This is a genomic window from Cupriavidus sp. 207A1 (assembly GCF_057798955.1).
This window is the reverse complement of record NZ_JBYOJO010000003.1, coordinates 1-107,423: the sequence shown is the minus strand read 5'-3', so window position 1 is coordinate 107,423 and position 107,423 is coordinate 1. Positions and strand designations below refer to the sequence as shown.

Here is a 107,423-nt window from a genome sequence, read left to right as displayed (position 1 = left end):
GTGCCGGGCAGTCACGCGCGGCCGGCGCCGCGCAGCCGCCGAGCAGCAGGCAAATCAGGATCGCTCTCACTTTCGGGCCCCCCTCACCTTCCGGTTTGCCGCCTCGATGTCGCGGTTCACCTGGTTGCGCTCTGCTTCTGTAAGCGGCCGAGGCGGCGCCGGCGCGGCGCGCGCGGCCCGCTTCACCGACTTTGCGGCCTCCGCAGAGGCCTCTGCAGCTTCCGCCGCGGCGCCGGCCGCCTGCGAGACCTTCGGCGTCAGGGCCTCCAGCGTCTGGCTGTATGCCGACTGCAGCCGCGCTATCTCTGCCTGGTGGTCGTCGCGCTGCAGCGCCATCAGATCGCGAAACTGCCACTGGCACAGCGCATACCCCGCGCCGGCGCCGCCCCCGACCATCAGGGCCATCAGCGTCACCGCCTCCAGCATGTGGGCGATCCTGGTGAACGTCGCCCGGTGGTTTGCCACCCAATCACGAAGCCTTGCCATCGAATCGCTCCCGCATCATCTGAATCTGCATCTCCAGCGCAGAGATCTTGGCCTCGAGCGTGCCGATGGCGCGGTATGCCTCGTTGCGCTCCTTGTAGGCGAGATCCGCTCGCTGCTCGGCCAGGTCGGCGCGCGCGTTGGCCTTGTCCAACTGCTCGGACAAGCGCGCGATGATGTCGATCTCCGCCTGCGTCTGGGCGCCCTCGACCTTGTCCGTGCGCCATGCCTTACGGATGAACCAAACTGCTCCGCTCACCGCGGCGAGAATGAAGCCCAGTGCGCCGCCAGTGCCCCCCGGCACATTCAATTCGTTCAGGTCCATCGTTTCCCCGTTGGGCTTATGCGTCGATGTCGGTGCCGCCGTGCAGTAGGTACTGGCCGCGTAGCACCTCATAGGCATGCTCGCGCTGGCCGTACCCTGCCCCGGGCAGGCTGGCCCATTCCTTCCGACACTTCGTGACGGCATTGGCCAGCCGGCCGGCCTCGATGTCTGGAAGTGCGCCCCGGCGGGTGATGAGGTAGACAGCGACCTTGTCCTGCGCGGACGGGCTGAAGTCCGAAACCCCGCAGGCGCGGCTGGCCCAGTCCCAGGTATCCGTTTTGATACGCCCCGGAATCGCTGCCATGATTTGGTACCGGCCTGCCGCGTCGCTCCAGCCCCACCGCGTCATGACGGGGATGCGCGGATGCTTGGCGTAACTATGGAACAGCGCGCGGCCCACATTGACGTTGTAGCCATCGTCGCTGCCTAGCACGGTCGACGTGCCTTCGCTGTAAGCCAGCATGTCTAAAAATGCGGCCATGTTTCTGCCACCAGCCAGCTCGGCGGGATCGGTAAATGGCATTTGCGCTCCAGAAATAAGAACGCCCGCTCAAGGCGGGCACAGACTGCTTGATTGATAGCCCCTTTGGGGCTACGATGGAGGATCGTAGGGTAGCGCACCGACGCAGCCCGCCAACCCGAAAGGAAGATCTATGAAGCCAAACCATTTGGCGCGCATACGGCGCGCGCTTGCCCATGCCGATTCACTATGTCCCGCCCTCGCCGCAGAATCTCCGCGACCTCAAAGATCGACTGGGGTACACCGGGCAGCAGATGGCCGATCTGTTTGGCTTAGCTGGCAACAACCAGTGGCGGAAGTACACGGGCGGGGACGAACCGCGCCCGATGAGCCTGCCGATGCTATTCCTGGCTGGAGCACTGCTACACCCGAACTTTCGGGCGAAGGAAATCTTCGACTGGTGCCGGGAAATTGGCGCCACGGTCGAGCTCTCCGAAGATGGACACTCGGCCTCACCGTAGTCGCATTGATAGGCGGATGTGCCGCCCCCGATCCGGACAGTTGGAAAGCAGAACGGAGTCGCTACGCAGCCCGCGTCGCGCTTCATCAATGCATCGATGACAAGAATGCCGGAAAGGTCTCCGACTGCAGCGGCCCGATCCGAGACTACCAAATCCATGACGCCTCCTACGAGCATCAGCGCCTCTGGGAAACGCGGGACATGGGCAACACCAACCGCTAATAGCCCGCCACGTCGACGATTGTCACGTACCCCACCTCCATTGGCGGGACATAGATGCCAGGATCTCCAGGGTATGGAGCCTGGTCCTGCTGCGGCGCTGGGGCGACCCGAACGCCATTGGCGAGCGCCTGCACGCCATCGGTCAGCGCGGATGTCCCGTTACTTTGATCGAAGATCGTGAAGGAATAGCTTGCGAACCTGCTGGCGGCAGGCACACAGGCATAGGTTCCAACTGGCAGGCCCGTGTAGTCCCATGGCGCGGCACGAGCGCTCGGCTGCCCGCCAGGCACAGCCACGAAGGCCTTCGGGCGAAAGTATCGGTGGTTTACGTTGAATACCTCGCGCCCTACACCGTCGCGGACGCGGACGGTGTACCCACTCGGAGCGACAGGGGGCCTATCGAACAGGTACCAGTCCACAGCCGCGGACATCCCGTACAGCGAATCGAAACACAACTCGTAGTACCAGTTGCCACCACCTTGGTTCTGAACGCGGCGATAGCCCACCGGCACCGCCGACCTCAGTGCCAGGATCGGCGTATCCCGGCCCGCCAGGGCCAGCGCGCCGAACCGGATCCACTCTGAACCCGTTGTACTGCCGTTCTGGTCCATTACGAGCGTTCCCTTGGCGATGAACGCCAGGTTATGGAACGTGTCATCGACCTGGGTGACACCAGCGTCGGATCGAACGCGAAAGCCGTAAGTCATCAGAATGCCCAGACATAGATGGAGGCAGGATCTGTCAAAGCGCCCGCAGTCCAGGTGATCGTGTTGCCGCTAAGCTGGACCACCGGGCCCTGCGAATAGCCGACAAAGTAGCTGACGACGGTAAAACACAGCTGTCCGCCACCAGGATCAAACGCTTGCGCGCCGCTTGCGGCTCCAGTCTGGATGACGCCCAGCAGTCGAGCGAGCCGATTGGCGCCATCGAAAATGACATTGCCCGCTGCATCGCGGGCGCGGCAAGTCCACACCATGATCAGATATTCCCCGCCTCGAACCGCGCGACGCCGTTCGGGTCAATGAACTTCAGATACTGGTTCGTCAGCAACATCCTTCCGCCACCGGCGACGCCGTTGATCTCGAAGTTCCCTGCCTTGTCGATACGCCATCCCGACACACCCGCCACGTAGTTGTTGGACTGGATGAAGTCCCCAATCATGGCGTTGGTGATCCACCCCGCACCGATAAGCGCCTGGGCAATGAACGTCTGACCACCCTGCACGACAAACGGACTGGTGACAGTGCCGTTGTCCATGTTGAGGAAGGCGAAGCGGTCCGCCAGGAACAGGATCTGCGACTGCACGGGCCCGGCTTCGTTGTCGATTCCGATGGCCATGCCGGCACCGTAGTACTTGCCGTCCTGCGTGATGCCCACCTTGATGTTCCACGACGCCGAGATCTTGCCGTCGAGCGCCACCATGGCCGAAGCCGTGGTCTGCACCAGCGCAGTGTTGTCGTCGATGGTCGCCTGCAGCGTGGTCTGCTGCTGCGCCAGCGCAAGGTCTGCCTCCTGCTGGATCGACTGCACAGACACGATGCCGGCAAACACGTACGTGCCGCCGGCATAGTCCCCCGAGGCGCCGGCAAACGGTGGATCGATGCGCCCGATCACGGACACCAGGTCCTGCGCCAGCTGGCTCTCGCCGATCTGGCCAGCCAGATAGTCCAGGATCTCGGTCGCGTCCGAACTGCTCTGCCCGTTCACGCCCCCGCCGGCCGGATACCACGCGCCGATGTTGCCGCTCTTGTCGACCAGGCGAGCCCAGAAGAAGAAGCTCGCGCCGGCGGCGAGGCCCATCATCGCGTGGGTATTCTGGGGGAACGCAAAATCGGCCAGCTTGATCGCCGTGGTGCGGTCATTCGTCTGGCTGTACCAGATCTCCGTGCGCTCGACGTCCAGCGGGCCGCCCGGAAATCCCCAGTCCAGCCGGATGCCGAACACCAGGCCGGTGGCGATCAGACTGGTGACCGTCGGCGGCGGCGTGGTCTTGCCCTGCAGCACCGTCTCGGCCGAGTAAACCGGGATCGAAGCGACGTCCAGCGCATTGACCGCGCGCACGCGGGCGACGTAGGTACCGGCATAGATGCCCTTCACCTCGACGCTCAGCGAGCCGGTACGGCCGGCGCGCACCCATTCGCCGTTGTCGCGGCGCCAGTCCACCTCGTAGGCGATCGCCTTGTCTGCCGCGCCCCAGCTGATCACGGCCGTAGTGCTGGCGATGCCTTGGTCGATTACCGAGTACGTGCTGAAACCGACGTTGACCGGCGGCGGCTGCACCGACGGCGGGATGACCGTCACGGGCCTAGGCTCGATGCGGGCACCCGTATCGATGGCCGCGTACTTCCCTGGTTCGTGGCGCAGCGCAGTGATCTCGCAAGTCAGCCCCCCGGCCTCCGCCGCCGTGACGATGCGGAACAGCTGCGCCTTGAGCGTCGCGCACTCCACCGTCCAGACGGATTCCGGCTGGATTGGCTCCGACCAGGGCGCGGAAACTGTCACGCTATCGCCAGCGATCGCCGAAATCGTGCGGGTCTGCGCCACACCCGACGGCAGGATGACCGTCAGGGCGTCGCCGTTGGCCGCCTGGTCGACCTTGTCCAGCGTCACTGTCTGGCCATTGGCCGCGCGAACCCGGCCGCCAATGCGACGACCGGCCCGGGCCGGGTCCGCCACCCGGATGACGCTGCCCGGCGCCACCAGCGCCGCGTCCAGCCCCACCCGGAAGGTGACCGTCTCGGTTTCCAGCCGGCTGGTCAGCAGGATCCACTGCCCTGCGCGGTTCGCCTGGCCTTGGCTGGTGCAGCCAAAGGCCGACACTTCGGTCTGCTGGATGCCGTACCGCGCGATGCCATCCTGGTCCTCGACATACTCGACCTTGGCGCGGAACAAGTCCGCCGGGTCGTTCCAGGACACCAGCGCCACCGTCTTGCGCGCCTTCATTGCGCTGCCGGCGTAGGTGAACGTGCCGTCCACTACGTTGGCCGCGGTGAAGGTGTAGACCGGATCCGCCGGCATGTCGGCCACCGCGATGACGTTGCTGGCTGCCCAGTAGGCCATGCCGCGGAAGATCGACGCCAGGTCCTGCAGCACCTTATAGGCGTCCGCCCGGCTCTGCAGGTACACGTTGCAGGTAAAGCGCGGCTCCTGACCGCCCTTGCCGTCCGGCACCAACTGGTCGCAGTACTGGCCGATCTGGTACAGCGACCACTTGTCGACCATGGCGGCGTTGACGCGATGGCCGAGACCGTAGCGGGCGTGCAGCACAAGGTCGTAGAAGATCCAGGCCGGGTTGTCCGTCCATGCAATCTTGAAGGTGCCGTCCCAGACACCCGTATAGGTACGGATCGCGGGATCGTAGTTGGACGGGACGCGGATCAGCCGGCCCCGTAAGTCATAGGATCGAGTCGGGATGCTGCTGAACTGCCTCGCATCGGCTTGCAGCCCGACAAGCGCGCTGTTCGGATAGCGCAGCTTTGCATCGATGATCTCGGTGAACGACTCGACGACGGTCGTGTCAGCGATGGTGCTGCTGCCGGCGTTCGGGGTGAGGCGGCGCACCCGCACGCTCCAGCCGCTAGCGGCAGCGGGCAAGTCCACCCGGTGACTTCGCTCATACTTGTTGGTCGCCTTCCCGTCGAAGGCCGAAGCCAGCACCTGCTGGTAGGAGCCGCCGTCGGTGGCCAAGTCAATGGCGTACTCGATTCGATAACCCGTGATGTCGCCGTTGCTGGTGTTCGCCTGCGAAAGCGTGGGCACCGACAGCCGGATCCGCACCGCCGACAACTGGGTGTTGGCCACGGCGCGCACCCACGGCACAGCCGACGTAAGGGTCACGCCGACGGCGGTTTCACTCTCCACCGCCGGGAAGCCGGGAATGTAGTCCTGATCCTGCGTTCCCACACGCGTATCTACCGAGACCCCCTGGAAGTTGGCCGACCCGTCCTGGTTGACCAGCGGGGTGCCGCCCAGATAGATGCTCTGCAGGCCGTTGACCAAGCCGCCGATTTCGCCCTCGGACACCAGGTCCAGGACGCGCACGTAGGCAATCGAGTGCAGGCTGTCCGGGCTCTCGGTCGGCGCGCGGCCACCACCGCCACCCTTTCCACCCCCGCCATAGCCGATGATGTTGCGCATGCTCAAGCACCAAAGAAAAGGCCCCGCATCGCGCGGGGCCTGGTGTTGTAGATCGGGGCCACCCCTATGCCTGATCCTCTGCGTAGATGCCGGCCGAGATCACCGCGCTACCGACGACCATGCGGCCGTACAGCAGCGGGACAGGGTTGCCCTGGGCCGTAGTATTCACTGGCCCATTGAAGCTGTAGCTGGCACCGTTATCGGGGCCGTCCCTGGCGGATAGGCCGCGCTGCTGCGGCGCCAGCATCTGCACGACACCCCCCAGCGCCAGCGAGGCGCCAAGCATGCCGATCGAGGCCGCGCTGAACGCCCCTTTGGCCGCCAGGAAGGCGGGATTCCACAGGGACAAGCCGATCAGCGCCACACCGAGGATCGTCTGGAACAGGCCACCGCGCTTGGAGCCGGTCAGCACCGGCGCGATCCGGATGTCATTGCGCCCCGGCGGATGGCCGAGTTGCTCCGGCCCGAGATTGTCGCGCCCCACGAACACGGCATATGCGACGCCGCGATCCTTGCTGGTCGACAGCTCCTGCTCGAAGCTAGGCAGGAGCACCGACAGCGCCCGCACAGCCTCCGCCGCACTGGCCACCGCCAGTCGGTGGATTCGACCGAAACGTGCGCCCAGCTTGCCGTAGAGGCGAATGGTCCGTATTTTTTCGCTCATCCCTGATACCTCAGTACGCAACGTGTGATTTCCTGCCAGTAGCCGCCATACACGTCTCGCGACGAGAGCCGGCCGTGCAGGTGGTGCAGCATGTGGCCGCCACCCAGGTACACGGCCGCGTGATTCGGGACAGGTGAGCGCAGCTGCATCAGGATCACGTCACCGGGCTGCTCCGGCTGGTCCTGGCACACCGCAGCGAATCCCGCCTTGGCGTAGTGCCGCATGTACAGGTCCTCGCCCTGGTGCCACCAGTCGTCACGCCGCGGGAAGTCCGGCAGCGCGATCGCTCGCTCGATCCGGTACCAGTCCCGTACCAGGGTGTAGCAGTCCAGCACGCCGTGGGCGAACTGCCTCCCCACCAGCGGCGCCTGGTACCCGCTTGGCTCGATGGTGCGGAGATCGTCGGCGGGCCACGACAGGATGTGCCATGGCAGGCCGGAGGCCTCGCAGCTCACCAGGTCGGCCTCGCTGGCCATGGCAGGGGTGTCGGGGTGGCTATGCACTACCGCCACCACCTCACCGAGATCCTCCGCCGCGGCGAAGTCTTCTGCCGGCAGCACGAAGTGTTCGGTGCCGCTTGCTGCGTTCCGGCACGGCACGTACCGCTCACGGCCGCGCACGACCACGACCAGGCCACAGGCCTCGCGCGGATACTCCGCCGCGGCGTGTGCGCGTATCGCCTCGATAGTGCGCTGTTTCATATCACCCTCGAATCAGGTCAGCCGCCGGGAAGCTCCCGAACGGCAGCGGATTGTTGTCGCCGAAACGGCTCTTGCAGGACGATAGGCGACCGCCGCAGCGATCGAGCGCGGGATCGGCCACCGGGTTGTCGTTCATGTCGAAGTAGCCCGTGCCGGTATAGCCGCAGTTTGGCCCGCGGTAACCGCCGATCGTCAGCCACATGCAGACGTTGGCGACGATCTGGCGGCGCGGCAGCTGCTCGCCGCTGAAATCGAGCGCGCTGGCCAGCTCGAACGTCACCGTCTCGCTCGTCTCGGACGTCTTCTGCTCGATGTACCAAAGCTCGGTGGGCAGCTGCTCATCGGGGTCGGCCTCCGGGTTGCCCCCAGGGAAGTTGACCGCGTCCAGATACTTACCGAGCGTGCGGCGCCGGTACACCTTTGCGCCGACCATATCGGCCAGAAACAGGCACAGCGCCGTAATGGAGCCATCGACGTTGCCAACGGAGAAGGTCGGCGCTGGCTGTTGGCCATCGCCTGTCCGGGCGAACCCCTCGGCCTGCACTGGCCAGCCACGGTACTCAAGACCCTGCCACCAGATGGAACCGAGCTGCGTGTACCCATGGAAGCGAAGGACGTCGCCGCTCTGGGCGGTGGCATCCAGCTCGAACAGCTCGACGAGCGCGCCAGGCTCCAGCTTTTGTACATCGGCGTTGATGCTCATGGCCCCGCGCCCTCCAGCGACTCGACTCTCGCCTGCAAATCAGCCAGCGACTGCCTGGCATCCTTCATGGCGTTGACGAGAAGAGCGATAACGCCCATGGGGTCCACAGACAGGAACTGGTCACTCTCGCTGACAGCTTCCGGCAACACCTCCTGAAGCGCTTGCGCAATGACACCCGCGTAGCGCCGGTTTCCGTCGTCGAGGAGATCGATCCGCTCCCAAGTGCAGCCGGTCAGGTGATCCAGCTTCGCGCCCGAATCAAGGATCGGTTCCACGTTTCGCTTGAGACGCGCATCGGAGGTCGGATTGAACGAAGTCGCGTAGGCCCGTCCCAGCCCATCAAACACTGCTGCGCGGCTCAAAGTGCCGATCGCGAAAGAGATATCAGGCGTTGTAGTTGCCGTCCCGCCGGCGTAAGCGTGAATCGCCGCAATATGCCGATCGCCCCACTTCGTCCAACGAAGCCCCATGTAGGCGGCGCCGTTGTCATACGCATCGACCTGAAGAGCCGGCTGTGCCGACACGGTCCAGTTTGCGAAGCCGTTCCCAAGCTCCCCGGTGGCGTGAAACGGTCCGCCATCCGAGGTGGTTGCAGAGCACGTCAGCGCCTTGGTCACATTCAGCACACCCGAAACCGTGGTTGCCGCGCTGAGCGTTACAGCGCCATTCGCTGCGACGGTGAGCACGTTGCTGTAAGTACCCGGCGCCGCAGTCAGCCTGCCAATCGAGAGAATTGCGCCTTCCGTCACGATCCGCCACCGTCCCGCTGGGCTGGCCTGGTCTGACTCAGTCAACAGTAGGGCCGGCGCTACGCCGCTGACTTCCACCGAGTTGGCGATCTTGGCGTCGGTCGACTTCGCGCATTGCTCGATCGTCGAGACCAGGTTAGCGCCGTCGAAATAAACCAGATCCACGGCACCCTGGGGCACCACGATTCCGCCCACCTGAGCGGCTGTCTTCAGCGTCAGCGTGAACGCGCCGGTGGTGAGGTTCTTGACAAGCCACGCGCCCCCGTCCGCGGGAAATACAACCGTCTTGTTGCCGGTCAGCGCGCCGGAGAAGGCCATTGAGACGGCTTGAACCTCGGCGGCCGTCAAGGTGACACTGCCGGAGCCGGCCACGCTTTTCCCAAGCCGATTGACAAGTCGCGCATACAGCTCGTCGAAGTTGGCATTGGCCTTCACGAAGGCCGCGCGAACGGTATCCCCGTCCGAGCCGGCAGGCGCCGTGCCCAGATTGATTGCTTGCTTTGCCATGGCTTAAGGCGCGAACGCCTGTTCGAAGGTTACGGTGATGCTGTAGACGCCGACCGCTTCCACGGCCGGCGTGTACTTCGGAGCGCGGTACAGGCCCTGCACGCCGAGCGGGGGCGTCCAATAGAACGACTTGTACCCCGCGTGCCGGTCGAGGAAGTCGCGGATCTGCGCGATGCGCGTTGCGGTACCGATGAACTTCGTAGGCCATGACTGCACCTTGTTGTTGATACCGTCCGCGACAGCTTGCTTGTAGCCGTCACCGAACTGCGCAGTACGCACGCGCAGGGTGACATCGCCCTGCACGGTAGGGCCGGCCGCTTTCCAGGTGAATGTTTCGGTCGCCATTTATGCCTGCCCCACACGCATCCTCCAGAGCAATCCGCCCTGCCTCATCTCACGATTCAGGCGGTCCGATACCGCGGCATTGACTAGGTCGCCGACCATCTTGCCCATGTCAGCGTCTCCGCCTGTCACCTGCGTTTGCGCGGATCCATCGCCCATGTTCACTTGCGTGCTCACGTAGATGTCGCCGCCCCCCACACTCGGCAGAATGCGTCCCGACTGCGCCGGCACGAAGACCTCCGGGCGCTTTTCGCCGACCACATACGCTTTGCCAGCTTCCACGTCGCCGCCCCCAGCTCGGAAACCTCCGAAGGGGAAGTTTGGCGTGGAGAAGCTCTGCCCCGCCACAGTCGATCCAAATGAGTTGGTCGCACCAGTGGTCGATGCATAGCCACCCACAGATGGTCCAGTACTAAACGCATTCCATGCACTGCCAGACGACGCCGCTGCACCAGCACCAGCCGCAAACAAGCTTCCCACCAGTTGAATGCCCATTTGCGCCAGCCCGGAGATTGCCGCGCGCGCCTGGATGCGTGCCAGGTCTGCAATGACCGACTTGGCGAAATCGCCGAAGCTGAGTTTCCCGGTCATCGCGAACTGGACAACCGAATCCTCCATCCCGCCGAACATGCCGCCAAACAGCCTCCCAGTCTGATCAGCCACGTTGGCGGCATAGTCGCGGTAGTCGGACATGGCCGCCATGGCGCCGAACTTCCAGTCGCTCTGTCGCTCGCGCAGTTCGACGTAGTACTGAGTCACCTGGTCAAGTGCGGCCTGCTGACCGTCCCGGATGCGGTTGATCTGGTCGGTGAACAGCTCCGTGCCAACCAGGCCCTTGTCGGACATGGTCTTGATCCAGTCCGTCCGGATACGATCGAACTCTCGGTAGACCGACTGCGTAGACGCGAGCTGCTCTCGCGCCTGGCTGCCCAACCCAAAGACGGCCAGTTGCCGGTTGTATTGCTCAGCCCGCGAAGCGGCGTTCTCGCGGATCCGCACATCGATGCCGGCAGCTTGGGTCTTGGCTTCCTGAAGCAAGCGGTTCTGTTTCTCCTGCTCCTTCGTAGCCGCCTTCTTTGCCTCCACCTCGGCATTGGCGGCAACGTTCAGCTCGAGCTGAGCCCGGATTTCATCCTGGCGAGCCAGCAGGCTCTTCTGATCGGCAGTGAGGACCTTCTTGGCCTTGATGTCGGCAATCTGCTGCTCGAACTCGGCGCGGCGCTTCTCTGCGTCTGTCAGCTTGTCAGTGTCAAGCAGCTGAGCTTTGAGGACTGCCTGTTGCTGCCTCAGCTGATCCAGAAAGCGCGTTCCAGCGTCTTCTGAGTACGCCTTGCCATGGGCTGCCTTGGGATCCTTGTACTTTTCGTTGATCAAGCCAACGCGGCGGTTGTATTCATCTTCCGCCAGGCCCAAGGTTTGGACATCGCGCTTGAGCTGGTCGATTTCCTCCTTGCGCTGCTGGGCGCGTGTACGAGTGGCTTTTTCCTGCTCGTCGAGGCGGCGCTGGGCGGCGATCTTGGCGTCACTAGTACGCTGAGATTCGGCGTCCTTCTGCGCCTTGACGGCCGCCGCCTCGAGCGGCGCAGCTTGGGCCTCCAGGGCGGACAGCTGCTTGCGCAGTTGAGTCAGCGCCTGCCCGGAACGCCCACCAAATGCCGCCCCGGCGCGACTGTTTGCGAAGGCACCCCCACTCTCGATGCTATCGATCTGGCTTCGGACGGCAGTCATCCGGCCTTTCAGATCATCCAGCGAGGCAGCTCGGCCGATGCCCAGCATGCTGTCCCACGCCGCTTTCGCAGCGCCGGCAACCCCGTTCCATGCGCGCTCGAGGAAACCGAGGTTGGCCTGAACGTCGCGCGCGCGGGCTTGTAACGCGCTTGCGTAGGTCTGCTGCGCAAGCGCTGCGGCTTCTTCCTTCCGCCCCTGATCCTCGAGCGCCTTGATCTGCTCATAGACCGCGAAGGTGAGGAAGTGGTACTGCTCGTTGAGTTTCAGCGACGCCTTGACCGGCTCGTCGCCCAGCTGCACGTACTTGGCCACTGTGTCGTCAATGGCCGTGCCAGTCGCCTTCTGCCACTCCAGCGCCGCGCGGGCAAGGCTCTCGAACTGTTCGCCCGCGATCCTTCCGGTGGAAGCGAGTTGCGCCAACGCTTCCGCGGCAGCACCCTGGGTGCCCACGGATTCGCTGATTCGCTCCGCCATGCCGGCAATTTGTGCAGCCGTGGTCCCCGCATAGTTTCCCGTGGAAATCAGCGCCTTGTTGTAGGCGACCGACTCCTGACTCCCCCTCTCAAAGGCGAATGCCAGCGCAGCCGCGGCGGCGGCGCTAAGCGTGAACGGATTCACCAGGCCGGCAATGTAGCCGCCGAGCGCACGCGCAGCCGGACCGATGCCGCCGAACATATCCTTCAACTGGCCGCCCTGCTGCGTCAGAACCAGCAAGGGACTCTGTCCGCCGGCCAGGGATGTCACGATGTCGGTGAACTGGGCGGGCACGCCCCGCAAGGCCGCGGCGGTCTGCTTGGCGGAAATGCCGAGGCTATCAACGGAATTCTCGGCCACCTTCAGTCGAGCAATGAACGGGGCAGCGGAATCGGATACACCTAGCTGCTGCGCACGCAAAGCCGCATACTCGGCAGCGGTCTTGCCTGCACGGTCGGCTTGCCGCTCCAGGGACTGGAGGAACCGGCGCGACGCCGCGTCCATCCTTTCGGACGCGTCGCGCGCGGCGTCGCCCATGCCCCGCACGTTACGCGAGGTGTTCTGGCTTGACTTTGCCGCGGTCTGCTCGAGGTCCTGGACAGATTTCTTTGCCTCTGCGAAGCCCGCCTTGAGCCCCGAAACGTCGGCATCCGCCTGCAGGGTGGCCTTTCCGACTACCTCGCTCATGTCATTCCTCGCTCATTTCATCCAGGGCCGCGTGCTCCATCACCCGGATTGCCTCGAAAAGCTCCGGCTGCTCAGACGGCGGCACGCGCTGCATGCGCATCACGAACCGCAGAGCGGCGTAGTCCAGGCCGACCGGGCCGCCTACGCCAACGCGCCATTGGGTGCCCATTTGGACGAATACATCCAGCGCCGCCTCGTTGTCCGGCCACACCTCAGCGTCGGGGGGCGTAACGTCCGACACCTTCAAGCCGAAAGCGGCCAGTTCATCGGCCGGCGGAGCCCGCCAGTACATCCGGCGGGCCGCCGCGATCAGTTTCCCCGGCGTGCCAGCGTCAACTGCTCCATGTAGGTGTCGAGAATCGCTGTCGAGGCGTTGTGATAGTTCTGCAGCAGCTGCTCCAGCGCCTCGCCGGTGAACGGCTGGTCGACGTCCTCCCAGCCGGCCACGATCTCCTCCAGCACTTTGCGCTCGCGCGCTGCAGCGTCGCCGCCGGCATCTTCGACTGCCATCTCCTGTGAGACACGCTCAAAGAACGCCTTGGCATCGGCGCGCGTCTTGTGGCGGAAAACCAGCTTCAGCTTCGCAGCCTGCTGGCCCGGGACGGCGATGGAAGCGGTCGCCGTGAAGGTGGGGTTCGGGTTGATCTTGAACATCAGGCAGCTGCCGAGTAACGGGTGGGCTCGCCGGTCAGCGAGAGAGTGACGGTGATGGCCATGGCCTCGTTCTTCGTGGTCGTCGGCATCTTCGACATCGACACGTAGGCCCGGAAGTAGATCGTGTCGCCGTTGGGCAGACGGAACCGGATGGCGCGGGGCTCCCGGTCCTCGTCGGCGGCTGCCAGCACCGCATACTGCGGCAGCGACGGGTCGTCGGCGATGGTCAGCACGATCGACCGGGCGCTGCGCGTGGTCGGGATCTGCTTGTCGTCGCCCGTGTCCTCGAGGAACGAGTAGGTGTAGAACTGCTGCTCGCCGCCCTGGCTGGTCGACGTCAGCGTCTGCTTGATTTCCTGCCAGGTGGATACCTTGCGCACCGAACCCGCGCCGGTCCCAGCCGGATAGACACCCGTGTTGGTGGTGTTGTAGCCCTCGAGCGAGAAGCTGTCTGCCGCCGATGCATCGACGCGCCCCATGCGACCGTCCAGGCGCGTCCAGCCGGACGTGATCTCGACGATGTCTCCATCGACGAGGGTATGGTCAGCCGCAGAGGCGACCGGCGGATTGGCGTTGGACAGAGCCGTGACCGTGGTGGCCACGGCATAGGCCGCCGCAATAGCAAAGATCGAACCGTTCGGAAGACGTACCGACATAGTTGGCTCCGTAATGAAAAATGCCCGCCGAAGCGGGCTGGGTAAGCGCCCGAACGGGCGTCAACTCGAAAACCAGATGGAGAAGTCCTGCTGCGCGCCGTACCAATTCAGCACGTTGTCGTAGGTGGCCAAGGCCCCGCTCAGCGTAGTCCCCAGCAGCGCCGCGTCTGTGCGGACAATGTCCTCGACCTGGCGGATGAGGCCGCTTGCCTGCCCCCGTCGCGCGGCCCAGACTTCGAACTGGAAGCGACCGTTTCGCTTGTCCGGCAAGCCCTCCAGGAAATCCAGTGGTGCCCCGCCGACCTGCTGGTAGACGATGAATGGCAGCACCACGCCCTCGGGCGCCGTGTCCGGGTAGACCCGATCACCAACCAACCCGCCCAAGGCGCGGGCAATCTCCACTTCCACTGTCATGAATAGTCTCCGCTCCCACTTCCGGCTTCGCGCAGCACCTCGCCAATCTTCTCCGCCGCGCGCTTGCGCATGGCTTCAACAGCTGCTTCGGCGCGATCGCCAGCACGGCGCATGAACCCCACCGCCGGGACTCGCACCGGCGTTGCCAGGCGTTCCTTCGTGGCCGCCCACCCGGTTGGCGTCTTGACGATCTTGTTGACCCGCCAGTGGCCATACTCCACCAGGTGGCCGTGCGGCGCCTTCCTGGCGTTCCAGCTGACCTGATAGACAGCGTGCTGATCCGTCGACATGCGATCGGCATACACGTGATAGATGGCGTCGCGCAACTGACCGGGTTTCGTCTTTACACCATTCTTGCGCGTAATGGGAGCGCCTTGGTACACCGGCACCAGGTGCCTGGCCTCCTCGTAGAAGACCACGGCGCCGGCCCGGGCAATGGGACGCACAATCTCAGCGACCAAGCGCTCCTCCAACGCATCGAGCGCGGCACCAAGGTCGCCATCGAAGCTCAGCGAGAACGACATGAGCTACTCCACTCGCGCCGGGATCTGTTGGCAGACGAGGTCGGCATGTCGCCGCTTCTGCCGGTCAGGCAGGACGGCCTGAATCTCATAAATGTCCCCGTCGCAAAGCAGGCGCATGCTGGTGTCGATCGCCAATTCCGCCAAGACGGGGTATGGGATTCGAACACTAACCTGTACGACGGACACTGCGGTATCGCCCCGCAAGGCTTCCATCCCGCTGCGGTGGCGAACATCCGCCCACACCGCATTTCCGACCGCCTGCCAGGCGGAAATGGGCTGACCGGTCTCATCGCGGATAGGGACGTTGCGCTGTATTTCCACCAGCGCCGATCGCTGACCGGCCCTCATACTCCCAACCCCACGCGGTACGGCTGCAGGAAATCGCGGGCGCCGTGCGGCAGGTCAGCCACCGCGGCGCCGAACACGGCATCCTCCCGGTTGTTGTAGAGGTGGCCGACGGTCAGCAGCACCGCGGCCTGGACTTCCGTGTTCGCCACCATCGGGCTATCGCCGGCTGTGCCGGCCGCGACGGCCGCATCCAGCTCAGCCTGGTCCTTGTAGACCTGGCGGTTCAGGAACGATGCCGCCGCGCCCTCGGCAGCGGCCTGGTAAATCCCGATCAGCTGATCCTCGGCCGACCACGTGACCCGCAGGTGCGATTTCACCAGATCGAGAGCGAGGAGCGGCATGTCAGGCACCCTTCTTCTTGGCCTTCGCCTCGGCTGCGGCATTGGCGTTCACTACCTCGCGCACCTTCGCTTCGTCAGCGTCGGTGAACAAGCCCTTGAAGTGCGCACGCATTGCGCCGACAAGGTGGTCTGCATCAGTTTCGTCGCCGGGAATGCTGGCGAGCGCCTTGTCCAGCGCGGCACGTGCCACCGCCGAGAGGTGGTCGTCCTTCACCAGCACAGCAGCGCCCGTGTCAATGAAATGCTGTGCACGGCTGCTGTCCAACTGGACGACCGTGCCGGCGCGCGGATCCGGCGCCTTGAACCTGATCTTCATGATGGATCTCCAGGGAGTGACAGAAGCCCGCCGAAGCGGGCCCCGGCTGAACGGCCGGCGCCGATCAGGCCACGTTGCCGAAGTCGCCGTAGATGAAGGCTTCGGGGCGGTACACGGCCAGCGCCAGCCGCTCTTCGGCCAGGATGGTCACCATGTTATTGACGAAGTCGTCTTCGTTCTCGGTTGCAACCTCGACGCGGGCCAGCCAGCGGTCAAACACCTGCGCGCCCAGCTTGAAGGCGCCGGTGAGGAACTTGTCGACCGGGATGGCCTGCGTCTCCACCACCGGCAGGTTCCACAGCGTGGCGCCGATACTGCCTTGCGGGTTGCCGATGATGTAGCGTCCCGTGGTGTCCTTCAGCAGCTCGATGCGCGCCCAGTCGATCGGGTTCATCACGTGGCCCGTCGCCGGGTACTCGGCCAGGAACGCCTGCAACATCGCCAGGCGGATGTTGTCGATGTTCGTCTCGGTGCCCGCCGGGTCGAACGGCGCCACGAAGGCAGAAGCTTGCGGGATGATGCCCAGCAGGTTCTGGCCCGTGCCATCTCCGTTCAGCAGCTGCTGCTCTTCCTTGAAGGCCAGGCCGTAGCGCAGGCGGCCGTCGATGATGCTGGCCAGCTGCGACGCGTCGCTCAGGATCTGGCGCGACGCCTTCACGAAGTGCGCGATGACCTTCGCCGACGTGTTGACCAGGTCGAACTTGATCGAAGATTCCGGCTTCCTCGTGCCTTCCGCCACCATGCCGGCGTTGTTCGTGAAGCCCGTTTCCTTCACATATTCCAGCGTGCTGCCGTCCATCGTCCCCGGAGTGATCAGATCGCGAACCGTCATGCGGCGTTGGGGCAGCGACAGCACGCCCGGCAACCGCGTGGTCTGCACCAGGTCACCAGCCGAGCCATCGGCATCGGTCGTCAAACTCGTGATTGCCGCGTTGAAGGTCATATCCACACGGCCACGCGGGGTCGCTTGCTCGGCAAACGCCTTGAACTTCTCGTTGTCGACGAATTGCGAACCGAACGACTGATGCTGCACGTCGCCGCCGGCGCCATTGGCTTCGAGTTTTGCCAGTGCCTGCTGGGTGGCCGTCAGGCTGTTCTGCAGTTCACCGTGCTTGTTCAGCAGGTCGTCGACCTTGGCGACGGCTTCCTCGCTCTGCCTCGCGTTCTTGGCGAACGCTTCGGCCTGGCTCTTGATCTGATCGCTGACCTTGGTCAGGCTGGCGTTGATGGACTCGATGTCCTTTTCGATTTGCGACATGGCTTTCCTTTCAGAACTTGATCGCGGTAAGGGATGCGGCCAGGGCGGCCGTTTTGCTTAGGGAGTCGGGTGCAGGCTCGACTCGTCCGGCGGGATCGCCCTCGCCGCTGCCAGCCGGATCGCCCGAGCTGGACTTGAAGTCGCTGATGAGGCGCATGGCCTCGGACTTCGGCATGCCGCTGGAGCGCAACGCGGCCTCGATGCGCCGGATCGCCGAGGCGCTTGCCTTGCCCTCGCCCTTCTTCACCTGGTCGGACGGCAGGAACTCGTCGGCGAAGCCGTCATCGATGGCCGCCTGGCCGCCGATCCACGTTTCGGCATCCATCAGCTTGGCCATGGCTTTCATGTCTTGGCCGGTGCGCGCCGAATAGATGCTCGCCATCGCTTCGTCGAAGGGCTGCAACGTGGCGGCCACCTCGATCAGATCGTTCCGGTTGCCGATCGCCATCACCCAGGCGTTGTGGATCATCAGGAAACCGGCCCGGGCGATCTGGACCGTGTCACCAGCCATGGCAATAATCGACGCCGCCGAGGCAGCCAGGCTCAATACCTTCACCGTGACCTCCCCGTCGTGCTCGCGCAGCAGGTTGTAGATCGCCAGGCCTTCGAACATGTCACCGCCAGGCGAGTTCACGTTCACCGTGACAGGGCCAGCTCCCATGCCGCGCAGAGCGCCGGCGATGCGCTTGGCAGTCACGCCATCGCCGCTCCAGTAGTCGTAGCCGATGACGTCGTAGATGCTGATCGTCCGATCAGCGTCCGTTTCGGAGGCGGCGCGCACGTTCGCGTGCCAGCGGTCTAGCGCCCGGGGCTGCAGCTGGCTCGAGATGCCGGCGCACGGGCGCCCCTCCGGCGCACCCGGAAGCGTCTTCTTGCTCATGGGATCAGTCCCTCTGTTGGTCGTCTAGGCCGAGAAAGGCCCGGATGGATGCTCGCGCCTGATTAGCGTCGGTCTGGGTGCCTAGGGCATCGAGCGTGGTCATGGCTGACTGCACCGTCAGCACGGCGGCGTTACCTCCCATCGGCTCCCGGTCTTCCAACTCACGGACCTCGTCTCGAGTGAGGATCCCGTTATTCACCATGGCGGCGTAGAAGGCTGACCGACCCGCGCTGTCTGCGCGCAGCAGTCCCTCGACAGAAAACTTCGGGTAGTAGCGGGCCCGCTCGCCTGGCTTCAGCAGATCCTTGCTGATCGCCTGTTCAATGCGGCGCAGCCATGGTCCAAGCGTGAACGTGAGAAAGCCGATCATCTGCTGCTCGATGCCGGTGCCCCAACTGGTCGACTTCTCCGTATGGCCGACCATCCAGGGCGGCACGCGGAACCAGCGGCAGATGGCCTCGACCGAGAACGCGCGCGACTCGAGCAGCTGCGCGTCCGACGGCTTTATGCCAAGCGTGCCGGCTTCCGTGCCGCCTTCCAACAGCGGCGCCTCGCCGCGTTCGATCGTGCCCGCCAGGTTCTTCTTGAACTCGGCGCGCTGGCTTGGCTTCAGGAAGCCAGCCATCTTGTAATAGATGGTCTGCAGCAGACCATTCTTGAAGGTCTGCGCGGCCGCTTTGTCGGCGGCGATCGCTGATCCGAACACCTTGGCGCCGTACTCGATCACCGACACCCCGTTCAGGCCATCCAGCGTGAAGCCAGGCACTGTCCAGATTCGCGATTCCGGGATGTCGCGCATTTCGCCGTTCGGCCGTGGGTAGCTGAAGCGCTTTTTGCCCGCGGCATCGCGGTAGCAACGCAGCTTGCATGGATCCAGAAACGCCAGTCCAACCAGTTGCGAGCCTACGTAAAGCTTCTCCGCGCGCCCCGCGCCGCGCAGAAGCATGGCCGCCACCATCGCCTCCCAGAATACCGATGCCGTCGAGTCGGAATTCGGCTGATCATGGATCACGAAGTGCAGCGGATGCTGCGGCGCGACGCGCTTGCCACTCGGCGCCCGTTCGTGCATCGACAGTGGCAGCGTCGCGATCGTCTCGGAGATCAGCCGAACGCAACTCCAGGCAGCATCCAGCTGCATAACGGCCTTTGGCGTGACTTCCACGCCAGCTTCGTTCGGCGCCCAGCCTCTGTACAGACCGCTATCCGTCAGTGAGAACGATCGAACCCATCCGTCAATGGCTGCGCGCACGCGGCCCGCGATGCTTTTCTGTGTTTGGATTTTCATGCGTGGCCCGCCACTACGGGATTGCTCAGCCAGTCATCCACAGAGCCCATCCCTTCAGGGTTTAGCGACAGTAGCGCGACAGCGTTGAATAGCGCCATCAACGGGTCGATCTTGGCCGTGCCGCTGGCCTGTTTCGTGATCAGAATTGCGTTGCCCCGAGGCTCTACCTTGGCATTGCCAACGCACCAGCTCATCAGCGCGGTACCGCCATGCCATAGCGCGCCCTCTGCCAGCTTGCGCTCGGTCGTCTTTATCGTGCCACCCAGCTTCCAGCCTTGCGAGATACCGATCACGAGCTCCTCTGGGATGCCCGCGGCGACCAGGGCGTCCAGCACAGCGCCGATGCCGCTGGGGTCCACACCGATCTTGTCCAGCAGACCAGCCTCGTGAATTTGCAGCACGTCTTGCGCTAGCTGCTCAACGTCCTCGCCGATCCGGCTCACGATCACAAGCTCGCCGGCCTTCTGGAGGTCCAGCAGTTTCGGCGCCTCGGATTTCCGGCGCTCCAGGACGGTCGGGTGCGCCCAGGCCTTGCTCCAGGTCAGCCACTCACCGGTTTCCCGCTCCCGGCCCGCCGCGCTCAGGCCCAACAGATCGTCAAGGCCGCCGCCGTCGACGCCGACGTCGATCACCTCGCAGCGCCGGATCAGCTCGGCAAGCGTCAACCCTGGGCGGGACTGCTGCTCCCAGAACAGCGCCCCTGCCCAGTTATCCGAGCGCAGCGCCAGGCCGATTTCCACGTTGCCATGCTTCGCCATGAAGCCGCGGAAAGACTCCTCGCCAGCCTCCTTCGCCTTCCGGTACTCCCGCTCCAGAAAGGCCTGATCCACGGAATATCCGAGGTTCGGGTTGACCATGGCGAGGTTCTCGACCTCGAGATGATCACGACGGGCCACCATTTCGGGTGGATGTTCGAAGATGATCGGGACAAAGCTCTTGTCCGCGATCTTGCCGTCGCGCACGTCTCGCGCATACTGCAGCTTCTGCTTGAACACCCCCGCCGGCGGGTCATCGCTCTGAGTAGTCAGGTAGATGACGAAGCCTTCCGGCCGGGAGGCGAGCCCACCTATTGCCTCGCGCAGCATGTTTTCGGCATTGGGCTGCTTCCCGAACAGCCACAACTCATCGACCAGCGTGCCTACGCTCTTCTTTCCGCCGACCGTATTGGAGTCGGCAGCGACCACCTTGAGCGTCGCGTTGCTCTCCCGGTGGGTGATCGTTTTGATATGGGTCTGCACGTGCATCAGCGCGTGCAAATCCTCGTCAACCCGCTCGGCACAAAAGTCCCGCGACGGGCCGAAGCTGTTGTTGGCGATTTCGATGGTCGGCGCGAGGATGGCGAACTCTGCCGACTGCCGCCAGTTCAGAATCAATGCCGTCATCATGATGCCGGCGGCGATGGTGGACTTCGAGTTCTTCTTCGGCAGGCAGACGAACCATTCCGTGATCAGCCGGCGGCCAGACTCAGGGTCGTATGCACCAAAGATTGAAGCGACAAGCTCGAAGACCCATTCCGCGCAGGCCTCGCCAAAGGTCGGGCTGCCTGGCGCGTCGACAATCCGCAACTCCTTGAAGATCGCCAGCGCCTGATCAGCCTGGTCGGGAAAGATGGGCGCTGGAATGATCGACCGCCCGGACTGCAGGCGTTCAGCCCAGTCGGGGCAGGCGGTCGTCCATTCCATAGTGTCACTTCACGGCTCGTAGCGGCGGCGCCGCGGCGGCGAATCGACCAGACGCCGCCTTCTTGGCTGCATCTGCCCTATCCTCTTTCTTCCCGGTATCGCCCAGCTTCCGATGGAAATAGGGCATCAGTTCTTTCGCGGCGAAGACCCGCAGCTTCGGCTCGGTCTCCACGTCATTCATCACTGCCTTGAGAAACGCCTTCGGGTCGGCATACCGAGTGGCCTGTTCCCAATCGAACGCCGCAACAGCTGCTTCTTCGTCCAGGGTCTCGGGCTCTCGGGCAACCGGCGCTCTGGTCGGCGTTGCCTTGGCCGGCGGTGCTGGCTTTTTGCCAGACTTCGCCTTTGCCTTTCGCTCCAGGTGGGCCAGGACGTCGGGATCCTTCGCCAGGCGGGATCCGGCAGCTGCGGCCGAGCTCGCGCTGTAGCCGGCGGCGACCGCCGCATCCTTGTTCGACAGCCCGCGGGCTTTGGCCTCGGCAAACTTCTGCTTCTTGCCGGTCAGTGCCATGTTAAAGCCCGCTCAGAGCGGCCCAAATGTTAAACACATATCGCGCCAAAAGTCCTTTCTGCTCAACGACTTGCGGGAAACTCTTCATGCGCTCGCCGTGTTAAAGCTTTAACAAATTCCACAGCGGCGGAAATTTTCCCTGCGTGAGGGAACGGGCGGTCTAGAGGCGGCGACCCGGCCAGACTTCTCCACCGCCCCTCCCCTTGGCGCCGTGGTCGCCCAATCGCAACGTTGCGGGCCAGCGCGGCAGGGGTCGCACTCATTTCGGCCGGCCCTCACCGGCCAACCGCACCAATCAGGTGCACCAGAGCCCTCGCCCTGCTTCGGGTTCTTGTTTTTATGTCGTTAAAGTACGGAGTGGAACCGGACACGAACCGTGCCAGCTACGGCTTCACCACTCGCACGCTGGCCTTCACTCCGCACCGGGATACAAAGCCCCCGACCGACTCAAGGTCAGGACGGTAGCCGGCACGACAGGCTACGCGCAGCAGCGCCATGTACGGACGGACCCACCAGGCCAGCCGCACCGACAGAGCGGTCGTGATCATCGTCAAGGCGCGTTCTCCTGCCGCTGCTTGTCGCGGCTGTGGTGAGTAGTGCAGAGCGTCTGCCAGTTCGTTCGGTCCCAGAAGAGAGCTTGATCGCCGCGGTGAGCGATGCGGTGGTCCACCACGTTTCCATACGGGACCGCCAACCCACGGGCTGCGCACTCCAGGATAACGGCCGCTACATCCTTGGCGATGATGCGCAGCTCGCGCATGCAGATTTCACAGAAGGGATGCTCGCGCAGATGCACTGCGCGCTCCTTCTGCCACCTGTACCCGTAACCACGCTGAGCACTGGTCTGCGCGCTGGTGCGCCACGACCCGGGCTGCATCACAGCCGTTCTTGCGCCGGCCTGTTGCAGCCTGGCACCGAGCATTGGGATTCGCCGCGCAGCCATCACGCACCTTGCAGGGCGCAAACCAAGACAAACAGAGGCACGCCACACACGAGAGAGCCCAGCAAGAATGCAGTACGCCGACTAATGCCTGGTCGCGGCTCGTCGACCCATGGTGAAGCTCGCCCACCGCACGCAGTCAGTCGGTACTCGCTCAGCAAAGGAATGGGATCAAACCCCTCAGCGTTATTCGCGTCGGGGAAGTACTCGCACCGCACCGTCACCGCTTCGTCGACCGCGGCTCGCAGTTCAAACCAGCGGACATGCTTAGGCAGGCCTAGCGCCTTTGTCAGCTGCGCGACAAAAGGGTCGTAGCAAGCCATCACTTTGGATGCCATGGAATCGACCCTTTGAATAGAAAAGCCTGGACTGAGCCAGGCAAACCCCGGCGAGCGCCGGCGGAGGAGACAACTGGGTTGCGGCGCCGCGCATTGAACGCGGCGCCTGCGGGATTACTTGTGCGGCGACGGTGCGGCGTTCGCGTTTTTCCTGCTCACTCGACCAGCTGCTTGCGCCCACACACCCCAAATCAGCATGTAATAGACCGGCAGAAACATGGTTGGCCCCTAAAGCAAGTCTCAACACCTGCATTTAAGGAGACACAGCGCTAACCGCCTGTCAGCCATCGTCGAACGCGAGTGTCAGACAAATTCCATTCGAAAGGCATCAATGCAAAAAGCCCCGCTCGGCGATAACCGGCGGGGCTTAGGGCGGAACTCTGCAATTTGGGAAAATTCTAGGGCCACTGTCCCACGGCGTCAAGCAGTTACTTCTTCCGAGGAAATCAGTCCCTTGCTCATGAAGTACCCATCCAGTCGTCGGACCGCAGCATCCTCCAATCCCCTCAATCGCTCTTTCACCCCGGCATAGGCCCGAGCGTAGGTACTCTTGCCCCCGCCGAAGTTGGATTCCATGTCGCGGAAGCTGAATGCCAGTCGTTCATGGTTAGCAAAGACCTTGGCAACCAGCATGTCCAGCGCCGGCCCAGCGATCGAGCTGATGCTGGGCGACAGCCAGTCGGAAAGGTAGCGGATGCCCTCCACGCGGCCAGGCCCGTAGAAGTAACGGCGCTGCCGCTCGCCGCCTACTCCGATCTCCTCGTACTCGGCCGGCGTGAAGCGCGCGCGCACTACCGCCCGCTCCGGCGCCGGCAGCTTCGAATCCACTGCCGACATCACCATGGCGCACTGACCGCGCACCTCGTCGCTGGTCAGGCCACCGAAGTCCACCGTGCTGTCCGACGGCGAGCCGCGCAGCTGCTCCAGCCACGCCTCCTGCATGCCGGTCAGCTTCGGCGTGGCCTCCATCGCGCGGATCAGCGCTGTCCGGAATGGCGTCTTCTGCCGCGGCGGCAGGGCCATCACCATGTGAGCCACGTACAGCGCCTGGCGCGTGTCGGCGAATACTGCGTTCATGCCCTATTTCCCCCGTATTGATGTTGATCCCTGGCTCCCTGCTGCCAGCGCATGAACGGCAGCCGCACGCCGGCGTGGAATTTGGCCTCCGCCGCCGGCACCTGGTCCAGCTGCGCGCGCGACTCGATGCCGCTCACCTTCAGCACGTAGGCACGCGCCGCCGCGGCGGACTCGCAGGGCTGGCCGCTCCGCTGCGCCACGAAGCGCCAGAATTCCGGGTTACCGCACCACATGCCTGCCAGCCGCGCCAGCGCGCCACCTTTCGCCTGCGCCGTCATGCCGGGGCTCCCATGCCGAACAGCGCCCGCACTACCGAATGCTGCTTCCGCACACTGCCGTTTCGGCGGGCACGGTTCACGGTGTTGCGGTCGATTAGCGCCTTGTAGGCAAGCGGATCCTCCTCCTTCAGCCTGGCGCGGCGCGCACGGCAGCGCTCGGTATTGGTCAGGGCCCGCGGCTTTGGCTTGCTCTTGCCAGGGAACGGCAGCCAGAGAGGGATCGGCGAGCCGGCGCGCTTCTTCCAACCTGCCACATGAGCCGCGCCGGCCGCTTCCTTGAGGCGCATCAACGCGTCGATCGTGTGACGGCTGGCGCCGGTGACCTGGACCATCTCATGCACCGTCCGACTGCGACGGTCCTGACAAACCCGGATCAGGAACAGCCAAGTCGGCGAGGCTTCTCCCTGGAACGGCTTCGAGCCCAATCCCAAGTCCTTGCCTTTCCGGTAGACCGATTCGATTGAGCGGCCCAGCTCGGCGCCGATCACCCGGAACGACTTGCCGGTCGTCCAGAGGGAGCGCAGTCGGGCCACGTCCTCTTCCGTCCATTTCATCGCAGCATTCCCCACAAGATCGGGCCGACGATCACCCCCATCACCATCACCGAGAACAGATCGCACATGTCAGCGGCGCTCACGAGGCTTCCTCCCCGGCATGCTTGCGGCGATCCACCACAATCTCGCAGTGCGCTTCCTTACGGGGTCCGGTGCTGGAATCTCGCGATGTCACATACGCGCGTTTGACGTAGACCCCGGGCTGGTCGAGATCCACGCCGGCCGCGGTCGCCACAGCCTGTGCAATCAACCGTTCCAACTGCTTCTCATCCAAGACCGCGAAATACCGCTCTTCATCGACAACGGACCGGCTCACTTCGATCGTACTCACTTGACCTCCTTGATCTGGATTCCCTTCACCGCCATCAAGTGCCGCTTGATCCGGTACTCTGGGGTGATGGCACCCTTCACGTCCTCTACCGTCAGCCCGGCCGCGCCAGCCTCCCGGTACACGAAATCCGCCACGTAGCGCAGCGGCGGGCGCTTCCGCCCTTGCACCACCACCGCCGGCGCCAGCTCGAACACCACCTGGCGCTCCAGCTCGCTGATCCTCCCGGCTCGCTGCAGGATTCGCAGGTGGTGGTACCGCTCCATCTCGCGCTGGCTGTCGAAGGACTCGCCGCCTACCGCCACGCGGGTGTTGCGGTACTTGCTCGGCTTCGACTCCTGGCTTCCCACGCCGCCCGGGCGTCCTGCCGAAGCCTTTCCGCCGCCGCGGCGCCTCGCTTCTTTTCCACCGCCATCAGGTAGACCTTGATCGCCGGCGGCGCCAGGCTTATTACCCACCTGACCTCGCATTCGTGCCGCCACGCCTCGTCGGTTCGCATTGCCCCACTTCCCCCACGTGCTCACAGCGACTCCATTACGGCTTCGACCCAGACGCGCGCCGCTTCAGCATTGATGGCGTTTCCGTAGGCGCGCAGTCGTCCCACGCGGGCGGGAGACCCATGAGCCAGCGGGAATGTGCCGGGCTCAACTGGCCGCCACTTTCCATCCCGGCACAGGAGCCAATCAGCAGCTCGCCAGATGCCGTTAGTCGCGCCGGCTCGTTCAATTCGTGAAATGCAAGCTTCGTCGCCGCCGACAGATCCATCGTGACTTTCGACCCGTCCGGCATGCGGCCAGTCATCGAGACGCCCGGTCGAAAACCTTTGCCCCCCGCGCCGTCGGCTGCCGCTGGTGTCGGCCAGCCCGCCAGCCACGCAACGCGGCCCAGCAGTGCGTTGATCGGGACGTTGGCGCACTCGACGCCGTCCTTCCAGTCGCGTGTCGTGGGCGTTGGCCACCCAGTAGAGTCGGTCGCGGATATGCGGAGCACCGACGCCCGCAGACGGGAACGGGACCGCCCCGAAGGCGTACCCCACGGCTTCCACGTCAGCGCATACAAGGTCGATCCAAGGGTCTGCGTCCTTTGACGCAACCTGCTCTCCAAGGACGATTGCAGGTCGGCGCTCGCTGATGAGATGGAAGAAGTGGGGCCAAAGGTGCCGCTCGTCAGCAAACGCAAGTCCTGCGCCTGCCTGGCTGAAAGGTTGGCACGGACAGGAACCAGTCCAAACAGGTCGATCGTCGCTCCAACCGGCACGCCGGAGCGCGAACGACCAGACTCCCACGCCGGCGAAGAAGTGGCATTGCTGGTATCCACGAAGGTCGTCTGGTCGAACATCTCGAATGTCTCTTGTGTCGACGTCGCCAGGTGCGATGTGCCCGGCGGCGATCAGGTTGCGCAGCCACTGCGCCGCGTACGGTTCGATCTCGTTGTAGTAGGCAGTCACACCTGCCCCTCGATCGGCGGATGGCCGTAGAAGTACTTGTGGACCTCGGCGTAGATCGAGCTTTTGGTACGCAGCAGGTCGGCCAGCAGCACCTGGCGCCATGGGCCCTCGCCCGCGGCCTTGAACACGCCGATCTTGTAGCGCTGGAATTCCTCGCCGGCCTTGCGCGCGCGCCATACCTCCGCGCCCTTCGCCTCGATGCCCGGTGCCGACTCCCACCAGGTCGCGCCTCCACCGCCCGCCGGCGCTTCAGCCGTGCCCACCGGCTGCTGTGGCGCCGGCTCGTCCAGCCAGCGCTTGCCGTTCAGCCACGTAGCCGGGTGCGGGATGAACTTGCCGCCCTCTTCCCGCCACTCCGGCCAGGCCGACTGCTTCGCGATTGCCGCCAGCAGCTGCTCGAGCAGCGCCTCATCGGCATCGAGCTTTGCAAACGCCTTCTCGGCGTCCGCCTTCGCCACCTTCCGGGGGTAGGCCTGCCACAGCCTCTCGAACAGGACCGACTGCTTTGCTGCCTTTCCGCTCTTCGCGGGCGCGCCCTGACGGTTCCCTGATGGTTCCTTTGATGGTTTATTACGGTTAGACGGCACCTGGTGCGGGGGTTGGTGCATCTCCTGCGGGGGTACCCCGGCATCTGCTGCGGGGGTGTGGTGCATTTCCTGCGCCGGTGAATCTCCTGCGCCGGTGCACGGCGTGCAGGGGTGAATCTCCTGCGGGGGTGAATATGCTGCGGGGGTAACGGTGTAGCTCGTGTGCCGGCCGTTTGACCGATTCGCCGTCACCACGCCGGCGGCCTCCAGCCACTTGATGGCGTTCTGCACCGCGCGCTCCGAGGCGCAAACCCGCTTGGAAATCGTCGGAATGGAGGGCCAGCAAACCCCTTGGTCGTTGGCGTTGTCCGCCAGGGAGATAAGCACCGCCTTCTGGGCGATCGACATCCCCTCCAGCGGCCAGCATTGGGACATGATGATGGTGCTCATGCGACCACCTTCACCAGGCCGGCCTCGAACAACAGGCCAACGGTCTTGCGGTGCGCCGCCTCCCACATTTCCTCGCGCTCTGCGCGGGTTAGCTTGGCGCCCTGGTCCAGCTCGGCGTGGCAGCGATGGCACAGGGCCGCAATGCGGTAGTCGTGCGCCTTGATGCCACGGCCTTTGCCGTCCCGCAGCTGATTCGAGTGCGCTGCCACCACGGTTCCGTCTTGCCGCCCACAGTGCTGGCAAGGGAAGGCGCGTACGGCTTCGAGGAGATTCTTGCTTCGGAAGGTCATGCAACCACCTCAATAGAGCCCTTGACGAATGAAATGCCATGGCTTCTCCCGCTGCTAGAATCACTGCGGATGCCCATCCACAACAATCCAGAACACTGCAGGAGAAACCATGGGATTTCATTCGCCATACACCCCGGACGATCGCAGGACGCAGGTGCCTCCACGGCGCAGCCCAACGCAGCCGGGACCTCAACCAAAGAGCTGAAGCCATGACCCACGAACGCACGCCGTACGAAGCCCTTATCGACTGCCGCTACGGGAGGATGTTTTGCTCGCTGAATGCAAGGCTGTATCAGCGGCTGGACTTCGTACTGGGCTTTGCCAGCCTTTTTGGTATGAGCAGTGCGTTCGCAGGAATGGTTTCCAATCGGTCTACGCTTGCTATTTCTTTTGGCGCGGTCTTTGTCGTCGGGTCGATACTTGAGCGAATGATCGCGCCAGCCTTGAAGGCATACGAATTCCGTCAGCATGCAAAACGGTATGCCGACCTCGACGCCCGATCGGCCAACATGACGTTGGCCAAAATTGATGGTGAGTTGCGACGGCTCCAAGCCGACGGACCAGAGGGATTCGAGTCCCTCGCCCTCCCCGCCTTGAATCGGAACTATCTTTCCAACGGGCACGAGGACATGGTTGTTCCACTCCCGTGGCGCAGCCGAATCGCCGCGTTCCTTGCGTAGCGCCACCTTTTGGATCTCCAGCATCAAAACAGGCTCCCCTGCGGATGAGGCCGGCGCACCGGGCGGATGGTCCGGCCGGTGACCTTGCACGCGCGCGCCGGCCCCTGCTCGAGCTTGCCCTTCTGGCGCAGCTCGTTGGCCCGCCCGCTGACGGTGTTGATCGCCAGGCCGGTCGCCTGCGCCAACTCCTGCAACGAGTAGTCGCACGGGTAGACGCCGATGGCGTCCATGATTTCCTGCTGGACGCGGCCCAGCTCACCAGTGGTGCGCATCCGGTCGTAGTTGCGAATGCTGGTGTGAGCGACAGCGGTGTGCATGCCCTCTCCTATGCTTTGTCGGCCGTCTTGGGCCGGTATTGCTCGTCCTTGAAGCCCGCATGCCACTCGAGGTGGGCGTCAGTGCCCGGCGGCCAGTGCGGGTTGTCGTCCACCGCCAAGCCGCGGCGAAAGGCTTCGGCGCCGGCTTCGCGCAGCGCGGCGCGCGGCATCAGTTCGTGAATCACTGGCCGACCTCCGGCACCGCCAGGCGCAGGTTCTTCTCGGTCAGGTGGAACACGCGGTGGCGAATGTCCGTGCCGTCGTCCTCGTAGACGAACTTGTGGGCCTTCTGGGCTGCCACGTAACGCGCGTAGAAGGCGCGGCGGCCGCTCGGCATGCGGTAAGCCCCGCCGGGTGTGAGTCGGTCATTCATTGGGAAGCCCCAGGCTGCGCGGCCCAACTTGTCCCAGCTTGGGCCGCTGTTCGAATGCCAGCACCTCCGGGTGAAGGGCCCCGTATGCACTGCGCAGGATGTGATAGCCGAGCAATTCCGGCGTGGTGACGCCCTGCTCGGCCGCTTTGATGACAAGTTCCCGGGCCTCGTTGGCCGGGAGCAACGCTTTGGTCTCGTTCTTACCGCCCGTCATGCCGTCACCGGTGTCCCAAAGTGTCCCAAGTCGTCACTGACGCCGCCGATCGCCACAGGCAAAGTCCCCACAGCGCCGAACAAATGCTGTTCAGCGATACGCGCCAGGGCTGCGGAATCGCTCTCGATACCGTTGACCTGCTTGTAGAGCTGAAGAGCGTCGTAAGCGCGGTCTCGGAGTCGTGTCTTCACTTCGTTACGAAACTCGGATCGGCGGGACATAGTGGTTTCCGTCTTGGGAAAGCCGCGGCAAGAGCCGCAAAATCACGGGGTCCAAACCCCGCGTACCTACTTCTTCTTGGTGCCCACATGGAACATGGACAGATTCATTCGATGGATCGGCTAGATGGCCTCTCCTTCGCGCCGGCGGTGCCGTCGAAGCACGGCCAGGTCACCCTGCATTTCGGCAACGCCGGTATTCCTTGCGAGCTGTGCATCCCTCTGCCACTCGCTGTTCAGCTGCTCAACTCGCTACAGCTGCTTGCATACGAGCATGTTTGGCGCAAACCCGCCCACTAATAGGCGCTTAGCACTCTCATTGCTCATTCACTCGGCTCGTGCCATCGACCAACTCCGGCCAGATCAGGTGCCAGTCGTCTGGGCACACCATCCTTCGACTTACCTTGGGCCCGTAGAGGCGTTCGAGACGAGACGCGATCAACGCTCGCTTGTCCGCTGGAATGCCGTTTCGGATCCAGTTAGAGATGTTCTGTTGGGACTCGTCGAGCTGGCCGGCGAGCTTCGCCTGGGAGCCAGCGAGGCCCACAGCAATGGCGAGCGGGCTAGTCATTTCGTTGGTGAGGTGAGCCATGGCTAAGAAAGTCGTTCGCTACAAACGCATTTGTAGCACTCTACAAACCATTTTGCAAGGCGAGGCTACAAAATGCCTTGTTATGAACACGTACGCTGAACGACTAGCCTGGGCAATGAAATGCCGCGGGATGGACCCTCACACCGACCAGAGCGAACTGGCTCGGATGGTTGGACATGGGTGCAAGCCTCAGAACATCCAACACCTTCTCGACCCAAACAAAAACGCAAAGTCGAGCAAATACACAGTCCGCATCGCTGAGGTGCTGGACTGCGATGTCAATTGGCTTGCCTATGGGGGGCCGAAAAAGCCGCAGATTCGCAAAGGCACCCTACCAAAGGAGGGGACGGTGAAGTCTTCGGCAGACGCTTACAATGAATCGACACAAGTAGCGCCGCCGTCGCTTCTTGCCTACCCTGCTGATACAACGAAGTTCCGTCGCGTCTATGTCATAGGGAAGGCCCAAGGCGGCCTACCAGATCGCATATGGACGGATGGGGACTATCCAGTGGGAGCAACAGATCAGTATGCCGAAGTCGCGAGCCCGGACCCGCACGCATTCCTAGTGCCCGTGGTGGGGACGTCGATGGTTCCTAGATTCAACCCCGGCGAGTTCGCGCTAGTTGAGCCTGGCACTGAGCCGGAACTGGAAGATGATGTGCTCGTTCGGCTAAAGAGTGGCGAGACGATGATCAAGCGCCTTCTGTCGCGTCGGCAAGGTATTCGCCTGGGCAGCTACAACGATCCTGAAATCCTCACCTATGAGCCAGAAAACATCGCCTGGATGTACTACATAGCTCATCACGTGCCCGCCCGAAAAATCAAAACTCGCCTATGAAAATCAAGTTTATTGCTCCTCTAATAGCTGGCCTTGTGGCCGCAACGTCGGGGGCGAGCGCCTATGCAACTGAAGCGGTAAGACCCGCCACAAAAGCGGAAGTCGCCGCCATGACTCAGCAGCTCAAGGAGCGATTGAAGGATCCAGGGAGCGTTCAGCTACGCAACGTCAAGGCCATAAAAACTCCTGATGCTGGAACTCAAATTTGCGGCGAGGTTAATGCGAAGAACAGCTTCGGAGGATATGTCGGATTTTCGGCCTTCATCGGTTCAGTTTTTTATCTCGACGCCAAGAAGTTCGTTATGCCGATGATTGTCGGCATCGATGATGCCGACGGGACAGTAGTAAGGGACATGTGCAGGGAAAAAGGCATCACGCTATAGACGCACCAGCTTCGCCCACCAGCCCGCTCCTCGAGCGGGCTTTTTTGTGTCTTTGCTCGCCCACCCTCCGCTAATCTACGCATATTTTTGTAGATCGGCCTTGACCATCTACAAATTCATTTGTAGGATGATCTCCATCAACGGTTCGCAACGGAGATGGAGGGATGGACCTTCTCGTACTTATCGCAGTCATGGCCTGGACACTTGTTGTCATCCTGGCCGTGTCCGTCATTCGCGGCGCAAGGGGCTGAGCCATGACGCCCGATCAAGCCGCCATCCGCCAGGCCGTACTGGACAACTCGCGCGCCGAGCTGCTGCGCGAGCTGCAGGCCTCCCACCGAATCATTCGCAACATGCTGGGCCTGCTCTCCATCAGCCAAGTGGCAGTGCTAGCCGAGCGCAATGCCCGCGACCAGGTCGACGGCGACGGCATCACCCGGGCCAATGAGCGTGAAGCGGTCATCCGCCGCGCGGGAGGGGCAGCGTGAAACTCCTCCGCGCCCTCTTCTTCTGGATTGGCATCGCCGTGGGCTTCATTGCCCTGTGTGGCGCCTACACCGTTCTCAACCTGGACGCGCCTACCGCCGCCCCGATCTGGAGGCAATCGTGACCTTCCGCATCTACATCAACCGTCAGTGCGTCTATACCGGCCGCTTCGCCAGCTGGTGGGCCGCCCATGACGCTGCCATCAACCGCGGTCTGCTGTGCGGCGCGCGCAATGTGCAGGTGAAGCCAGCATGAGCGTCCCTGGCTTCCTCGTCCGCACCGCGGAGAACAGCAAGGCCTTAGCCGAGCGTGCCAGCCTGGTGGGCAAGGTGCCAATCCCGCCCGGCTTGCCATCCGCGCAGGAGATCGTCGCCGCGATCGATGGTGTTCTGCAGTGCGACAACTTCTACTCGGCCGCGGCGCAAGACGCGCTGGCCCGCCTGGCGATTGTGCGCGAGCAGTTCGCCGCCTCCATTTCCCAACCCAACGGACAGTGACAATGTTCTCGATCGCTGGCAACCACTTAACCGAAGCACTCAAGACGGCAGCACAGGCTGCCGCTGCGCGGTCGCCTCTCCCGGCGCTGACGCACATCCGCGTACAGGGCGCAGCCGGCTCCTCTGCGCTGACCTTCACCGGCTCCGACGGCTACGTCACGGCTATTGCCACCGTCCCGGCCAGCATCGGCCCCGATGATGTGGACGTTTGCCTTCCCGCTGACAAGCTCCAGGCAATCTCAAGCATGGACGCTGCAGCCGTGGTCTTCTCCCAGAAGGATGCCAAGGTCGTTGCGCGCGCCGGTTCGTGTCGCATCACCGTGCCGACCATCCCCGGCGCCAGCTTCCCTTCGCCGAACGTCGAAGGCGAGCCGATTGCCGAGTTTGATGCGCCGGGCCTGACGACGATGATCCCCACCGTGGCGTTCGCAATCGCCGGGCAGAAGGTTCACGACAAGCCGTTCCTGCGCAATCTCTGGCTGGAATCGGATGGGTCCGCAATCCACGCGGTGGGCTGCGATGGCTTCATGCTAGCTGCGAACTGCCTGCCCATCGAATGCGAGACATTCGGCGTTCCTATTACGTCGGAAGGCGCATCGCTTCTCGCCGCTGTTGGTGCGGACCATTTCCAGATCTACCAGAGCCACCTGGTCGGCAGTCGCGCTGGCGTGCGGGTCATTTGCAATCGCCCGCCGCCCAAGTATTTCGAATGGCGCCGGCTGTTCCCGGTGCCCGATCAGTTCGTTACGTTCTCCCGCGACGACTTGCTGAAGATCTGCCCCCTGCACAAGGTCTTCGACAACAACGGGGTTATTCGATTCGAGCAGGAGGGCGACCTGTGCGCAGTCACCATCTCGGACACGGTCCAGGCCGTGGATGCCGACATCGAGCTAAAGGCCCGCGGCTATGAGTCGCACCTGGAAGGTTCATTCGATGGCACGCAACTGCTGCGCCTGCTCGGCCAGGTGAAGACCGAACAGGTTTCCCTTTCGTGGGCTGGCGAGAAAAGTGGCGCCTGCCTGCTCCAAGACGGTAGCTGGCGCGGCGTGCTGGCTCCCCTTCGCGCTTAATCAGGAGTCGACCATGAATATCGAAGAAATCAAGCACCAAGCGGCGCGAGCCGCTCGCAGAGGCGACATCGCCAAGCTGGATCAACTGGAGATTGCCTACATGAAGGCGGCCGTTCCGCTCACCAAGGAAGATCCGGCATACGACGGTGGCCGGGCCGCAATTCCAGCGCAGCCAGTCCGCCTATTCCGCGGAGCAGGCCCGAATGGTGAAACGCGCGTCCAGTGGGTACGGTTCGACGGCATGCACGTCATGTCGGACATCGAGGGCCACCTAGTGGACACCGGCGAAGACCAGCCGAGCCTCTTTTCGCTGGCTGAGGCGGCCTAAGCGGGCATGGACTGCACCGCCTACCTGGTCTATCTGATCGTCATGGCACTCGCCTTCTTCGGCGCTGTCGCCTTTGGCGTCTACGCGAACTACCGCTTCATGAAGCGGATCGCAGAACGAGAGGATTTGCATCATGGCAACCACTGAACGCGCCGCTCCTGTTGATCTGACCGGACTGGCCGACCGTCTATTAGCGCCGCGCGAGATCGTGCGCGACGAGTATGGCCACTTGTTCAATCCCGCCTTCCCGATTCTGGATGAGGCCGACGACGTGCACATGTTCCTGGGCGCCTTCGGTGTTGAGTGCTGCCAAGTCAGCATGGAAAATGACTGCGACGACGAAGCGCTATGCGAAGCTGTCTGGGCTGGCGAGAAGGGTTGCAGTGAGTGGGCCCCGACCCCGCCGGCGGGCGAAGGCTGGCTTCTGTCGAACATCTTTGACACGGAAGACGGCCCCTACGCACTGTTCATCCGCCGCAAGCCGAAGGAGCCGAAGAAATCGCGCCGCGAACGCCTCGCCACCGCTGCTCTGAATGCACCGCTTGCCGCGCCGTTCCAGGCGCGCGTGCAGCCGTGGATGATGGAATGCTTCGGCGCCGAGATTGCCGCCGACCAGCAGGAGCGCAACCACCGCTTTCTGGAGGAGGCGCTGGAACTGGTGCAGGCATGCGGCGCCACGGCCAGCGAGGCGCACCAGCTTGTGGACTATGTCTATGGCCGCCCGGTCGGCGACAAGCACCAGGAAGCCGGCGGCGTGATGGTGACGCTGGCCGCGCTGTGCCTGGCGCAAGCACTGGACATGCATGCAGCTGGCGAAACGGAGCTTGCCCGCATCTGGACGAAGGTCGAGCAGATCCGCGCCAAGCAGGCCGCGAAGCCGAAGCACTCACCGCTGCCAAAGCATGTGCCAGCCGCCTCGCCTGCCCCGGTACAAGAGGCGCAGGAGGATGCGCTGGAACCTGTCCCGGGGGATGTGCTGCCAGCCATCGGGGCCCGCGTGCAGATTCATCTGACTAGCGTCGATGCTTGGCGGGAATGCACTGTGGTCGGCTACTACGTATGGCCGAGCCTAGAAGGAAGTCGGTGGCTGCATCGCGTGAATGTCCGTGTCCGGATGGATGATGGAACGCTCAACGCACGCATGCTGTGCGACATCCGCGCCGCCGTGTCCCGCGACCAGTCGCAAGGAGGTGAGTGATGAGCCGATCCGGATATAGCGACGACTGCGGGGGCTGGGACTTGATCCGCTGGCGCGGCGCGGTGGCGTCGGCCATCAAGGGCGCGCGCGGGCAGGCGTTCCTGAAGGAACTGGCCGCAGCCATGGATGCGATGCCGGACAAGCGCTTGATCGCGCATGAGCTGCAGGCCGACGGCGGCTACTGCACCATCGGCGTGCTGGGCCAGGCGCGCGGCGTCGACATGGCGCGCATCGACCCCGACGACCGCGAGCAGGTGGCTCGGGCGTTCGGTATCGCGCCCGCGCTTGCCGCCGAAATAGTTTTCGAGAACGACGAGCAGGTCAGCACGCATGAATGGATAGTGGTCGAGATCTGCGGTCCGGTGCGGCCGCACCATCCGGAATGGGGCGAGCACGCCAAGACCGTGCGCGTGCCGCTGCCAGGTGAGTCTGTCGAAGCCAACCGATGGCACCGCATGCGTAAGTGGGTGGACGAGAACATCGCCCGCGCCCCAGCCACTCGCGAGCACTCGCCTGCCAACGCTAACGATAAGGGGAAATGATGGCTGTCACGGAAAGCGGAACACTCCCGCCGTTCGAAGACGGCCCGCGCGACGGCGCCGACGATGAGTGCGGCGACCTGACGCTGGAAGGCATCGAGCACACGGCTGTGATGTGCTCCAGCTTCTTTGCGAAGCGTCTTAACTTCCTGATCGCCCGCATCCGAGAACTGGAGACAAGCGCCGCGACGGGACAGGTGCCGGATGGATGGAAGCTGGTGCCGCTGGAGCGCAGCTACGACATGCGCGCAAAGGCCATCATCGCGTTCAACACGGCAACCGCAAGCGGCGCAGATCGCGACGACGCGCTGAAGGCCGCATGGGATGCTGAATATCACGCCGCCCCCACGCCGCCCGCTACCAGCGCAAACGATGCGGCGCCTCAGGTGCGCACGCTGGCCCAATACCATGAGGACCGCGGCCCGGTGGTGTGGTTCTGCTGGGATTCGAAGCGCAATGAATGGCTGGGCGAGCCCGCATGGATCGGGAGGCCTGACGACAGCGACTGGCCGGGCTATCACACGCATTGGATTCCGCACCCGAAGTTTCCCGCCGCCCTGTGCGCCAGCAAGGAGGGAGAGTGACATGTACAAGAGCGCAGTGATATCTGACTGTGGCGCATTCCGCTACCACCTGGTGCGCCGCTGGGGGCCTGCGAAGCCCATGCTGTTCGTGATGCTGAACCCGAGCACGGCGGACGCCAGCGATGACGACGCAACCATCCGGAAGTGCATCGGCTTCGCGCAGCGAAACGGATGCGAAGCCATCGAAGTCGTGAACCTGTTTGCGTACCGCGCCACGGATCCTCGCGACTTGGCGCGCGCTGGACACCCGATCGGCCCGCTGAACGATGACCACATCGCGGCGGCTGCTACCAACACCGTTCGTGCCGGCGGCATCGTCGTCTGCGCATGGGGAGCCAACGCACGCGGCCTGTACCGGGCGAACGATGTCTCGATTCGCCTCATCAAGATCGGCGGCCAGCCGCACGCGTTCAAAATTCTTTCAGACGGTACGCCGGCCCATCCACTCATGCTGCCGTACAGCAGCCAACTGGTTCGACTTTGACAGCCCAAACCCTGTATTCGGAATTTACAAGTAGTAGCCTGTAATGCAGCAGCAAGCACAACGCATCATCGAACTAACCCGCATCGCATGGGGGATCGCAAAATGAAGACCGGATGGATGACGCCGGAAGACCTGGAAGAGCTCACCAGCAAGAAGCGCTACTCGGCGCAGGCTCGCTGGCTGCAGCGCGCCTTCCGCATCGAGCCGCTGCGCCGCGGCGACGGTCGAGTCATGATGACCTGGGAGACGTACCGCGCGCTGGAGGCGAAGCAGGCCGGCGTTGGGCCTTCCACCGCCCCGCCAGTACCGGATCGCCCTGCCCTGCGCCCCGTCCGCTTCGCTGGTAGGGCGGCATGAGCCCACGGCGCCGAAAGAGCGATGGGCTCGGCCTGCCGAACCGCGTCTACGCCCGGGGCGCCAGCTACTACTGGGTCAGGCCGAGCGACGGCAAGTGGATCCGCCTGAGCCGGCTTGATGAAGGACAGGCCAAGATGCTCGCACGCTTGGCAACGGAGGTAGGCGACTTCGAGGCGAACCGCGGCGCCGGCAACATTCCGCCCTTGGTCGACGAATACGTGCGACTGCACAAGGCCGAACACAGGGAGAAGGCCTGGCCCGCTTATGGCCGCTACGCCAAGGACGCGTTCGCCGACTGGGACGTGCAGAACGTGGCACCGGCGGATGTCCGCGACTTTCTGAAGGACAACTGGGCCGGCAAGCTGCACATGCAGCGGGTCATGCGGTCGTTCATGTCCGGGTTCTTCGACTGGTGTATCGGGAAGCGCCTGATCAGCGCCAATCCCTGCCGCGAGGTAAAGCTGAAGAAGCCCCCTCCGCGCGCGGTCTACATGCCCGACAACGAGTTCCTGGCGATCCGCAGCAACCTGGCCACTTACGTCCGGGAGACGAAGCGCGGCCCGGTCCAGGCCGCGGTGCCGGCCGGCGACATGATGCAGTGCTTCGTTGACCTGTGCTACCTCACGGTGCAGCGGTCGACCGAGATCCGCTTGCTGCGCTGGAAGCCTGATCCCGGCAACCCGGGCGGCGCATCCTGGGTGGACAAGCACGCCGGCGTGATCCACTTCGTCCCCACGAAGACCGAGGACAGCTCAGCCGAGTCGGTGGACTGGCCCATTACGCCGGAGATTGAGGCGGTGCTGGAGCGCGCACGAACGATCGGGAAGGTTAAGAGCGTCTATGTCATCAACAACAACGTGGGCAAGGCCTACACGGCCAACGGCATCCTGTCTGCCTGGAAGCGGGCGGCCAAGCGCGCCAAGCTGACGGAACGTGGCTACACCGTGAAGGACATCCGGGCCAAGGCGATCACGGACGCCGAGCGCCACGGCTACAGCCTGGAGCAGCTCCAGGTGGCCGCGACCCATACCGACGCCAAGACGACCCAGATCTACCTGAAGGCGCGCAATGTGCCCCGCAGCGAGGTCAGGCTGACGCTGCCGAAAGCGGGTTGAGGGCGCGGCCAGGGTTCCAATATGCAGCTTGGCGGTTCCTGCAAACCCGCATGGCGTCGTGATCTGTTGAGCAGCGGGATATTGGAAGCCAGAACACGCAAAGCCTTTACTGGCGCCGCTCTCCGGGTGGATCAAGTTCTGTTTTGGGATCAGAGGGTCGTAGGTTCGAATCCTATCGCTCCGACCAGAAATACCCAGTGGAAACAACGGCCTGGATCGGAAGATCCGGGCCGTTTTTCTTTTCCGGCCCGTTTGCGCAAGGCAGCCATGCGGCGCTTGCAACGCGCTGTCACCACGGGAACAAGTCCGGCCAGATCACCGCGCCGGCGCATAGCATCAGTATCACGGCCGCCATCACCAGCCCCCGCCCGGGGCCATGCTGGCTGGCTTCGACTTGAGGCATCCAGGAAGACGAGAGTTCCGGCGGCGGCGCCAGGGGCGGCGGAGCGGGCACGCTGCCGGCATGCGGGGCGGCGCTTATCGCGAAATCGGCTTCGGCCAGCAGGAAACCCATCGGCGTCGCCTGCTGGGTGGCGCCGATCGGCCGGAACAGCAGCTTGGACAGCGCCAGGCAGTCATCCAAAGCCACCTGCGGCCGGGGGCGGAAGATATGCAGGTGCTCGCACAGCGTATCGAGCTTGTGGTTGGCGGCGTGGAAATACTGGGACCAGCGCACCTGCCGCACCGAGCAGCGCCAGCGCTTGTGCTGGATGCCGGGCAGCACTTTCTCCAGCATCCTGGCGTTGAAGGCGGCGCCGTGGGCCACCAGCACCTCGGCCTCGTCGACGATGGCGCGAATGGCGCCGAGGTCGAAGCGGCGCCCGCGCAGCATGTCGGCGGTCAGGCCGTGGGTATCGGTGGCTGCCGCGCTGATCGGCACGGTCGGCTCCTGCGAACCGTAGTACTCCGCCACTTCGCGCAGCAGGCCGCCGGCGCGCGGCGACACCTCGACCAGCAGCAAGCCGATGCTGACGGGCTCATCGGCTGGCGTGAGCCCGGTGGTTTCGGTACTGACGATTGCGACCCGCATGGGCACTCCGGTGTGACTGTGCGCGGATGTGCCAGGCGCCAGCCGCTATGGTCGTTTGCCTCTAGCGTAGTGCGAGCGCGTTAATCGTCATATCAACCAGATGGGCTAAACGGTTCAGGCGGGGGGCTGCGCCTGCGCCCCGCCGCGCCGGCGCTCCAGGTTGCAGTACACATCGGCCGCGACCAGCCCGAACAGCGCATGCGCGAACAGGGCTTCCCAGCCGCGCGCCTCGTCGAACCAGTTCATGTAGCGCCCCAGCACATAGAAGTTGACCAGGTAGACCACCACGCCGAATACGATCCCCACCACCGAGGCCAAGCCCAGGCTGGTGTCGAACCGGAACGACGACAGGATCAGCGCCAGCGCCGCCGCCAGGATGATCGACAAGGCAAAATGCACCGTGCCCGCGGCCAGCACGATGGTCCAGTTGAAGGCATCGGCCGACAGCGCCTCACGGCCCAGGATGATGGCTGCGACCATCTTCACGGTGCCCCAGGCGCCCTGGTACAGCAGAAAGCGCGCGGTCAGCAACTCCAGCACCATGTAGACCGCGCCCGCAATCAGCCCCGCCAGCACCGCGGCGCGCCAGTCGGGGCGGCAGCGGACATAGCGGTGCGATTCCAGATGGAGTTCCATGGCAGTCTCCTTGCGAGATCCGGCCCGGCACGGCCGTACGCGTTAGTTCTAGCTCATATGGCTCAAATACCAAGCGGACTGCGAGCCGGTTTGCGCCTTTATCGCCATTTTGTTGCGCCTAGCCCGAGGCCGGTGCAACCGGACGCACCGGCAATGCTGCATCCGCGTACGTGATACAATGTCGCAGTAGCCCCCGGGGTGTCCGAGCATCCCTGTAACCGGGCGTTCTCACCAGCGCGCTCCTGCGAGCGAACAGCAGCCGCCGGCGCGGGCCACCGCGACGACACCGAACTGGCGAACCACCGGGTACACCTGCCCGCCTGCTCCGCGAAGCACACGGCCTCTCCGGCTGTCAGCGACCAGGTTTTCGCCCAAGCAATCCGCGCCCGCATGGCGACACCGCTGACCCCGCCGATTGATCCGGTCATGCAGGGCGCCAGCCGCCGCAGCATGCGCGCCCTGCCCCCGACCGCCTCAGGCGCGATTGGCCGTATCGGCGCAAGGTGCCGCGACTGGGCGACGTTGCGGGCGAACCGAACAGATTTTTTGAAAACGTAACCATGCAGCCTTCGCGGGCTGCCGAAAAGGAAGACAGATTGGCTAAGGAAGAACTCATTGAATTTGGCGGCGTGGTGTCGGAAGCCCTGCCTGACAACCGCTATCGGGTCACGCTGGAAAACGGCGTTGAAATCTGGGCATACGCTTCGGGCAAGATGCAGAAGCACCGCATCCGCATCCTGGCCGGCGACCGCGTAACCCTGGAAATGTCGCCCTACGACCTGACCAAGGGCCGCATCAACTTCCGCCACAAGTCCTGAGTTTCCCGACGGCGCCGGTGGCAATGCATTGCCATCGGCGCCGCCGCTGTATTGCGCCGACGCGCTGTCACGCCGCTGACACCGCGCCCGGAGACACTTGCGGGCTGCCCTGACCGGCAGCCCGCTTTTGTTCGCGCCGCGCTTGCGCCGGTCGGGCGGCTTCACCATACTCGAAGCAAGCCCATTGCCCCGTCCGACATGAACCTGATCCTGTGGCGCCATGCCGAAGCCGAAGACCTCCCGGACGCCCTCAGCCTTAGCCGCCATGCCGATCTGCAGCGCCCGCTGACGCGCCGCGGCCGCAAGCAGGCCGAGGCCTCGGCCAAATGGCTGCGGGCCCACCTGCCAGCCGATACCCGGGTCCTATGCAGCCCCGCCGTGCGCGCCCGCGAAACCGCGGCGGCGCTGACCGGCGACGCACAAATCCTCGATGCCCTGGCCCCCGGCGCCGACGTCAGCGCCGTGCTGACCGCGGTCGAATGGCCGGAGCGCCCGGAGCACGTGGTGGTGGTCGGTCATCAGCCCTGGATCGGCCGCGTCGCCAGCCTGCTGCTGGCGGGCACCGAAATGGACTGGAGCGTGCGCAAGGGCGGCCTCTGGTGGCTGACCGGCCGTACCCGCGAAAGCGAGGCCCAGACCGTGCTGCGCGCGGTCATCAACCCAGAATTCCTCTAAGTCCGGTCGGGGTGCGGCACCGCCCAAGGGTGCCCCTGAAGGCTTCCCGGACAGACCCGGCTGTCGAAGTCACGCAACCGTCATCGCCGGGTCACGGCATTGTCACCGGCCCTCACTACATTGCATCGCAACAGTTTCGTCACCAAAAGGACATACTGATGCGAGATCTGCCGACGCCTACCCAGCCGCTCTTCGACTCCCTGCCCAATGGCCTCGGCGGCCAGACGGCGCGGAGGCGTCTTCATCGCCCATCGGATACACCGGCACATGAGTCGCCTGTTCTCAGCGTGGCGTGGGCGCGCCACCAGGACGAAGTAGTCGAGGCCCAGCGCCTGCGCTACAAGGTCTTTGCCGAGGAAATGGGCGCACGCCTGACGTCTTCGGTGCCTGAACTGGACATCGACATGTTCGATGCCTACTGCGACCACCTGATCGTGCGCGACATGGCCACGCTGCGCGTGGTCGGCACCTACCGCGTGCTGCCGCCGCACCAGGCCAAGCGCCTGGGCTGCCTGTACGCCGAATCGGAATTCGACCTGGTGCGCCTGTCGCACCTGCGCCCCAAGATGCTGGAACTGGGCCGCTCGTGCGTGCACCGCGACTACCGCTCCGGCAGCGTCATCATGGCGCTGTGGGGCGGGCTGGGCGAGTACCTGCAGCGCTGGGGCATCGAGTCGATGCTGGGCTGCGCGAGCGTGCCGATGAGCGATGGCGGCCACTACGCGGCCAGCCTGCACCGGCTGTTCACCGAGCGCTCGCTGGCACCGATCGAGTACCACGCCTTCCCGCGCCTGCCGCTGCCGGTGGAAGACCTGAACCAGCAGCTGGCGGTCGAGCCGCCCGCGCTGATCAAGGGCTACCTGCGCCTGGGCGCGAAGATCTGCGGCCAGCCCGCCTGGGACCCGGACTTCAACGTGGCGGACTTCCTCACGCTGCTGCGCGTGAACGACATGAACCCGCGCTACGCCCGCCACTTCCTGGGCCTGAACAACGCCGCCTGAACGGCGCGCCCGCCAACAAGCCCTTCCGGTCACGGCCGCCTTATCGGCGGCCGGTCGATCCCTTCCCTCTCAGTCGTAGACCACCTTGTAGCGCTTGCCGATGCGCTGCCATTCGTCGGCTTCCTGCGCGAGGCTGTATTCGATCAGCGGATTGGCGTCGATCCACGCCTTCGGCAGGCGCACGGTGAAGCCTTCGTCCAGCGCTTCGGCCAACTGCGTGACGCGGATGTCCGGCAGCGCCACGTCCGAGCGGCGCCGGCACAGCACAAAGGCCAGGCGCAGGCTGAACAGCATGCGCCAGTCGACGAACTTGCCGCTGCCCGAGAGCTTGCCCAGCTTGCCCGCATGGCCCAGCAGCAGCGTCGCCAGCCGCGCCTGGTCGGTCTTGGAAAAGCCCGGCATGTCGGCATGCGTGGCGATATAGGCGGAATGCTTGTGGTAGCCGCTGTGCGAGATCGACATGCCGATCTCGTGCAGGCTGGCGGCCCAGCCGAGCAGCGCAAGGTTGTCCTCGCGCCGTTCGTTGGCCGGGTCCGGGAACTGTGACAGCAGTGTCTGCGCGGTGCGCCGCACGCGGCTGGCCTGCGCGCGGTCGACACCATAGCGGCGCATGAACTGGTCCACCGTGACCGTGCGCATGTCCTCATGGTGGCTGCGCCCGAGCAGGTCGTACAGCACGCCCAGCCGCAGCGCGCCGTCGGTCACGTCCATGCGCTCGATATCGAGTTCGGCGAACACGCCCAGCATGATCGACAAGCCCCCCGGCAGCACCGGAATGCGGTCCGGCTTGAGACCGGTCAGCTTGACGCGGTTGGTGTTCTCGGCCTTGATCAGCGCACGCTTCAGGCGCTCCAGCCCTTCGCGCGTGATGCCGTGCTCGGCATTGCTGTCGTTCATGCCGTTGAGTTCGATCAGCTCGGCCAGCGCGCGCGCGGTGCCCGACGAGCCCACCGCCTGCTCCCAGCCGGCGGCACGGTACTGGCGCACCAGCACCTGGATCTCGCGGCGCGCCGCCAGCTCGGCCTGCTTCATCGCGTAGTCGTCGACATTGCCGCTGGGGAAGAACTGGCGGCTGTGCGACACGCAGCCGATATACAGGCTTTCCATCAGCTTGGACTGGTAGCCGTTGCCGATGATGAATTCGGTCGAGCCGCCGCCGATATCGACCACCAGGCGGTTGCCCTGGCAGGCCGGCGCGTCGTGCGACGCGCCCAGATAGATCAGCCGCGCTTCCTCGCGCCCGGCTATCACTTCGATCGGGAAGCCCAGCGCGCCTTCGGCCTCGATCAGGAAATCGGACGCATTCTTTGCTACCCGCAGCGTATTGGTGGCAACCGCGCGCACCTGTCCAGGCGCGAACTCGCGCAGGCGGTCGCCGAAGCGCCGCAGCGCATCGATACCGCGTCGCCGCGCGGGCTGGTCAAGGTATTTGTCGGGGGTCAGGCCGGCCGCCAGCCGCACCGGTTCGCGCAGCGCGTCCACCTGGAAGATCTGGCTGGCCGGGCCATTGGCCGTCGGGGTCTCGTCCACCCGCCCGATCATCAGGCGGAAGCTGTTCGAGCCCATGTCGACGGCGGCCAGCAGGCGTGGAGTGTTGTTCATCGTGTGCTTGGAGGGCAGGTTCGCATTGGCGTGGCGAAGCGCGGCAGGGACCCGCTGGCGCCGGAGCCTGCCGCGATTCGGGCCCGGAGAAAATATGTCGTGGTCATGTCCGCATCATGACAAAATCAAACTGTCATGAAAGTGACACGATTCTATGAAAAAGTCGCCACATTACCAAAAGAAGGTCATGACCATGTCGACGACTCCGTCCAGTACGCTGCTCAATCGCGAACTGGGCATCCTGGAATTCAATGCCCGCGTGCTGGCGCAAGCCGCGGACCCGAAAGTCCCGCTGCTGGAACGGCTCAAGTTCATCTGCATCGTGTCCAGCAACCTGGACGAGTTCTTTGAAATCCGCATGGCGGGCCTGAAGGAACAGATGCGCGACAATGCCTCGGGCCTGACGCCGGATGGTCTTTCGTTCCAGCAGACCTACCAGCTTGTCACCGAGCGCACGCAACGGCTGGTGGCCTCGCAGTATGACATGCTGCAGAACACCATTTTTCCACTACTTGAAAAAGAAGGGGTCTTTTTCCACCTGACCACCACTTGGACCGACGCCCAGCGTGAATGGGCGCGCGAGTTCTTCCAGCGCGAACTGGCGCCGGTGCTCACTCCGATCGCGCTGGACCCGGCCCACCCCTTCCCGCGCGTGCTCAACAAGAGCCTGAACTTCGTGGTGGAACTGTCCGGCAAGGACGCGTTCGGGCGCGACGCCGATCTCGCCATCGTGCAGGCGCCGCGCGCGCTGCCGCGCGTGGTGAAGATGCCGGAGAAGCTGTCGGGCTATCCGTACGGCTTCGTCATGCTGTCGTCATTCATGCAGGGCTTCGTGCACGAGCTGTTCCCGGCCATTACCGTGCATGGCTGCTACCAGTTCCGCGTCACGCGCAACTCGGACCTGTTCGTCTCGGAAGACGACATCACCGACCTGCGCGAAGCGCTGCAGGGCGAGCTGCCCGCGCGCCATTTCGGCGACACGGTGCGGCTAGAAATCTCGTCCGATACGCCGGCCCCGCTGGCGCGCCGGCTGCTGCTGGAATCGGGACTCGCCGAACAGGACCTGTACCGCGTATCGGGCCCGGTGAACCTGGTGCGGCTGATGCAGATCCCCGACATGGTCGACCGGCCGGCGCTCAAGTTCCCGCCTTACGTGCCGGCGCCGGTCAAGGCCTTTGCCGGCGGCGCGTCGATGTTCGACGTGATGCGCCAGCAGGACGTGCTGCTGCACCATCCCTACGAGAGCTTCAGCTCCGTGCTGGACTTGCTGCAGCTCGCCGCGGCCGACCCCAACGTGGTCGCGATCAAGCAGACGGTCTACCGCACCGGTAACGAATCGCTGGTGATGGAAGCGCTGATGACCGCCGCGCGCAACGGCAAGGAAGTGACGGTGGTGGTGGAACTGCTGGCGCGCTTCGACGAGGAAACCAATATCAACTGGGCCGAGCGGCTCGAGTCCGCCGGCGCGCACGTGATCTACGGCGTGGTCGGGCACAAGTGCCACGCCAAGATGCTGCTGATCGTGCGGCGCGAGCCCACCGGGCCGAAGGCCAAGCAGGTCAAGCTGCGCCGCTATGCCCACCTGGGCACCGGCAATTACCACCCGCGCACGGCCAGGCTCTATACCGACTTCGGGTTGCTGACCGCCGACGAGGCCATCTGCGAAGACGTGCACCATGTGTTCCAGCTGCTGACCGGCACGGCCGGCACGATCCGGCTGAACCACCTGTGGCAGTCGCCGTTCACCATGCAGAGCAACCTGGTCGACCATATCCGCGCCGAGGCCCGCAACGCGCGCGCGGGCAAGCCGGCGCGCATCATCGCCAAGATGAACGCCCTGCTGGAACCGTCGATCATCGACGAGCTGTACAAGGCCTCGCGCGCCGGCGTGAAGATCGACCTGATCGTGCGCGGGGTGTGCGCGCTGATGCCGGGCGTGCCCGGCATGTCCGAGAACATCACGGTGCGCTCGATCATCGGGCGTTTTCTCGAACACCATCGCGTCTATTACTTCCACGCGGCCGGCGAAGAGGTGCTCTACCTGTCCAGCGCCGACTGGATGGACCGCAACCTGTTCCGCCGCGTGGAAGTCGCGTTCCCGGTGCTGGACAAGGCGCTCAAGGCGCGCGTCATCAAGGAGAGCTTGCAGGTCCACCTGCGCGACAATGCCTCGGCGTGGCTCATGCAATCGGACGGAAATTACGTGCGCAGCCAGACGCGTTCCAAGCATCCGCATGTCAGCCAGAACGATATGCTGGTGATGTTTGGCGGTACGCCCTGAACGCGCGCCGCGAGCACAAGAAACCCCGCCTCGGCGGGGTTTCTCTTTGAGATCAGGCTGCGCGCCGGGAATTGTCCGGTGCCTGCGGCGTTACCGTCGGACCCGCGCCCGGCACCGGGCTGTCCGCGCTTGCGGCAGCGGAGCGCAGGCTGCGATCCAGCGGGAACACCACGCGGAACACGCTGCCCCGGCCCTCTTCGCTGGTGACGCGCAGTTCGGCATGGTGGCGCGACAGCACATGCTTGACGATGGCCAGCCCAAGGCCGGTGCCGCCGGTGTCGCGCGAGCGGCTGCGGTCGACGCGGTAGAAGCGCTCGGTCAGCCGGGGAATATGCTCGGCCGCGATGCCCAGGCCGGTATCGGCCACCGAGAACACCGCGTGGCCGTCTTCCCAGGCCAGCCGCATGGTAATGCGCCCGCCCTCCGGCGTGTAGCGCACCGCGTTGGACACCAGGTTGCCCAGCGCCGACATCAGCTCGGTCTCCGCGCCGCGCATGCCCACGGTGGGATCGATCTCGGCCGCGACGTGGTGCCGGCCCTGCGACAGCGCCTCGGCATCGTGCATCAGGTGCGCCACCATGGCGCGGATCGGCACCACCTCATGGCCCGGCGGCTGGGCGTCGCTTTCCAGCTTGGCCAGCGCCAGCAGGTCTTCGACGATGCTCTGCATGCGCACCGACTGCGCCAGCATCATGTCGATATAGCGGCGCCGGTCTTCCTCGGACACCGGCAGGTCGCGCACGGTTTCGAGGAAGCCGGTCATCACGGTCAGCGGAGTCTTCAGTTCGTGCGAGACATTGGCGACGAAGTCGCGCCGCATCGCCTCGGTGTTTTCCAGCTTGGTGATGTCCTGCGTGATCACCAGCTTGCGGTTGTCGCCGTACGGCAGGATCTGGACCGCGATCACGCTGTGCTTGTGCTCGCCCATGTCGCGCATCACCAGCGGGTCGTCGAACTGCTGCCGCGTCAGGTAGTGGACAAACTCCGGCCGGCGAATCAGGTGGGTAATGCGCTGGCGCACGTCGCGCCGCGCGTTCAGGCCGAAATGCTGCTCGGCGACGTCGTTGCACCACTCGATCTGGTCGGCGTCATCGAGCATCAGCACGCCGTTGGGCGAGGCCTGGATGGCCTGGATAAAGCGGGTGTGCTGCTGCTCCACCTGCAGCACCTGGGTGCGCCAGCGCTTGACCAGCCGGTGCAGGCGGTAATACACCTCGCCCCACAGGCCGAGCGCGCTGGGGATCTCGCCGTAGACCGGCGCGTCCAGCACCTTCCACAGCCGGTTGATCTGGTACAGGTAGTAGAACAACAGGCCGAGCAGCGACACGCATGCCAGCGCCAGCGCCGGCACCGGGCCGGCGACCAGGTAGACGCCGGCGGACAGCACCAGCAGGCTGATCAGGATGGCCGCGGAACGGGCCCAGATGACATTCATGCGCAGGGTTCAGGCTCGCAGGCAGCCGCGAAAACGGCTGCCTGCAGGGTTGCGACGGAGTGTGCCACGATTTCGCCGCGCCCTGCCAGCGGCTTGAGACCCGTGCGGCGGCTCAGGCGCCAGGGGTGCGCGCCAGCCGGTAGCCGCTGCCACGCACGGTTTCGATCATGTTGCTGTAGCCGCCGGGCGTCAGGGCCGCACGCAGGCGCTTGATATGGACGTCGACGGTGCGTTCCTCGACAAAGACATGGTCGCCCCAGACCTGGTCGAGCAATTGCGAACGGCTGTGCACGCGCTCCGGGTGCGTCATCAGGAAGTGCAGCAGCCTGAACTCGGTCGGACCCAGGTCCAGCTTGATCGGGCCGCTCTCGTCCTGGCCGGTCACGCGGTGCGTGGCCGGGTCGAGCCGCAGGCCGTTGATCGCCACCACGTCGTCGGTCAGCTGCGGCGCGCGGCGGCGCAGCACGGCCTTGATCCGGGCCAGCAGCTCCTTGGGCGAGAACGGCTTGGTGACATAGTCGTCGGCACCGGCTTCCAGCCCCATCACCTTGTCCTGCTCCTCGCCGCGGGCGGTCAGCATGATGATGGGAATCTGGCGGGTGCGGTCATTGGCGCGCAACTCCTTGGCGAAGTTCGCCCCCGACTTGCCCGGGAGCATCCAGTCGAGCAGCACCAGGTCGGGCAGCACATCGCTCATCAGCGACAGCGCCTGCTCGGCGTTATAGGCCCGGATCGGATAATGCCCCGCGTGCTGCAGGTTCACGGCGATCAGTTCGGCGATCGCCGGTTCGTCTTCGACAACGAGAATACTGCTTGGCATGTGTATGGTTCTCCGTGGGCGGCTGACCTCAGCTCAGCGCTTCGCGCTCCATGTCCTCGCGCGAGACATGGCGGACGTCCGTCCCCTTGACAATGTAAATGATAAATTCCGCGATGTTCTTCGCGTGATCGCCAATGCGCTCGACGGCCTTGGCGATGAACAGGAAATCCAGCGCGACCGAGATGGTGCGCGGGTCTTCCATCATGTACGTGATCAGCTTGCGCACGAAGCCGCGGAATTCTTCGTCGATGGCCTTGTCGTCCTTGACGATGCGCGCCGCCGCTACGGTGTCCAGCCGCGCAAAGGCGTCGAGCGCCTGGCGCAGCAGCGAGATCGCCATCTCGCCCGACAGCTTGACCTCGGCGTAGTTGATGCTGTGCGCCGACGCGTCTTCCATGATGTGCTTGGTGCGCTTGGCGATCTTCTCGGCCTCGTCGCCGGCGCGTTCCAGGTTGGTGATGGTCTTGGAGATGGCCATCACCAGGCGCAGGTCGCGCGCGGTCGGCTGGCGCCGGGCGATGATGTTGCCGCAATCGGCATCGATCTCGACTTCCAGCGCATTGAGCTGGATTTCCCGGGCGATCACCTGGTCGGCGATCTCGGCGTCGAAGTCGGTCAGCGCGCGCATGGCCAGCTCGATCTGCGACTCCACCAGGCCGCCCATCTGCAGCAGCTTGGTGTTGATGGCGTTGAGGTCTGCGTCGAACTGGGTCGACAGGTGCTTGTCAGTCATGGGATTCTCCTGGCCGCTTATGGATATGCTAGTCCCTGCCCTGCGCGTCAGCCGAAGCGGCCGGTAATGTAGTCTTCCGTTTCCTTGCGGTGCGGCTTGATGAAGATCTTCTCGGTCTCGCCGAACTCGATCAGTTCGCCCAGGTACATGTAGGCGGTGTAATCCGAGCAGCGCGCCGCCTGCTGCATGTTGTGCGTCACGATCACCACGGTGTACTCGTCCTTCAGTTCGGCGATCAGCTCTTCGATGCGGCCGGTGGAAATCGGGTCGAGCGCGGAGCACGGCTCGTCCAGCAGCAGCACTTCGGGGCGGATGGCGATGCCGCGTGCGATGCACAGGCGCTGCTGCTGGCCGCCGGACAAGCCGTAGCCCGACTGGTGCAGCTTGTCCTTGGCCTCGTTCCAAAGCGCCGCCTTGGTCAGCGCCCATTCCACGCGGTCGTCCATCTCCGAGCGCGACAGCTTCTCGAACAGGCGCACGCCGAAGGCGATGTTGTCATAGATCGACATCGGGAACGGCGTCGGCTTCTGGAACACCATGCCGACCTTGGCGCGCAGCAGCGCGATATCCTGCTTGGCCGTCAGCAGGTTGTCGCCGTCCATGTTGATCTCGCCCTCGGCGCGCTGCTCGGGATAGAGCGCGTACATCTTGTTGAAGGTACGCAGCAGCGTCGACTTGCCGCATCCCGACGGCCCGATGAAGGCCGTGACCTTGCGGTCCGGGATCGACATGTTGATGTTCTTCAGGGCATGGAACTGGCCGTAGTAGAAGTTCAGGTTGCGCACGTCGATCTTGGCGCGTACCGAATCGGGAATGTCGATGACGGTGGAGGTCATTGCGTTCTCTCGCTTGCAGTCTTGGGGCGGTCCGGATGACGGGCGCGCCGCTTATTTCTTGAACAGGATGCGCGCCAGGATATTGAGGGCCAGCACGCCGATCGTAATCAGGAACACGCCCGCCCAGGCCAGTTGCTGCCATTCGGTGAACGGGCTCATGGCGAAGCGGAAGATGGTCACCGGCAGGTTGGCCATCGGCTTGTTCAGGTCGGTGGTCCAGAACTGGTTGGACAGCGCGGTGAACAGCAGCGGCGCGGTTTCGCCGGCGATACGGGCCACGGCCAGCAATACGCCCGTCACAATGCCGGCGTACGATGACTTCACCGTGATCGACAGCACCATCTTCCACTTGGGCGTGCCCAGGGCGAAGGCGGCCTCGCGCAGGGCGTTGGGCACCAGGTTCAGCATGTTCTCGGTGGTGCGCACCACGATCGGCACCTGCAGCAGCGCCAGCGCGCAAATGCCGGCCCAGCCTGAGAAGTGGCCCATGCGGGTCACCACCAGCGCGTAGACGAACAGGCCGATCACGATCGACGGCGCCGACAGCAGGATGTCGTTGATAAAGCGGATAAAGCTGGCCAGCGGCGAGCTCTTGCCATACTCGGCCAGGTAGATGCCCGCCAGGATGCCCAGCGGCGTGCCGAACAGCGTGGCCATGCCGACCATCACGAAGCTGCCGAAGATGGCGTTGGCGAGGCCGCCGCCGGCGGTATTGGGAGCCGGCGTCATCTGCGTGAACAGGTCCAGCGACAGCCCGCCCACGCCCAGCGTGACGGTGGTCCACAGGATCCACGCCAGCCAGAACAGGCCGAAGGCCATCGCCACCAGCGACGCGGTCAGCGCGTACAGGTTGACGCGGCGGCGGCGGCCCTGCAGGCGGGCACGCACGGCATCGGCATCAGGACGGACGGCGGGCATCGATACGGAAGTCATGGCTTGGCTCGATTGGCTCATTTTGCGCCCTCATTCTTGGCGAGTCGCAGCAGCAACAGCTTGGACAGCGCCAGCACCACGAAGGTGATGAAGAACAGGATCAGGCCCAGCTCCATCAGCGCGGCGGTATGCAGGCCGGCGCCGGCTTCGGCGAACTCGTTGGCGAGCGCCGAGGTAATGCTGTTGCCCGGCGAGAACAACGACGCGCTGTCCAGCAGGTTGGTATTGCCAATCACGAAGGTGACGGCCATGGTCTCGCCCAGCGCGCGGCCCAGGCCCAGCATCACGCCGCCGATCACGCCGGCGCGGGTGTAGGGCAGCACCACGTTCCACATCACTTCCCAGGTGGTGCAGCCCACGCCGTAGGCGGATTCCTTGAGCAGCACCGGGGTGACCTCGAACACGTCGCGCATCACCGAGGCGATGTACGGGATGATCATGATCGCCAGGATCACGCCCGCGCACAGCAGGCCGATGCCCAGCGGCGCGCCCTGGAACAGCTTGCCGATCACCGGCAGCTGGCCCACCGTGGCGGCCAGGGGCTTCTGGAAATACTCGCCGAAGATCGGCGCGAACACGAGCAGGCCCCACATGCCGTAGACGATCGACGGCACCGCGGCGAGCAGTTCGATGGCGGTGCCGAGCGGGCGGCGCAGCCAGGCCGGCGACAGTTCGGTCAGGAACAGGGCGATGCCGAAGCTCACCGGCACCGCGATGATCAGCGCGATCAGCGAGGTCACGATGGTGCCGTAGATGGGCACCAGCGCACCATAGACATCGGCGGGAGGATCCCACTCCGCGGACCACAGGAAGCGCGCGCCGAAGGCCTCGATCGAGGGCCAGGCGCTGATCGCGAGCGAGACGATGATGCCGCCCAGCAGCAGCAGCGTCACGATCGCGGCGCCCCGCGTCAGGCCGCCGAACAGGATGTCGCCCATGCGGCTCGGGGGCCGGACGTTGCGGAACTCGGAGGGGGTAGTCGCCATGTCGGGAATTCAGGGTGGATCGCCGCTCGCGCCTGGGCGCGAGCACGGTGGCCGGGCCGGTTTCGGGCTGCCCGGCTACCGCCGCCGCGCTGGCGCGCGGCCGGCGATGCCGTCAGATCAGTACAGCGCCTTGCCCGAAGCGTCCTTGACGCTGGTCTTCCAGGTCGAACGGATCTGGTTGACCACGTTCTCCGGCAGCGGCACGTAGTCGAGATCGGCGGCCATGCCGGCGCCGCTCTTGTAGGCCCAGTCGAAGAACTTCAGCACTTCGGTGCCCTGCGCCGGCTTTTCCTGGTTCTTGTGCACCAGGATGAAGGTGGCGCCGGCGATCGGCCAGGCGTCCTTGCCGGGCTGGTTGGTCAGGATCTGGTAGTAGCTCTTGCTCCAGTCCGCGCCGGCGGCGGCGGCCTTGAAGGCGTCGTCACCCGGCTTGACCACGGCACCCGACGCGTTCTTCATGTTCACGTGGGTCATCTTGTTCTGCTTGGCATAGGCGTACTCGACATAGCCGATCGCACCGTTCAGGCGCTGCACGAAGGCGGCCACGCCCTCGTTGCCCTTGCCGCCGGTGCCGCCGCCCGGCCAGTTGACCGTGGTGCCCTCACCGACCGTGCCCTTCCAGTCAGCGCTGACCTTGGACAGGTAGTTGGTAAAGATGAAGGTGGTGCCCGAACCGTCGGCACGGCGCACCGGCAGGATGTCCTGGCTCGGCAGCTTGGCTTGCGGGTTCAGCGCCTTGATGGCGGGATCGTCCCACTTCTTGATCTTGCCCAGGTAGATGTTGGCCAGCAGCTCGCCGGTGATGGTCAGCTCGCCCGGCTTCACGCCTTGCAGATTGATCACCGGCACCACGCCGCCGATCACGGTCGGGAACTGGACCAGGCCCTGCTTGTTCAGGTCCTCGTCCTTCAGCGGCGCGTCCGAAGCGCCGAAATCGACCGTCTTGGCGCCGATCTGCTTGATGCCGCCCGACGAGCCGATGGATTGATAGTTGACCTTGTTGCCCGTTGCTTTGTTATATGCGTCGGCCCACTTGGAATACACGGGCGCCGGGAAGGAAGCGCCTGCACCGGTAATTTCCGCCGCGAACGCAGTACCCGCTACCACCATCGAAACGATGCCTGCCACGGCAGTCTTGACCAGCTTCATATGTCCTCCAGAGAACATTGGTTGGGAATGACAAATTTTTGACAAGACGAACTTTATGCTGCCTGTATGACAATTCCGTGACATCTTTAAATCTTCTTGAAACTGGCCTGCAGCAAGGTAATGACGGGATCGCCCCGCTCTGCCGTGTGGGCAAGATGACGGCGGTTAATTGCGTAAGCGGGCAAAAAAAACGCCGGGCGAGCCCGGCGTTCGCTTCTCGGATGGGTGCTGTCAGGCACCCAGCGCGTCCGCCAGCTTCCTGGCTGCGCGCTCGGCCATCTCTGCCTGCTCCGCCTCCACCATCACGCGCACCACGGGCTCGGTGCCCGAGGCCCGGATCAGCACGCGGCCGCGCCCTTCGAGTTCCGGCTCCACCGCGGCACGGGCCGCCTGCAGGCCGGCATGGGTCTGCCAGTCGAAACCTTTCTGCACGCGCACGTTGATCAGCGTCTGCGGGAACAGCTTCACGCCGTCAAGCAGTTGCGCCAGAGTCTTGCCGCTGCGGCGCAGTGCGCCCAGCACCTGCAGCGCCGACACGATGCCGTCGCCGGTGCTGTGGCGATCCAGGCACAGCAGGTGGCCCGAACCCTCGCCGCCCAGCGTCCACTTGCGCTTGTTCAGCTCCTCCAGCACATAGCGGTCGCCCACCTTGGCGCGCACGAAGTCTACGCCCTCGCGCTTGAGCGCCAGTTCCACCGCCATATTGGTCATCAGCGTGCCGACCGCGCCGGGCACCGCCTGGCCCGCGGCCTGGCGGTCACGCACGATCAGATACAGCAGTTCGTCGCCGTTGTAGAGCCGGCCATCGGCGTCCACCACCTGCAGCCGGTCCGCGTCGCCATCGAAGGCCAGGCCCAGGTCCGCGCCGTTGGCCTTGACCGCCTCGATCAGTTTCTCCGGCGCGGTGGCGCCGTAGCCGGCGTTGATATTGCGCCCGTTGGGCTGGTTGCCGATGGCGACCACGTCGGCGCCGAGCTCATGGAACACCGGCGGCGCGATGTGGTACGCCGCGCCGTGGGCGCAGTCGACCACCAGCTTCAGGCCATGCAGGTCCTGTTCATACGGGAAGGTGCTCTTGCAGAATTCGATATAGCGGCCGGCGGCATCGTCGATGCGGCGGGCGCGCCCGAGGTCGTCGGACGGGGCGCACACCATGGGCTCGTCGAGGGCCGCCTCGATCGCCGCCTCGACCGCGTCGGGCAGCTTGTCGCCGCTGGCCGAGAAAAACTTGATGCCGTTGTCGTAGTAGGGGTTGTGGCTGGCCGAGATCACCACGCCGGCGGACAGCCGCAGCGCCCGCGTCAGGTAGGCGATGCCGGGGGTCGGCAGCGGGCCGGTCAGCAGCACGTGCACGCCCGCCGAGGTAAAGCCGGCCTCCAGCGCGGCTTCCAGCATGTAGCCCGAAATGCGCGTGTCCTTGCCGATCAGCACGGTCGGCTTGCCCTGCCCGGTCCTGGCGCCGTGCGCCAGCACCTTGCCCGCGGCATGGCCCAGCCGCATCACGAAGTCCGGCGTGATCGGCGCATCGCCGACCTTGCCCCGCACGCCGTCGGTCCCGAAATACTTGCGTGTCATTCTTGGTTTCCCTTTCTCTTCTATGTTCTGTCCTGGTGGCGCCAACCGGTGTCTGCGCCTGGCTCAGCCCGCGCTGACGGATTCGTTGCGCACGGCCCACCAGGTCTTCACGGCGTCGACGGTCTGCTGCACATCATGCACGCGTACGATCCACGCACCGCGCTCCACCGCACAGACCGCCGCGGCGATGCTGGCGGCGACGCGCTGCTGCGGCGGCCGGCCGCCCAGGATGGCGCCCAGCGTGGACTTGCGCGAGATGCCCGCCAGCACCGGCAGGCCGTCGAGCGCCAGCTGCGGCAACTGCGCGAGCAGGCGCAAATTATGATCCGGTGTCTTGCCGAAGCCAAATCCCGGATCGAGGCAGATCCGGGCGTCGTCAATCCCGGCGGCGCGCAGCACGGCGACGCGCTCGGCGAGGAACTGCGCCACTTCGGCGACCACATCGTCGTAGTGCGGGTCTTCCTGCATGGTCTGCGGATCGCGCTGCATATGCATCACGCACAGGCCCGCCTGTCCCGCCGCCACCGCTTCGACCGCGCCCGGCATGCGCAAGCCCCAGATATCGTTGATGAGATCGGCTCCGGCCGCAAGCGCGGCGCCCATGACCTCGGGCTTGTAGGTGTCGATCGAGAGCGGCTTGCCGCAATCGCGCAGCGCTTCCACCACGGGGATCACGCGCGCCAGCTCGTCTGCCAGCGGCAGCGCGGCTGACCCGGGCCGGCTCGATTCCCCGCCGATGTCGATGATGTCGACGCCCTCGGCAATCATCTGCTCGGCATGGCGCAGCGCCGCATCACGGCTGGCATGCTGGCCGCCGTCGGAAAAGGAGTCGGGCGTGACGTTGAGGATGCCCATCACCAGCGGACGCTGGTCCAGGGCAAAGCGGAAACGGCCGCACTGGAAGTGCCGGGTCTGAGTCGTCTGCTGCAAGGTAGGAAGGCTTTGGCAATGCGCGCGGCTGGGGCCGCACAAAAAGGAAAAGCCGGTGCGCCAGGCACCGGCTTCAGGGACAGGCACTACACAGCCATCGCTACAGCGTCGTCAGTGGGACGAGCGCCGGGTCAGGCCGTGGCGGGCGCGTTGGTCGGCGCCACCGGCGAGCCGCCCGAGGGCGTGCTGCCGCCACCGTTCGGGCCCGACGCGCTGCGCGGCGGACGCGGCGGCTTGCCGGCCATGATGTCGTTGACCTGGTCGGCGTCGATGGTTTCCCATTCCATCAGCGCGTTGGTCATGGCTTCGACCTTGTCGCGGTTCTCTTCGAGCAGGCGCTTGGCCAGCGCGTATTGCTCGTCGATGATGCGACGGATCTCGGCGTCGACCTTCTGCTGCGTGGCTTCCGACACGGTCTTCGACGACAGCTTGCCGAACATGCCGTCCTGCTCGGTATCGACGTAGACCATCGCACCCAGCGAATCGCTCATGCCGAAGCGGGTCACCATGTCGCGCGCGATCTTGGTGGCGCGCTCGAAGTCGTTGGAAGCGCCGGTGCTCATGGCGTTGAGGAAGACCTCTTCCGCCGCGCGGCCGCCGAACAGGATGGCCACTTCTTCCAGCATGCTGTCCTTGTACTTCGAATACTTGTCATGCTCGGGCAGCTGCCAGGTCACGCCCAGCGCCCAGCCACGCGGCATGATGGTGACCTTGTGCACCGGGTCGGCCTTGGGCAGCAGCTTGGCAACCACCGCGTGGCCCGACTCATGGTAAGCCGTGGCGCGGCGCTCTTCCTCGCGCATCACCGTCGACTTGCGCTCCGGACCCATGTAGATCTTGTCCTTGGCGTCCTCGAAGTCCTGCATGTCGACCACGCGCTTGTTGCGGCGGGCGGCAAACAGCGCGGCCTCGTTGACCAGGTTGGCCAGGTCGGCGCCCGAGAAGCCCGGGGTACCGCGCGCGATCACCGAAGCGTCGACGTCGTTGCCGATCGGCACCTTGCGCATATGGACCTTCAGGATCTGCTCGCGGCCGCGGATGTCCGGCAGGCCCACGTAGACCTGGCGGTCGAAACGGCCCGGACGCAGCAGCGCCTTGTCCAGCACGTCGGCACGGTTGGTCGCGGCGATCACGATCACGCCCGAGTTCGCCTCGAAACCGTCCATCTCGACCAGCATCTGGTTCAGGGTCTGCTCGCGCTCGTCGTTGCCGCCGCCCATGCCGGCGCCACGATGGCGGCCGACGGCGTCGATTTCATCGATGAACACGATGCAGGGCGCCTGCTTCTTGGCGTTCTCGAACATGTCGCGCACACGCGCCGCGCCCACGCCAACGAACATTTCAACGAAGTCGGAGCCCGAGATGCTGAAGAACGGCACCTTGGCCTCGCCGGCGATGGCACGCGCCAGCAGCGTCTTGCCGGTACCCGGAGGGCCGACCAGCAGCACGCCGCGCGGGATACGGCCGCCCAGCTTCTGGAATTTCTGCGGATCCTTGAGGAAGTCGACCAGCTCGACGACTTCTTCCTTGGACTCGTCGCAGCCGGCCACGTCCTGGAACGTGACGGCGTTCTGGTTCTCGTCGATCAGCCGCGCACGCGACTTGCCGAATGAGAATGCGCCGCCTTTCCCGCCACCCTGCATCTGACGCATCATGTAGAACCAGAACACGATGATCAGCAGGGTCGGCCCGAGGTAATACAGGGCCTGGACCAGCACGTTGGGTTCGTCGTCCGCCTTGCCGGTGACCTGCACGCCGTACTTCATCAGGTCGCCGACCATCCAGATGTCGCCCGGCGAGATGATGGTGTACTTGGCGCCTTCCTTGGGCGAGACCACCAGGTTGCGGCCCTGCACGTCGACACGCGACACCTTGCCGTTCTTGGCGTCATCCATGAACTGCGAATAGGTGACGCTGTCCTGCGCACGGGGCTTGTCGAACTGCTTGAAGACGGTAAACAACACCAGCGCGATCACGAGCCAGATTGCCGCCTTTTGAAACAGGTTGTTATTCAAGGCCGAACTCCTTTGCAATTGCCTTGCCAACGGATAGCTGCATTGTAATGCAGCCCCCGCCCTCGAGGGGAAACAGAGAAACTATGATGCCGATAGCACCGGGTGAGGGTATTTCCCTCTACATTTCTTATTCCGCCCTGGCTCGTATCGAGATCGGTCAATCCACTGTCTTCAGGTAGCGCCCAAGGATAAAGGTTTCGGAAGACTTGTCGCGCGACGCCTTGGGCTTGCGCTTCGCGACCACTTTGAACTGCCGTTTGAACTTTTCCACGATCTGGCTGTAGCCGCTCCCGTGGAAACACTTTACCAGCAATGCTCCCTCCGGCTTCAGGTGGGCCTGCGCGAATTCAAGCGCCAGGTCGCACAGGTACTCGATCCGGGCGGCGTCGGCGGAGGCCACACCGGACAAGTTGGGGGCCATGTCGGACAAAACAAGATCGATCTTGTTGCCGCCGGAGGCGCCGAGAACCACACTTTCGAGCTCACGGAACACCGACTCCTCGCGGAAATCGCCCTGGATAAACGTGACGTCGGCGACCGGTTCCATTGGCAGCAGGTCGATCGCGACGACCGCGCCGTCGATCCGGCCGTCCCTGGCGCGCGGCGAGTCGGCCAGTTTGTTGCGGGCGTACTGGCTCCAGCTGCCCGGCGCCGCGCCCAGGTCGACAATGACCTGGCCCGGGCGGATCAGCTTGTCCTGCTCGTCGATCTCCTTGAGCTTGTACGCCGCGCGGGCGCGGTAGCCCTCGCGCTGCGCCATTTTGACGTACGGATCGTTGATGTGGTCGTGCAGCCACGAATGGTTGAACTTGTTCTTTGCCATGCCAGATACCAGCCTGTTCCCTGCCCGCGCGCGCCGGTCGGGCCGGCGGCGCAGGTTTTCCTACTGTTTTGATGATTTTGCTGCCCGACAGTGCCGGATTGACGGATAATACGCGCCAATCCGAATCCCGGCTTTGCCGCCAGCCGGCGGCCGCCGGCAGCCTGTTCCAGCCGCCGTGTCACGACCGGCGCAGCTGCAGCGCCCGATTACCAGCGCCAAGCGCTCTATCACTATTTCAAGCGCCTTATCCAGCGCCAACCTATGCCTGCTCTACAACTAGTCCCTGCCCAGCGCTCTGACCTGCGCTCCCGTGCCCATGCCCTGAACCCGGTGGTGATGGTCGGCGCCGAAGGCCTGACCCGCGCCGTGCTGGCCGAGATCGACCGCAGCCTGGCTGCCCACGACCTGATCAAGATCCGCGTGTTCGGCGACGACCGCGAAGCGCGCATCGCCATCTACGAAGAAATCTGCGACCAGCTCAGCGCCGCGCCGATCCAGCATATCGGCAAGCTGCTGGTGGTGTGGCGTCCGGGCGAAGCCCGCCTGAAGGAAAACCAGGCCGAAGAGCTCGGCCGGCACACGCCCGCCCGCCGCGGCGGCGCCGCCCCGCGCACGGTAACGGTGAAGAAGCCCAGCGCCGCGCCCAACCGCCGCCCGACCCGCAAGGAAGTCACGGTGCTTGGCAACGAGCGCGTCACCGCCGGCGGCAATGTGAAGCGCTCGCGCGCCCGCCCGACCAGCCAGAAGAAGAAGGCGCTGGGCTGAAGCCCCGGCAGCCGGAAACAAGCGGGCGCCGCCAGGCGCCCCGATGCCGGCACGCCGCGCCTGCGTCCGTGCCGGTGGTCGGCTTCACCCCCGGCCTCACTCCCCGGCCGAACGCGGCGCCGAAGCGCGCCACACCAGTGCCAGCGCCAGCAGGCTTTGCAGCAGGTAGAAGGCGCTGGAGACGCCGTGCAGCATGCCGAATTGCGCCTTGTACGGCGATTCCGACACCCCCACGCCCAGCGCCAGCGCCTTTTCCTTCAGGCTGCCCATGAACGGCTGGGTACCGAAGTAGCCGACCAGCACGCAGCACAGCATGCCCAGCACCAGCCAGCGCAGGCCGCGGTAGCGCTGGGCGCCGCGCCGGATCATGACGTTGCACAGCACCAGCTGCAGCACGCCGATGGTCACGCCGACGATGGCTTCGGTATGGAACAGGTGCCCGGCGATCATGCCCGCCATCTCGCGGCTGGGCAGCACCGAAAACAGCGTCGGCGCCACCATGTAGCCGACGGTCCACAGGCTGCCGGCCCACACCACCGTCAGCAACAGGAAGATGCGGTGCGGCAGCGGCGGCAGGTTGTTATAGGAAGTGGAGAACACAAGCCGGCCTTTCCGGTGGCCAGCGCAGGCGCAAGCCCGCCGGCCGGGCCGGCATCAGATGTAGCGAACGGTAATGACTTCGTACTCGCGCTCGCCGCCCGGGGCCAGCACGGTGGCGACGTCGCCTTCGAACTTGCCGATCAGCGCGCGTGCAATCGGCGAGCTGACCGAGATCTTGCCGGCATCGAGGTCAGCCTCGTCATCGCCGACGATCTGGTAGCTGACCGGACTGCCGGACTCCAGGTCTTCCAGGTCGACGGTCGCGCCAAAGACGATGCGGCCATCGGTATCGAGCTGGGTCGGGTCAATGATCTGCGCGGCCGACAGCTTGGCCTCCACTTCCAGGATGCGGCCCTCGATAAAGGCCTGCTTTTCCTTGGCGGCATCGTACTCGGCGTTTTCAGACAAGTCGCCCTGTGCGCGCGCTTCCGAGATGGCATTGATCACCGCCGGACGCTCGACAGCCTTCAGGCGCTGCAGCTCCTCCTTCAGGAGCTCTGCGCCACGCTTGGTAATCGGAATGGTGCTCATGTCTTCGTTCAACAAAAAAATGAGCCGCAGCGGAGCTGGAGCCAACCCCGGCAAACCTCGCCAGGGCACGTCCGCTCAACCGCGGCTTTCAGACAGGATCGAACGCGGGCACGCCGGTTCGATCGACGAATTTGACGTAGTTTAGGCCAGGAAGCCCGCCGGCAGCAACTCCGGCGGGCTTCCTTGGGCGGGGCCGCCGCGACGCGGACGCCCTTTTGCGATGTGTTGCTTCCTTACCTTGACGGCATCAGGCCAGCGAGGCATGCAGTCCCTGCAGGTCGTAGACCTCCAGGCTCTGCATGTGCTTCAGGCCTTCCACCGCGGCGCGCGCGCCGGCGATGGTGGTGTAGTAAGGAATGCGGTGCGCCAGTGCCGAGATACGGATCGAGCGCGAATCGGCGATCGCGCCGCGGGTTTCGTCCACGGTGGTGAACACCAGCGCCAGTTCGCCGTTCTTGATCATGTCGACGATATGCGGACGGCCGTCCTTGACCTTGTTGACCACCTTGACCGGGATGCCGGCAGCCTCGATCGCCGAGGCGGTGCCGCGCGTGGCGACGATCGGGTAGCCCATGTCGTGCAGCATGCGGGCCACGGCCACGGCGCGCGGCTTGTCGCTGTCCTTCACCGTGATCAGCACGGCGCCCTTCTCCGGCAGGCGCGAACCCGCGGCCAGCTGGCTCTTGAACAGGGCCTCGCCGAAGCTCTTGCCCACGCCCATGACTTCGCCGGTCGAACGCATTTCAGGTCCGAGGACCGGATCGACGCCCGGGAACTTGTTGAACGGGAACACCGCTTCCTTGACGCTGTAGTACGGCGGGATGACCTCGTCGGCGATGCCCTGCTCGTCCAGCGACTGGCCGGCCATGCAGCGCGCGGCGATCTTGGCCAGCTGCATGCCGGTGGCCTTGGACACGTACGGCACGGTGCGCGAGGCGCGCGGGTTCACTTCCAGCACGTAGACGGTGTCGACACCGTTGGCCTGCTGGATCGCGAACTGCACGTTCATCAGGCCGACCACGTTCAGAGCCTTGGCCATGGCCGCGGTCTGGCGCTTCAGTTCGGCCACGGTCTCGGCCGACAGCGAGTACGGCGGCAGCGAGCAGGCGGAGTCGCCCGAGTGCACGCCGGCCTGCTCGATGTGTTCCATCACGCCGCCGATAAAGACGCGCTTGCCGTCGCACAGGGCGTCGACATCGCACTCGATGGCGTCGTTCAGGAAGCGGTCGAGCAGCACCGGGGAATCGTTCGAGACTTTGACCGCCTCGCGCATGTAGCGCTCGAGGTCGCGCGGCTCATGCACGATTTCCATGGCGCGGCCGCCCAGCACGTACGACGGACGCACCACCAGCGGGTAGCCGATTTCCTCGGCCAGGCGCAGCGCTTCGTCCTCGGCGCGCGCGGTGCGGTTGGGCGGCTGGCGCAGGCCCAGGTCCTGCAGCAGCTTCTGGAAGCGCTCGCGATCTTCGGCCGCGTCGATCATGTCGGGGCTGGTGCCGATGATAGGCACACCGTTGGCTTCCAGGTCCAGCGCCAGCTTCAGCGGGGTCTGGCCGCCGTACTGCACGATCACGCCGACCGGCTTCTCGATCGCGACGATCTCCAGCACATCTTCCAGCGTCACCGGCTCGAAGTACAGGCGGTCCGAGGTGTCATAGTCGGTCGACACGGTTTCCGGGTTGCAGTTGACCATGATGGTCTCGTACCCGTCTTCGCGCAGCGCCAGCGCGGCGTGCACGCAGCAGTAGTCGAACTCGATGCCCTGGCCGATCCGGTTCGGGCCGCCGCCCAGCACCATGATCTTCTTCTTGTCGGTCGGCGCCGCCTCGCACTCGCCGTGCTCGGCCTCGTAGGTCGAGTACATGTAGGCGGTGTTGGTGGCGAATTCGGCCGCGCAGGTATCGACGCGCTTGTAGACCGGACGCACGTTCTGGGCGATGCGGGCCGCGCGCACGGCCTTGGCGTCGGTCTTCAGCAGCCGCGCCAGGCGGCGGTCGGAGAAGCCCTTTTGCTTCAGGAAGCGCAGTTCGGCGGTCGACAGGCTGTCGAGCGTGCGCGACTTGACCAGGCCTTCGGTGCGGACGATATCTTCGATCTGGGCCAGGAACCACGGATCGATGGCGGTCTCGTGATAGACCTCTTCCAGCGACATGCCCAGGCGGAACGCGTCACCGACGTACCAGATGCGGTCCGGGCCCGGCTCGCCGATCTCCTCGACGATCTCGTCGCGATCGGTGGACTTCTCGTCCAGGCCGTCGACACCCACTTCCAGCCCGCGCAGGGCCTTCTGGAACGACTCCTGGAAGGTGCGGCCCATCGCCATCACTTCGCCCACCGACTTCATCTGGGTGGTCAGGTGGCTGTCGGCCTGCGGGAATTTCTCGAAGGCGAAACGCGGCACCTTGGTGACCACGTAGTCGATCGAGGGCTCGAACGAGGCCGGGGTGGCGCCGCCGGTGATCTCGTTCTTCAGTTCGTCGAGGGTGTAGCCAACCGCCAGCTTGGCCGCGACCTTGGCGATCGGGAAGCCGGTGGCCTTGGAGGCCAGCGCCGACGAACGCGACACGCGCGGGTTCATCTCGATGACGATCATGCGACCGTCCTTCGGGTTGATCGAGAACTGCACGTTCGAGCCGCCGGTGTCGACGCCGATCTCGCGCAGCACGGCCAGCGAGGCGTTGCGCAGGATCTGGTATTCCTTGTCGGTCAGGGTCTGCGCCGGGGCGACGGTGATCGAGTCGCCGGTGTGGATGCCCATCGGGTCCAGGTTTTCGATCGAGCAGATGATGATGCAGTTGTCCTGCTTGTCGCGGACCACTTCCATCTCATACTCTTTCCAGCCCAGCAGCGATTCCTCGATCAGCAGCTCGCGCGTCGGCGACAGGTCCAGGCCGCGCTTGCAGATCTCTTCGAACTCTTCGCGGTTGTAGGCGATGCCGCCGCCGGTGCCGCCCAGCGTGAACGACGGGCGGATCACGATCGGGTAGCCGCTGGTGCCGGTCTCCTGGGCGATGTGGGCCTGCACGGCCACGGCTTCGTCCATCGAGTGGGCGATGCCGGACTTGGCCGAGCCCAGGCCGATCTTGGTCATCGCGTCCTTGAACTTCTGGCGGTCCTCGGCCTTGTCGATGGCTTCGGGCGACGCGCCGATCAGTTCCACCTTGTACTTGTCCAGCACGCCATGGCGATGCAGGTCCAGCGCGCAGTTCAGCGCGGTCTGGCCGCCCATGGTCGGCAGGATGGCATCCGGGCGCTCCTTCTCGATGATGCGCTCGACCACTTCCCAGGTGATCGGCTCGATGTAGGTGACATCGGCCGTGGCCGGGTCGGTCATGATGGTCGCCGGGTTGGAGTTGACCAGGATGACCTTGAAGCCTTCCTCGCGCAGGGCCTTGCAGGCCTGGGCGCCGGAATAGTCGAACTCGCACGCCTGGCCGATGATGATGGGGCCCGCGCCGATGATCAGGATGCTCTTGATGTCTGTGCGTTTTGGCATTGCACGCTCTCTTTATGGGCCGGCCCGCCTTGCCTGCGGACCGCGCCGGTAATCAGGGAATCCGTCCGGATTCGAAAATGTGGTCTGGCTCAGTTCATCGTGGCGGTCGCCAGCTTGGCGCCGAAGCCGATGAACATCGCCCCTACCCCGCTGGCCATGCCGGCCGACAGCCGGCGGCGGCGCCGGAACGCCTCGGCCAGCTTCGCGCCCACGAAGATGATCGTGGTCAGGTAGGCAAAGCTGCAGATCTGGCACACCAGCCCCAGCACCCCGAACGACAGCACCGGGTAAGCAAAGGCCGGGTCGACAAACTGGATGAAGAACGAGATGAAGAACAGGATCGCCTTCGGGTTCAGCAGGCTGATCAGCAGCGCCTTGCGGAACGGGTCGGACTGGTCCGGCGTGGCCGCAGGCACCGCAGCGCCGGCGGCATCGCCGCGCGCGGCCCAGCTGCGCAGCGCGCCGCGCAGCATGTTGAAGCCGATCCACGCCAGGTAGGCCGCGCCGACGTACTTCACCACGTAGAACAGCGCCGGGCTGGCCTTGAGCAGCGAGGCCACGCCCGCCGCCGACAGCACCATCAGCACCGCGTCGCCCAGGAACACCCCGCACGCGCCCTTGTAGCCGGCGCGCACGCCGCGCTGCGCCGCCACCGACAGCACGTACATCGAGTTCGGCCCCGGCAGCAGCACGATGAAGATCGTGCCCAGCACATAGGTCCAGAAGTCGGTGATGCCGAAAGCGGTATGCATGAAGGCGTTCATGGGATGTCCCGGTGTCTCTTGCTGTTCCCGGGCGCTTACTTGCGCGCGTCGGTCATCAGCTGGATGAAGCGGTCGAACAGGTAAGCCACGTCGTTCGGGCCGGGCGAGGCTTCCGGGTGGCCCTGGAAGCAGAACGCCGGCTTGTCGGTCAGCGCGAAACCCTGCAGCGAGCCGTCGAACAGCGACTTGTGCGTGACGCGCACGTTGGCAGGCAGCGTGTCGGCGTCGACCGCGAAGCCGTGGTTCTGCGACGTGATCACCACGCGGCCGTCGTCCAGGTCCTTGACCGGATGGTTGGCGCCGTGGTGGCCGAACTTCATCTTCAGGGTCTTGGCGCCGACCGCCAGGGCCATGATCTGGTGGCCCAGGCAGATGCCGAAGGTGGGGATGCCGCGCTCGATGAACTCGCGCGTGGCGGCGATGGCGTAGTCGCAAGGCTCGGGGTCGCCGGGGCCGTTGGACAGGAACACGCCGTCCGGATTCAGCGCCAGCGCGTCGGCCGCGCTGGCTTGCGCCGGCAGCACCGTGACCTTGCAGCCGCGCTCGGCCAGCATGCGCAGGATGTTGTACTTGACGCCGTAGTCATAGGCGACCACGTGGAACTGCGGCTGGTCCTGCTTGCCGTAGCCTTCGCCCAGTTTCCATTCGGACTGGGTCCAGTCGTACGGTTCCTTGACCGAGACCACCTTGGCCAGGTCCATGCCGGCCAGGCCGGGGAACGAGCGGGCCAGGTCGATGGCCTTCTGGACATTGTCCTCGCCGGCCAGGATGCAGCCGTTCTGGGCGCCCTTTTCGCGCAGGATACGGGTCAGCTTGCGCGTATCGATGCCGGCGATCGCGACCACCTTTTCCTGCTTCAGGTAGTGGGCAAGGGTGTGCTCCTTGCGGAAGTTGGAGGCCAGGATCGGCAGATCCTTGATGATCAGGCCGGCGGCATGGACTTTCGTGGCTTCGACGTCCTCAGGATTGACACCGTAGTTGCCGATATGCGGATACGTCAGCGTGACGATCTGCCGCGAATAGCTCGGGTCGGTGAGGATTTCCTGGTAACCGGTGATGGCGGTGTTGAACACCACTTCGCCGATGGTATGGCCGGAAGCGCCAATGGAATAGCCACGAAAGACCGTGCCGTCTGCAAGCGCGAGAATGGCGGACGGAAAAGACGGTAACACGGGTAGGCTCCTGCTGGACTCACCCCGTGACCGACCAATCGACGCCTCGTGCCTCCCAGGCTGGATCCGTGACGGCGGCAGCGGCATTGCGCCGATGCGGTCGGATCCGGTTGCGACATGCGCTTTGCATCACATCAGACATGAACGGCAAAGGCGGCGCGGTGGGGGCGGCGGAAGGTGGAAAGCGGTTGGCGCTAGGGTGAAGGGTTCTGAAAGCGAAACTTTCGAATTATATCCCGAGCCACCCAATTTCTCAAGTTTTCAAGGACTTGCGCGCGGCAGGCGGCAACCTCGCCGGGCCAGCGGCGGCCGCGCTGCCCGCGCCCGCGGTCCGGGTTGCACCCCGGCAGCCGGATTATCGCGGCGGCGGCACCACCGCCGTGACCTCGATTTCCACCTTGGCGCGCGGCTCGACCAGGTCGGCGACCTCGACCGCCGTCATGGCCGGGAAGTGGCGCCCGATGATGGCCCGGTAATGTTCGCCGATCGCCCCATAGGCGCCGACATACTCGGCCTTGTCCTTCACATACCAGGTCATGCGCGCGATATGCTCGGGCCGCGCCTCGCCGGCCGCCAGCACCGCGACGACGTTGCGCAGCGTCTGCGCCACCTGCAGGCCGAAGTCGTCGGTCTCGAATTCACATTGGCTGTTCCAGCCGATCTGGCCGCTGATGAACAGCAGGCGGCTGCCCGCCTGCATCTCGGTCATCATGCCGTTGGCGTAGCCGCGCGGCGGCGCCCAGTCGGGCGGCTGCAGGATCTTCATGTCGTTTCCCTGTGGTTGCTTGGTATGAATGGATGGAAATCGGGGTTCAGGCCGCGGCGACCAGGTAACGCGCCATGGCCTCGCGCACGGATTCGGGCAGCGGCTGCGGCGCGATCGCGCCGGTATCGACGCAGACCAGCCGTTGCGTCACTTCCATGCGGGTATCGTCATGCGGGCCGGCAAAGCGGATCGCCAGCGTGAAGCTGGACTGGCCCAGCTTCAGCACACGCAACTCGCGCGTCAGCACCTCGCCCAGCCGGCTGGGCGCCAGGAAGCGGCACTCCAGCTCGGCCGTGGGCACGCCGGCGCGACCCTCGCCATGCATGGCATCGAACGGCCAGCCCAGCGCTTCGCCGAACCAGTCCTCGATCAGGTCGTTGAGCATCTCGAAGTAGCGCGGATAGAACACGATGCCGGCGGCGTCGCAGTGCTTGAAGCGCACCAGCACGGTATTGCGGAACACATCGCTCATCGCTGCCCCTGCTGTGGCTTGCCGCCATTGCCCGCGCCCGGCCCCTGCTCCGCCATCTGGCGCAGCCGGAAGCGCTGCAGCTTGCCGGTCTCGGTGCGCGGCAGCGCCGGCACGAACTCGATGCGGCGCGGGTACTTGTACGGCGCGATCTGCCGCTTCACGTAGTCCTGCAGCGCGGTACGCGTGACGTCGTCCGCGGGCACGCCTTCGCGCAGCACCACGTAGGCCATCACCACCTGGCCGCGCCCGTCGTCCGGCGCACCGACCACGCCGCATTCGGCCACCGCCTCGTGCTGCATCAGCGCGCTCTCCACCTCCGGCCCGGCAATGTTGTAGCCGGCCGAGATGATCATGTCGTCGGAGCGTGCCTGGTAGAAGTAATAGCCGTCCGCGTCGGCGACGAAGGTATCGCCCGGCAGGTTCCAGCCGGCCTTCACATAGTTGGCCTGGCGCGGGTCGTCCAGGTAGCGGCAGCCGGTCGGGCCCTGCACCGCCAGCTTGCCGACCTGGCCCGGCGGCAGCGGCCGCATCTCCTCGTCGACGATCTGCGCCACGTAGCCGGGCACCACCTTGCCGATCGCGCCCGGCCTGACCTCGGCGCCGGCGCTCGAGATAAAGATGTGCATCATCTCGGTGCCGCCGATGCCGTCGGTCATCTCGATGCCGGTGGCGGCCTTCCAGCCCTGCCGCGTGGCGTCGGGCAGCGCCTCGCCGGCGGACACGCTGTGCCGCAGGCTGGAGATATCGAAGCGCGGCGCCAGCGCCGCCATCTGCCGGTAGAAGGTGGGCGCGGTGAAGACGATGGTGGCGCGGAAGTCGTGGATCAGTTCGAGCAAAGTTTCAGGGGTGAGCTTCTCCGCCAGCACCGTGCTGGCGCCGATGCGCAACGGGAAGCACAGCATGCCGCCGAGCCCGAAGGTGAAGGCGATCGGCGGGGTACCGCAAAAGATGTCGTCCGGCCCGGAGCGCAGCACATGGCGCGGGAACAGGTCGCACATGGCCAGCACGTCGCGATGGAAATGCATGGTGCCCTTGGGCTGGCCGGTGGTGCCGCTGGTAAAGGCGATCAGGCAGACATCGTCGCTGGCGGTGTCGCAGGCGTCGAAATTGTCGGGCTTGCCCGCCATCGCGGCTTCCAGCGAACCCTCGCCGGTGCCGTTGAAATACAGCGCGCGGGCCAGCGTCGGGCAATGGAATTCCCCGCCGGCGCGCTGGTTGGCATCGAGATCCTCGCGCAGCCGCGCATCGCACAGCGCCGCGGTGACCTGCGCCTTGTCGACGATCTGCTTGAGCTCCCTGGCGCGCAGCAGCGGCATGGTCGGCACGGCGATCAGGCCGGCCTTGATGGTGGCAAGCCAGCTTGCGGCCATCATCAGGTTGTTGGGGCCACGCAGCAGCACGCGGTTGCCGGGCACCAGCGCCATGTCCTCGACCAGCACATGGGCGATGCGGTTCACCAGCGCCGCGAGTTCGGCATAGGTGACCGTCTCGATGCGGCCGTCGCGGCGATGGCGGATGGCAACGCGCTCGCCGCGGCCTTCGCGCACGTGGCGGTCGACCAGCTCCGCCGCGGCATTGATCCGCTCCGGGTAGGCGGTGTCGGCATTGAAGCGGAACACCGGCCACTGGTCCTGCGGCGGCAGGCGGTCGCGCGCGAAGGTGTCGAGGTGGGCTGTGGTCGCCATGGCTTGTCTCCTGTCTGCTCTGTATCGGTACGGCAGTTCGTGGGTGGCGCGGGGGCGCACGGTCCGGGCTCAGGCCGGCTGCCCGGCCAGCGTCTCGCGCGCGATGATCAGCTTCTGCACTTCGGTGGCGCCCTCGTAGATGCGCAGCGAGCGGATCTCGCGGTACAGGCTTTCCACGCGCGTGCCGACCTTGACGCCGAGGCCGCCGAACATCTGCACCGCGCGGTCGATCACCTGCTGCGCGTTCTCGGTGGCGACCATCTTGGCCATGGCCGCCTCGCGCGTGGTGCGCTGTCCCTTGACGTCGCGCAGCCAGGCGGCGCGGTAGGTCAGCAGCGCCGCGGCGTCGATCGCGGTGGCCATGTCGCCGATGGCGGCCTGGGTCAGCTGCAGGTCGGCCAGCACGCCGCCGAACATCGGGCGCGCGCAGGCACGTGCCAGCGCATCGTCCAGCGCCGCGCGGCCGAAGCCCAGCGCCGCCGCGGCAACCGAAGCGCGGAAGATATCGAGCGTCATCATCGCCACCTTGAAGCCCTGCCCCGCCTCGCCCAAGCGGTTGCCCACCGGCACGCGACACTGGTCGAAGCGCAGCGTGGCCAGCGGATGCGGCGCCATCACGTCGATGCGCTCGGCAATGGACAGGCCCGGCGTATCGGCGTCTACCACCAGCGCCGTAATGCCGCGCGCGCCCGGGGCCTCGCCGGTGCGCACGAACACGCAGTAGAAATCCGCGATGCCGCCGTTCGAGATCCAGGTCTTGGCGCCATCGATCACATAGTGGCTGCCGTCGTCCGACAGCCTCGCGCTGCATTGCATCGCGGCGACATCCGAGCCGGCCTCGGGCTCGGACAGCGCGAACGCGGCAATCGCCTCGCCGCGGGCCACGCGCGGCAGGTAGCGCGCGCGCAGCGCGTCGCTGCCCGCCAGCGTGATCGCGCCCGAGCCCAGGCCCTGCATGGCAAAGGAAAAATCGGCCAGGCCGTCATGGCGCGCGAGCGTCTCGCGCAGCAGGCACAGCGAGCGCGAGTCCAGCGCCGGCAGCGCGCCGCCATGCGCGGCCGGCACGCAGTAGCGCAGCCAGCCCGCCTCGCCCAGCTGCCGCACCAGCGCGCGGCATGCGGCGTCGGTATCGCTGTGGTCGACGCGCAGGTGTTGTCCGCACCATGCGTCGAGTTCCTGCTCCAGCGTGCGGTGGGCGTCGTCGAACAGCGGCAGATCGAGGTAGGTCTTGTCGGACATGGCGCTTCAGTCCCCTTCGAACACCGGCTTGGTCCTGGCGACGAAAGCCTCGTAGGCGCGGCGGAAATCGCGCGTCTGCATGCAGATGGCCTGCGCCTCGGCTTCGGCTTCGATGGCCTCGTCCAGGCCCATGTTCCATTCCTGGTGCAGCAGCTTCTTGGTCACGCCATGGGCGAAGGTCGGGCCGGCGGCCAGTTGCGCGGCCAGCGCCTGCGCCTGCGCCAGCACCGCGTCGGACGGGTGCAGCGCGTTGAAGAAGCCCCACTGCAGCCCTTCCTCGGCGCTCATCGAGCGGCCCGTGTACAGCAGCTCGCTGGCGCGGCCCTGCCCGATCACGCGCGGCAGCAGCGTGCACGCGCCCATGTCGGCACCGGCCAGGCCGACGCGCGTGAACAGGAACGCGGTCTTGGCCTGCGCCGTGCCCAGCCGCATGTCCGAAGCCAGCGCCATCATCGCGCCCGCGCCGGCACAGATGCCGTCGACCGCGCTCACCACCGGCTGCGGACATGCGCGCATCGCCTTGACCAGGTCGCCGGTCATGCGCGTGAAGTCGAGCAGCTCGGGCATGGTCATCTGCGTCAGCGGGCCGATGATCTCGTGCACATCGCCGCCCGAGCAGTAGTTGCCGCCGGCGCCGGTGACCACCACCGCCTTGATGTCGCTGGCGTAGCACAGGCCGCGGAACAGGTCGCGCAGCTCGGCATACGAGTCGAAGGTCAGCGGATTCTTGCGCTCCGGCCGGTTCAGCGTGATGGTCCCGACCTTGCCGTCGTCGGACACCGACCACAGGAAGTGCCGCGGTTCATAGCCGGCAAAGCTGCGCTTGTGGTGGCGCATGTCGAGTGCGATATCAGTCATGGTTCTCTCTCAGGTCCTTGTCTTGTCAGCCCGCCATCACTTCGCCGCCGGCCACCGGGATCGCCTGGCCGGTGATCGCGCCGGCGGACGGCTGGCACAGCCACGCCACGGCGTCGGCCACTTCCTCGGGCTGAACCAGGCGGCGCTGCGGATTGCGCGCGGCCAGTTCGGCACGCGCCTGGTCTTCGGTGCGGCCGGTCTTGCCGACGATATTGGCGACGGCGTCGCGCACGATGTCGGTCTCGGTGTAGCCCGGGCAAACCGCGTTGACGGTCACGCCCCTGGCCGCGGTCTCCAGCGCCAGCGCGCGCGTCAGCCCGATCACGCCATGCTTGGCCGCGCAGTAGGCGCTGACATAGCCGTAGCCGATCAGCCCGGCGGTGCTGGCCACGTTAACGATGCGGCCCCAGCCGGCTTCGAGCATCGCCGGCAGTGCGGCCTGCGTGCACAGGAAGGTGCCGGTCAGGTTGACGTCGAGCATGCGCTGCCACAGCGCGGCATCGGTCTTCATGAAGGGGGCGCTGTGCGCCTGCCCGGCGTTATTGACCAGCATCGAGACCGGACCTGCCTGCTCCGTGGCCGCGGCGAAGGCGCGCGCGACGCTGTCGACATCGGCGATATCGGCCGTGACGAACGAAACGATGGCGCCTGCCGGTGCCTGCTCGCGCAGGACTTGCACCGTCGCCTGCAGCGTGCCGGCCTCGCGCCCCAGCAGCGTGACGCTGGCGCCGTCGGCCAGCAGCCGCCGCGCGATTGCCGCGCCGATGCCGCGCCCGCCGCCGGTCACCAGCGCGTGCCGGCCGGCCAGAGTTGCCGTGCTGCCCGTCATGCCTGCTTCTCCTGCGCCGCGGCGCGTTCGAGGTTGGTTTCCAGCTGCCGCTTGCCCGCCAGGTATTGCTTGGGCCAGGCGATGTCGCGGTAGCCGATGCGCGCGGCCTCCTGCAGCGTCCAGGCCGGGTTGGCCAGGTGCGGCCGCGCGATCGCGCACAGGTCGGCGCGGCCGGCGGCGATGATCGAGTCGACATGGTCCGCCTCGAAGATCGCACCCACGGCGATGGTGGCGATGCCGGCCTCGTTGCGGATGCGGTCGGCGAACGGGGTCTGGTACATGCGGCCGTAGACCGGCGCCTGGTCGGGGCTGACCTGGCCCGACGAGCAGTCGATCATGTCGGCGCCCGCGGCCTTGAACGCGCGCGCAATCTCGACCGCGTCGTCGGGCGTGATGCCGCCTTCGACCCAGTCATGCGCGGAGATGCGCACCGACATCGGCTTGTCCTGCGGCCACACCGCGCGCACCGCGGCAAACACCTCGAGCGGATAGCGCAGGCGCGCCGCCAGCGAACCGCCGTATGCGTCGTCGCGCGTATTGGTCAGCGGCGAGATAAAGCTGGAAAGCAGGTAGCCGTGCGCGCAGTGCAACTCGAGCCAGTCGAAGCCGGCCTCGGCCGCCCGCCGCGCGCTGGCGACAAAATCATCGCGCACATGGTCCATGTCGGCGCGCGTCATCGCGCGCGGGGTCTGCGATTCCCCCGGCAGGTAAGGCAGCGGCGAGGCCGACATCACCGACCAGTTGCCCTGCGGCAGCGGATGGTCCATCGCTTCCCAGCCGAGCTGGGTCGAGCCCTTGCGACCGGCGTGGCCGATCTGCATGGCAATGCGGGCATCGCTGCTGGCATGCACGAAATCGACGATGCGCTTCCAGGCGTCGCGCTGCGCGTCGTTCCACAGGCCCGGGCAGCCGGGCGTGATGCGCGCATCGGGGGACACGCAGGTCATTTCCGCCACCACCATGCCGGCGCCGCCGAGCGCGCGCGAGCCCAGGTGGACCAGATGGAAGTCGCCCGGCACGCCGTCGAAGCAGGAATACATCGCCATCGGCGACACCACCACGCGGTTCTTCAGCGTGACGCCGCGCACGCGGAACGGCGTGAACATCGGCGGCAGCGGCTGGTGCGCCTGCAGCTTCAGGCTGTCGGCCGGCACCCCGGCCTGCTGCGCCAGCCAGTGCTCGAACTGCGCGACATAGCCGGCATCGCGCACGCGCAGGTTCTCGTGCGAGATCCGTTGCGAGCGCGTCAGCAGCGAATAGGCGAACTGCTCCGGCGGCAGGCTGCCGGCATAGCGCTCGACGTTCTCGAACCACTCGGTCGAGTTGCGCGCCGCATTCTGGATCTTCAGCACTTCCACGCCGCGCGTGGCTTCATAGCGCGCCAGCGCATCGGGCAGGCCGTCGTGGCCGCTGCCACGGATCTCCTCGGCCAGGTCGATGGCATCCTCGAGCGCCAGCTTGGTCCCGGAGCCGATCGAGAAATGCGCGGTGTGCGCGGCGTCGCCCATCAGCACCACGGGCACGCGGCGGCCGTCCGGCAAGGTGTTCCAGTGCACCCATTGCCGGCAGATCACGCGCGGGAAGCGGATCCAGATTGCCGAGCCGCGCAGGTGCGCCGCGTTGCTGATCAGCTTGTTGCCGTCGAGGTAGCGCGCGAACAGCTTCTCACAGTAGGCCACGCCCTCTTCCTGGCTCATCTGCTCGATGCCGGCGGCGCGCCAGACCGCTTCCGGGGTCTCGACGATAAAGGTCGAGGTGTTGTCGTCGAAGCGGTAGGCATGCGCCTGGAACCAGCCGTGCTCGGTCTTCTCGAAAGCGAAGGTGAAGGCATCGAACAGCTTGTGCGTGCCCAGCCAGACAAAGCGGCACTGGCGCGTATCGATGTCCGGCCGGAAGGTGTCGGCATAGCGGGTGCGGATGCGGCTGTTCAGGCCGTCCGAGGCGATCACCAGGTCGGCCTGGTATTGCATCGCCAGCGCCTGGTCGTCGGACACATCGGTCTCGAACACCAGCTTCACCCCGAGCGCTTCGCAGCGCGCCTGCAGGATGTTGAGCAGGCGCTTGCGGCCGATGCCGATAAAGCCATGCCCGCCCGAGCGGATGGTGCGCCCGCCGATATGGATGTCGATATCGTCCCAGTGGTTGAAGGCGGCGTTGATCTCGCCGGCGCTGGCCGGGTCGGCCTGCTTCAGGTTGTCCATGGTGGCGTCCGAGAACACCACGCCCCAGCCAAAGGTATCGTAGGGACGGTTGCGCTCGACCACGATGACCTCGTTGGCCGGATCCTGCAATTTCATCAGCAGGCCGAAATACAGGCCGGCGGGGCCTCCGCCAATACAAAGCACGCGCATCTGTTGCCTCCTGCCGGCTGTGCCGGGCGCGCCGCATATCGCACGCCGTCCCGGACTACACCGCCATCTAGATCAAGATTAAATATTTTATGCCTCAAATATTAGACTGCATCACGACCGATGGCAAGGCGGCGATGCGGTGTGCCGTGTGCGACACCGCCACCGCTCTTCCTTCCGCGCTGCCCCGCTAGCCCTTCAACGCGGCCTGCAGCTGTTCCAGCGCGCCCGGATCCTCGATCGTCGTCAGGTCGCCCGGATCGCGGCCCTCGGCCACCGCCTGCATGGCGCGCCGCAGCAGCTTGCCGGAACGCGTCTTCGGCAGCGCATTGACGAACAACACGCGCGCCGGGCGGGCCACCGCGCCCAGTTGCTGTTCAACCGTCTTCATCAGCTCGCCCTCCAGCGCCAGCCGAGCCTCCGGCGTGGCAGTGCGTGCCGGATCGCGGGCGATGCAGAACGCCATTGCCACCTGTCCCTTCAGCGCGTCCTGCACGCCTACCACGGCCACCTCGGCCACGGCGGCGCTGGACGACAGGCTTTCCTCGATCTCGCGCGTGCCCAGCCGGTGCCCCGCGACGTTGATCACGTCGTCGGTGCGCCCCAGGATAAAGACGTAGCCGTCGGCATCGCGCACGCCCCAGTCGAAGGTGGAATAGCACAGGCGGTTCGGCACCGCCTGCCAATAGGTGCGCACGAAGCGGTCATCGTCGCCCCAGACCGTGCTCATGCACCCCGGTGGCAGCGGGCCGTCGATGGCGACCACGCCCTTCTGTCCCGGCGGGCATTCCTCGCCGGTGCTCTCGTCGACGATCTTGAGGTCATAGCCGTAGGCCGGCACCCCGGGCGAACCCAGCTTGGGCGGCAGCGCCTCGAGGCCACGCTGGATGGCAATGATGGGCCAGCCCGATTCGGTCTGCCAGTAGTTGTCGACCACGGGCTTGCCCAGGCCGTCCTGGATCCAGCGCGCGGTGGGCTCGTCCAGCGGCTCGCCGGCCAGGAACAGCAGGCGCAGGCTGGACAGGTCGTATCGTGTCAGCCACGCGGGGTCCTGCTTCTTCAGCACCCGGATCGCGGTGGGCGCGCTGAACATCAGGTTGACCCGGTATTGCTCGACCAGGCGCCACAGGATGCCGCCATCGGGGCGGACCGGCGTGCCTTCATACATCAGCGTGGCCATGCCGGCCAGCAGCGGGCCATAGACGATATAGCTGTGCCCCACCACCCAGCCGATGTCCGACGCGGTGAACATGGTGTCGCCGGCCTTGCCGCAGAAGATGTATTCCATCGAGGTGGCCAGCGCCACCGCATAGCCGCCGGTATCGCGCTGCACGCCCTTGGGCTTGCCGGTGGTGCCCGAGGTATAGAGCACATAGGACGGCTCGCTTGAATCAAGCCACACGCACGGCACCTGCACGCCGGCGACGCGCTCGCGCCACGCGGCATAGTCTTCATCGCGGCCTTCGGTGCGGGGCATGTCGGCCAGTTGCCGGTCCACCAGCAGCACCTTCCCGGGCTGGTGCGATGACAGCCGGATGGCCTCGTCCAGCAGCGGCTTGTACGGCACCACCTTGCCCGCGCGCGAACCGGCGTCGGCGCTGACCACCACGCGCGGCCGGGCATCCTCGATGCGCGCGGCCAGGCTGACCGAGGCAAAGCCGCCGAACACCACCGAATGGATGGCGCCGATGCGCGCGCACGCCAGCATCGCGAACGCGGCTTCCGGGATCATCGGCATGTAGATCAGCACGCGGTCGCCCCGCTGCACGCCCAGCCCTTGCAGGATCGCCGCCATGCGGCTGACCTCGTCGTGCAGTTCGGCGTAGGTGAAGCTGCGGGCCTGGTCGGTCTCGGTCGAGACCCAGTACAGCGCCGGCTGGCTGGCGCGGGCCGCGAGGTGGCGGTCGACCGCGTTGTGGCACAGGTTGGTGCGCCCGCCGACGAACCAGCGCGTGAAGGGAGCGCGGCTGTTGTCGAGCACGTGGCTGAACGGGGTTTCCCAGTCGATGCGTGCCGCCTGTTCGGCCCAGAACCCCTCGGGGTCAGCCAGCGAACGGGCATGCACGGCATGGCTTGCCGTCATGTCTGTCTCCTCCGCTTTTGCGGTGGTTGTTGATATGCCCGTAGTTTGCCACCGGCCCGGGCAGCCGTGGCCACGCTTTCAGCGCGCTGGCGCACGGGGCGGCACCGGCACATGAAAAAAGGGGCGTGCCGACGGCATCGCCCCTTCTTGCTGCCCCGGCGTCGCGCCGGCGCGATCCCGTCAGCGCGCCTTGACGCTTTTCGCGCTGGCCTTGCTGGTGGTCTTGGCCGACACCTTGGCGACTGCCGGCGCCTTGGCCCCGCGTCGCGGCGAGGCCTCGACCACCACGCGCGGGCGCGTCTCGCCCTTGCCCTTGGCGGATACCCGCACCACCTTGGCGCCCTTGCCGGACGGTTCCTTGCGGCTGGCCTGTTCGCTGCGCTCGGCCCGTTCGGCCCGGTCCGCGCGTTCGGCACGGGCCGCGCGCACGGCGCCGGCGCCGCGCACCGGCACCATCAGCACCAGGCTCTGGCCGGCCACCAGCTTGGTGCCGGAGAGCTTGTTCCACGACTGCACCTGCCCCGCCGAGACACCATAGCGCCGCGCCACCGAGGTCACGGTATCGCGCCGGCCGGCGCGCACCACCACCCGGCGGGCATCGGGCAGGTCCGGCTCCATCGCCAGCATGGCGCTGTCGGCGAGGGTGGCGCTGATGTCCTGGTCATGCCGGCCCGAGCGCGGGATCATCACGGTCGAGCCCGCCTTCAGGCGCATGCCCTTGGGGATGCTGTTGATCTCGCGCAGCGTGTCGGCGTCGACATTCAGGCGCGCCGCCAGTGACTCGACGCGCTCGCGGCTGTCCACCGTCACCGCGGCCCAGCTCGACAGCCCGCCGCGATAGGTGTTCAGGTTGTACTGGAAGCGTTCGGCGTTATCGAACGGCAGCAGGATCTGCGGGTTCGACGCGCCCAGGATCACCGGCCGGTTGAACGACGGGTTCAGTGCCTTGAACTCCTCCACCGACATGTCCGCCAGCTTGGCCGCGAGATTCACGTCGATGTCGCGCGAGGTGGTGACCGTGACGAAGTACGGGTGGTCCGGGATCTCCGGCAGCTTGACGCCGTACGCGGCCGGGTTGGCGATGATGTTCTTGACCGCCTGCAGCTTGGGCACGTAGTAGCGGGTCTCGTTGGGCATCGGCAGGCTGGCGTAGTCGGTCGGCAGCCCGCGCGCCTGGTTGCGCGCGATCGCGCGCGACACCGCGCCCTCGCCCCAGTTGTAAGCCGCCAGCGCCAGGTGCCAGTCGCCGAACATGTCGTAGAGCCGCGCCAGGTAGTCGAGCGCGGCGTCGGTCGAGGCCAGCACGTCGCGGCGCTCGTCGCGGAACATGTTCTGCTTCAGGTTATAGAACTTGCCCGTGCTCGGAATGAACTGCCACATCCCGGCCGCCTTGGCGGTGGACTGCGCCTGCGGGTTGAAGGCGCTCTCGACGAACGGCAGCAGCGCCAGCTCGGTCGGCATCTTGCGCTGCTCCAGCTCCTCGACGATGTGATAGAGGTAGCGGCTCGAGCGCCCGACCATCCGTTCCATGTACTCCGGCCGCTGCGCATACCACTGGGTGCGATCGTCGACCAGCGTGCCCTCCAGGTCCGTCATGGCAAAGCCGCGCCGGATGCGATCCCAGATATCGTTGGACGGGCCGCGCAGCCAGTCCAGGCCGCCCTGGTCGACATTGATGGTGGAAGTGGAAGAGAGCGCGGACTTGTCGCTGAGGGTGTTGAGCGGGTCCCGCTTGGCAGTCTGGGCGGTCGCGGCACCGTCGGCGCCTTCAGGCGGCGTGGGGGTGCTGGCGCACGCTGCAAGCAGCGCGGCGCACGCGACCACCGCCAGTAATCGACCAATTTTCATTAAGTTCTCAAATCGTGACGCTAAAAGGTTGCGTGATGCTAAAAAAAACCGCGTATCGCGTCAATCAGATTTTCCACATAGCCGGTATCCGGAGCCGACCAGGCCTCAGCGGAAGTTGTCCTTCCAGCCCCGCAGCGCGCCGAACGCCTGCGCATCGCCCGCGGTGGCGCCCCCATGGGCCGACACCGCGGCGCGCACCGCCGGTTCGCGCGAGCGCAGGAACGGGTTGACCTGGAGCTCGTGGGCGATGGTGGTCGGCAGCGTCGGCCGGTCCGCGGCGCGCAGCGCCTCGACGCGCTGCTCCCATGCCTCGAGCGCGGCGTTGCCGGGCTCCACCGCGCGCGCGAAGCGCACGTTGCTGCGCGTGTATTCGTGCGCGCAATAGACGCGGGTGTCCCCGGGCAGCGCGGCCAGCTTGTCGAGCGACGCCAGCATCTGCGCCGGCGTGCCTTCGAACAGGCGCCCGCAGCCGCTGGCGAACAGGGTATCGCCGCAGAACACCGCCGGGCCGGCTTCGCCGAGGTCGGCGACGTAGGCGATATGGCCGGCAGTGTGGCCGGGCACGTCCAGCACGCGCAGCGTCAGCGCCGGCGCCTCCAGCGTCGCCACGTCGCCTTCGCGCAGCGCCCGGGTGCGCCCGCCGATACGCTCGCCCGCCGGCCCCAGCACCGGCAGCGGTTCGCCGGACGGCGCGCGCGGATGCGCCGCCAGCAGCTCGGCTACGCCGCCCTGGTGATCGCCGTGGTGATGGGTGATTACAATAGCGCCCAGAGCCAGACCGCTTTGCGCCAGGAAGCGCTCCACCGGCGCGGCCTCGCCAGGATCGACCACGGCGGCGCAGTGCCCGTCGTGGATGGCCCAGATATAGTTATCCTGGAACGCCGGGATCGGCTCAACCTTCAACATGCGCATGCTCCTATGTCCAATCGTCCCAATCACCCGATTGTAAGCTGGGAAGAATGGCTGGCCTCGCCGCCCGGCGAGTACATGCTGCGCTGGGAGGCGCAGCAGTACGACCGGACCGTGGCCGACATCTTCGGCTATCACGCGGTCCAGCTGGGACTGCCCTATATCGACACCCTGCGCGAGAACCGGATGCCGTTCTCGGCGCTGGCGCTGGATCCGTCCAGCGGCCCGCACGGGCCCCGTGCCGCACATCCGGACGCGCGCCAGCTGCTGTGCCGCTTCGATGAACTGCCGTTCGACACCCAGAGCATCGACCTCGTCACCCTGCCCCATATCCTGGAATTCGCCGAAGACCCGCATGAAGTGCTGCGCGAAGTCTCGCGGGTGCTGATGCCCGAGGGCCGCGTGGTGGTGACCTGCTTCAACCCGATGAGCCTGTGGGGCGCGCGCCAGGGCATGAACCGGCTCGGCGCCACGCCGTTCCTGCCGACCGACGCCCAGCAGATCGGCTTCGTTCGCATCAAGGACTGGCTCAAGCTGCTCGGCTTCGATATCATCCGCGGCCGCTTCGGCTGCTATTGCCCGCCGTACCGTACCGACCGCTGGCTGCAGCGCGCCGCCTTCATGGAAAAGGCCGGCGACCGCTGGTGGCCGATCTTCGGCGCGGTCTATATGATCTCGGCGATCAAGCGCGTGCGCAATATCCGCCTGGTCGGACCCGCCTGGAAGACCAAGCCGGCGCTGGCGCCAGTGTCGGCACCGGTGGCCACGCCCACCGGCACCCACGGCAAGACCCCGGGCAGGGAACGCTGACGCGGTGCGGCCGCGCGCGCTCCGCCCTCGCCCTCAATGCGCCGCCCGACCCGCGGGCGGCCACCACGGAATCACATGCAAGAAGTCACGATCTACTCCGACGGCGCCTGCAAGGGCAATCCCGGCCGCGGCGGCTGGGGCGCAGTGCTGGTCGCCGGCACCAGCGAAAAAGAGCTGTTCGGCGGCGAGCCGAACACCACCAACAATCGCATGGAAATGACCGCCGTGATCGAAGCGCTGCGCGCACTCAAGCGGCCGTGCGTGGTGCGCGTCTATACCGATTCCCAGTACGTGCAGAAAGGCATCAGCGAATGGCTGCCCGGCTGGAAGGCGCGCGGCTGGAAAACCGCCGACAAGAAGCCGGTCAAGAACGCCGACCTGTGGCAGGCGCTGGACGCCCTGGCGCAGCCGCACCAGATCTCCTGGCACTGGGTGCGCGGCCATAACGGCCACCCCGGCAACGAGCGCGCCGACGCGCTGGCCAACCGCGGCGTCGAATCGATCGGCCGCTGACCGGAACCTTCCGCACCACCAACAACAAGCGCGGAACGCCCGCCCCGCTCCGCTAGAATGCCCGCCATGCGACAAATCGTTCTCGATACCGAAACCACCGGCCTGAATGCCGCCACCGGCGACCGCCTGATCGAAATCGGCTGCGTCGAGCTGATGAACCGCCGCCTGACGGGACGCCACCTGCACTTCTACGTCAACCCCGAGCGCGATATCGACGAGGGCGCGATCGCGGTCCACGGCATCACGGTCGAGTTCCTGGCCGACAAGCCCCGCTTTGCCGAGGTCGTCCACGATATCCGCGAGTTCGTGCAGGACGCCGAGCTGATCATCCACAACGCGCAGTTCGACCTGGGCTTCCTCGACATGGAATTCCAGCTGCTGGGCCTGCCGCCGTTCCGCCAGCATGTCGGCAACGTGATCGATACCTTGCGCGAAGCGCGGCAGATGTTCCCCGGCAAGCGCAACTCGCTGGATGCGCTGTGCGAGCGCCTCGGCATCAGCAACGCCCACCGCACGCTGCACGGCGCGCTGCTGGACGCCGAACTGCTGGCCGAGGTCTACCTGGCCATGACGCGCGGCCAGGATTCGCTGGTGATCGACACGCTCGACAGCGGCAGCGGCCAGGGCGGTGTGGTCACGACCGCCGACCTGTCGCGGCTAGCACTGCCGGTGCTGCGCGCCACGGATGAGGAGCAGCAGGCCCACTTGGCCCTGCTGAAGGGACTGGACAAGGCCAGCGGCGGCAAGACGGTATGGCAGGAAGATCCTGTCGAAGCCCCCGGAACGCTGGCCGCCTAAGAAAATTCAAAAAAGGGCTTTACAAGATACAAGAACCTCTGCATAATCTCATTTCTCTGCTGCACGGCAACGACGACGCAGACAGGGGTGGTTAGCTCAGCGGTAGAGCACTGCCTTCACACGGCAGGGGTCACAGGTTCAATCCCTGTACCACCCACCAGTTTCAAAAAAGCCAGCCTCGCGCTGGCTTTTTTCATTTCCGCATCCATCTCCCCGCCCTTTCCGAAAGCACCCCGCTTCTGCACTTGCACCCGCTGTTGCAAACAGTTTCGAAATGTCGCTTGACTTCTGCTAATCTTCTTTTCACGTCACCGGACCGACGATTCCACTCTCGAGCGGGTCGATGGACGGGACACCGGGTCAGTGCGCACAATAAAGAAGTCAATCATGCAGCACTCTTTGAAGTATCGGATGGCGTTGGCCACGGCGGGGGTGGTGACGCTGATCATCGTGCTGCGCGCGCTCTACGCCCAGTATTACGCCTATGACAGCCTGAAAAACCTGCTGCAGGCGCAGCAGGACACGCTGGTCGAGATGGTCGCCGAGCAGCTCGATGAAAAGCTGCAGGCACGCGCCGCCGTGCTGCAGCGGGTGGCACGCCAGTTCTCCGCGCTCCATGGCGCCAAACCGGCCGATTTGCGCAAGGCGGCGCACGGTCTGGTGGAAATTCCCGAGACCTTCAATGCCGTGTTCCTGGCTTCGCCCGATGGCGAACTGACGTTCAGCACCGCCGTGCCCGATGGCGTGCGCCTGCGCGTCAACGACCGCGACTATTTCCGCGATGTCCTGCACGGCCAGTCGTTCGCGGTGTCGGACCTGATCCAGGGCAAGCAGACCAATGCACCGGGCGTGGTGCTGGCGGTGCCGATGCTGGGGCCCGCCGGCGAACTGCGCGGCGTGGTCGGCGGCGTGCTGAACCTGGCGGACAGCAACTTCCTGCGCGAGCTGTCGCACAGCCGGGTCGGCACTACCGGCAGCTTCTGCCTGGTGTCTTCCGGCACCAATCCCCGCTACGCGATGCATCCTGACGTGTCGCGCCTGCTGGCGCCCGCGCGCGCCCTCGACGAAGCCTGCGGCGCCGAGCAGCCGCCCGCGCTGCTGGAGATCCTGACGCCGACCCAGCCGATCGTCGCGCGCTACCTGCTGGCGTCCAACGGCTGGGAGGTGGTCGCGGTGCTGCCCGCGGCCGAAGCCTATGCGCCGTTGCTCACGGTGCGCAAGCGGACCCTGGTGATGGGGGCGATCACCATGGTGATCGCGGCCGCGCTGATGTGGCTGGTGATGTGGCGGCTGCTGGCGCCGCTGCAGCGGCTGCACCGCGCGGTGCGCCAGCTCGGCACCGACCCGAAGGCCGTGGCGGACCTGCCGGTCGGCCGTGCCGACGAGATCGGCGAGCTGGCGTCGAGCTTCGCCGAGGTCGTGGCCCGGCTGTCGGAGCGCGAGGCCGCGCTGCAGGCCGCCAAGGACCGCGCCGCCGCCAGCGAGAAGCGCATCGAGGCGATTGCCAACCATGTGCCGGACTTTATCTCCTTCATCGACATGCAGCAGCGCTATGTCTTCGTCAACGAGGCGTATGCACGTCGCTACGGCTTGCCGGCGCAGCAGATCGTGGGCCTGTCGCTGCGCGAGTTGTGGGGCACGCAGGAATACATGGCCTGCCAGGCCTACCTGCAGCAAGCCGGCACCGGCCAGGCCGTGACCTTTACCCGCGAAAGCGCGGACGGCACCGAGTGCATCGAAATCACTTGCCAGCCAGCGTGGAACGATGCCCAGGACACCGTGGTCGGCCTGCATATGTTCGGGCGCAACGTCACCCACGAGCGCGAAAAGCTGCGCAGCCTGGAAGCGCAGACCGTCTCCGACTACCTGACCGGCCTGCTCAACCGCAAGGGCTTCGACCGGCGCCTGGCCGAAGCCATGGCGCGCGCCGGCGCCAGCGCGTGCCCGCTGGCGCTGCTGCTGGTGGACCTGGACGACTTCAAGGCGGTCAACGACAACCACGGCCACCCCATCGGCGACCAGTTGCTGGTGGCATTCGCGCAGCGGCTGCGCGCCTGTGTGCGCAAGGGCGATGCGGTAGCGCGCATCGGCGGCGACGAATTCGCGGTGATTCTTGACGGCATTGCCGACCGCCATGCCATGGCGTCGGTGGCCAACACCATCGTGCAGGCAGCGCGCATACCCTTCGTGATCGATGGCCATACGCTGGCGGCGTCGGCCAGCGTCGGCGCGGCCCTGCGCGATGCGCGGCACGCCATGACCGTGAGCGAACTGTTCCTGCACGCCGACATGGCGCTGTATCAAGCCAAGCGGCATGGCAAGGCGCGTTATGCCGCGCAGGCGGCCGATACGGCAGAGCCATCCGACCTGGCATCGCAAGCAGGCTAGCTCAGGCGGAATGAATGCGGCGGCTTTGCTCCCTCTCCCGCAAGCGGGAGAGGGAGCATCCAATGGGCTATTCAGGGCCGGACGTTTGCCGCAGCCTAAACCCCTCAGCGCACCTGCCCTTCCTTCCACGCCTGCAACAGCTTGTCGTAAGGGATGGTCTCGCCCTTGGGCTTCTCGTTGGCGAGCTTCTTCCACGGCGCGTGGTCGTTCGACAGCCACTTGCCCGGATCGCCCTTCGCATTCAGCTTGGGCGCGCAGTGGCTCATGCCGGCGCGCTGCAGCCGCGCCATGACCTGGTCCATCTCATCGGCGAGCGTGTCCATCGCGGCTTGCGGCGTCTTCTCGCCGGTCACCGCGGTGGCCACGTTCTTCCACCACAGCTGGGCCAGCTTTGGATAATCCGGCACGTTGGTGCCGGTCGGGGTCCAGGCCACGCGCGCGGGGCTGCGGTAGAACTCGACCAGGCCGCCATACTTGGCCGCGTTCTTGGTCAGGTAGTCGTGATGGATGTCGCTGTCGCGGATAAAGGTGAGCCCGGTCAGCGACTTCTTCAGCGATACCGTCTTCGAGGTCACGAACTGCGCGTACAGCCAGGCCCCGGCCAGCTTGTTGGGATCGGTGTTCTTGAAGAAGGTCCACGAGCCCACGTCCTGGTAGCCATTCTGCATGCCCTGCTTCCAGTACGGCCCATACGGCGACGGCGCCATGCGCCACTTGGGCGAGCCGTCGGCGTTGACGACCGGCAGGCCCTTCTTGGTCATGTCGGCGGTAAAGGCCGTGTACCAGAAGATCTGCTGCGCCACCTGCCCTTGCGCGGGCACGGGGCCGGCCTCGGAGAAGGTCATGCCCATCGCCTGCGGCGGGGCGTACTTCTTCATCCAGTCGATGTACTTGGTCAGCGCGTAGACCGCCGCCGGACTGTTGGTGGCGCCACCACGCGCCACCGAGGCGCCGACCGGCGTGCATTTGTCCTCGGCCACGCGGATGCCCCACTCGTCCACCGGCATGCCGTTGGGCAGGCCCTTGTCGGCGGTGCCGGCCATCGACAGCCAGGCGTCGGTGAAGCGCCAGCCCAGCGAGGGGTCCTTCTTGCCGTAGTCCATGTGGCCGTAGACCTTCTTGCCGTCGATCTCCTTCACGTCGTTGGTGAAGAAATTGGCGATGTCCTCATAGGCGGACCAGTTGGTCGGCACGCCCAGGTCGTAGCCGTACTTGGCCTTGAACTTGTCCTGCAGGTCCTTGCGCGCGAACCAGTCGGCGCGGAACCAGTACAGGTTGGCGAACTGCTGGTCAGGCAGCTGGTACAGCTTGCCATCCGGCGCGGTGGTGAACTTGGTGCCGATGAAGTCCTTCACATCCAGCCCGGGATTGGTCCATTCCTTGCCGGCGCCGTTCATGTAGTCGGTCAGCGGCAGGATCGAGCCATAGCGGTAGTGCGTGCCGATCAGGTCGGAGTCGGAGATCCAGCCGTCATAGATCGACTTGCCTGACTGCATCGAGGTCTGCAGTTTCTCCACCACGTCGCCTTCCTGGATCAGGTCATGGTTGACCTTGATGCCGGTGATCTCCTCGAACGCCTTGGCCAGGGTCTTGGATTCGTACTCGTGCGTGGTGATGGTCTCCGACACCACGTTGATCTGCGTGACGCCCTTGGCCTTGAGCCGGGCGGCGGCATCGATGAACCACTTCATCTCCGCAGCCTGCTTGTCCTTGGACAGCGACGAGGGCTGGAATTCGTTGTCGATCCACTTCTTCGCTTCCGCTTCGCCCGCCCAGGCGGCGCCGCAAGCCAGCGCGGCCGCGCAGGCAAGGGCTGACATCCCCAACGTCACGTGCACTTTCATCGGTGTCTCCTCAAGAATCCCCTGCCCCGGTCGTGGTCTGGGTGGCGGCCCCGGGGTGGGGACAAGCCGCGTTTCCCGTTATTGCTTGCTATTGCTGGCCAATGCCGGCCGGCAGCGGCGCTAGCCCTTGCGCAGGATCAGCGCCAGCACCAGCATCGAAGCCACGAAGCTGATCCACACCGAGGGCTCTTCCGGCAGCGCCAGCCAAGCGGCGACCTTTTCGCCCAGCCCGACCCACGCCAGGTTGATCCACGCCGCGCACATCAGCCCGATGAAGAGCCGGTCGCCGCGGGTGGTGGCGATTGGCAGGAAGCCCTTGCGCAGCACCGACGGCGAGCGGATTTCCAGGATCGTCATGCCGATCAGCATCACCACGATGCAGCCAAAGAACACCGCCACCGGTGTGGTCCATACCATCCAGCTCAGCATTGGCGCCGTCTCCTTGCGAAGGCCTGCGTTAAACGCGGCCCATCGCGAAGCCCTTCGCGATGTAGTGCCGCACGAACCAGATCACGATGCCGCCGGGTACGATGGTCAGCACCCCGGCCGCGGCCAGCACGCCCCAATCCATGCCCGATGCCGACACCGTGCGCGTCATGGTGGCGACGATGGGCTTGGCGTTGACCGAGGTCAGCGTGCGCGCCAGCAGCAGCTCGACCCAGCTGAACATGAAGCAGAAGAACGCGGCCACGCCCACCCCGGCCTTGATCAGCGGCAGGAAGATAGTCAGGAAAAAGCGCGGGAACGAGTAGCCGTCGACATAGGCCGTCTCGTCGATCTCGCGCGGCACGCCCGACATGAAGCCCTCCAGGATCCACACCGCCAGCGGCACGTTGAAGACCAGGTGCGCCAGCGCCACGCCCAGGTGCGTATCCATCAGCCCGATGGTGCTGTAGAGCTGGAAGAACGGCAGCAGGAACACCGCCGGCGGCGTCATGCGGTTGGTCAGCAGCCAGAAGAACACGTGCTTGTCGCCGATGAACTGGTAGCGCGAAAAGGCGTAGGCGGCCGGCAGCGCCACGCCGATCGAGATCACGGTGTTCATCGCCACGTAGATCATCGAGTTGAGGTAGCCCGAATACCAGGACGGATCGGTGAAGATGGTCTTGTAGTGCTCGAGCGTGAACTGGCCCGGCCACAGCGACAGCGTCGAGACGATCTCCTCGTTGGTCTTGAACGACATGTTGACCATCCAGTAGATCGGCACGATCGCGAACACCAGGTAGGCCAGCAGGAAGCCGGCGCGCCACCAGGCGGCGCGGTTGGCCTGCGCCGGGATCGCGGTGGGGATCACCGCGGGGACTGCCGAAGAGATCTCAGCCATGGGGCATGTCCTCGCTGCCGGCGGTGCCCGCGCGCTGCATCCAGTTGTAGAGGATGAAACACATGAGCAGGATGATCAGGAAGTAGACGATGGAAAATGCCGCCGCGGGACCCAGGTCGAACTGGCCAACGGCCTTCTGGGTCAGGTATTGCGACAGGAACGTGGTGGCGTTGCCCGGCCCGCCGCCGGTCAGCACGAACGGCTCGGTGTAGATCATGAAGCTGTCCATGAAGCGCAGCAGCACCGCGATCATCAGCACGCCGCGCAGCTTGGGCAGCTGGATAAAGCGGAACACCGCCAGGCGCGAGGCGCCGTCGATCTGCGCGGCCTGGTAGTAGGCGTCGGGGATCGCGCGCAGGCCGGCATAGCACAGCAGCGCCACCAGCGGCGTCCAGTGCCAGACGTCCATCACCAGCACCGTGATCCAGGCATCGAAAGCGCTGCCGGTGTAGTTGTAGTCGAAGCCGAGCCCCTCCAGCGCCGCGCCCAGCAGGCCGATGTCGGTGCGGCCAAAGATCTGCCAGATGGTGCCGACCACGTTCCAGGGAATCAGCAGCGACAGCGCGATGATCACCAGCACCGCCGACGCCTTCCAGCCCCGGGCCGGCATCGACAACGCCAGCAGGATGCCCAGCGGAATCTCCACCAGCAGCACCGCCAGCGAGAAGCCGAGCTGGCGCAGCAGCGCGTCGTGCAGCTCGCCGTCGCGCAGCACCGTGCGGAACCATTCGGTGCCGACGAACACGCGCCGCTCGGGCGAGATGATGTCCTGCACCGAGTAATTGACGATGGTCATCAGCGGCAGGATGGCGGAGAACGCCACGCACACCACCACCGGCAGCACCAGCAGCCAGGCCTTCTGGTTGACTGGTTTCATGACACCAGCTCCTCGTTGACGTAGTAGCAGGTATGCCGGTTGAACACCGACAGCCATGCCGTGTCGCCCGCGCGCAGACCGGCCGCCTCGGCGCCCAGCCGCGCGCGCAGCGTGCCGGCCTGCGCGCCCGCCTCCTGCACCGCGCCGGTCAGCAGCCAGTAGGTGCCGATGTCCTGCGCGCGCTGCACCTGCACCGGCACCGCCTGGGTGTCGCGCTCGGGCGCCAGTTGCAGGTATTCCGGGCGGACCCCGATGCGGAAGCTGCCGGCCGCGCGCAGCGCCGCTTCCACCGGCGGCGCCAGCGACGGCAGATAGCGCCGCCCGGCCACGTCGATGGCGCCGTCGCGCCATTGCCCGGACAGGAAGTTCATGCCGGGCGAGCCGATAAAGTGACCGACGAAGGTATGCGCGGGCCGCTCGAACAGCGCGTCGGCCGGCCCCACCTGCACCGCCTTGCCGCGCGACATCACCACCACCTGGTCGGCAAAGGTCAGCGCCTCGGTCTGGTCGTGGGTCACGTAGATCAGCGTCAGGCGAAACTCGTGGTGGATTTCCTTCAGCTTGCGCCGCAGCTGCCATTTGAGCTGCGGGTCGATCACCGTGAGCGGCTCGTCGAACAGGATGGCCGACACGTCCTGGCGCACCAGCCCGCGCCCGAGCGAGATCTTCTGCTTGGCATCGGCGGCCAGGCCGCTGGCGCGGCGCCCGAGCGTCGCCGACAGGTCCAGCATCTCGGCAACGCGGCCGACCCGCTCGCGCACCTGGGCTTCCGGCACGCCGCGGTTGCGCAGCGGGAAGGCCAGGTTTTCGCCGACGGTCATGGTGTCGTAGATCACCGGGAACTGGAACACCTGGGCGATATTGCGCGCCTGCGGCGTGGCGCCGGTGACGTCGCGTCCGTCGAAGGCGATGGTGCCGTGCGAAGGCCGCAGCAGCCCGGAAATGCAGTTCAGCAGCGTGGTCTTGCCGCAGCCGGACGGGCCCAGCAGCGCATAGGCGCCGCCGTCTTCAAAGGTGAAGCGCAGCGGCAGCAGCGCGTAGTCGTCGTCGGTGCGCGGATCGGGCACGTACGAGTGCGCCAGGTCCAGGTCGATGCGCGCCATGTCTCAGCCTCCTGCCGCCGCGATGCCGCCGGGCACCTCGGCGGCGAGGCCGCCGGGCCGGCGCGGCGCATGGATGCGGCGCCCGTCGGCGTCGAACAGGTAGAGCTGTTCGGGCAGCAGATGCAGCGTCACCGGCGCGCCCAGCTGCAGGTCGAGCACGCCCGCGAACTGCGCCACCAGGTTGCCCACCGACGTAGCGGCGTGGACGAAGGTGTCCGACCCCGACAACTCGGCCAGCGCCACGCGGCCCGGCACGGCGACCGCGCCGGCCTCGCCCGTCAGGCGCAACGCGGAGGCGCGCACGCCAAGCGTGACCGGGCCGTCGTGCGCCGCCACGCCAGGCACGGGCACCTCGATCCCTCCCGGCAAAGCCACCTTGCCGCCCTCCAGCCGGCCCTCAACCAGGTTCATCGGCGGATCGTTGAAGGCGCGCGCCACGCGCAGCGAATCGGGATAGTGGAAGACCTGTGGCGTGGGGCCGTACTGCAGCAGCTCGCCGGCATCGAGCACCGCGGTGTGCCCGCCCAGCAGCAGGGCCTCGCCGGGCTCGGTGGTGGCGTAGATCACGGTGGCGTCGCCGTGCGCAAACAGCTGGGTCAGCTCTTCGCGCAGTTCCTCACGCAGCTTGTAGTCCAGGTTGACCAGCGGCTCGTCCAGCAGCATCAGCGGGGCTTCCTTGGCCAGCGCGCGGGCCAGCGCCACGCGCTGCTGCTGGCCGCCGGACAGCTCGGCCGGATAGCGCTCCAGCAGGTGGTCGATATGCAGCCGCGCGGCCAGCTCGCGCACGCGCGCGGCGATCTCGCCGGCTGCGGCCTTGCGCCGCAGCCGTAGCGGCGAAGCAATGTTGTCGAAGACCCTGAGCGACGGGTAGTTGATGAACTGCTGGTAGACCATCGACACATTGCGCTCGCGCACCGGCATGCCGGTGACGTCGTCGCCGTCGACCAGCACGCGCCCGGCGCTGGGCCGGTCCAGCCCCGCCATGACCCGCATCAGCGAAGTCTTTCCCGCCTGCGTCGCGCCCAGCAGGATGGTGACCGCGCCGGGAACCGGGGCCAGCGTCAGCGGATACAGATACGCCTGCGAACCTGCCTGCTGTGCGACGCCTTCCAAACGTAGCTGCATCCGGCCTCCATGTTCGATATGCTGCCGGCCGATGACGCTGCCGACATACGGCATGCGTTCGATGCAGGCGCACCAATCTTGGCTTCATGCTCGTTTTAGCAACAAAACGAACATAAAACAATAGTGCACCGCATCATTTTGTTTTCGTTTGTGTTTGAACTAGAATCCCCGCATGACCCTCAATCCCCGCCAGACGGCCCTGCTGGAAGAAGTCCGCACCCAGGGCTTTGCCTCCATCGACGAACTTGCGCGCAAGTTCGGCGTCACGCTCCAGACGGTGCGCCGCGATGTCAACATGCTGGCCGAGAACGGCATGCTGGCGCGCTTCCACGGCGGGGTGCGGGTGGAAGACTCCACCACCGAGAACATCGCCTACCGGCAGCGGCAGGTGCTCAATGCCGAAGGCAAGGCGCGCATCGCGCGCGCGGTGGCGGCGGCAGTGCCCGAGGGGTGCTCGCTGATCCTGAACATCGGCACCACGGTGGAAGAGATCGCGCGCGGCCTGGTGCACCATCGCGGCCTGCGCGTGATCACCAACAACCTGCACGTGGCCAATATCCTGGCCGACAACCCCGATTGCGAAGTCATCGTCGCCGGCGGCGTGCTGCGCTCGCGCGATCGCGGCATCGTCGGCGAGGCCACGGTGGAGTTCATCCGCCAGTTCAAGGTCGATATCGGGCTGATCGGCATCTCGGGCATCGAGGCCGACGGCACGCTGCGCGACTATGACTTCCGCGAGGTCAAGGTGGCGCGGACCATCATCGAGCATTCACGCGAGGTCTGGCTGGCGGCGGACGCCAGCAAGTTCAACCGCCAGGCCATGGTCGAGCTGGCGCATGTGTCGCAGGTGGACCGGCTGTTTACCGACGCGCCGCTGGCGGCGCCGTTCGATCAGATCCTGGCCGACAGTGGGGTGAAGTGTGTGGTGGCGGAGCGGGAGTGATTGCGGGACAAGCGCTGCTGCTGCCGTGTCGGCAGTGGCGCCACTGCGCGTGCCGGCAGTGCCTGGCGCGTTGGTTCTGGCGCAGGCCTGCCCTCTCCCTTGGCCCCTCTCCCGCAAGCGGGAGAAGGGAGCAAACCAAGGGCACAGGAAAGGATTACTTGAACACCACGGTCTTGTGGCCGTTCAGCAGGATGCGGTGTTCGGCATGCCACTTGACCGCGCGCGCCAGCGCCACGCATTCGACGTCGCGGCCGACGGCGGTGAGCTGGTCGGGGTCCATGCTGTGGTCCACGCGCTCGATCTCCTGCTCGATGATCGGACCTTCGTCGAGGTCGGCGGTGACGTAGTGGGCGGTGGCGCCGATCAGCTTCACGCCGCGGTCGTGCGCCTGGTAGTACGGCTTGGCGCCCTTGAAGCTGGGCAGGAACGAATGGTGGATATTGATCGCGCGGCCGGCCAGCTTGCGGCACAGGTCGTCGGACAGCACCTGCATGTAGCGCGCCAGCACCACCAGGTCGATCTTCTGCTCCTGCACCACGTCGAACACGCGCGCTTCCTGCGCGGCCTTCTGCTCCGCCGACGCGTTCATCAGCGGCAGGTGGAAGAACGGCACGTCGTACGACGCCGCCAGCTGGTAGAAGTCGCGGTGGTTCGAGACGATGGCCGCGATCTCCACCGGCAGCCCGCCCGCCTTGGCACGGAACAGCAGGTCGTTCAGGCAATGGCCGATCTTCGACACCATGATCATCACGCGCGGCTTCACCGTGGCGTCGTTCAGCTCCCACTGCATGCCGAACTGGTCGCCCACCGGCGCGAACGCGGCCTTCAGCGTGGTCAGGTCGGGACCACCGGCGGCCGGGGTGAAATGCACGCGCATGAAGAAGCGGCCCGCGTACTCGTCCCCGTACTGGTCGGAGTCGACGATATTGCAGCCGTGCTGGAACAGCAGGCCCGAGACAGCGTGGACGATGCCCGGCTGGTCAGGGCACGAGAGGGTCAGGATGAATCCGGTGTTGCTCATGGTGTGTGGTTCTGTCTGGGTGGCGCGGCGCAAGGCCGGGAAAGCCAGGGGGGCTCGGTCCGTGCAAAGGTCAATACGGCAGGCAATACCGGGACAAGCGGCGATGGACCCTGCGGCGGCTCAGTCGTGGAGGCCGGCCTCGAGCCAGCCACGCCGTCCAAGGGCATCCAGCGTCACCAGTGTCGCATCGACCGTCATGGCGCCGGCCGACATGATAGCAAGCAATGGCGCCAGCCCGACGCGCCGGTGCTCGCTGACCTCGCCGTCCTGGTTGTGCGGAATGAAGTCCGGCGGCAGCAGCAGGTCGTAGACATAGACCTGCTCCCACTGCACGCCTTCGGGCAGGTCGCGCAGCACCTCGATCATGCCGTGCGCCTGCACGCCACGCGCCAGCGCGGGCGGGATGCCAGACTCTTCCTCGCACTCGCGCACCAGCGTCGCCAGCGGATCGCTGCCGTGGGGCATGCCGCCGGCGACCAGGTTGTCCCACATGCCGGGGTCGACGGCCTTGGCCGGGCTGCGGCGCGAGATCCACAGGGCGGGCGGGTCGCCCGCGGCGCCGTCGACGATGCCGTTCAGGTGCGAGGCAAAGGTCAGCAGCCCGAGGAAGCGCGCCGCGGCGCGCTCCACCACCGCGACCGACGGCGCATCCAGCGCGGCGGTGACGGCGAACAGCTCGTCGCGCCAGCCGCGCACATGGCCGGCGTCGGCCAGCTGGCGGGCCAGCGCCTGCAGCGCGGCGCTGCGCGCCTCGAAATCGTCGCGGCCGGGCAGCAAGGCCACCGCCACGGAGCCATCGGCGAGCGCCTGCTCCGGGCCCAGCATGGCGCCAGGGCCGATGTCGATACCGCGCAGGATGCCGGCATGCGCGCGCGGCAGCCAGCCGACCTGGCGGCCGTCGGCCATCAGGCGCAGCCTGGCGGCGGCATCGAAGCCGCTGCGCGCCGCCAGCGAGGCGGCGATCCGTGCGGTGGCCCCGGCCGCCGGCAAAGAAGATGTTTCAGCCATCAGGATTCCATGCACCGGCCACGCCGGCGCGCATTGTCATTGTCAGGATCGAACGCATGAACCAGCCCGCCGCGCAGGCGCAGCGCCCTGCCCCGTCCCAGCTTCCCGCCGAGCCGCAATACGTGCTGGCGCTCGACCAGGGCACCAGCAGCTCGCGCGCCATCCTGTTCGACCATGCCGGCAACGTGGTGCGGCTGGCGCAGCGCGAGTTCCGCCAATATTACCCACATCCCGGCCACGTCGAGCACGACCCTTACGAGATCTGGCAATCGCAGCTGGCGGTGGCGCACACGGTGCTGGCCGACGCCGGCATCGGCGCCTCGCAGGTGCGCGCCATCGGCATCACCAACCAGCGCGAGACCACCGTGCTGTGGGACCGCAAGACCGGCGAGCCGGTCGGCCGCGCGCTGGTCTGGCAGGACCGCCGCACCGCGCCGATGTGCGAGGCGCTGCAGGCCGCCGGCCACGGCGAGCTGTTCCGCGAGAAGACCGGCCTGATCATCGATGCCTATTTCTCCGGCACCAAGCTGCGCTGGATGCTCGACAACATCGAAGGCGCGCGGGAGCGCGCGCAGCGCGGCGAACTGGCCTTCGGCACCGTCGACAGCTGGCTGATCTGGCAGCTGACCGACGGCGCGCGCCATGTCACCGATGTCTCCAATGCCTCGCGCACGATGCTGTTCAACATCCACCGCTTCGAGTGGGACGACGCGCTGCTGGCGCTGCTCGACATCCCGCACGCGCTGCTGCCAGAGGTGGTGCCCTCCAGCGGCGAGGTCGCGCGCACGTCGGCGCGGCTGTTCGGCATGCCGATCCCGATTGCCGGCATCGCCGGCGACCAGCAGGCCGCCACCTTCGGCCAGGCCTGCCTGGTGCCCGGCATGGCCAAGAACACCTACGGTACCGGCTGCTTCCTGCTGATGAATACCGGCGCGCAGCCGGTCACGTCGCATAACCGGCTGCTGACCACCATCGGCTGGCAGTACCGCGGCCAGACCCAGTATTGCCTGGAGGGCGGCGTGTTCATGGGCGGCGCCACCATCCAGTGGCTGCGCGACGGCCTCAAGATCATCCAGAGCGCGCCCGAGGCCGAGGCGCTGGCGCGCCAGTGCGACGACAGCGGCGGCGTGGTGCTGGTGCCGGCCTTTGCCGGGCTGGGTGCGCCGCACTGGGACGCCTTTGCGCGCGGCACGCTGGTCGGCATGACGCGCGGCACCGGCAGGCCGCAGATCGCGCGCGCGGCGCTGGAATCGATCGCGCTGCAAAGCGTCGACGTGCTCGAGGCCATGCAGAAGGACGCCGGCATCGCGCTGGCCGAGCTGCGCGTGGACGGCGGCGCCTCGCGCAGCGACCTGCTGATGCAGATGCAGGCCGACCTGCTCGGCACCCCGGTGGTACGTCCGCGCGTAACCGAGACCACCGCGCTGGGCGCGGCCTACCTGGCGGGCCTGGCCACCGGCTACTGGAGCGACCCGGTGCAGATCGCGCAGCAATGGCAGGTGGAGCGGCGCTTCGAGCCCAACCTGTCGGCCGACCAGCGCGGCCACCGGCTCGCGCGCTGGCACCGGGCGGTCGAGCGCGCACGCGACTGGGCGCGCGAGGACGACGCCGCCGCCGGCCACGGCTGAGCGTCGATCAAACCCGCCCCGCGCCACCACGTCCGGACCATCCGAACATTCCAGCCAGCACCCACCACACACCAGCGTCATGCAAAGTCTTCCCACCCCGATCCAGCCGCCCAGCCGCGCGGCCCTGCTCGCCACCCTGGAGCGCGAGCCGCGCTGGGACGTGATCGTCATCGGCGGCGGCGCCACCGGCCTGGGCACGGCCGTCGATGCCGCCTCGCGCGGCTACCGCACGCTGCTGGTCGAAGCCGCCGACTTTGCCAAGGGCACCTCGAGCAAGGCCACCAAGCTGGTGCATGGCGGCGTGCGCTACCTGGCGCAGGGCAATATCGGCCTGGTACGCGAGGCCCTGCACGAGCGCGGCCTGCTGGCGCGCAACGCGCCGCACCTGGTGTGGCCGCTGGGCTTCGTGGTGCCGGCCTACCAGATGTTCGACCAGCCCTTCTACGGCATCGGCCTCAAGCTCTACGACATGCTGGCCGGCAACCTCAACCTCTCCGGCAGCCGCTGGCTGAACCACCGCGAGGTGCTGGCCGCCGCGCCCAACCTGGCCGAGCACGTCGGCGGTCGCCCGCTGCGCGGCGGCAACCTTTATTTCGACGGCCAGTTCGACGATGCGCGGCTGGCGGTGGCGCTGATGCGGACCCTGTTCGACGTCGGCGGCACCGCGCTCAACTACATGCGCGCGACCGGGCTGAGCCAGCAAGGCGGCGTGATCAGCGGCGTGACGGTGCAGGACGTGCTCGGCGACGCCACCTTCCGGTTGCGCGCCGATTGCGTGATCAATGCCACCGGCGTGTGGGTCGATGCCATCCGCCAGATGGAAGACGGGCATGCCCGCACCATGGTCGCGCCCAGCCAGGGCGTGCACCTGACGCTGCCGCGCAGCTTCCTGCCCGGCGAGCGCGCCATCCTGATCCCCAAGACCGACGACGGACGCGTGCTGTTCGTGGTGCCGTGGAACGGCCACACCATCGTCGGCACCACCGACACGCCGCGCCGCGACCTGCCGCTGGAGCCCGATGCGGGGGCCGACGATGTCGATTTCATCCTGGAAACGGCGTCGCGCTACCTGGCCAAGGACCCCACCCGCGCCGACGTCACCAGCGTCTGGGCCGGCCTGCGGCCGCTGGTGCGCGCCACTGGCGAGGCCTCCACCGCTTCGCTGTCGCGCGAGCATACGATCCTGGTGTCCAGGGCCGGGCTGATTACCGTCACCGGCGGCAAATGGACCACCTACCGCAAGATGGCCGAAGACGTGATCGAGACCGCGATCCAGCGCCAGATGGTGCGCGCCGCGCCATGCGTGACCGCGGAGCTGCCGCTGCATGGCGCCGCCGGCTTGCCGGCCGACCTGCCGCCGCCGGATTCGGGCTCGCCGGACCGCTACTACGGCAACGAGCTGGGCCTGCTGCGCGCGCTGCCGGGACACGAGCGGATGCTCGCCGGCGCCTCGGGTCTGACCGAGGCCCATGTGCGCTTTGCCGCCCGGCATGAGCTGGCGCGCCGGGTCGAGGACGTGCTGGCGCGCCGCAACCGCGCGCTGTTCCTGGACGCGCGCGCGGCCGTTGACGCGGCACCGGCGGTGGCCGCGATCCTGGCCGAAGAACTTGCCGAGGATGCAGCCTGGCAGGCGCGCGAGGTGGAGAGCTTCCGCACGCTCGCGGCCGGCTACATGCTCGGCTGATCGCTCGCCGGAGCTGTCGCCATCCACCCGAACACAAACTTTCGACCAGACCAGACCACGCCATGCGCGATCGACCGACGCTGTCCCGCATTCATATCGTTGCCCTGCTGGCCGCGCTCTGCGCCAGCGCCACGGCCTACGCCGCCCGCGCGCCGGGCATCGACGGCGTGCGCTTTCCCGAGGTGCGCACCATGCGTTACCAGTGCGACGGCGGCAAGACGCTGACGGTGCGCTACTTCAACAGCCCCGACAACCAGGCCGCGGTGCTCCGCGTCGAAGGCAAGCCGGTGCTGGCGGTCAGCACGGTGGCGGCGTCCGGCGCGCGCTATGTCGGCGGACGCTACGAATGGTGGACCAAGGGCGAGTCAGGCACGCTGCGCGACCTGATGCAGGCCGAGAACGCCCCGCCCGCGCTGGCGAACTGCCACGCCGGGAGGTAGCGGGCACGGTCGCGGCACGGCCCGGGCCGCGCCATCTTTTGAAGCCGCGGCGTTCCGGGCGATAATGCGGGGATTGAATCAGGGAGAACACCATGGACGAGATTGAAGATCTGTCCGATCTGCCGATGCCCCGCTTTATCTGGGGCTTCGCCGTGATCGCGGGCAAGGGCGGCGAGGTCATGCACGACGAATTCGAGTACCTGACCCACACCCGCAGCCCGCGCTTCACCTGCCGCGTGGTCGAGCTGGAGGACATGCCGGCCGAAAGCGAAGAAGACGCCATCGACGGCCGCATCGTCCACGATGACGACCCGAGCCGCATGTTCTACATCACCGATGCCGGCATGGCGCTGGTCAATTTCCAGCTGTTCGACAAGATGCCCGACAAACAGAAGTTCAAGCGCATCTGCGACGAAGCCATCGCCAACTGGATGCTGCGCCGCGAGTTCCTCGACGAAGAGGAATAGGACTGAAGCAACGCCCGGGCCAGCGGCGGCGCGGCCGCCGCGCGGCGCTCAGGCCTGGCCCGGTTCCGGCGGCAACGCGCCGGCCAGCACTTCATTGAGCAACCCGGTCATGCCGCCCGGGTGATCGGCGGCCAGCGCCTGCAGGCGCTTCACCAGCGCGCCGTCGAGCTTGCACGCGAACGGCACCAGGCCTTGCTCCTGGTCCAGCCGGCGCTGCTCGCGCCGGTCCGGACGCGCCGCGGCGCCGGGAATGCCGCCCCGCCCCGCCGCCGCCTGCTTCAGGCTGTTGGCGATCTTCAGGCCCTTGTTTTTTTCCAGGTCCGTTTTCTTCACGGCAATATCCGAAAGTCTGTAGAGGGCGGTATTGTACGCACCCGCGGCGCCGGCGCGGCCGGCGCTACGGTGGTGGTGTCCGTTGCAGGCCTGTGCCTAGGCTATTCGTCGCTGACTTCGATCAGCTCGGCCGCCACCCGCTGGATTTCCGCATAGACCGGTATCGCGTCCATCGGGCCGGTGCAGCCCACCGCCGTGGCCTGGCTGGCATCGGCGCCGGGCGGCAGGAACACGAAGGCCATGCCCGGCTGCCAGCCGGGATGCTTGCGCAGGCTGTCGTTGAGGATGTCGAGATACTGCGCGCGCGTGAAGACGTGCCTTGCCATTGCTACCTCCGGAATCCGCTGCCGATGCGCCGCGCGGGCGCGGGTGTCATGGCGGGGATCGTAGCATGGCAGGGGTGTCCGGCGTCACCGCGCGGCGCCTGGCAGCGCGCCGGTCAGCATTCGCCCTTCTTGGCCTGGCCGGGCGGGCAATGGCCGCCCTTGTTGCCCTTGTTGCCGTGGCCTTGATTGCCGTTGCTTTTGCCCTTGTCCTTGTACCCGCCCTGGTCCCAGCGACCCGGCACCAGCACCCAGCCGTCGCGCGCCTGGATCCAGCGCGGCGACTCATAGACATAGCCCGGGCGCTCGCGCTCCCAGCGGCCCTTCTTCCAGGCGTGCTTGCGGTGGTGATCGTCCCAGTCCCAGTACCCGGGCATCCAGACATAGCCGGCGCGCGGAGCGGGCGCGGCCTCGTAGATCGGCGCCGGCGGCGGCACGCCAATGGCGATATTGACCGAGACCTGGGCCAGCGACCCCGCACTGAGGGTCAGGCCCGAACCTAGCAACGCGGCCAGCAGCAAGGCCCTGGCCGGGCGAAGCGCGCAATCCGACATGGCAGTCCTTTCTTGTGGAGGAACATGCCCATAGTCTAGTCCGCCGTGAGTCCCCGGCAAGTCAAGAATCGATATCGGCCGGCCATGGATGCCGGCGCGCAACAGCCCGGTGCAAGCCCCGCTTGCGCGCGGACGATGCTAGTGATCCTCGGCCATCGCCTTGAGCTGGGCCTCGCCGGCAACGCGCGCGGCATCGGAAGTGGTGAAGGTATCGTCCGACACGATCGCGCGCCTGACCTGCTGCGCGCTGAAATCCACCAGCGCGATGACCCACACATAGCGCCCCGACTGGGGTGCGGTCTGCACGAAAGCCTTGAGGTTGTGGCGCGATTCGTTTGCCATGATCCATCTCCGGTTGAGACGTGCCGCAGCACAGGGGTCAGGCAACTCTAGCACAAGGCCCGCCAGCTCACCGGCCGGCGGCCTCGGTGGCGAAGTCGCGCAATTCGCGCACGCGCGCGGCGGTCATCTCCAGCAGGCAGGACGCGCCCGCCACGCGCGCCGCGCTGCCGCCGGCAGGATTGGAGACATAGGCGCAATTGGCCTGGCGGTAATCCAGCCAGGCCCGCTGCGCCACCCGCAACTGTCCGGTGCGCGGCGCCTCCAGCCGCCGCAGCAGCGACTGGTAAGCGCGATTCAACGCCGTATCCTGCACGCGCGACTCCAGCGCCGCGCAGTTGAGCATGTCGGCGTTCGAAACGGCCTTGTCCATGCAGCGCTCATAGTCGGCGCTCAGGCCGCCATTCTGCGTGCCATTTTCCGCGGCGGCGACGGGGATGGCCGCCACGGTCAGACCAGCGACGGCAACACATGCGAGGACGCGCATAGCAATTCTCCGTTTGCGTGGTTGTGACAAGACCAGCCGACGCGGATCCGCTCAGGCAAGCCAGCGACCCAGCGTTGCCACGGCGATATTGGCCAGCCCCAGCACGAGGTTGGTCCCTACCGCCTGCCGGATGCGGTTCAGGGCGGCACCGGCGGCCGGCCAGTCCTGGGCCTCGACGGCCCGGCCCAGCACCCGGTAGGGGCCGAACCAGACGTAGCAGAAGATCCCCGCCATGACGAGGCCGATGCCCAGCATCAGGTGCCAGTTGCGTGGTGCGCCCGCCATGCCAGCTGCCGCCATCATCGCGCCACCGCTCAGCAGGATCGCCGCCACCGACGCCCATACCCACGGGAAGAACCGGGCAAACACCCCGCGCCACAGGCGCAGGCGCGGCGGCGGCTCCAGCAGGTTGACGGCCACCGGCCGCAGGCACAGGTAGGCGAAGAACATGCCGCCGACCCAGACGGCGACGCCGGTCAGGTGCAGCAGGCGGAGAAGAGGATCGGCGATCATGGCGGCAGGGGGCGAGTTGGACGAATTGGGGCGATGGCCACATTCTAAGTGTTGCGTCCGCCACGGCGAAGCCTGGCATGCGCGCAGCAGCGGTCGCAGCGGGGTTCAGGAAAACAACCGCGGGGCCGATAAACATTTCGTATCACGCCGCGCCACGAGCCGGTCTCCGAAGCATCCCGCTCGTGCCGCCCGTTTTCGCCCGAGCCACGGCAAAGCCGCACGCTTGACCGCCCGGAACTCGGCCACAGACAATACGCGCGGCCAGACTACAACCCCGCAACCGGCCGCCCCGCCCCCTTCGCTCCAGACCATGGCGCCTGCCCCAGCAAGCCCCCCGCCAACCCCGCCCGCTGCCCGTGCACGACCGCTGCTGCGCCGCGGCCTGACCGCGCTGTTGCTGGCGGTGACGCTGGCAGTGCTGCCGGCCATGCTGCCCCCGGCGGTCACCGCGCAGCCCGCGCCGCAACGGGCCGACCTGGTCGCGCGCGTCGTCATCAGCCTGCTCGGCTACGCACGCTGGCCGGTGGAGCGCGATCCGGTGCGGCTGTGCGTCGATCACGCCAGCCGCTATGCGGCCCGGCTCAAGGAAGGCGGCACGCTCGCCAATGGCCGCACCGTGCAGACCCGCCAGGTCGACGTGCTGGCCGAGATGCTGCACCCGGCGTGCGATGCGCTGTACGTGGGCACCATGAACGAACCGCGCCGCAAGCGCCTGTCGGCCGAGCTGACCGGCCGCCCGGTGCTGGTCATCGCCGAAGAAGACTTCGAGTGCGAGGTGGGCAGCATGTTCTGCCTCAACATCCGCGACAACCAGGTCTCGTTCCGCGTCAACCTCGATACCCTCGCCCGCAGCGGCGTGCATATGCACCCCGGCGTGCTGCAGCTCGGCCGCCGCAAGGGAGCGCCGTCATGAGCCAGCGCCAGCCGGTGCGCGGGCAAGGCGCGCGCCCCACCCTCTACAGCGTGCTGCGCCGTATCCACCTGGGCGTGGCGCTGATCGCGGTATGCACTGCGGGCCTGGCGCTGACCGCGATCGGCGTCACCGCGCTGCGTGTCTACGCCGACCACAACGTGCGGCTGGTGGCACGCTCGATCGCCTATACGCTGGAAGCGCCGGTGGTGTTCCGCGACCAGGCGGCCACCGCCGAAACGCTGGCCGCGATCGCGGCCTCGGAAGACATCGCCCGCGCCACCGTCTATGACCGCGACCACCACGTGCTGGCGGTATGGCAGCGCCCCGGCCAGGCCCCGCTGACCGGCCTGCGCCACGCGCTGCTCGAATGGCTGGGCACCGATGCGGTCGAGCAGCCCATCGTGCACCAGGCGCAGCAAGTCGGCACGCTGCGCGTCAGCGGCGACCCGCGCAACCTGCTGCACTTCCTGCTGCAAGGCGCGCTGGGGCTGCTGGCCTGCCTGCTGCTGACCGCGGTCGGCGCCCACTACCTGGCCAGCCGGCTGCTGGTGCAGATCATCGAGCCGCTGCGCAACCTGATGCGGGTGGCGCACGCAGTGCGTTCGCAGCGCGATTTCGCGCAGCGAACGCCGCCGGCCAGCATCGCCGAGCTCAATGCCCTGAGCGATGACTTCAACGGCCTGCTCGACGAACTGCAGACCTGGCAGAACCAGATGCAGCACGAAAACCGCTCGCTCGCCCACCGCGCCAACCATGATGCCCTGACCGGGCTGCTGAACCGCGCCGCCTTCGTCGAAGCGCTGGAGCACGCGGTGCGCCACGCCGCCGCCAACGACGAATATGCCGCGGTGCTGTACCTGGACAGCGACGATTTCAAGCACGTCAACGACCGCCACGGCCATGCCGCGGGCGACGCGGTGCTGGTCGCGGTGGCCCAGCGCATCCGCGCCAGCCTGCGCGGCCGCGACACCGTGGCGCGCATCGGCGGCGACGAATTCGCGGTGCTGGCCACCGCGCTGCGCGCGCCGGCCGACGTCATCCAGATCGCCGAGCATATCCTGCTGGCCATGGCTCGCCCGATCGACCTGCCCGACGGCAGCTCGGTGCAGGCCTCGCTCAGCATCGGGCTGGCTGTCTTTCCGGTCCACGCGCAAGGCAGCCAGGCCCTGCTGCACGCCGCCGACGCCGCCATGTACGGCGCCAAGCGGCGCTCCGGCGGCATCTGGCAAAGCGCCGAGCCGCGCCTCGACGTCACGCAGTGAGAATCCACATGTTTGCAAGCCGTCCCCCGACAAGCCTCACATCCAGATGGAAAGCCTGGGTGGCCGCCGTCATGCTGGCCAGCCTCGCCGTGGCGGGCTGCCAGGCCACGCCGCCCGCCGGCCGGCTGTCGCCGGCGCAGCTGGCGGTCTTGCAGCAGGAGGGCTTCATGCAGACCGGCGAAGGCTGGGAGCTGGGCCTCACCGACAAGGTGCTGTTCGGTTTCAACGAAGACCTGATCGAAGGGGACCGCGCCGCCAATGTGCAGCGCATCGGCCGGGCGCTGAGCGGCGTGGGCATCGAGCGCCTGCGCGTGGATGGCCATACCGATGACGCCGGCTCGGCGGACTACAACCAGTCGCTGTCGGTGCGGCGCGCCGAGGCCGTGGCCAGGCTGCTGGCCGATGCCGGCTTTGCGCGCGACAGCATCGAGGTGCGCGGGCTGGGCAAGGCCCGCCCGGTGGCGGACAACCGCACCGCCGCGGGACGCGCCGAGAACCGGCGCGTCGCCATCATCGTTTCGGTGGATTAGACCGCCGGCTCAGTCGCCGAAGGGATTGGGCGCGCGGTTCTCCAGCGCCTCGTTCAGGTCGAACTCGTCGCGCACCTTGTCGACCACCGCGCGCACACTGGCGGCATAGCCGTGCAGATTGTCGAAGGCCATGTCCCAGTTGCGCCCGCGCGCGTCGCGCGGATGGGGCTGCGGTGCCGGCACCCGGATCCTGGCACCGTCTTCGCCGATTTCATCGATCTGCTGGATACGCCGGCCGACCTCGTCCTGCAAGGCACGCCGGCCGCGCTCACGCTTGGCCATGACTGACTCCTGGCTGAATCCCAACGCATCCTAGCACGCGTCGGGAGACCCTTCCAGGCACTTACAGCGCCGCCTTGGCCGCCTGGTAAGCCGCGTACAGGCGCGCGAACACCGGCCCCGGCACGCCCTTGCCGATCGGACGGCCATCGATGCTGACCACCGGCAGCAACTCCTTGCTGGCCGACGACAGCAGCACCTCGTCGGCGGCAAATACCTCGTCCCTGGCGATCCGGCGCGACTCCAGCGCAATCCCCATCGCCTCGCAGATTTCTTCCATGAAGCCGTAGCGGATGCCTTCCAGGATCAGGTTGTCCTTGGGCGGCGCCGACACGCGGCCATCGCGCACCACCCACACATTGGACGCCGACGCCTCGGTCAGCCAGCCGTCGCGAAACTGGATCGCCTCGGTCACGCCCTGCTCCACCGCATGCTGCGCCGCCAGCACGTTGCCGAGCAGCGAGGTCGACTTGATCTGGCAATTCAGCCAGCGCCGGTCCTCCATGGTCACGCACGCGACACCTTGCTCCACCATCTGCGCCGACGGCAGCGCCATCGGATTGGTCATGATCAGCACCGTCGGCACCACCTCCTTCGGAAAGGCATGGGTGCGCTTGGCCACGCCACGGGTCACCTGGATATAGACCAGCTGATCCGACAGGCCATTGGCCCTGACCACCTCGCCGACACGCTCCAGCCACTGCGCGGCGCTGTACGGGTCGGGAATGCCGATGCCCTCCAGGCTCCGGTGCAGCCGCGCCAGGTGCTGCGCGCCGCGGAAAGGCTTGCCGTGGTAATACGGGATCACCTCATAAATGCCGTCGCCGAAGATAAAGCCGCGGTCCAGCACAGGGATGCGGGCCTCGGAGAGCGGGGTCAGGGTGCCGTTGAGGTGGACGATGGGGTCGGACATGGTTGCAGGAGGCAGTTCGAAAGAGATGCCTGATTCTTTCACGCGCGGCCCGGCAAGGTCATGCAATCTACGCATGAGCACGGCCGCGCGCCACTCCGGCAAAGTGGCCCGATCAGGCCGGCGCCAGCGCCTTTGACAGCAGCACCGTGGTGAAGCCGCTGTCCCAGCTTTCATCGGGATAGAAATCGATCTCGGCATAGCCGTGGCGCCGATAGAATGCCCGGCTTTGCTGGTTGAACGTATCCGTCTCCAGCCGCGCCTCGCGATGTCCGGCGCGCGCCATCTCGGCTTCCGCATGCGCCAGCAGCGCCCCACCCAGCCCCATCCGCTGCCATGCCCGGCCGACATGCAGCGCCCAGACGAAATTGTTTTCCCAATCCACCATCGCGGCCGGCACGCCGTCCACGCAGGCGACACGGAATTCCTGCAATCGTGCTTCGACGTAGCTGCGGGTCTTGCCTTGCTGTTCGAACGCCGCCGCGGCGGCGGGAGCCAGTTGCGGCTTCCAGGTGCCGAGGTAGGTGTCGATGAGGATCGCTTCCACGGCTTGCGCGTCCGAGGGCAAGGCGGGGCGGATTTCGAAATGGGAGGTGAAATTGGTCATGGGACGAGAGCATAACCGGGACGCGGAAGAATCGGCAGCCCTTGCGCGGGCTCGCTCCAAGCCAGTTGACCGGCCCGGAAAACGAAAAAGCCGCCCGGAGAACGGGCGGCTTTGCATGGTCTTGCTCGGTGTTCTGGCGGAGAGAGGGGGATTCGAACCCCCGATAGGCTATTAACCTATACACGCTTTCCAGGCGTGCGACTTAAACCACTCATCCATCTCTCCGGGAAGTCCGCGATTATAGCAGAGTTGCCGGTCGAATCCAGTACCTCGTCACCACCCTGCCCTACCCCTTGCGCAGGTAGGTCACCAGCCGATCGATCACCGGTGCGTTGCGGGGCGTCAGCAGGCTGACCACGATCGCTACCGCGAAGCCCGCGGGAACCCCGAAGGCGCCGGAGGCGATGGGATCCACGCCGAACCAGCGGTTGCCGAAAATGCCGGTCATGCGGGTGAAGAAGGGATAGTTGACGAAGATGTAGTACACCGCCACGCCGAGCCCGGCGACCATGCCGGCGAAGGCGCCGGCGGCGGTGGTGCGGCGCCAGAAGATGCCCAGGATCAGGACCGGGAAGAAGCTCGAGGCCGCCAGCGAGAAGGCGGCGCCGACCAGGAACAGGATATTGCCGGGGCGCAGCGATGTGACGTACGAGGCGAACAGTGCCACGGCCAGCAGCACGATCTTGGCGGTGGTGACGCGCCGCTGGTGGCTCGCCTGGCGGTCGACCATGTGATAGAAGACGTCGTGCGAAAGCGCGTTGGCAATGGTCAGCAGCAGGCCGTCCGCCGTCGAGAGCGCGGCGGCCAGCGCGCCGGCGGCGATCAGCCCCGAGATGACGTATGGCAGGCCGGCAATCTCCGGGGCGGCGAGCACGATCATGTCGGGCTGCAGCAGGATTTCGGCCCATTGCACGATGCCGTCGCCGTTGACGTCGCGAATGCCGAACACCGGCGGATCGACCTTGCGCCATTGCACCACCCACTGCGGCAGGTCGGCGTACGGGGTACCGACCAGGTGCTCGAAGAACTCGTACTTCACCAGCGCCGCGAGCGTGGGTGCCGAGACATAGAGCAAGGCGATGCAGAACACGGCCCAGGCCACGGAGTTGCGCGTCTCCCTGACCGAGGGCGTGGTGTAGAGCCGCGTCAGGATGTGAGGCAGGCTGGCGGTGCCCACCATCAGGCAGAACACCAGCAGGACGAAATTGAGCCGCTTGGTCTTGCGCTCCTGCTCGGACGCCGCGGGATAGGGTTCGGTGGACGACATCGAATGGCGGCTGCGGGCCAGTGCCTCTTCGCGTTGCTGGTGCCATTGCTGCTGCGCGGCGGCGGCATCGCGCGGGAACTCGAGCCGTTCGCGCTCGAGCGCCTTGATCTCGCGCAGCGGCGCATTGCGTGTGCGCAGGTCCTGCAGGCGCGCATCCAGCGCGTCGCGCTCCTGCGCGAAGGATTCAGGCAAGCGCGCGATGCGCTCCTGCAGCAGGATGGCCTGCTGCCGGTAGTAGTCGCGCACCGCCCGCTCGGCCGGCTCGCGCTCCAGCTGCTGTTCACGGGCATCCAGCTGCGTCAGCAGCGTGCCGTAGCTGAGTTGCGGCAGCGGTTCCTGGTGGTGTTTCCACGCGATCATCGACACCGTGACCAGGAACGCCACGATCATCATGATGTACTGCGCCACCTGCGTCCACGTGACCGCGCGCATGCCGCCCAGGAAGGAGCAGACCAGGATGCCCGCCAGGCCGAAGAAAATGCCGACGGCAAATTCGACGCCGATGAAGCGCGTCACCACCAGCCCCACGCCCTGGATCTGCGCCACCAGGTAGACGAACGAGCAAAGCGAGGCGGCCAGCACCGCGATCGCGCGCACCGGCAGGTTGCCGCCGGGCTTGCCGTTGCCGTAGCGCGCGGCAAGGAAGTCGGGGATGGTATAGCCGCCGTACTTGCGCAGGTATGGCGCCAGCAGGAAGGCCACCAGGCAATAGCCGCCGGTCCATCCCATCACATAGGCCAGCCCTTCGTAGCCCGAGGAAAACAGGATGCCGGCCAGGCCGATGAACGATGCCGCGCTCATCCAGTCGGCGGCAATCGCCATGCCGTTGAACATGGCCGGCACGCGCCGCGACGCGACGTAGTACTCGTTGAGGTCCGAGGTGCGGCAGATCAGCCCGATGCAGGCATAGATCGCGATGGTGATGAACAGGAAGACGTAGCCCAGCCACAGCGCATCGGCATTGGAGCGTTCCAGCAATCCCATCATCCCCACGAAGCCGAACAGCCCCAGCGTGAACAGGCCGTAGTAGAGCAGCAACCGTCGGCGAAAGCGCGCCTGGGCTTCGGGCATGAGGGGACAGTCCGTGTCGGTGGGAAGCTATCGTAACAAACCCGCCGGCGCGCGGGTGCGCGGCGGCGGGTTCAGGGCTCGGCTCCGAGTAGCCGGGTCACCGGCGGGGTTACTGCGCCAGTTTCAGCTGCTCGAGGATGGCCGGGTTCTCCAGCGTCGAGGTGTCCTGCGTAATCTCTTCGCCCTTGGCCAGCGACCGCAGCAGCCGGCGCATGATCTTGCCCGAGCGCGTCTTGGGCAGGTTGTCGCCAAAGCGGATGTCCTTGGGCTTGGCGATCGGGCCGATCTCCTTGCCGACCCAGTTGCGCAGCTCGGTTGCGAGCTTGGCCGCTTCCTCGCCGCTCGGGCGCGAGCGCTTGAGCACGACGAAGGCGCAGATCGCTTCGCCGGTCATGTCGTCCGGGCGGCCCACCACCGCGGCTTCTGCCACCAGCGGGTTGGCCACCAGCGCCGACTCGATCTCCATCGTGCCCATGCGGTGCCCCGACACGTTCAGCACGTCGTCGATGCGGCCCATGATGGTGAAGTAGCCGGTGTCCTTGTCGCGGATCGAGCCGTCGCCGGCCAGGTAGAGCTTGCCGCCGAGCTCTTCGGGGAAATAGCTCTTCTTGAAGCGCTCCGGATCGCCCCAGATGGTGCGGATCATCGCCGGCCACGGGCGCTTGACCACCAGGATGCCGCCGCTGCCGTTGGGCACGTCCTGTCCGGTCTCGTCGACGATGGCGGCCATGATGCCCGGCAGCGGCAGCGTGCACGAGCCCGGCACCAGCGGCGTCGCGCCCGGCAGCGGCGTGATCATGTGGCCGCCGGTCTCGGTCTGCCAGAAGGTGTCGACGATCGGGCAGTTCTCATTGCCGACGTTCTTGTAGTACCACATCCACGCTTCCGGGTTGATCGGCTCGCCCACGGTGCCGAGCAGGCGCAGGCTCGACAGGTCGTACTGCTTGGGGTGGATCTTCTCGTCGGCCTCGGCGGCCTTGATCAGCGAGCGGATCGCGGTCGGCGCGGTGTAGAAGATGCTGACCTTGTGGCGGGCGATCATGTCCCAGAAACGGCCGGCGTTCGGGTAGGTCGGCACGCCCTCGAACACCACCTGGGTGGCGCCGGCCGCCAGCGGGCCGTAGGCGATATAGGTGTGGCCGGTGACCCAGCCGATGTCGGCGGTACACCAGAACAGGTCGTCGGGCTTGATGTCGAACGACCACTTCATCGTCATCAGCGCCCACAGCAGGTAGCCGCCGGTGCTGTGCTGCACGCCCTTGGGCTTGCCGGTGGAGCCCGAGGTGTAGAGCACGAACAGCGGATGCTCGGCGCCGACGGGTTCGGCCTCGCAGGTATCGGGCTGG

124 protein-coding genes and 2 tRNA genes (1 of these 126 running past the window's edge) are annotated in these 107,423 nt (G+C 66.1%); 35 read left to right on the top strand and 91 right to left on the bottom strand.

Annotated elements, in window-relative coordinates:
* The 4 genes in view from AC3FMM_RS06120 to AC3FMM_RS06105 are tightly spaced (at most 16 nt apart) and all read right to left on the bottom strand, a layout consistent with a single transcriptional unit that may run on beyond the window.
* On the bottom strand, nt 1-70 hold the 5' end (the start) of the coding sequence (locus tag AC3FMM_RS06120; protein ID WP_488686291.1) for a hypothetical protein. Its footprint begins 95 nt before the window's first position; the window shows 70 of its 165 coding nt (coding positions 1-70); the start codon lies at nt 68-70; its stop codon lies beyond the left edge, outside the window.
* Nucleotides 67-486, bottom strand: a complete 420-nt coding sequence (locus tag AC3FMM_RS06115) for a hypothetical protein (protein WP_488686290.1) — start codon at nt 484-486, stop codon at nt 67-69. The genes AC3FMM_RS06120 and AC3FMM_RS06115 overlap by 4 nt, the downstream gene beginning before the upstream one ends.
* The gene (locus AC3FMM_RS06110) at nt 470-808 is read right to left on the bottom strand and encodes a chemotaxis protein (RefSeq protein WP_116324735.1); all 339 of its coding nucleotides are present in this window, start codon (nt 806-808) and stop codon (nt 470-472) included. The genes AC3FMM_RS06115 and AC3FMM_RS06110 overlap by 17 nt, the downstream gene beginning before the upstream one ends.
* 16 nt (nt 809-824) lie before the next feature.
* Nucleotides 825-1,331: a glycoside hydrolase family 24 protein gene (locus AC3FMM_RS06105; RefSeq protein WP_488686289.1), complete on the bottom strand. Its 507-nt coding sequence runs from the start codon at nt 1,329-1,331 to the stop codon at nt 825-827.
* 173 nt (nt 1,332-1,504) lie between these two features.
* Here AC3FMM_RS06105 and AC3FMM_RS06100 point away from each other — a divergent pair, with 173 nt between their 5' ends.
* A complete protein-coding gene (locus AC3FMM_RS06100; RefSeq protein WP_488686288.1) occupies nt 1,505-1,789 on the top strand; it encodes an XRE family transcriptional regulator in 285 nt (94 codons plus the stop codon).
* A 217-nt stretch (nt 1,790-2,006) separates the two neighbouring features.
* On the opposite strand, the gene AC3FMM_RS06095 is transcribed toward AC3FMM_RS06100, so the two are convergent.
* The 32 genes from AC3FMM_RS06095 to AC3FMM_RS05940 all read right to left on the bottom strand — a co-directional run bounded on the left by AC3FMM_RS06095 (nt 2,007) and on the right by AC3FMM_RS05940 (nt 27,800).
* Complete coding sequence (locus AC3FMM_RS06095; protein ID WP_488686287.1) at nt 2,007-2,717, bottom strand: hypothetical protein; 711 nt, start codon at nt 2,715-2,717, stop codon at nt 2,007-2,009.
* Nucleotides 2,717-2,986 carry a hypothetical protein gene (locus AC3FMM_RS06090; protein WP_488686286.1) on the bottom strand — a complete coding sequence of 90 codons (270 nt, stop codon included), beginning with the start codon at nt 2,984-2,986 and terminating at the stop codon, nt 2,717-2,719. The genes AC3FMM_RS06095 and AC3FMM_RS06090 overlap by 1 nt, the downstream gene beginning before the upstream one ends.
* Nucleotides 2,987-2,988: 2 nt before the next feature.
* Nucleotides 2,989-6,147, bottom strand: a complete 3,159-nt coding sequence (locus AC3FMM_RS06085; protein ID WP_488686285.1) for a TipJ family phage tail tip protein — start codon at nt 6,145-6,147, stop codon at nt 2,989-2,991.
* A gap of 64 nt (nt 6,148-6,211) precedes the next feature.
* A complete protein-coding gene (locus tag AC3FMM_RS06080; RefSeq protein WP_488686284.1) occupies nt 6,212-6,811 on the bottom strand; it encodes a tail assembly protein in 600 nt (199 codons plus the stop codon).
* Complete coding sequence (locus AC3FMM_RS06075) at nt 6,808-7,512, bottom strand: C40 family peptidase (RefSeq protein WP_488686283.1); 705 nt, start codon at nt 7,510-7,512, stop codon at nt 6,808-6,810. Before AC3FMM_RS06075 ends, AC3FMM_RS06080 begins: the two co-directional genes overlap by 4 nt.
* A 1-nt stretch (nt 7,513) precedes the next feature.
* Nucleotides 7,514-8,215, bottom strand: a complete 702-nt coding sequence (locus tag AC3FMM_RS06070; protein WP_488686282.1) for a phage minor tail protein L — start codon at nt 8,213-8,215, stop codon at nt 7,514-7,516.
* On the bottom strand, nt 8,212-9,471 hold the full coding sequence (locus AC3FMM_RS06065) for a tail fiber domain-containing protein (protein WP_488686281.1): 1,260 nt from the start codon (nt 9,469-9,471) through the stop codon (nt 8,212-8,214). Before AC3FMM_RS06065 ends, AC3FMM_RS06070 begins: the two co-directional genes overlap by 4 nt.
* A gap of 3 nt (nt 9,472-9,474) precedes the next feature.
* Nucleotides 9,475-9,816, bottom strand: a complete 342-nt coding sequence (locus AC3FMM_RS06060; RefSeq protein ID WP_488686280.1) for a phage tail protein — start codon at nt 9,814-9,816, stop codon at nt 9,475-9,477.
* Nucleotides 9,817-12,702, bottom strand: coding sequence for a phage tail tape measure protein (locus AC3FMM_RS06055; RefSeq protein ID WP_488686278.1), 2,886 nt, complete (start codon nt 12,700-12,702; stop codon nt 9,817-9,819). It lies immediately after the preceding gene.
* Nucleotide 12,703: 1 nt separating this feature from the next.
* Nucleotides 12,704-12,994, bottom strand: coding sequence for a DUF1799 domain-containing protein (locus tag AC3FMM_RS06050; RefSeq protein ID WP_488686277.1), 291 nt, complete (start codon nt 12,992-12,994; stop codon nt 12,704-12,706).
* A gap of 17 nt (nt 12,995-13,011) precedes the next feature.
* Nucleotides 13,012-13,356 (bottom strand): phage tail assembly chaperone, encoded by a 345-nt coding sequence (locus tag AC3FMM_RS06045; RefSeq protein ID WP_488686276.1) that lies wholly within the window; start codon nt 13,354-13,356, stop codon nt 13,012-13,014.
* Entirely contained in the window at nt 13,356-14,012 is a 657-nt protein-coding gene (locus tag AC3FMM_RS06040) for a phage tail protein (RefSeq protein ID WP_488686275.1), read from the bottom strand. The genes AC3FMM_RS06045 and AC3FMM_RS06040 overlap by 1 nt, the downstream gene beginning before the upstream one ends.
* 60 nt (nt 14,013-14,072) lie before the next feature.
* On the bottom strand, nt 14,073-14,426 hold the full coding sequence (locus AC3FMM_RS06035; protein ID WP_488686274.1) for a DUF3168 domain-containing protein: 354 nt from the start codon (nt 14,424-14,426) through the stop codon (nt 14,073-14,075).
* Nucleotides 14,423-14,950: an HK97 gp10 family phage protein gene (locus AC3FMM_RS06030; protein ID WP_488686273.1), complete on the bottom strand. Its 528-nt coding sequence runs from the start codon at nt 14,948-14,950 to the stop codon at nt 14,423-14,425. Before AC3FMM_RS06030 ends, AC3FMM_RS06035 begins: the two co-directional genes overlap by 4 nt.
* Before the next feature lie 3 nt (nt 14,951-14,953).
* Nucleotides 14,954-15,298: a phage head closure protein gene (locus AC3FMM_RS06025; protein ID WP_488686272.1), complete on the bottom strand. Its 345-nt coding sequence runs from the start codon at nt 15,296-15,298 to the stop codon at nt 14,954-14,956.
* Complete coding sequence (locus tag AC3FMM_RS06020; protein WP_488686271.1) at nt 15,295-15,639, bottom strand: head-tail connector protein; 345 nt, start codon at nt 15,637-15,639, stop codon at nt 15,295-15,297. The genes AC3FMM_RS06025 and AC3FMM_RS06020 overlap by 4 nt, the downstream gene beginning before the upstream one ends.
* Before the next feature lies 1 nt (nt 15,640).
* A complete protein-coding gene (locus AC3FMM_RS06015; protein ID WP_488686270.1) occupies nt 15,641-15,955 on the bottom strand; it encodes a hypothetical protein in 315 nt (104 codons plus the stop codon).
* Between the two features lie 64 nt (nt 15,956-16,019).
* On the bottom strand, nt 16,020-17,213 hold the full coding sequence (locus AC3FMM_RS06010; protein WP_488686269.1) for a phage major capsid protein: 1,194 nt from the start codon (nt 17,211-17,213) through the stop codon (nt 16,020-16,022).
* Nucleotides 17,214-17,223: 10 nt separating this feature from the next.
* Nucleotides 17,224-18,093, bottom strand: coding sequence for a head maturation protease, ClpP-related (locus AC3FMM_RS06005; protein ID WP_488686268.1), 870 nt, complete (start codon nt 18,091-18,093; stop codon nt 17,224-17,226).
* Between the two features lie 4 nt (nt 18,094-18,097).
* Nucleotides 18,098-19,378: a phage portal protein gene (locus AC3FMM_RS06000; RefSeq protein WP_488686267.1), complete on the bottom strand. Its 1,281-nt coding sequence runs from the start codon at nt 19,376-19,378 to the stop codon at nt 18,098-18,100.
* Nucleotides 19,375-21,060 carry a terminase large subunit gene (locus AC3FMM_RS05995; RefSeq protein ID WP_488686266.1) on the bottom strand — a complete coding sequence of 562 codons (1,686 nt, stop codon included), beginning with the start codon at nt 21,058-21,060 and terminating at the stop codon, nt 19,375-19,377. The genes AC3FMM_RS06000 and AC3FMM_RS05995 overlap by 4 nt, the downstream gene beginning before the upstream one ends.
* 4 nt (nt 21,061-21,064) lie before the next feature.
* Complete coding sequence (locus tag AC3FMM_RS05990) at nt 21,065-21,571, bottom strand: terminase small subunit (RefSeq protein WP_488686265.1); 507 nt, start codon at nt 21,569-21,571, stop codon at nt 21,065-21,067.
* A 550-nt stretch (nt 21,572-22,121) separates the two neighbouring features.
* Nucleotides 22,122-22,367 carry an HNH endonuclease gene (locus tag AC3FMM_RS05985; RefSeq protein ID WP_488686264.1) on the bottom strand — a complete coding sequence of 82 codons (246 nt, stop codon included), beginning with the start codon at nt 22,365-22,367 and terminating at the stop codon, nt 22,122-22,124.
* Nucleotides 22,368-23,269: 902 nt separating this feature from the next.
* Nucleotides 23,270-23,926, bottom strand: coding sequence for a hypothetical protein (locus AC3FMM_RS05980; protein ID WP_488686263.1), 657 nt, complete (start codon nt 23,924-23,926; stop codon nt 23,270-23,272).
* Complete coding sequence (locus tag AC3FMM_RS05975; RefSeq protein ID WP_488686262.1) at nt 23,923-24,204, bottom strand: hypothetical protein; 282 nt, start codon at nt 24,202-24,204, stop codon at nt 23,923-23,925. The genes AC3FMM_RS05980 and AC3FMM_RS05975 overlap by 4 nt, the downstream gene beginning before the upstream one ends.
* Nucleotides 24,201-24,758: a hypothetical protein gene (locus AC3FMM_RS05970; RefSeq protein WP_488686261.1), complete on the bottom strand. Its 558-nt coding sequence runs from the start codon at nt 24,756-24,758 to the stop codon at nt 24,201-24,203. Before AC3FMM_RS05970 ends, AC3FMM_RS05975 begins: the two co-directional genes overlap by 4 nt.
* 79 nt (nt 24,759-24,837) lie before the next feature.
* Nucleotides 24,838-25,089: a hypothetical protein gene (locus AC3FMM_RS05965; RefSeq protein WP_488686260.1), complete on the bottom strand. Its 252-nt coding sequence runs from the start codon at nt 25,087-25,089 to the stop codon at nt 24,838-24,840.
* Nucleotides 25,086-25,436 (bottom strand): DUF1064 domain-containing protein, encoded by a 351-nt coding sequence (locus AC3FMM_RS05960; RefSeq protein WP_488686259.1) that lies wholly within the window; start codon nt 25,434-25,436, stop codon nt 25,086-25,088. The genes AC3FMM_RS05965 and AC3FMM_RS05960 overlap by 4 nt, the downstream gene beginning before the upstream one ends.
* Nucleotides 25,382-25,585: a DUF7696 family protein gene (locus AC3FMM_RS05955; RefSeq protein WP_488686258.1), complete on the bottom strand. Its 204-nt coding sequence runs from the start codon at nt 25,583-25,585 to the stop codon at nt 25,382-25,384. The genes AC3FMM_RS05960 and AC3FMM_RS05955 overlap by 55 nt, the downstream gene beginning before the upstream one ends.
* 21 nt (nt 25,586-25,606) lie before the next feature.
* Nucleotides 25,607-26,635, bottom strand: a complete 1,029-nt coding sequence (locus AC3FMM_RS05950) for a DNA cytosine methyltransferase (RefSeq protein WP_488686257.1) — start codon at nt 26,633-26,635, stop codon at nt 25,607-25,609.
* Entirely contained in the window at nt 26,530-27,510 is a 981-nt protein-coding gene (locus tag AC3FMM_RS05945; protein WP_488686256.1) for a helix-turn-helix domain-containing protein, read from the bottom strand. The genes AC3FMM_RS05950 and AC3FMM_RS05945 overlap by 106 nt, the downstream gene beginning before the upstream one ends.
* Nucleotides 27,507-27,800: a hypothetical protein gene (locus tag AC3FMM_RS05940; protein WP_488686255.1), complete on the bottom strand. Its 294-nt coding sequence runs from the start codon at nt 27,798-27,800 to the stop codon at nt 27,507-27,509. The genes AC3FMM_RS05945 and AC3FMM_RS05940 overlap by 4 nt, the downstream gene beginning before the upstream one ends.
* Nucleotides 27,801-28,009: 209 nt before the next feature.
* Here AC3FMM_RS05940 and AC3FMM_RS05935 point away from each other — a divergent pair, with 209 nt between their 5' ends.
* Nucleotides 28,010-28,480, top strand: a complete 471-nt coding sequence (locus tag AC3FMM_RS05935; RefSeq protein ID WP_488686254.1) for a hypothetical protein — start codon at nt 28,010-28,012, stop codon at nt 28,478-28,480.
* A gap of 23 nt (nt 28,481-28,503) precedes the next feature.
* Here AC3FMM_RS05935 and AC3FMM_RS05930 read toward each other — a convergent pair whose 3' ends face one another.
* Genes AC3FMM_RS05930 through AC3FMM_RS05910 form a run of 5 tightly spaced genes read right to left on the bottom strand, consistent with a single transcriptional unit; the run spans nt 28,504 to nt 29,605 of the window.
* Nucleotides 28,504-28,797: a helix-turn-helix domain-containing protein gene (locus AC3FMM_RS05930; RefSeq protein ID WP_488686253.1), complete on the bottom strand. Its 294-nt coding sequence runs from the start codon at nt 28,795-28,797 to the stop codon at nt 28,504-28,506.
* A gap of 8 nt (nt 28,798-28,805) precedes the next feature.
* Complete coding sequence (locus tag AC3FMM_RS05925; protein ID WP_488686252.1) at nt 28,806-28,982, bottom strand: hypothetical protein; 177 nt, start codon at nt 28,980-28,982, stop codon at nt 28,806-28,808.
* Complete coding sequence (locus tag AC3FMM_RS05920) at nt 28,979-29,170, bottom strand: hypothetical protein (protein WP_133250524.1); 192 nt, start codon at nt 29,168-29,170, stop codon at nt 28,979-28,981. The genes AC3FMM_RS05925 and AC3FMM_RS05920 overlap by 4 nt, the downstream gene beginning before the upstream one ends.
* Nucleotides 29,163-29,384 carry a hypothetical protein gene (locus tag AC3FMM_RS05915; protein ID WP_454710977.1) on the bottom strand — a complete coding sequence of 74 codons (222 nt, stop codon included), beginning with the start codon at nt 29,382-29,384 and terminating at the stop codon, nt 29,163-29,165. Before AC3FMM_RS05915 ends, AC3FMM_RS05920 begins: the two co-directional genes overlap by 8 nt.
* Complete coding sequence (locus tag AC3FMM_RS05910) at nt 29,381-29,605, bottom strand: hypothetical protein (protein ID WP_116383054.1); 225 nt, start codon at nt 29,603-29,605, stop codon at nt 29,381-29,383. The genes AC3FMM_RS05915 and AC3FMM_RS05910 overlap by 4 nt, the downstream gene beginning before the upstream one ends.
* Before the next feature lie 87 nt (nt 29,606-29,692).
* On the opposite strand from AC3FMM_RS05910, the gene AC3FMM_RS05905 reads away from it, so the two are divergent.
* Complete coding sequence (locus AC3FMM_RS05905; RefSeq protein WP_488686250.1) at nt 29,693-29,902, top strand: hypothetical protein; 210 nt, start codon at nt 29,693-29,695, stop codon at nt 29,900-29,902.
* A gap of 16 nt (nt 29,903-29,918) precedes the next feature.
* Here the strand turns inward: AC3FMM_RS05905 and AC3FMM_RS05900 are convergent, their stop codons facing one another.
* On the bottom strand, nt 29,919-30,194 hold the full coding sequence (locus AC3FMM_RS05900; protein WP_488686249.1) for a YdaS family helix-turn-helix protein: 276 nt from the start codon (nt 30,192-30,194) through the stop codon (nt 29,919-29,921).
* Between AC3FMM_RS05900 and AC3FMM_RS05895 the strand changes: the two genes are divergently transcribed.
* From AC3FMM_RS05895 to AC3FMM_RS05830, 14 genes are all read left to right on the top strand, one after another.
* Nucleotides 30,193-31,032 (top strand): S24 family peptidase, encoded by an 840-nt coding sequence (locus AC3FMM_RS05895; RefSeq protein ID WP_488686248.1) that lies wholly within the window; start codon nt 30,193-30,195, stop codon nt 31,030-31,032. The genes AC3FMM_RS05900 and AC3FMM_RS05895 overlap by 2 nt on opposite strands.
* Complete coding sequence (locus tag AC3FMM_RS05890) at nt 31,029-31,415, top strand: hypothetical protein (protein WP_488686247.1); 387 nt, start codon at nt 31,029-31,031, stop codon at nt 31,413-31,415. Before AC3FMM_RS05895 ends, AC3FMM_RS05890 begins: the two co-directional genes overlap by 4 nt.
* 254 nt (nt 31,416-31,669) lie before the next feature.
* Nucleotides 31,670-31,903, top strand: coding sequence for a hypothetical protein (locus tag AC3FMM_RS05885; RefSeq protein WP_488686246.1), 234 nt, complete (start codon nt 31,670-31,672; stop codon nt 31,901-31,903).
* Between the two features lie 118 nt (nt 31,904-32,021).
* Nucleotides 32,022-32,156, top strand: a complete 135-nt coding sequence (locus AC3FMM_RS05880; protein ID WP_488686245.1) for a hypothetical protein — start codon at nt 32,022-32,024, stop codon at nt 32,154-32,156.
* Nucleotides 32,153-32,398 carry a hypothetical protein gene (locus AC3FMM_RS05875; protein ID WP_488686244.1) on the top strand — a complete coding sequence of 82 codons (246 nt, stop codon included), beginning with the start codon at nt 32,153-32,155 and terminating at the stop codon, nt 32,396-32,398. The genes AC3FMM_RS05880 and AC3FMM_RS05875 overlap by 4 nt, the downstream gene beginning before the upstream one ends.
* 2 nt (nt 32,399-32,400) lie before the next feature.
* Nucleotides 32,401-33,468 carry a hypothetical protein gene (locus tag AC3FMM_RS05870; RefSeq protein ID WP_488686243.1) on the top strand — a complete coding sequence of 356 codons (1,068 nt, stop codon included), beginning with the start codon at nt 32,401-32,403 and terminating at the stop codon, nt 33,466-33,468.
* 13 nt (nt 33,469-33,481) lie between these two features.
* The gene (locus AC3FMM_RS05865; protein WP_488686242.1) at nt 33,482-33,796 is read left to right on the top strand and encodes a hypothetical protein; all 315 of its coding nucleotides are present in this window, start codon (nt 33,482-33,484) and stop codon (nt 33,794-33,796) included.
* Nucleotides 33,797-33,802: 6 nt separating this feature from the next.
* On the top strand, nt 33,803-33,943 hold the full coding sequence (locus tag AC3FMM_RS05860) for a hypothetical protein (protein WP_488686241.1): 141 nt from the start codon (nt 33,803-33,805) through the stop codon (nt 33,941-33,943).
* Entirely contained in the window at nt 33,930-34,994 is a 1,065-nt protein-coding gene (locus AC3FMM_RS05855; RefSeq protein ID WP_488686240.1) for a hypothetical protein, read from the top strand. The genes AC3FMM_RS05860 and AC3FMM_RS05855 overlap by 14 nt, the downstream gene beginning before the upstream one ends.
* Nucleotides 34,994-35,536: a hypothetical protein gene (locus tag AC3FMM_RS05850; protein WP_488686239.1), complete on the top strand. Its 543-nt coding sequence runs from the start codon at nt 34,994-34,996 to the stop codon at nt 35,534-35,536. Before AC3FMM_RS05855 ends, AC3FMM_RS05850 begins: the two co-directional genes overlap by 1 nt.
* Nucleotides 35,533-36,117 (top strand): hypothetical protein, encoded by a 585-nt coding sequence (locus AC3FMM_RS05845; RefSeq protein ID WP_488686238.1) that lies wholly within the window; start codon nt 35,533-35,535, stop codon nt 36,115-36,117. Before AC3FMM_RS05850 ends, AC3FMM_RS05845 begins: the two co-directional genes overlap by 4 nt.
* 1 nt (nt 36,118) lies before the next feature.
* Nucleotides 36,119-36,601 (top strand): DUF1643 domain-containing protein, encoded by a 483-nt coding sequence (locus AC3FMM_RS05840; protein WP_488686237.1) that lies wholly within the window; start codon nt 36,119-36,121, stop codon nt 36,599-36,601.
* A 102-nt stretch (nt 36,602-36,703) separates the two neighbouring features.
* Complete coding sequence (locus AC3FMM_RS05835; protein WP_488686236.1) at nt 36,704-36,958, top strand: hypothetical protein; 255 nt, start codon at nt 36,704-36,706, stop codon at nt 36,956-36,958.
* Complete coding sequence (locus AC3FMM_RS05830) at nt 36,955-38,073, top strand: tyrosine-type recombinase/integrase (RefSeq protein ID WP_488686235.1); 1,119 nt, start codon at nt 36,955-36,957, stop codon at nt 38,071-38,073. Before AC3FMM_RS05835 ends, AC3FMM_RS05830 begins: the two co-directional genes overlap by 4 nt.
* A 289-nt stretch (nt 38,074-38,362) precedes the next feature.
* Here AC3FMM_RS05830 and AC3FMM_RS05825 read toward each other — a convergent pair whose 3' ends face one another.
* Entirely contained in the window at nt 38,363-39,103 is a 741-nt protein-coding gene (locus tag AC3FMM_RS05825; protein WP_115710045.1) for a DNA polymerase III subunit epsilon, read from the bottom strand.
* A gap of 114 nt (nt 39,104-39,217) precedes the next feature.
* Entirely contained in the window at nt 39,218-39,739 is a 522-nt protein-coding gene (locus AC3FMM_RS05820) for a hypothetical protein (protein ID WP_115710047.1), read from the bottom strand.
* A 596-nt stretch (nt 39,740-40,335) separates the two neighbouring features.
* Between AC3FMM_RS05820 and infA the strand changes: the two genes are divergently transcribed.
* The 3 genes from infA (at nt 40,336) to AC3FMM_RS05805 (ending at nt 42,233) form a co-directional block, all read left to right on the top strand.
* Nucleotides 40,336-40,557, top strand: a complete 222-nt coding sequence (gene infA, locus AC3FMM_RS05815; protein WP_008641674.1) for a translation initiation factor IF-1 — start codon at nt 40,336-40,338, stop codon at nt 40,555-40,557.
* Between the two features lie 198 nt (nt 40,558-40,755).
* The gene (locus tag AC3FMM_RS05810) at nt 40,756-41,232 is read left to right on the top strand and encodes a SixA phosphatase family protein (RefSeq protein WP_115680567.1); all 477 of its coding nucleotides are present in this window, start codon (nt 40,756-40,758) and stop codon (nt 41,230-41,232) included.
* 158 nt (nt 41,233-41,390) lie between these two features.
* Nucleotides 41,391-42,233 (top strand): GNAT family N-acetyltransferase, encoded by an 843-nt coding sequence (locus AC3FMM_RS05805; protein ID WP_112774029.1) that lies wholly within the window; start codon nt 41,391-41,393, stop codon nt 42,231-42,233.
* Nucleotides 42,234-42,302: 69 nt separating this feature from the next.
* On the opposite strand, the gene ppx is transcribed toward AC3FMM_RS05805, so the two are convergent.
* Nucleotides 42,303-43,835: an exopolyphosphatase gene (ppx, locus tag AC3FMM_RS05800; RefSeq protein ID WP_115680568.1), complete on the bottom strand. Its 1,533-nt coding sequence runs from the start codon at nt 43,833-43,835 to the stop codon at nt 42,303-42,305.
* A gap of 154 nt (nt 43,836-43,989) precedes the next feature.
* Here ppx and ppk1 point away from each other — a divergent pair, with 154 nt between their 5' ends.
* Entirely contained in the window at nt 43,990-46,116 is a 2,127-nt protein-coding gene (gene ppk1, locus AC3FMM_RS05795; RefSeq protein WP_115710051.1) for a polyphosphate kinase 1, read from the top strand.
* A 52-nt stretch (nt 46,117-46,168) separates the two neighbouring features.
* Here ppk1 and phoR read toward each other — a convergent pair whose 3' ends face one another.
* The 11 genes from phoR to AC3FMM_RS05740 all read right to left on the bottom strand — a co-directional run bounded on the left by phoR (nt 46,169) and on the right by AC3FMM_RS05740 (nt 58,351).
* Nucleotides 46,169-47,551, bottom strand: coding sequence for a phosphate regulon sensor histidine kinase PhoR (gene phoR, locus AC3FMM_RS05790; protein ID WP_488686234.1), 1,383 nt, complete (start codon nt 47,549-47,551; stop codon nt 46,169-46,171).
* 112 nt (nt 47,552-47,663) lie between these two features.
* Nucleotides 47,664-48,371, bottom strand: a complete 708-nt coding sequence (phoB, locus tag AC3FMM_RS05785; RefSeq protein ID WP_012353221.1) for a phosphate regulon transcriptional regulator PhoB — start codon at nt 48,369-48,371, stop codon at nt 47,664-47,666.
* A 28-nt stretch (nt 48,372-48,399) separates the two neighbouring features.
* Complete coding sequence (phoU, locus tag AC3FMM_RS05780; RefSeq protein WP_018007821.1) at nt 48,400-49,104, bottom strand: phosphate signaling complex protein PhoU; 705 nt, start codon at nt 49,102-49,104, stop codon at nt 48,400-48,402.
* Between the two features lie 47 nt (nt 49,105-49,151).
* Nucleotides 49,152-49,940, bottom strand: a complete 789-nt coding sequence (pstB, locus tag AC3FMM_RS05775) for a phosphate ABC transporter ATP-binding protein PstB (RefSeq protein WP_012353223.1) — start codon at nt 49,938-49,940, stop codon at nt 49,152-49,154.
* Nucleotides 49,941-49,991: 51 nt separating this feature from the next.
* Nucleotides 49,992-50,873, bottom strand: coding sequence for a phosphate ABC transporter permease PstA (gene pstA, locus AC3FMM_RS05770; protein ID WP_373429508.1), 882 nt, complete (start codon nt 50,871-50,873; stop codon nt 49,992-49,994).
* 17 nt (nt 50,874-50,890) lie between these two features.
* Complete coding sequence (gene pstC / locus AC3FMM_RS05765) at nt 50,891-51,859, bottom strand: phosphate ABC transporter permease PstC (protein ID WP_115710055.1); 969 nt, start codon at nt 51,857-51,859, stop codon at nt 50,891-50,893.
* Between the two features lie 117 nt (nt 51,860-51,976).
* On the bottom strand, nt 51,977-53,008 hold the full coding sequence (gene pstS / locus AC3FMM_RS05760; RefSeq protein WP_116312756.1) for a phosphate ABC transporter substrate-binding protein PstS: 1,032 nt from the start codon (nt 53,006-53,008) through the stop codon (nt 51,977-51,979).
* Between the two features lie 231 nt (nt 53,009-53,239).
* Nucleotides 53,240-54,583, bottom strand: coding sequence for a phosphoglucosamine mutase (glmM, locus tag AC3FMM_RS05755; protein WP_012353227.1), 1,344 nt, complete (start codon nt 54,581-54,583; stop codon nt 53,240-53,242).
* 63 nt (nt 54,584-54,646) lie between these two features.
* Nucleotides 54,647-55,438, bottom strand: a complete 792-nt coding sequence (gene folP / locus AC3FMM_RS05750) for a dihydropteroate synthase (RefSeq protein WP_488686407.1) — start codon at nt 55,436-55,438, stop codon at nt 54,647-54,649.
* 206 nt (nt 55,439-55,644) lie between these two features.
* Entirely contained in the window at nt 55,645-57,528 is a 1,884-nt protein-coding gene (gene ftsH, locus AC3FMM_RS05745; RefSeq protein WP_012353229.1) for an ATP-dependent zinc metalloprotease FtsH, read from the bottom strand.
* A 157-nt stretch (nt 57,529-57,685) separates the two neighbouring features.
* A complete protein-coding gene (locus AC3FMM_RS05740) occupies nt 57,686-58,351 on the bottom strand; it encodes an RlmE family RNA methyltransferase (protein WP_115710059.1) in 666 nt (221 codons plus the stop codon).
* A gap of 261 nt (nt 58,352-58,612) precedes the next feature.
* Here AC3FMM_RS05740 and AC3FMM_RS05735 point away from each other — a divergent pair, with 261 nt between their 5' ends.
* Entirely contained in the window at nt 58,613-59,116 is a 504-nt protein-coding gene (locus AC3FMM_RS05735) for a YhbY family RNA-binding protein (protein ID WP_115710060.1), read from the top strand.
* 96 nt (nt 59,117-59,212) lie between these two features.
* Here AC3FMM_RS05735 and AC3FMM_RS05730 read toward each other — a convergent pair whose 3' ends face one another.
* The 15 genes from AC3FMM_RS05730 to gloB all read right to left on the bottom strand — a co-directional run bounded on the left by AC3FMM_RS05730 (nt 59,213) and on the right by gloB (nt 78,713).
* Nucleotides 59,213-59,716: a DUF4149 domain-containing protein gene (locus AC3FMM_RS05730; RefSeq protein WP_062800712.1), complete on the bottom strand. Its 504-nt coding sequence runs from the start codon at nt 59,714-59,716 to the stop codon at nt 59,213-59,215.
* Between the two features lie 54 nt (nt 59,717-59,770).
* Entirely contained in the window at nt 59,771-60,247 is a 477-nt protein-coding gene (greA, locus tag AC3FMM_RS05725; RefSeq protein WP_092309418.1) for a transcription elongation factor GreA, read from the bottom strand.
* Nucleotides 60,248-60,494: 247 nt separating this feature from the next.
* Complete coding sequence (carB, locus tag AC3FMM_RS05720) at nt 60,495-63,743, bottom strand: carbamoyl-phosphate synthase large subunit (RefSeq protein WP_473703697.1); 3,249 nt, start codon at nt 63,741-63,743, stop codon at nt 60,495-60,497.
* Between the two features lie 89 nt (nt 63,744-63,832).
* Nucleotides 63,833-64,507, bottom strand: coding sequence for a leucine efflux protein LeuE (leuE, locus tag AC3FMM_RS05715; protein ID WP_111517608.1), 675 nt, complete (start codon nt 64,505-64,507; stop codon nt 63,833-63,835).
* Between the two features lie 35 nt (nt 64,508-64,542).
* Nucleotides 64,543-65,679 (bottom strand): glutamine-hydrolyzing carbamoyl-phosphate synthase small subunit, encoded by a 1,137-nt coding sequence (gene carA, locus AC3FMM_RS05710; RefSeq protein ID WP_115710065.1) that lies wholly within the window; start codon nt 65,677-65,679, stop codon nt 64,543-64,545.
* A gap of 355 nt (nt 65,680-66,034) precedes the next feature.
* On the bottom strand, nt 66,035-66,445 hold the full coding sequence (locus tag AC3FMM_RS05705; protein ID WP_115680579.1) for a RidA family protein: 411 nt from the start codon (nt 66,443-66,445) through the stop codon (nt 66,035-66,037).
* A 46-nt stretch (nt 66,446-66,491) separates the two neighbouring features.
* The gene (locus AC3FMM_RS05700) at nt 66,492-66,917 is read right to left on the bottom strand and encodes an acyl-CoA thioesterase (RefSeq protein WP_115680580.1); all 426 of its coding nucleotides are present in this window, start codon (nt 66,915-66,917) and stop codon (nt 66,492-66,494) included.
* Nucleotides 66,914-68,602 (bottom strand): AMP-binding protein, encoded by a 1,689-nt coding sequence (locus AC3FMM_RS05695; protein WP_473703696.1) that lies wholly within the window; start codon nt 68,600-68,602, stop codon nt 66,914-66,916. Before AC3FMM_RS05695 ends, AC3FMM_RS05700 begins: the two co-directional genes overlap by 4 nt.
* Before the next feature lie 69 nt (nt 68,603-68,671).
* On the bottom strand, nt 68,672-69,841 hold the full coding sequence (locus AC3FMM_RS05690) for an acyl-CoA dehydrogenase family protein (protein ID WP_115710069.1): 1,170 nt from the start codon (nt 69,839-69,841) through the stop codon (nt 68,672-68,674).
* A gap of 6 nt (nt 69,842-69,847) precedes the next feature.
* Nucleotides 69,848-70,699, bottom strand: a complete 852-nt coding sequence (locus AC3FMM_RS05685) for an enoyl-CoA hydratase family protein (protein WP_414247556.1) — start codon at nt 70,697-70,699, stop codon at nt 69,848-69,850.
* A 25-nt stretch (nt 70,700-70,724) separates the two neighbouring features.
* Complete coding sequence (locus AC3FMM_RS05680) at nt 70,725-71,528, bottom strand: SDR family NAD(P)-dependent oxidoreductase (protein ID WP_115710073.1); 804 nt, start codon at nt 71,526-71,528, stop codon at nt 70,725-70,727.
* Nucleotides 71,525-73,879 (bottom strand): bifunctional salicylyl-CoA 5-hydroxylase/oxidoreductase, encoded by a 2,355-nt coding sequence (locus AC3FMM_RS05675; RefSeq protein ID WP_488686233.1) that lies wholly within the window; start codon nt 73,877-73,879, stop codon nt 71,525-71,527. The genes AC3FMM_RS05680 and AC3FMM_RS05675 overlap by 4 nt, the downstream gene beginning before the upstream one ends.
* 187 nt (nt 73,880-74,066) lie before the next feature.
* Entirely contained in the window at nt 74,067-75,959 is a 1,893-nt protein-coding gene (locus tag AC3FMM_RS05670) for a propionate--CoA ligase (protein ID WP_488686232.1), read from the bottom strand.
* Between the two features lie 180 nt (nt 75,960-76,139).
* Complete coding sequence (locus AC3FMM_RS05665; protein ID WP_115710078.1) at nt 76,140-77,807, bottom strand: transglycosylase SLT domain-containing protein; 1,668 nt, start codon at nt 77,805-77,807, stop codon at nt 76,140-76,142.
* 105 nt (nt 77,808-77,912) lie between these two features.
* Nucleotides 77,913-78,713 carry a hydroxyacylglutathione hydrolase gene (gene gloB, locus AC3FMM_RS05660; protein WP_115710080.1) on the bottom strand — a complete coding sequence of 267 codons (801 nt, stop codon included), beginning with the start codon at nt 78,711-78,713 and terminating at the stop codon, nt 77,913-77,915.
* A gap of 12 nt (nt 78,714-78,725) precedes the next feature.
* Between gloB and AC3FMM_RS05655 the strand changes: the two genes are divergently transcribed.
* From AC3FMM_RS05655 to AC3FMM_RS05635, 5 genes are all read left to right on the top strand, one after another.
* The gene (locus tag AC3FMM_RS05655; protein WP_115710082.1) at nt 78,726-79,526 is read left to right on the top strand and encodes a class I SAM-dependent methyltransferase; all 801 of its coding nucleotides are present in this window, start codon (nt 78,726-78,728) and stop codon (nt 79,524-79,526) included.
* 75 nt (nt 79,527-79,601) lie between these two features.
* Nucleotides 79,602-80,039: a ribonuclease HI gene (gene rnhA, locus AC3FMM_RS05650; RefSeq protein WP_115680590.1), complete on the top strand. Its 438-nt coding sequence runs from the start codon at nt 79,602-79,604 to the stop codon at nt 80,037-80,039.
* A gap of 57 nt (nt 80,040-80,096) precedes the next feature.
* Nucleotides 80,097-80,837 (top strand): DNA polymerase III subunit epsilon, encoded by a 741-nt coding sequence (gene dnaQ, locus AC3FMM_RS05645; protein ID WP_115710084.1) that lies wholly within the window; start codon nt 80,097-80,099, stop codon nt 80,835-80,837.
* A gap of 85 nt (nt 80,838-80,922) precedes the next feature.
* Nucleotides 80,923-80,997 (top strand) — tRNA-Val (locus AC3FMM_RS05640).
* Between the two features lie 227 nt (nt 80,998-81,224).
* Complete coding sequence (locus AC3FMM_RS05635) at nt 81,225-83,225, top strand: diguanylate cyclase domain-containing protein (RefSeq protein WP_488686231.1); 2,001 nt, start codon at nt 81,225-81,227, stop codon at nt 83,223-83,225.
* Nucleotides 83,226-83,329: 104 nt separating this feature from the next.
* Here the strand turns inward: AC3FMM_RS05635 and AC3FMM_RS05630 are convergent, their stop codons facing one another.
* From AC3FMM_RS05630 to AC3FMM_RS05605, 6 genes are all read right to left on the bottom strand, one after another.
* Complete coding sequence (locus AC3FMM_RS05630; RefSeq protein ID WP_373429509.1) at nt 83,330-85,069, bottom strand: ABC transporter substrate-binding protein; 1,740 nt, start codon at nt 85,067-85,069, stop codon at nt 83,330-83,332.
* 120 nt (nt 85,070-85,189) lie between these two features.
* The gene (locus tag AC3FMM_RS05625; RefSeq protein WP_111517597.1) at nt 85,190-85,498 is read right to left on the bottom strand and encodes a DUF2160 domain-containing protein; all 309 of its coding nucleotides are present in this window, start codon (nt 85,496-85,498) and stop codon (nt 85,190-85,192) included.
* Nucleotides 85,499-85,526: 28 nt separating this feature from the next.
* A complete protein-coding gene (locus AC3FMM_RS05620; protein ID WP_092309462.1) occupies nt 85,527-86,393 on the bottom strand; it encodes a carbohydrate ABC transporter permease in 867 nt (288 codons plus the stop codon).
* Nucleotides 86,386-87,270 (bottom strand): carbohydrate ABC transporter permease, encoded by an 885-nt coding sequence (locus tag AC3FMM_RS05615; protein ID WP_115680594.1) that lies wholly within the window; start codon nt 87,268-87,270, stop codon nt 86,386-86,388. The genes AC3FMM_RS05620 and AC3FMM_RS05615 overlap by 8 nt, the downstream gene beginning before the upstream one ends.
* Nucleotides 87,267-88,373: an ABC transporter ATP-binding protein gene (locus AC3FMM_RS05610; RefSeq protein ID WP_115710092.1), complete on the bottom strand. Its 1,107-nt coding sequence runs from the start codon at nt 88,371-88,373 to the stop codon at nt 87,267-87,269. The genes AC3FMM_RS05615 and AC3FMM_RS05610 overlap by 4 nt, the downstream gene beginning before the upstream one ends.
* Before the next feature lie 3 nt (nt 88,374-88,376).
* Complete coding sequence (locus tag AC3FMM_RS05605) at nt 88,377-89,498, bottom strand: ABC transporter ATP-binding protein (RefSeq protein ID WP_488686229.1); 1,122 nt, start codon at nt 89,496-89,498, stop codon at nt 88,377-88,379.
* A 172-nt stretch (nt 89,499-89,670) separates the two neighbouring features.
* Here AC3FMM_RS05605 and AC3FMM_RS05600 point away from each other — a divergent pair, with 172 nt between their 5' ends.
* Nucleotides 89,671-90,441 carry a DeoR/GlpR family DNA-binding transcription regulator gene (locus AC3FMM_RS05600; protein ID WP_111517593.1) on the top strand — a complete coding sequence of 257 codons (771 nt, stop codon included), beginning with the start codon at nt 89,671-89,673 and terminating at the stop codon, nt 90,439-90,441.
* 154 nt (nt 90,442-90,595) lie between these two features.
* On the opposite strand, the gene purU is transcribed toward AC3FMM_RS05600, so the two are convergent.
* Both purU and AC3FMM_RS05590 read right to left on the bottom strand, forming a co-directional pair.
* Complete coding sequence (gene purU / locus AC3FMM_RS05595; protein WP_111517592.1) at nt 90,596-91,462, bottom strand: formyltetrahydrofolate deformylase; 867 nt, start codon at nt 91,460-91,462, stop codon at nt 90,596-90,598.
* Between the two features lie 120 nt (nt 91,463-91,582).
* Nucleotides 91,583-92,470, bottom strand: coding sequence for an NUDIX hydrolase (locus AC3FMM_RS05590; protein WP_116312769.1), 888 nt, complete (start codon nt 92,468-92,470; stop codon nt 91,583-91,585).
* A gap of 56 nt (nt 92,471-92,526) precedes the next feature.
* On the opposite strand from AC3FMM_RS05590, the gene glpK reads away from it, so the two are divergent.
* From glpK to AC3FMM_RS05570, 4 genes are all read left to right on the top strand, one after another.
* Nucleotides 92,527-94,098: a glycerol kinase GlpK gene (gene glpK / locus AC3FMM_RS05585; protein WP_488686227.1), complete on the top strand. Its 1,572-nt coding sequence runs from the start codon at nt 92,527-92,529 to the stop codon at nt 94,096-94,098.
* A 79-nt stretch (nt 94,099-94,177) separates the two neighbouring features.
* Nucleotides 94,178-95,782, top strand: coding sequence for a glycerol-3-phosphate dehydrogenase/oxidase (locus AC3FMM_RS05580; protein WP_488686226.1), 1,605 nt, complete (start codon nt 94,178-94,180; stop codon nt 95,780-95,782).
* Between the two features lie 62 nt (nt 95,783-95,844).
* Entirely contained in the window at nt 95,845-96,222 is a 378-nt protein-coding gene (locus AC3FMM_RS05575; protein ID WP_116312771.1) for an MliC family protein, read from the top strand.
* A 92-nt stretch (nt 96,223-96,314) separates the two neighbouring features.
* Nucleotides 96,315-96,689: a hypothetical protein gene (locus AC3FMM_RS05570; protein ID WP_326348527.1), complete on the top strand. Its 375-nt coding sequence runs from the start codon at nt 96,315-96,317 to the stop codon at nt 96,687-96,689.
* A 48-nt stretch (nt 96,690-96,737) separates the two neighbouring features.
* On the opposite strand, the gene AC3FMM_RS05565 is transcribed toward AC3FMM_RS05570, so the two are convergent.
* From AC3FMM_RS05565 to AC3FMM_RS05540, 6 genes are all read right to left on the bottom strand, one after another.
* The gene (locus AC3FMM_RS05565) at nt 96,738-97,022 is read right to left on the bottom strand and encodes a hypothetical protein (RefSeq protein WP_115710104.1); all 285 of its coding nucleotides are present in this window, start codon (nt 97,020-97,022) and stop codon (nt 96,738-96,740) included.
* A gap of 101 nt (nt 97,023-97,123) precedes the next feature.
* Nucleotides 97,124-97,348: a hypothetical protein gene (locus AC3FMM_RS05560; RefSeq protein WP_012353266.1), complete on the bottom strand. Its 225-nt coding sequence runs from the start codon at nt 97,346-97,348 to the stop codon at nt 97,124-97,126.
* 113 nt (nt 97,349-97,461) lie between these two features.
* On the bottom strand, nt 97,462-97,899 hold the full coding sequence (locus AC3FMM_RS05555) for a YXWGXW repeat-containing protein (protein ID WP_115710108.1): 438 nt from the start codon (nt 97,897-97,899) through the stop codon (nt 97,462-97,464).
* A 138-nt stretch (nt 97,900-98,037) separates the two neighbouring features.
* Nucleotides 98,038-98,241, bottom strand: a complete 204-nt coding sequence (locus AC3FMM_RS05550) for a hypothetical protein (protein ID WP_092309492.1) — start codon at nt 98,239-98,241, stop codon at nt 98,038-98,040.
* Nucleotides 98,242-98,308: 67 nt separating this feature from the next.
* Nucleotides 98,309-98,725 carry a lysozyme inhibitor LprI family protein gene (locus tag AC3FMM_RS05545; protein ID WP_115710109.1) on the bottom strand — a complete coding sequence of 139 codons (417 nt, stop codon included), beginning with the start codon at nt 98,723-98,725 and terminating at the stop codon, nt 98,309-98,311.
* A gap of 51 nt (nt 98,726-98,776) precedes the next feature.
* Nucleotides 98,777-99,238, bottom strand: a complete 462-nt coding sequence (locus tag AC3FMM_RS05540) for a CopD family protein (RefSeq protein ID WP_488686224.1) — start codon at nt 99,236-99,238, stop codon at nt 98,777-98,779.
* Nucleotides 99,239-99,548: 310 nt separating this feature from the next.
* Here AC3FMM_RS05540 and yfiR point away from each other — a divergent pair, with 310 nt between their 5' ends.
* Genes yfiR through yfiB form a run of 3 tightly spaced genes read left to right on the top strand, consistent with a single transcriptional unit; the run spans nt 99,549 to nt 101,943 of the window.
* Nucleotides 99,549-100,151, top strand: a complete 603-nt coding sequence (gene yfiR, locus AC3FMM_RS05535) for a regulatory sequestration protein YfiR (RefSeq protein ID WP_115710111.1) — start codon at nt 99,549-99,551, stop codon at nt 100,149-100,151.
* Nucleotides 100,148-101,413, top strand: a complete 1,266-nt coding sequence (dgcN, locus tag AC3FMM_RS05530) for a diguanylate cyclase DgcN/YfiN (protein WP_115710112.1) — start codon at nt 100,148-100,150, stop codon at nt 101,411-101,413. The genes yfiR and dgcN overlap by 4 nt, the downstream gene beginning before the upstream one ends.
* An 8-nt stretch (nt 101,414-101,421) precedes the next feature.
* The gene (gene yfiB / locus AC3FMM_RS05525; RefSeq protein WP_115710113.1) at nt 101,422-101,943 is read left to right on the top strand and encodes an outer membrane lipoprotein YfiB; all 522 of its coding nucleotides are present in this window, start codon (nt 101,422-101,424) and stop codon (nt 101,941-101,943) included.
* 9 nt (nt 101,944-101,952) lie between these two features.
* Here yfiB and AC3FMM_RS05520 read toward each other — a convergent pair whose 3' ends face one another.
* From AC3FMM_RS05520 to AC3FMM_RS05495, 6 genes are all read right to left on the bottom strand, one after another.
* Complete coding sequence (locus tag AC3FMM_RS05520; RefSeq protein WP_115680608.1) at nt 101,953-102,225, bottom strand: hypothetical protein; 273 nt, start codon at nt 102,223-102,225, stop codon at nt 101,953-101,955.
* Between the two features lie 61 nt (nt 102,226-102,286).
* On the bottom strand, nt 102,287-103,135 hold the full coding sequence (locus AC3FMM_RS05515; RefSeq protein ID WP_115710114.1) for a D-amino acid aminotransferase: 849 nt from the start codon (nt 103,133-103,135) through the stop codon (nt 102,287-102,289).
* Nucleotides 103,136-103,247: 112 nt separating this feature from the next.
* The gene (locus tag AC3FMM_RS05510; protein WP_115710115.1) at nt 103,248-103,739 is read right to left on the bottom strand and encodes a GNAT family N-acetyltransferase; all 492 of its coding nucleotides are present in this window, start codon (nt 103,737-103,739) and stop codon (nt 103,248-103,250) included.
* Nucleotides 103,740-103,873: 134 nt separating this feature from the next.
* Nucleotides 103,874-103,964, bottom strand: a tRNA-Ser gene (locus AC3FMM_RS05505).
* 61 nt (nt 103,965-104,025) lie between these two features.
* A complete protein-coding gene (locus AC3FMM_RS05500; protein ID WP_115710116.1) occupies nt 104,026-106,077 on the bottom strand; it encodes a VC_2705 family sodium/solute symporter in 2,052 nt (683 codons plus the stop codon).
* 109 nt (nt 106,078-106,186) lie between these two features.
* On the bottom strand, nt 106,187-107,423 hold a 1,237-nt coding region (locus AC3FMM_RS05495), incomplete at its 5' end, for an acetate--CoA ligase (RefSeq protein ID WP_488686222.1).

Bases quoted from the DNA above. Each gene is read 5' to 3' on its own strand.
- AC3FMM_RS05615 (WP_115680594.1), bottom strand. From the start codon at position 87,270: ATGAAACCAGTCAACCAGAAGGCCTGGCTGCTGGTGCTGCCGGTGGTG.
- AC3FMM_RS05860 (WP_488686241.1), top strand. From the start codon at position 33,803: ATGGACTGCACCGCCTACCTGGTCTATCTGATCGTCATGGCACTCGCC.
- AC3FMM_RS06080 (WP_488686284.1), bottom strand. From the start codon at position 6,811: ATGAGCGAAAAAATACGGACCATTCGCCTCTACGGCAAGCTGGGCGCA.
- AC3FMM_RS05590 (WP_116312769.1), bottom strand. From the start codon at position 92,470: ATGGCTGAAACATCTTCTTTGCCGGCGGCCGGGGCCACCGCACGGATC.
- AC3FMM_RS05570 (WP_326348527.1), top strand. From the start codon at position 96,315: ATGGACGAGATTGAAGATCTGTCCGATCTGCCGATGCCCCGCTTTATC.
- AC3FMM_RS06065 (WP_488686281.1), bottom strand. From the start codon at position 9,471: ATGGCAAAGCAAGCAATCAATCTGGGCACGGCGCCTGCCGGCTCGGAC.
- AC3FMM_RS05915 (WP_454710977.1), bottom strand. From the start codon at position 29,384: ATGACGGGCGGTAAGAACGAGACCAAAGCGTTGCTCCCGGCCAACGAG.
- AC3FMM_RS05905 (WP_488686250.1), top strand. From the start codon at position 29,693: ATGGAACATGGACAGATTCATTCGATGGATCGGCTAGATGGCCTCTCC.
- AC3FMM_RS05910 (WP_116383054.1), bottom strand. From the start codon at position 29,605: ATGTCCCGCCGATCCGAGTTTCGTAACGAAGTGAAGACACGACTCCGA.
- AC3FMM_RS05680 (WP_115710073.1), bottom strand. From the start codon at position 71,528: ATGACGGGCAGCACGGCAACTCTGGCCGGCCGGCACGCGCTGGTGACC.
- AC3FMM_RS05945 (WP_488686256.1), bottom strand. From the start codon at position 27,510: ATGAGCACCATCATCATGTCCCAATGCTGGCCGCTGGAGGGGATGTCG.
- AC3FMM_RS05630 (WP_373429509.1), bottom strand. From the start codon at position 85,069: ATGAAAGTGCACGTGACGTTGGGGATGTCAGCCCTTGCCTGCGCGGCC.
- gloB (WP_115710080.1), bottom strand. From the start codon at position 78,713: ATGTTGAAGGTTGAGCCGATCCCGGCGTTCCAGGATAACTATATCTGG.
- yfiR (WP_115710111.1), top strand. From the start codon at position 99,549: ATGGCGCCTGCCCCAGCAAGCCCCCCGCCAACCCCGCCCGCTGCCCGT.
- AC3FMM_RS05990 (WP_488686265.1), bottom strand. From the start codon at position 21,571: ATGGCACTGACCGGCAAGAAGCAGAAGTTTGCCGAGGCCAAAGCCCGC.
- AC3FMM_RS05655 (WP_115710082.1), top strand. From the start codon at position 78,726: ATGTCCAATCGTCCCAATCACCCGATTGTAAGCTGGGAAGAATGGCTG.
- AC3FMM_RS05855 (WP_488686240.1), top strand. From the start codon at position 33,930: ATGGCAACCACTGAACGCGCCGCTCCTGTTGATCTGACCGGACTGGCC.
- AC3FMM_RS05845 (WP_488686238.1), top strand. From the start codon at position 35,533: ATGATGGCTGTCACGGAAAGCGGAACACTCCCGCCGTTCGAAGACGGC.
- AC3FMM_RS05515 (WP_115710114.1), bottom strand. From the start codon at position 103,135: ATGTCCGACCCCATCGTCCACCTCAACGGCACCCTGACCCCGCTCTCC.
- AC3FMM_RS06020 (WP_488686271.1), bottom strand. From the start codon at position 15,639: ATGCCGCTCCTCGCTCTCGATCTGGTGAAATCGCACCTGCGGGTCACG.
- AC3FMM_RS06055 (WP_488686278.1), bottom strand. From the start codon at position 12,702: ATGAGCGAGGTAGTCGGAAAGGCCACCCTGCAGGCGGATGCCGACGTT.
- AC3FMM_RS05500 (WP_115710116.1), bottom strand. From the start codon at position 106,077: ATGCCCGAAGCCCAGGCGCGCTTTCGCCGACGGTTGCTGCTCTACTAC.
- AC3FMM_RS05580 (WP_488686226.1), top strand. From the start codon at position 94,178: ATGCAAAGTCTTCCCACCCCGATCCAGCCGCCCAGCCGCGCGGCCCTG.
- AC3FMM_RS05920 (WP_133250524.1), bottom strand. From the start codon at position 29,170: ATGAATGACCGACTCACACCCGGCGGGGCTTACCGCATGCCGAGCGGC.
- AC3FMM_RS06035 (WP_488686274.1), bottom strand. From the start codon at position 14,426: ATGACAGTGGAAGTGGAGATTGCCCGCGCCTTGGGCGGGTTGGTTGGT.
- AC3FMM_RS05805 (WP_112774029.1), top strand. From the start codon at position 41,391: ATGCGAGATCTGCCGACGCCTACCCAGCCGCTCTTCGACTCCCTGCCC.
- AC3FMM_RS06100 (WP_488686288.1), top strand. From the start codon at position 1,505: ATGCCGATTCACTATGTCCCGCCCTCGCCGCAGAATCTCCGCGACCTC.
- AC3FMM_RS05810 (WP_115680567.1), top strand. From the start codon at position 40,756: ATGAACCTGATCCTGTGGCGCCATGCCGAAGCCGAAGACCTCCCGGAC.
- AC3FMM_RS05670 (WP_488686232.1), bottom strand. From the start codon at position 75,959: ATGACGGCAAGCCATGCCGTGCATGCCCGTTCGCTGGCTGACCCCGAG.
- AC3FMM_RS05890 (WP_488686247.1), top strand. From the start codon at position 31,029: ATGAAAATCAAGTTTATTGCTCCTCTAATAGCTGGCCTTGTGGCCGCA.
- AC3FMM_RS05935 (WP_488686254.1), top strand. From the start codon at position 28,010: ATGACCCACGAACGCACGCCGTACGAAGCCCTTATCGACTGCCGCTAC.
- AC3FMM_RS05950 (WP_488686257.1), bottom strand. From the start codon at position 26,635: ATGGCGCCAGGTGCTGCTGGCCGACCTGCTGCGTACCAAAAGCTCGAT.
- phoU (WP_018007821.1), bottom strand. From the start codon at position 49,104: ATGACTGACAAGCACCTGTCGACCCAGTTCGACGCAGACCTCAACGCC.
- ppk1 (WP_115710051.1), top strand. From the start codon at position 43,990: ATGAAAAAGTCGCCACATTACCAAAAGAAGGTCATGACCATGTCGACG.
- AC3FMM_RS06090 (WP_488686286.1), bottom strand. From the start codon at position 2,986: ATGGTGTGGACTTGCCGCGCCCGCGATGCAGCGGGCAATGTCATTTTC.
- AC3FMM_RS05830 (WP_488686235.1), top strand. From the start codon at position 36,955: ATGAGCCCACGGCGCCGAAAGAGCGATGGGCTCGGCCTGCCGAACCGC.
- AC3FMM_RS05820 (WP_115710047.1), bottom strand. From the start codon at position 39,739: ATGGAACTCCATCTGGAATCGCACCGCTATGTCCGCTGCCGCCCCGAC.
- AC3FMM_RS06040 (WP_488686275.1), bottom strand. From the start codon at position 14,012: ATGTCGGTACGTCTTCCGAACGGTTCGATCTTTGCTATTGCGGCGGCC.
- AC3FMM_RS06050 (WP_488686277.1), bottom strand. From the start codon at position 12,994: ATGTACTGGCGGGCTCCGCCGGCCGATGAACTGGCCGCTTTCGGCTTG.
- AC3FMM_RS06075 (WP_488686283.1), bottom strand. From the start codon at position 7,512: ATGAAACAGCGCACTATCGAGGCGATACGCGCACACGCCGCGGCGGAG.
- AC3FMM_RS05875 (WP_488686244.1), top strand. From the start codon at position 32,153: ATGAGCGTCCCTGGCTTCCTCGTCCGCACCGCGGAGAACAGCAAGGCC.
- AC3FMM_RS05970 (WP_488686261.1), bottom strand. From the start codon at position 24,758: ATGAAATGGACGGAAGAGGACGTGGCCCGACTGCGCTCCCTCTGGACG.
- AC3FMM_RS06095 (WP_488686287.1), bottom strand. From the start codon at position 2,717: ATGACTTACGGCTTTCGCGTTCGATCCGACGCTGGTGTCACCCAGGTC.
- AC3FMM_RS05835 (WP_488686236.1), top strand. From the start codon at position 36,704: ATGAAGACCGGATGGATGACGCCGGAAGACCTGGAAGAGCTCACCAGC.
- purU (WP_111517592.1), bottom strand. From the start codon at position 91,462: ATGAGCAACACCGGATTCATCCTGACCCTCTCGTGCCCTGACCAGCCG.
- AC3FMM_RS05605 (WP_488686229.1), bottom strand. From the start codon at position 89,498: ATGCAGCTACGTTTGGAAGGCGTCGCACAGCAGGCAGGTTCGCAGGCG.
- AC3FMM_RS06115 (WP_488686290.1), bottom strand. From the start codon at position 486: ATGGCAAGGCTTCGTGATTGGGTGGCAAACCACCGGGCGACGTTCACC.
- AC3FMM_RS05510 (WP_115710115.1), bottom strand. From the start codon at position 103,739: ATGACCAATTTCACCTCCCATTTCGAAATCCGCCCCGCCTTGCCCTCG.
- AC3FMM_RS05550 (WP_092309492.1), bottom strand. From the start codon at position 98,241: ATGGCAAACGAATCGCGCCACAACCTCAAGGCTTTCGTGCAGACCGCA.
- AC3FMM_RS05690 (WP_115710069.1), bottom strand. From the start codon at position 69,841: ATGTCCGACAAGACCTACCTCGATCTGCCGCTGTTCGACGACGCCCAC.
- AC3FMM_RS06045 (WP_488686276.1), bottom strand. From the start codon at position 13,356: ATGTTCAAGATCAACCCGAACCCCACCTTCACGGCGACCGCTTCCATC.
- AC3FMM_RS05620 (WP_092309462.1), bottom strand. From the start codon at position 86,393: ATGGCTGAGATCTCTTCGGCAGTCCCCGCGGTGATCCCCACCGCGATC.
- AC3FMM_RS05930 (WP_488686253.1), bottom strand. From the start codon at position 28,797: ATGCACACCGCTGTCGCTCACACCAGCATTCGCAACTACGACCGGATG.
- AC3FMM_RS05540 (WP_488686224.1), bottom strand. From the start codon at position 99,238: ATGATCGCCGATCCTCTTCTCCGCCTGCTGCACCTGACCGGCGTCGCC.
- pstA (WP_373429508.1), bottom strand. From the start codon at position 50,873: ATGACTTCCGTATCGATGCCCGCCGTCCGTCCTGATGCCGATGCCGTG.
- AC3FMM_RS05705 (WP_115680579.1), bottom strand. From the start codon at position 66,445: ATGAAGATCCTGCAGCCGCCCGACTGGGCGCCGCCGCGCGGCTACGCC.
- AC3FMM_RS06010 (WP_488686269.1), bottom strand. From the start codon at position 17,213: ATGTCGCAAATCGAAAAGGACATCGAGTCCATCAACGCCAGCCTGACC.
- AC3FMM_RS06000 (WP_488686267.1), bottom strand. From the start codon at position 19,378: ATGAAAATCCAAACACAGAAAAGCATCGCGGGCCGCGTGCGCGCAGCC.
- folP (WP_488686407.1), bottom strand. From the start codon at position 55,438: ATGGGCATCCTCAACGTCACGCCCGACTCCTTTTCCGACGGCGGCCAG.
- pstB (WP_012353223.1), bottom strand. From the start codon at position 49,940: ATGACCTCCACCGTCATCGACATTCCCGATTCGGTACGCGCCAAGATC.
- leuE (WP_111517608.1), bottom strand. From the start codon at position 64,507: ATGAACGCCTTCATGCATACCGCTTTCGGCATCACCGACTTCTGGACC.
- glmM (WP_012353227.1), bottom strand. From the start codon at position 54,583: ATGACACGCAAGTATTTCGGGACCGACGGCGTGCGGGGCAAGGTCGGC.
- dnaQ (WP_115710084.1), top strand. From the start codon at position 80,097: ATGCCCGCCATGCGACAAATCGTTCTCGATACCGAAACCACCGGCCTG.
- phoR (WP_488686234.1), bottom strand. From the start codon at position 47,551: ATGAATGTCATCTGGGCCCGTTCCGCGGCCATCCTGATCAGCCTGCTG.
- AC3FMM_RS06110 (WP_116324735.1), bottom strand. From the start codon at position 808: ATGGACCTGAACGAATTGAATGTGCCGGGGGGCACTGGCGGCGCACTG.
- AC3FMM_RS05850 (WP_488686239.1), top strand. From the start codon at position 34,994: ATGAGCCGATCCGGATATAGCGACGACTGCGGGGGCTGGGACTTGATC.
- AC3FMM_RS05685 (WP_414247556.1), bottom strand. From the start codon at position 70,699: ATGACTGATATCGCACTCGACATGCGCCACCACAAGCGCAGCTTTGCC.
- phoB (WP_012353221.1), bottom strand. From the start codon at position 48,371: ATGCCAAGCAGTATTCTCGTTGTCGAAGACGAACCGGCGATCGCCGAA.
- AC3FMM_RS05975 (WP_488686262.1), bottom strand. From the start codon at position 24,204: ATGACGGCGCAGGCGAAAGGTGGCGCGCTGGCGCGGCTGGCAGGCATG.
- AC3FMM_RS06085 (WP_488686285.1), bottom strand. From the start codon at position 6,147: ATGCGCAACATCATCGGCTATGGCGGGGGTGGAAAGGGTGGCGGTGGT.
- AC3FMM_RS05520 (WP_115680608.1), bottom strand. From the start codon at position 102,225: ATGGCCAAGCGTGAGCGCGGCCGGCGTGCCTTGCAGGACGAGGTCGGC.
- AC3FMM_RS06030 (WP_488686273.1), bottom strand. From the start codon at position 14,950: ATGTCGTTCTCGCTGAGCTTCGATGGCGACCTTGGTGCCGCGCTCGAT.
- carB (WP_473703697.1), bottom strand. From the start codon at position 63,743: ATGCCAAAACGCACAGACATCAAGAGCATCCTGATCATCGGCGCGGGC.
- AC3FMM_RS05740 (WP_115710059.1), bottom strand. From the start codon at position 58,351: ATGGCAAAGAACAAGTTCAACCATTCGTGGCTGCACGACCACATCAAC.
- AC3FMM_RS05600 (WP_111517593.1), top strand. From the start codon at position 89,671: ATGACCCTCAATCCCCGCCAGACGGCCCTGCTGGAAGAAGTCCGCACC.
- AC3FMM_RS06025 (WP_488686272.1), bottom strand. From the start codon at position 15,298: ATGAGGGCCGGTCAGCGATCGGCGCTGGTGGAAATACAGCGCAACGTC.
- AC3FMM_RS05840 (WP_488686237.1), top strand. From the start codon at position 36,119: ATGTACAAGAGCGCAGTGATATCTGACTGTGGCGCATTCCGCTACCAC.
- AC3FMM_RS05575 (WP_116312771.1), top strand. From the start codon at position 95,845: ATGCGCGATCGACCGACGCTGTCCCGCATTCATATCGTTGCCCTGCTG.
- AC3FMM_RS05870 (WP_488686243.1), top strand. From the start codon at position 32,401: ATGTTCTCGATCGCTGGCAACCACTTAACCGAAGCACTCAAGACGGCA.
- AC3FMM_RS05560 (WP_012353266.1), bottom strand. From the start codon at position 97,348: ATGGCAAGGCACGTCTTCACGCGCGCGCAGTATCTCGACATCCTCAAC.
- AC3FMM_RS05735 (WP_115710060.1), top strand. From the start codon at position 58,613: ATGCCTGCTCTACAACTAGTCCCTGCCCAGCGCTCTGACCTGCGCTCC.
- AC3FMM_RS05995 (WP_488686266.1), bottom strand. From the start codon at position 21,060: ATGGAATGGACGACCGCCTGCCCCGACTGGGCTGAACGCCTGCAGTCC.
- AC3FMM_RS05635 (WP_488686231.1), top strand. From the start codon at position 81,225: ATGCAGCACTCTTTGAAGTATCGGATGGCGTTGGCCACGGCGGGGGTG.
- AC3FMM_RS05980 (WP_488686263.1), bottom strand. From the start codon at position 23,926: ATGAACGCAGTATTCGCCGACACGCGCCAGGCGCTGTACGTGGCTCAC.
- AC3FMM_RS05665 (WP_115710078.1), bottom strand. From the start codon at position 77,807: ATGAAAATTGGTCGATTACTGGCGGTGGTCGCGTGCGCCGCGCTGCTT.
- AC3FMM_RS05545 (WP_115710109.1), bottom strand. From the start codon at position 98,725: ATGCGCGTCCTCGCATGTGTTGCCGTCGCTGGTCTGACCGTGGCGGCC.
- AC3FMM_RS06015 (WP_488686270.1), bottom strand. From the start codon at position 15,955: ATGAAGATCAGGTTCAAGGCGCCGGATCCGCGCGCCGGCACGGTCGTC.
- yfiB (WP_115710113.1), top strand. From the start codon at position 101,422: ATGTTTGCAAGCCGTCCCCCGACAAGCCTCACATCCAGATGGAAAGCC.
- AC3FMM_RS05700 (WP_115680580.1), bottom strand. From the start codon at position 66,917: ATGAGCGATGTGTTCCGCAATACCGTGCTGGTGCGCTTCAAGCACTGC.
- AC3FMM_RS05865 (WP_488686242.1), top strand. From the start codon at position 33,482: ATGAATATCGAAGAAATCAAGCACCAAGCGGCGCGAGCCGCTCGCAGA.
- AC3FMM_RS05885 (WP_488686246.1), top strand. From the start codon at position 31,670: ATGACGCCCGATCAAGCCGCCATCCGCCAGGCCGTACTGGACAACTCG.
- dgcN (WP_115710112.1), top strand. From the start codon at position 100,148: ATGAGCCAGCGCCAGCCGGTGCGCGGGCAAGGCGCGCGCCCCACCCTC.
- AC3FMM_RS05555 (WP_115710108.1), bottom strand. From the start codon at position 97,899: ATGTCGGATTGCGCGCTTCGCCCGGCCAGGGCCTTGCTGCTGGCCGCG.
- AC3FMM_RS06105 (WP_488686289.1), bottom strand. From the start codon at position 1,331: ATGCCATTTACCGATCCCGCCGAGCTGGCTGGTGGCAGAAACATGGCC.
- AC3FMM_RS05900 (WP_488686249.1), bottom strand. From the start codon at position 30,194: ATGGCTCACCTCACCAACGAAATGACTAGCCCGCTCGCCATTGCTGTG.
- AC3FMM_RS05940 (WP_488686255.1), bottom strand. From the start codon at position 27,800: ATGACCTTCCGAAGCAAGAATCTCCTCGAAGCCGTACGCGCCTTCCCT.
- pstC (WP_115710055.1), bottom strand. From the start codon at position 51,859: ATGGCGACTACCCCCTCCGAGTTCCGCAACGTCCGGCCCCCGAGCCGC.
- rnhA (WP_115680590.1), top strand. From the start codon at position 79,602: ATGCAAGAAGTCACGATCTACTCCGACGGCGCCTGCAAGGGCAATCCC.
- AC3FMM_RS06060 (WP_488686280.1), bottom strand. From the start codon at position 9,816: ATGGCGACCGAAACATTCACCTGGAAAGCGGCCGGCCCTACCGTGCAG.
- greA (WP_092309418.1), bottom strand. From the start codon at position 60,247: ATGAGCACCATTCCGATTACCAAGCGTGGCGCAGAGCTCCTGAAGGAG.
- AC3FMM_RS05695 (WP_473703696.1), bottom strand. From the start codon at position 68,602: ATGGCGACCACAGCCCACCTCGACACCTTCGCGCGCGACCGCCTGCCG.
- pstS (WP_116312756.1), bottom strand. From the start codon at position 53,008: ATGAAGCTGGTCAAGACTGCCGTGGCAGGCATCGTTTCGATGGTGGTA.
- AC3FMM_RS05675 (WP_488686233.1), bottom strand. From the start codon at position 73,879: ATGCGCGTGCTTTGTATTGGCGGAGGCCCCGCCGGCCTGTATTTCGGC.
- AC3FMM_RS05825 (WP_115710045.1), bottom strand. From the start codon at position 39,103: ATGCGGGTCGCAATCGTCAGTACCGAAACCACCGGGCTCACGCCAGCC.
- AC3FMM_RS06070 (WP_488686282.1), bottom strand. From the start codon at position 8,215: ATGAGCATCAACGCCGATGTACAAAAGCTGGAGCCTGGCGCGCTCGTC.
- glpK (WP_488686227.1), top strand. From the start codon at position 92,527: ATGAACCAGCCCGCCGCGCAGGCGCAGCGCCCTGCCCCGTCCCAGCTT.
- AC3FMM_RS05625 (WP_111517597.1), bottom strand. From the start codon at position 85,498: ATGCTGAGCTGGATGGTATGGACCACACCGGTGGCGGTGTTCTTTGGC.
- AC3FMM_RS06005 (WP_488686268.1), bottom strand. From the start codon at position 18,093: ATGAGCAAGAAGACGCTTCCGGGTGCGCCGGAGGGGCGCCCGTGCGCC.
- AC3FMM_RS05895 (WP_488686248.1), top strand. From the start codon at position 30,193: ATGGCTAAGAAAGTCGTTCGCTACAAACGCATTTGTAGCACTCTACAA.
- ppx (WP_115680568.1), bottom strand. From the start codon at position 43,835: ATGAACAACACTCCACGCCTGCTGGCCGCCGTCGACATGGGCTCGAAC.
- AC3FMM_RS05610 (WP_115710092.1), bottom strand. From the start codon at position 88,373: ATGGCGCGCATCGACCTGGACCTGGCGCACTCGTACGTGCCCGATCCG.
- AC3FMM_RS05955 (WP_488686258.1), bottom strand. From the start codon at position 25,585: ATGCGAACCGACGAGGCGTGGCGGCACGAATGCGAGGTCAGGTGGGTA.